Source organism: Bradyrhizobium algeriense, from assembly GCF_003062295.1.
Lineage (GTDB): Bacteria > Pseudomonadota > Alphaproteobacteria > Rhizobiales > Xanthobacteraceae > Bradyrhizobium > Bradyrhizobium algeriense.
The window spans coordinates 57,672-167,602 of record NZ_PYCN01000015.1; the positions used below are offsets into that span (position 1 = coordinate 57,672).

General features: G+C 62.4%; 120 protein-coding genes, 5 tRNA genes and 1 pseudogene (2 of these 126 cut by a window edge). 61 read left to right on the forward strand and 65 right to left on the reverse strand.

The genetic code is table 11. The features are described from left to right. From C7G61_RS25350 to C7G61_RS25360, 3 genes are all read right to left on the reverse strand, one after another. Window positions 1-590 carry the 5' end (the start) of a TolC family outer membrane protein gene (locus C7G61_RS25350; protein ID WP_108519411.1) on the reverse strand. Its footprint begins 814 nt before the window's first position, so the window shows 590 of its 1,404 coding nt (coding positions 1-590); it begins with the start codon at window positions 588-590; its stop codon lies off the left edge, out of view. Window positions 591-838: 248 nt separating this feature from the next. Further along, entirely contained in the window at window positions 839-1,504 is a 666-nt protein-coding gene (locus C7G61_RS25355; protein WP_108519412.1) for a protein-L-isoaspartate O-methyltransferase family protein, read from the reverse strand. 145 nt (window positions 1,505-1,649) lie between these two features. Then, entirely contained in the window at window positions 1,650-1,829 is a 180-nt protein-coding gene (locus C7G61_RS25360; protein WP_108519413.1) for a hypothetical protein, read from the reverse strand. A gap of 270 nt (window positions 1,830-2,099) precedes the next feature. Between C7G61_RS25360 and C7G61_RS25365 the strand changes: the two genes are divergently transcribed. Both C7G61_RS25365 and C7G61_RS25370 read left to right on the forward strand, forming a co-directional pair. After that, window positions 2,100-2,174 (forward strand) — tRNA-Asn (locus tag C7G61_RS25365). Window positions 2,175-2,529: 355 nt separating this feature from the next. Beyond that, window positions 2,530-3,243 carry a choice-of-anchor K domain-containing protein gene (locus tag C7G61_RS25370; RefSeq protein WP_244608467.1) on the forward strand — a complete coding sequence of 238 codons (714 nt, stop codon included), beginning with the start codon at window positions 2,530-2,532 and terminating at the stop codon, window positions 3,241-3,243. 75 nt (window positions 3,244-3,318) lie between these two features. Here the strand turns inward: C7G61_RS25370 and C7G61_RS25375 are convergent, their stop codons facing one another. Together C7G61_RS25375 and C7G61_RS25380 are read right to left on the reverse strand one after the other, a co-directional pair. Next, the gene (locus tag C7G61_RS25375; RefSeq protein WP_108519522.1) at window positions 3,319-3,804 is read right to left on the reverse strand and encodes an anthrone oxygenase family protein; all 486 of its coding nucleotides are present in this window, start codon (window positions 3,802-3,804) and stop codon (window positions 3,319-3,321) included. Between the two features lie 2 nt (window positions 3,805-3,806). Continuing rightward, window positions 3,807-4,628, reverse strand: a complete 822-nt coding sequence (locus C7G61_RS25380) for an NmrA family NAD(P)-binding protein (RefSeq protein WP_108519415.1) — start codon at window positions 4,626-4,628, stop codon at window positions 3,807-3,809. Window positions 4,629-4,729: 101 nt separating this feature from the next. Here C7G61_RS25380 and C7G61_RS25385 point away from each other — a divergent pair, with 101 nt between their 5' ends. Next, window positions 4,730-5,383 (forward strand): TetR/AcrR family transcriptional regulator, encoded by a 654-nt coding sequence (locus C7G61_RS25385; protein WP_108519416.1) that lies wholly within the window; start codon window positions 4,730-4,732, stop codon window positions 5,381-5,383. Window positions 5,384-5,398: 15 nt separating this feature from the next. Here C7G61_RS25385 and C7G61_RS25390 read toward each other — a convergent pair whose 3' ends face one another. Then, complete coding sequence (locus C7G61_RS25390) at window positions 5,399-5,656, reverse strand: hypothetical protein (protein ID WP_108519417.1); 258 nt, start codon at window positions 5,654-5,656, stop codon at window positions 5,399-5,401. A gap of 254 nt (window positions 5,657-5,910) precedes the next feature. Between C7G61_RS25390 and C7G61_RS25395 the strand changes: the two genes are divergently transcribed. Continuing rightward, window positions 5,911-6,090, forward strand: coding sequence for a hypothetical protein (locus tag C7G61_RS25395; RefSeq protein WP_108519418.1), 180 nt, complete (start codon window positions 5,911-5,913; stop codon window positions 6,088-6,090). 59 nt (window positions 6,091-6,149) lie between these two features. Here the strand turns inward: C7G61_RS25395 and C7G61_RS25400 are convergent. Beyond that, window positions 6,150-6,223: transfer RNA gene (locus C7G61_RS25400), tRNA-Cys, on the reverse strand. Between the two features lie 314 nt (window positions 6,224-6,537). Here C7G61_RS25400 and C7G61_RS25405 point away from each other — a divergent pair. Beyond that, the gene (locus C7G61_RS25405; protein WP_145963686.1) at window positions 6,538-6,981 is read left to right on the forward strand and encodes a hypothetical protein; all 444 of its coding nucleotides are present in this window, start codon (window positions 6,538-6,540) and stop codon (window positions 6,979-6,981) included. Between the two features lie 70 nt (window positions 6,982-7,051). Here C7G61_RS25405 and C7G61_RS25410 read toward each other — a convergent pair whose 3' ends face one another. From C7G61_RS25410 to C7G61_RS25430, 5 genes and pseudogenes are all read right to left on the reverse strand, one after another. Continuing rightward, on the reverse strand, window positions 7,052-7,693 hold the full coding sequence (locus C7G61_RS25410; protein WP_145963687.1) for a hypothetical protein: 642 nt from the start codon (window positions 7,691-7,693) through the stop codon (window positions 7,052-7,054). 152 nt (window positions 7,694-7,845) lie between these two features. Beyond that, on the reverse strand, window positions 7,846-8,469 hold the full coding sequence (locus C7G61_RS44040) for a hypothetical protein (RefSeq protein ID WP_145963688.1): 624 nt from the start codon (window positions 8,467-8,469) through the stop codon (window positions 7,846-7,848). Window positions 8,470-8,942: 473 nt separating this feature from the next. Next, window positions 8,943-9,605 (reverse strand): annotated as a pseudogene (locus tag C7G61_RS25420) (N-acyl amino acid synthase FeeM domain-containing protein); the annotation flags it as partial. 349 nt (window positions 9,606-9,954) lie between these two features. Beyond that, on the reverse strand, window positions 9,955-10,434 hold the full coding sequence (locus C7G61_RS25425; RefSeq protein ID WP_244608463.1) for a hypothetical protein: 480 nt from the start codon (window positions 10,432-10,434) through the stop codon (window positions 9,955-9,957). Window positions 10,435-10,641: 207 nt separating this feature from the next. After that, window positions 10,642-11,418: a DTW domain-containing protein gene (locus tag C7G61_RS25430; RefSeq protein WP_108519423.1), complete on the reverse strand. Its 777-nt coding sequence runs from the start codon at window positions 11,416-11,418 to the stop codon at window positions 10,642-10,644. Window positions 11,419-11,745: 327 nt separating this feature from the next. Between C7G61_RS25430 and C7G61_RS25435 the strand changes: the two genes are divergently transcribed. Beyond that, window positions 11,746-12,102: a hypothetical protein gene (locus tag C7G61_RS25435; protein WP_108519424.1), complete on the forward strand. Its 357-nt coding sequence runs from the start codon at window positions 11,746-11,748 to the stop codon at window positions 12,100-12,102. Window positions 12,103-12,127: 25 nt separating this feature from the next. Here C7G61_RS25435 and C7G61_RS25440 read toward each other — a convergent pair whose 3' ends face one another. Genes C7G61_RS25440 through C7G61_RS25455 form a run of 4 tightly spaced genes read right to left on the reverse strand, consistent with a single transcriptional unit; the run spans window position 12,128 to window position 21,272 of the window. Further along, the gene (locus tag C7G61_RS25440) at window positions 12,128-15,232 is read right to left on the reverse strand and encodes an efflux RND transporter permease subunit (protein ID WP_108519425.1); all 3,105 of its coding nucleotides are present in this window, start codon (window positions 15,230-15,232) and stop codon (window positions 12,128-12,130) included. Beyond that, window positions 15,233-18,382, reverse strand: coding sequence for an efflux RND transporter permease subunit (locus C7G61_RS25445; protein WP_108519426.1), 3,150 nt, complete (start codon window positions 18,380-18,382; stop codon window positions 15,233-15,235). 45 nt (window positions 18,383-18,427) lie between these two features. Further along, window positions 18,428-19,822, reverse strand: a complete 1,395-nt coding sequence (locus C7G61_RS25450; RefSeq protein WP_108519427.1) for an efflux RND transporter periplasmic adaptor subunit — start codon at window positions 19,820-19,822, stop codon at window positions 18,428-18,430. Beyond that, the gene (locus C7G61_RS25455) at window positions 19,812-21,272 is read right to left on the reverse strand and encodes an efflux transporter outer membrane subunit (RefSeq protein WP_108519428.1); all 1,461 of its coding nucleotides are present in this window, start codon (window positions 21,270-21,272) and stop codon (window positions 19,812-19,814) included. Before C7G61_RS25455 ends, C7G61_RS25450 begins: the two co-directional genes overlap by 11 nt. A 431-nt stretch (window positions 21,273-21,703) precedes the next feature. Here C7G61_RS25455 and C7G61_RS25460 point away from each other — a divergent pair, with 431 nt between their 5' ends. The 4 genes from C7G61_RS25460 (at window position 21,704) to C7G61_RS25475 (ending at window position 26,293) form a co-directional block, all read left to right on the forward strand. Next, window positions 21,704-23,017, forward strand: a complete 1,314-nt coding sequence (locus C7G61_RS25460) for an NAD(P)/FAD-dependent oxidoreductase (RefSeq protein WP_108519429.1) — start codon at window positions 21,704-21,706, stop codon at window positions 23,015-23,017. Between the two features lie 2 nt (window positions 23,018-23,019). After that, window positions 23,020-23,946: a DUF1365 domain-containing protein gene (locus C7G61_RS25465; RefSeq protein WP_108519430.1), complete on the forward strand. Its 927-nt coding sequence runs from the start codon at window positions 23,020-23,022 to the stop codon at window positions 23,944-23,946. After that, window positions 23,934-25,163, forward strand: a complete 1,230-nt coding sequence (locus C7G61_RS25470; RefSeq protein ID WP_108519431.1) for an SAM-dependent methyltransferase — start codon at window positions 23,934-23,936, stop codon at window positions 25,161-25,163. Before C7G61_RS25465 ends, C7G61_RS25470 begins: the two co-directional genes overlap by 13 nt. Before the next feature lie 89 nt (window positions 25,164-25,252). Then, the gene (locus C7G61_RS25475; protein ID WP_108519432.1) at window positions 25,253-26,293 is read left to right on the forward strand and encodes a cysteine synthase A; all 1,041 of its coding nucleotides are present in this window, start codon (window positions 25,253-25,255) and stop codon (window positions 26,291-26,293) included. A gap of 109 nt (window positions 26,294-26,402) precedes the next feature. Here the strand turns inward: C7G61_RS25475 and C7G61_RS25480 are convergent, their stop codons facing one another. From C7G61_RS25480 to C7G61_RS25495, 4 genes are read right to left on the reverse strand one after another with little or no spacing between them, the layout of a single operon-like run. Further along, on the reverse strand, window positions 26,403-27,146 hold the full coding sequence (locus C7G61_RS25480) for an amino acid ABC transporter ATP-binding protein (RefSeq protein ID WP_108519433.1): 744 nt from the start codon (window positions 27,144-27,146) through the stop codon (window positions 26,403-26,405). A 10-nt stretch (window positions 27,147-27,156) separates the two neighbouring features. Beyond that, window positions 27,157-28,680, reverse strand: coding sequence for an amino acid ABC transporter permease (locus C7G61_RS25485; RefSeq protein WP_108519434.1), 1,524 nt, complete (start codon window positions 28,678-28,680; stop codon window positions 27,157-27,159). Continuing rightward, window positions 28,680-29,882: an amino acid ABC transporter permease gene (locus tag C7G61_RS25490; RefSeq protein ID WP_108519435.1), complete on the reverse strand. Its 1,203-nt coding sequence runs from the start codon at window positions 29,880-29,882 to the stop codon at window positions 28,680-28,682. The genes C7G61_RS25485 and C7G61_RS25490 overlap by 1 nt, the downstream gene beginning before the upstream one ends. 23 nt (window positions 29,883-29,905) lie before the next feature. Further along, complete coding sequence (locus C7G61_RS25495; protein ID WP_108519436.1) at window positions 29,906-30,922, reverse strand: amino acid ABC transporter substrate-binding protein; 1,017 nt, start codon at window positions 30,920-30,922, stop codon at window positions 29,906-29,908. A gap of 338 nt (window positions 30,923-31,260) precedes the next feature. Between C7G61_RS25495 and metC the strand changes: the two genes are divergently transcribed. The 5 genes from metC (at window position 31,261) to C7G61_RS25520 (ending at window position 37,245) form a co-directional block, all read left to right on the forward strand. Beyond that, window positions 31,261-32,454: a cystathionine beta-lyase gene (metC, locus tag C7G61_RS25500; protein WP_108519437.1), complete on the forward strand. Its 1,194-nt coding sequence runs from the start codon at window positions 31,261-31,263 to the stop codon at window positions 32,452-32,454. 442 nt (window positions 32,455-32,896) lie between these two features. Then, on the forward strand, window positions 32,897-33,697 hold the full coding sequence (cpaB, locus tag C7G61_RS25505) for a Flp pilus assembly protein CpaB (RefSeq protein ID WP_108519438.1): 801 nt from the start codon (window positions 32,897-32,899) through the stop codon (window positions 33,695-33,697). A 44-nt stretch (window positions 33,698-33,741) separates the two neighbouring features. Then, a complete protein-coding gene (locus C7G61_RS25510; protein WP_244608464.1) occupies window positions 33,742-35,184 on the forward strand; it encodes a type II and III secretion system protein family protein in 1,443 nt (480 codons plus the stop codon). A gap of 40 nt (window positions 35,185-35,224) precedes the next feature. After that, a complete protein-coding gene (locus C7G61_RS25515; RefSeq protein ID WP_108519439.1) occupies window positions 35,225-35,965 on the forward strand; it encodes a CpaD family pilus assembly protein in 741 nt (246 codons plus the stop codon). Beyond that, window positions 35,962-37,245, forward strand: coding sequence for a CpaE/TadZ family protein (locus C7G61_RS25520; protein ID WP_108519440.1), 1,284 nt, complete (start codon window positions 35,962-35,964; stop codon window positions 37,243-37,245). The genes C7G61_RS25515 and C7G61_RS25520 overlap by 4 nt, the downstream gene beginning before the upstream one ends. Window positions 37,246-37,283: 38 nt before the next feature. Here the strand turns inward: C7G61_RS25520 and C7G61_RS25525 are convergent, their stop codons facing one another. Together C7G61_RS25525 and C7G61_RS25530 are read right to left on the reverse strand one after the other, a co-directional pair. Further along, window positions 37,284-38,111: a tetratricopeptide repeat protein gene (locus tag C7G61_RS25525; protein WP_108519441.1), complete on the reverse strand. Its 828-nt coding sequence runs from the start codon at window positions 38,109-38,111 to the stop codon at window positions 37,284-37,286. A gap of 157 nt (window positions 38,112-38,268) precedes the next feature. Next, window positions 38,269-38,514: a PilZ domain-containing protein gene (locus C7G61_RS25530; RefSeq protein ID WP_108519442.1), complete on the reverse strand. Its 246-nt coding sequence runs from the start codon at window positions 38,512-38,514 to the stop codon at window positions 38,269-38,271. 260 nt (window positions 38,515-38,774) lie between these two features. On the opposite strand from C7G61_RS25530, the gene C7G61_RS25535 reads away from it, so the two are divergent. Next, window positions 38,775-40,463 (forward strand): Na/Pi cotransporter family protein, encoded by a 1,689-nt coding sequence (locus C7G61_RS25535; RefSeq protein ID WP_108519443.1) that lies wholly within the window; start codon window positions 38,775-38,777, stop codon window positions 40,461-40,463. Here the strand turns inward: C7G61_RS25535 and C7G61_RS25540 are convergent, their stop codons facing one another. From C7G61_RS25540 to C7G61_RS25565, 6 genes are all read right to left on the reverse strand, one after another. After that, window positions 40,464-40,802, reverse strand: coding sequence for a lipid-A-disaccharide synthase N-terminal domain-containing protein (locus C7G61_RS25540; RefSeq protein WP_108519444.1), 339 nt, complete (start codon window positions 40,800-40,802; stop codon window positions 40,464-40,466). It abuts the gene before it with no gap. Further along, entirely contained in the window at window positions 40,802-41,557 is a 756-nt protein-coding gene (locus tag C7G61_RS25545; protein ID WP_108519524.1) for a glycosyltransferase family 2 protein, read from the reverse strand. The genes C7G61_RS25540 and C7G61_RS25545 overlap by 1 nt, the downstream gene beginning before the upstream one ends. A 58-nt stretch (window positions 41,558-41,615) precedes the next feature. Beyond that, window positions 41,616-42,461: a phosphatase PAP2 family protein gene (locus C7G61_RS25550; protein WP_108519445.1), complete on the reverse strand. Its 846-nt coding sequence runs from the start codon at window positions 42,459-42,461 to the stop codon at window positions 41,616-41,618. A 1-nt stretch (window position 42,462) separates the two neighbouring features. After that, the gene (locus tag C7G61_RS25555; RefSeq protein ID WP_108519446.1) at window positions 42,463-44,205 is read right to left on the reverse strand and encodes an ArnT family glycosyltransferase; all 1,743 of its coding nucleotides are present in this window, start codon (window positions 44,203-44,205) and stop codon (window positions 42,463-42,465) included. 79 nt (window positions 44,206-44,284) lie between these two features. Beyond that, window positions 44,285-46,495 (reverse strand): penicillin-binding protein 1C, encoded by a 2,211-nt coding sequence (gene pbpC / locus C7G61_RS25560; RefSeq protein ID WP_108519447.1) that lies wholly within the window; start codon window positions 46,493-46,495, stop codon window positions 44,285-44,287. After that, a complete protein-coding gene (locus C7G61_RS25565) occupies window positions 46,492-51,705 on the reverse strand; it encodes an alpha-2-macroglobulin family protein (protein ID WP_108519448.1) in 5,214 nt (1,737 codons plus the stop codon). The genes pbpC and C7G61_RS25565 overlap by 4 nt, the downstream gene beginning before the upstream one ends. 331 nt (window positions 51,706-52,036) lie before the next feature. On the opposite strand from C7G61_RS25565, the gene C7G61_RS25570 reads away from it, so the two are divergent. Together C7G61_RS25570 and C7G61_RS25575 are read left to right on the forward strand one after the other, a co-directional pair. Continuing rightward, window positions 52,037-52,113: transfer RNA gene (locus tag C7G61_RS25570), tRNA-Arg, on the forward strand. Window positions 52,114-52,308: 195 nt separating this feature from the next. Further along, the gene (locus C7G61_RS25575) at window positions 52,309-52,560 is read left to right on the forward strand and encodes a PepSY domain-containing protein (protein ID WP_108519449.1); all 252 of its coding nucleotides are present in this window, start codon (window positions 52,309-52,311) and stop codon (window positions 52,558-52,560) included. A gap of 363 nt (window positions 52,561-52,923) precedes the next feature. Here C7G61_RS25575 and C7G61_RS25580 read toward each other — a convergent pair whose 3' ends face one another. After that, window positions 52,924-53,337 (reverse strand): H-NS histone family protein, encoded by a 414-nt coding sequence (locus tag C7G61_RS25580; RefSeq protein ID WP_108519450.1) that lies wholly within the window; start codon window positions 53,335-53,337, stop codon window positions 52,924-52,926. Between the two features lie 379 nt (window positions 53,338-53,716). Here C7G61_RS25580 and C7G61_RS25585 point away from each other — a divergent pair, with 379 nt between their 5' ends. After that, entirely contained in the window at window positions 53,717-53,974 is a 258-nt protein-coding gene (locus C7G61_RS25585) for a hypothetical protein (protein ID WP_108519525.1), read from the forward strand. Between the two features lie 169 nt (window positions 53,975-54,143). Next, the gene (locus tag C7G61_RS25590; RefSeq protein ID WP_108519451.1) at window positions 54,144-54,428 is read left to right on the forward strand and encodes a DUF3551 domain-containing protein; all 285 of its coding nucleotides are present in this window, start codon (window positions 54,144-54,146) and stop codon (window positions 54,426-54,428) included. A 56-nt stretch (window positions 54,429-54,484) separates the two neighbouring features. Here C7G61_RS25590 and C7G61_RS25595 read toward each other — a convergent pair whose 3' ends face one another. Then, complete coding sequence (locus tag C7G61_RS25595) at window positions 54,485-54,763, reverse strand: hypothetical protein (protein ID WP_108519452.1); 279 nt, start codon at window positions 54,761-54,763, stop codon at window positions 54,485-54,487. Between the two features lie 307 nt (window positions 54,764-55,070). Between C7G61_RS25595 and C7G61_RS47515 the strand changes: the two genes are divergently transcribed. Together C7G61_RS47515 and C7G61_RS44045 are read left to right on the forward strand one after the other, a co-directional pair. Beyond that, a complete protein-coding gene (locus C7G61_RS47515; RefSeq protein WP_108519453.1) occupies window positions 55,071-55,322 on the forward strand; it encodes a PilZ domain-containing protein in 252 nt (83 codons plus the stop codon). A gap of 305 nt (window positions 55,323-55,627) precedes the next feature. Then, entirely contained in the window at window positions 55,628-55,870 is a 243-nt protein-coding gene (locus C7G61_RS44045) for a hypothetical protein (protein WP_145963689.1), read from the forward strand. Window positions 55,871-56,071: 201 nt separating this feature from the next. Here the strand turns inward: C7G61_RS44045 and C7G61_RS25610 are convergent, their stop codons facing one another. Continuing rightward, complete coding sequence (locus C7G61_RS25610; protein WP_244608466.1) at window positions 56,072-56,395, reverse strand: H-NS histone family protein; 324 nt, start codon at window positions 56,393-56,395, stop codon at window positions 56,072-56,074. A 498-nt stretch (window positions 56,396-56,893) separates the two neighbouring features. Here C7G61_RS25610 and C7G61_RS25615 point away from each other — a divergent pair, with 498 nt between their 5' ends. Beyond that, window positions 56,894-57,073: an RlpA-like double-psi beta-barrel domain-containing protein gene (locus C7G61_RS25615; RefSeq protein WP_108519456.1), complete on the forward strand. Its 180-nt coding sequence runs from the start codon at window positions 56,894-56,896 to the stop codon at window positions 57,071-57,073. A 605-nt stretch (window positions 57,074-57,678) separates the two neighbouring features. On the opposite strand, the gene C7G61_RS44855 is transcribed toward C7G61_RS25615, so the two are convergent. The 3 genes from C7G61_RS44855 to C7G61_RS25625 form a co-directional block, all read right to left on the reverse strand. Beyond that, window positions 57,679-57,852 (reverse strand): hypothetical protein, encoded by a 174-nt coding sequence (locus C7G61_RS44855; RefSeq protein WP_190241972.1) that lies wholly within the window; start codon window positions 57,850-57,852, stop codon window positions 57,679-57,681. A 693-nt stretch (window positions 57,853-58,545) separates the two neighbouring features. Then, entirely contained in the window at window positions 58,546-58,836 is a 291-nt protein-coding gene (locus tag C7G61_RS25620) for a hypothetical protein (RefSeq protein WP_338026112.1), read from the reverse strand. Window positions 58,837-58,933: 97 nt separating this feature from the next. Further along, complete coding sequence (locus tag C7G61_RS25625; protein WP_108519458.1) at window positions 58,934-59,179, reverse strand: hypothetical protein; 246 nt, start codon at window positions 59,177-59,179, stop codon at window positions 58,934-58,936. Between the two features lie 198 nt (window positions 59,180-59,377). Between C7G61_RS25625 and C7G61_RS25630 the strand changes: the two genes are divergently transcribed. Continuing rightward, window positions 59,378-59,593 carry a hypothetical protein gene (locus tag C7G61_RS25630; protein ID WP_108519459.1) on the forward strand — a complete coding sequence of 72 codons (216 nt, stop codon included), beginning with the start codon at window positions 59,378-59,380 and terminating at the stop codon, window positions 59,591-59,593. A gap of 10 nt (window positions 59,594-59,603) precedes the next feature. Here C7G61_RS25630 and C7G61_RS25635 read toward each other — a convergent pair whose 3' ends face one another. Then, entirely contained in the window at window positions 59,604-59,786 is a 183-nt protein-coding gene (locus C7G61_RS25635; RefSeq protein WP_108519460.1) for a hypothetical protein, read from the reverse strand. 129 nt (window positions 59,787-59,915) lie between these two features. Between C7G61_RS25635 and C7G61_RS25640 the strand changes: the two genes are divergently transcribed. Next, window positions 59,916-60,269 carry a DUF6481 family protein gene (locus C7G61_RS25640; RefSeq protein WP_108519461.1) on the forward strand — a complete coding sequence of 118 codons (354 nt, stop codon included), beginning with the start codon at window positions 59,916-59,918 and terminating at the stop codon, window positions 60,267-60,269. Window positions 60,270-60,489: 220 nt separating this feature from the next. On the opposite strand, the gene C7G61_RS25645 is transcribed toward C7G61_RS25640, so the two are convergent. Continuing rightward, entirely contained in the window at window positions 60,490-60,729 is a 240-nt protein-coding gene (locus C7G61_RS25645) for a pentapeptide MXKDX repeat protein (protein WP_108519462.1), read from the reverse strand. A gap of 404 nt (window positions 60,730-61,133) precedes the next feature. Between C7G61_RS25645 and C7G61_RS25650 the strand changes: the two genes are divergently transcribed. Next, window positions 61,134-62,156 (forward strand): TRAP transporter substrate-binding protein, encoded by a 1,023-nt coding sequence (locus tag C7G61_RS25650; RefSeq protein ID WP_108519463.1) that lies wholly within the window; start codon window positions 61,134-61,136, stop codon window positions 62,154-62,156. 53 nt (window positions 62,157-62,209) lie between these two features. Here the strand turns inward: C7G61_RS25650 and C7G61_RS25655 are convergent, their stop codons facing one another. Further along, window positions 62,210-62,899 carry a GntR family transcriptional regulator gene (locus tag C7G61_RS25655; protein ID WP_190241981.1) on the reverse strand — a complete coding sequence of 230 codons (690 nt, stop codon included), beginning with the start codon at window positions 62,897-62,899 and terminating at the stop codon, window positions 62,210-62,212. 175 nt (window positions 62,900-63,074) lie between these two features. Here C7G61_RS25655 and C7G61_RS25660 point away from each other — a divergent pair, with 175 nt between their 5' ends. From C7G61_RS25660 to C7G61_RS25675, 4 genes are all read left to right on the forward strand, one after another. Then, window positions 63,075-63,698, forward strand: coding sequence for a TRAP transporter small permease (locus C7G61_RS25660; RefSeq protein ID WP_108519465.1), 624 nt, complete (start codon window positions 63,075-63,077; stop codon window positions 63,696-63,698). Continuing rightward, window positions 63,698-64,963 (forward strand): TRAP transporter large permease, encoded by a 1,266-nt coding sequence (locus C7G61_RS25665; protein WP_108519466.1) that lies wholly within the window; start codon window positions 63,698-63,700, stop codon window positions 64,961-64,963. The genes C7G61_RS25660 and C7G61_RS25665 overlap by 1 nt, the downstream gene beginning before the upstream one ends. Window positions 64,964-64,989: 26 nt before the next feature. Next, entirely contained in the window at window positions 64,990-65,973 is a 984-nt protein-coding gene (locus tag C7G61_RS25670) for a TRAP transporter substrate-binding protein (RefSeq protein ID WP_108519467.1), read from the forward strand. Between the two features lie 74 nt (window positions 65,974-66,047). Beyond that, window positions 66,048-66,974 (forward strand): dihydrodipicolinate synthase family protein, encoded by a 927-nt coding sequence (locus C7G61_RS25675; RefSeq protein WP_108519468.1) that lies wholly within the window; start codon window positions 66,048-66,050, stop codon window positions 66,972-66,974. Window positions 66,975-66,979: 5 nt separating this feature from the next. On the opposite strand, the gene C7G61_RS25680 is transcribed toward C7G61_RS25675, so the two are convergent. The 4 genes from C7G61_RS25680 to C7G61_RS25695 all read right to left on the reverse strand — a co-directional run bounded on the left by C7G61_RS25680 (window position 66,980) and on the right by C7G61_RS25695 (window position 72,780). Further along, window positions 66,980-67,888 carry a hydroxymethylglutaryl-CoA lyase gene (locus tag C7G61_RS25680; RefSeq protein ID WP_108519469.1) on the reverse strand — a complete coding sequence of 303 codons (909 nt, stop codon included), beginning with the start codon at window positions 67,886-67,888 and terminating at the stop codon, window positions 66,980-66,982. Next, window positions 67,885-69,894, reverse strand: coding sequence for an acetyl/propionyl/methylcrotonyl-CoA carboxylase subunit alpha (locus C7G61_RS25685; RefSeq protein ID WP_108519470.1), 2,010 nt, complete (start codon window positions 69,892-69,894; stop codon window positions 67,885-67,887). Before C7G61_RS25685 ends, C7G61_RS25680 begins: the two co-directional genes overlap by 4 nt. A 2-nt stretch (window positions 69,895-69,896) precedes the next feature. Then, the gene (locus C7G61_RS25690) at window positions 69,897-71,501 is read right to left on the reverse strand and encodes a carboxyl transferase domain-containing protein (protein WP_108519471.1); all 1,605 of its coding nucleotides are present in this window, start codon (window positions 71,499-71,501) and stop codon (window positions 69,897-69,899) included. A 109-nt stretch (window positions 71,502-71,610) separates the two neighbouring features. After that, on the reverse strand, window positions 71,611-72,780 hold the full coding sequence (locus C7G61_RS25695) for an isovaleryl-CoA dehydrogenase (RefSeq protein ID WP_420836795.1): 1,170 nt from the start codon (window positions 72,778-72,780) through the stop codon (window positions 71,611-71,613). A 178-nt stretch (window positions 72,781-72,958) separates the two neighbouring features. On the opposite strand from C7G61_RS25695, the gene C7G61_RS25700 reads away from it, so the two are divergent. Continuing rightward, the gene (locus C7G61_RS25700) at window positions 72,959-73,627 is read left to right on the forward strand and encodes a TetR/AcrR family transcriptional regulator (protein WP_108519473.1); all 669 of its coding nucleotides are present in this window, start codon (window positions 72,959-72,961) and stop codon (window positions 73,625-73,627) included. An 18-nt stretch (window positions 73,628-73,645) separates the two neighbouring features. Further along, window positions 73,646-74,143, forward strand: a complete 498-nt coding sequence (locus C7G61_RS25705; RefSeq protein ID WP_108519474.1) for an Lrp/AsnC family transcriptional regulator — start codon at window positions 73,646-73,648, stop codon at window positions 74,141-74,143. 50 nt (window positions 74,144-74,193) lie between these two features. On the opposite strand, the gene C7G61_RS25710 is transcribed toward C7G61_RS25705, so the two are convergent. Continuing rightward, the gene (locus tag C7G61_RS25710) at window positions 74,194-74,499 is read right to left on the reverse strand and encodes an ETC complex I subunit (protein WP_108519475.1); all 306 of its coding nucleotides are present in this window, start codon (window positions 74,497-74,499) and stop codon (window positions 74,194-74,196) included. A gap of 230 nt (window positions 74,500-74,729) precedes the next feature. On the opposite strand from C7G61_RS25710, the gene C7G61_RS25715 reads away from it, so the two are divergent. Further along, window positions 74,730-75,875, forward strand: coding sequence for an OpgC domain-containing protein (locus tag C7G61_RS25715; RefSeq protein WP_108519476.1), 1,146 nt, complete (start codon window positions 74,730-74,732; stop codon window positions 75,873-75,875). A gap of 30 nt (window positions 75,876-75,905) precedes the next feature. On the opposite strand, the gene C7G61_RS25720 is transcribed toward C7G61_RS25715, so the two are convergent. Further along, window positions 75,906-77,717, reverse strand: a complete 1,812-nt coding sequence (locus tag C7G61_RS25720) for a carbamoyltransferase family protein (protein ID WP_108519477.1) — start codon at window positions 77,715-77,717, stop codon at window positions 75,906-75,908. 339 nt (window positions 77,718-78,056) lie between these two features. Here C7G61_RS25720 and C7G61_RS25725 point away from each other — a divergent pair, with 339 nt between their 5' ends. Further along, complete coding sequence (locus C7G61_RS25725) at window positions 78,057-78,350, forward strand: hypothetical protein (protein ID WP_108519478.1); 294 nt, start codon at window positions 78,057-78,059, stop codon at window positions 78,348-78,350. Between the two features lie 126 nt (window positions 78,351-78,476). On the opposite strand, the gene C7G61_RS25730 is transcribed toward C7G61_RS25725, so the two are convergent. From C7G61_RS25730 to C7G61_RS25740, 3 genes are all read right to left on the reverse strand, one after another. Then, a complete protein-coding gene (locus tag C7G61_RS25730; RefSeq protein WP_190241973.1) occupies window positions 78,477-79,484 on the reverse strand; it encodes an amidohydrolase family protein in 1,008 nt (335 codons plus the stop codon). 130 nt (window positions 79,485-79,614) lie between these two features. Continuing rightward, a complete protein-coding gene (locus C7G61_RS25735) occupies window positions 79,615-80,391 on the reverse strand; it encodes a cyclase family protein (protein ID WP_108519480.1) in 777 nt (258 codons plus the stop codon). Window positions 80,392-80,439: 48 nt separating this feature from the next. Next, complete coding sequence (locus tag C7G61_RS25740; protein ID WP_108519481.1) at window positions 80,440-81,423, reverse strand: fumarylacetoacetate hydrolase family protein; 984 nt, start codon at window positions 81,421-81,423, stop codon at window positions 80,440-80,442. An 86-nt stretch (window positions 81,424-81,509) separates the two neighbouring features. Between C7G61_RS25740 and C7G61_RS25745 the strand changes: the two genes are divergently transcribed. From C7G61_RS25745 to C7G61_RS25765, 5 genes are read left to right on the forward strand one after another with little or no spacing between them, the layout of a single operon-like run. After that, the gene (locus C7G61_RS25745) at window positions 81,510-82,433 is read left to right on the forward strand and encodes an ABC transporter substrate-binding protein (protein WP_108519482.1); all 924 of its coding nucleotides are present in this window, start codon (window positions 81,510-81,512) and stop codon (window positions 82,431-82,433) included. A 10-nt stretch (window positions 82,434-82,443) separates the two neighbouring features. Further along, window positions 82,444-83,142, forward strand: a complete 699-nt coding sequence (locus C7G61_RS25750) for a GntR family transcriptional regulator (RefSeq protein ID WP_108519483.1) — start codon at window positions 82,444-82,446, stop codon at window positions 83,140-83,142. A gap of 3 nt (window positions 83,143-83,145) precedes the next feature. After that, entirely contained in the window at window positions 83,146-83,949 is an 804-nt protein-coding gene (locus C7G61_RS25755) for an ABC transporter ATP-binding protein (protein WP_108519484.1), read from the forward strand. Further along, window positions 83,946-84,710 carry an ABC transporter permease gene (locus tag C7G61_RS25760; protein WP_108519485.1) on the forward strand — a complete coding sequence of 255 codons (765 nt, stop codon included), beginning with the start codon at window positions 83,946-83,948 and terminating at the stop codon, window positions 84,708-84,710. The genes C7G61_RS25755 and C7G61_RS25760 overlap by 4 nt, the downstream gene beginning before the upstream one ends. Beyond that, the gene (locus C7G61_RS25765; RefSeq protein ID WP_108519486.1) at window positions 84,707-85,474 is read left to right on the forward strand and encodes an ABC transporter permease; all 768 of its coding nucleotides are present in this window, start codon (window positions 84,707-84,709) and stop codon (window positions 85,472-85,474) included. The genes C7G61_RS25760 and C7G61_RS25765 overlap by 4 nt, the downstream gene beginning before the upstream one ends. Before the next feature lie 67 nt (window positions 85,475-85,541). Here C7G61_RS25765 and C7G61_RS25770 read toward each other — a convergent pair whose 3' ends face one another. From C7G61_RS25770 to C7G61_RS25805, 8 genes are all read right to left on the reverse strand, one after another. Beyond that, complete coding sequence (locus C7G61_RS25770) at window positions 85,542-85,844, reverse strand: hypothetical protein (RefSeq protein WP_108519487.1); 303 nt, start codon at window positions 85,842-85,844, stop codon at window positions 85,542-85,544. A gap of 65 nt (window positions 85,845-85,909) precedes the next feature. Then, window positions 85,910-86,134 (reverse strand): hypothetical protein, encoded by a 225-nt coding sequence (locus C7G61_RS25775; RefSeq protein ID WP_108519488.1) that lies wholly within the window; start codon window positions 86,132-86,134, stop codon window positions 85,910-85,912. A 72-nt stretch (window positions 86,135-86,206) separates the two neighbouring features. After that, window positions 86,207-86,734, reverse strand: coding sequence for a CAP domain-containing protein (locus tag C7G61_RS25780; RefSeq protein WP_108519526.1), 528 nt, complete (start codon window positions 86,732-86,734; stop codon window positions 86,207-86,209). A 149-nt stretch (window positions 86,735-86,883) separates the two neighbouring features. Further along, window positions 86,884-86,960 (reverse strand) — tRNA-Pro (locus tag C7G61_RS25785). Window positions 86,961-87,048: 88 nt separating this feature from the next. Beyond that, window positions 87,049-87,495 (reverse strand): DUF192 domain-containing protein, encoded by a 447-nt coding sequence (locus tag C7G61_RS25790; RefSeq protein WP_190241982.1) that lies wholly within the window; start codon window positions 87,493-87,495, stop codon window positions 87,049-87,051. 178 nt (window positions 87,496-87,673) lie between these two features. Further along, window positions 87,674-88,339 carry a cold-shock protein gene (locus C7G61_RS25795; protein WP_108519489.1) on the reverse strand — a complete coding sequence of 222 codons (666 nt, stop codon included), beginning with the start codon at window positions 88,337-88,339 and terminating at the stop codon, window positions 87,674-87,676. Window positions 88,340-88,537: 198 nt separating this feature from the next. After that, the gene (locus C7G61_RS25800) at window positions 88,538-89,299 is read right to left on the reverse strand and encodes an SIR2 family NAD-dependent protein deacylase (protein WP_190241983.1); all 762 of its coding nucleotides are present in this window, start codon (window positions 89,297-89,299) and stop codon (window positions 88,538-88,540) included. A 113-nt stretch (window positions 89,300-89,412) separates the two neighbouring features. Then, on the reverse strand, window positions 89,413-89,688 hold the full coding sequence (locus tag C7G61_RS25805; protein ID WP_108519491.1) for a hypothetical protein: 276 nt from the start codon (window positions 89,686-89,688) through the stop codon (window positions 89,413-89,415). Window positions 89,689-89,885: 197 nt separating this feature from the next. Between C7G61_RS25805 and C7G61_RS44860 the strand changes: the two genes are divergently transcribed. From C7G61_RS44860 to C7G61_RS25810, 3 genes are all read left to right on the forward strand, one after another. After that, entirely contained in the window at window positions 89,886-90,053 is a 168-nt protein-coding gene (locus C7G61_RS44860; protein WP_190241974.1) for a hypothetical protein, read from the forward strand. 779 nt (window positions 90,054-90,832) lie between these two features. Further along, the gene (locus C7G61_RS44865) at window positions 90,833-90,979 is read left to right on the forward strand and encodes a hypothetical protein (protein ID WP_190241975.1); all 147 of its coding nucleotides are present in this window, start codon (window positions 90,833-90,835) and stop codon (window positions 90,977-90,979) included. 238 nt (window positions 90,980-91,217) lie between these two features. Further along, window positions 91,218-91,412, forward strand: coding sequence for a hypothetical protein (locus C7G61_RS25810; RefSeq protein ID WP_108519492.1), 195 nt, complete (start codon window positions 91,218-91,220; stop codon window positions 91,410-91,412). 40 nt (window positions 91,413-91,452) lie between these two features. Here the strand turns inward: C7G61_RS25810 and C7G61_RS25815 are convergent, their stop codons facing one another. Then, on the reverse strand, window positions 91,453-91,632 hold the full coding sequence (locus C7G61_RS25815; RefSeq protein ID WP_108519493.1) for a hypothetical protein: 180 nt from the start codon (window positions 91,630-91,632) through the stop codon (window positions 91,453-91,455). 113 nt (window positions 91,633-91,745) lie between these two features. On the opposite strand from C7G61_RS25815, the gene C7G61_RS25820 reads away from it, so the two are divergent. Next, on the forward strand, window positions 91,746-91,970 hold the full coding sequence (locus tag C7G61_RS25820; RefSeq protein ID WP_108519494.1) for a hypothetical protein: 225 nt from the start codon (window positions 91,746-91,748) through the stop codon (window positions 91,968-91,970). 12 nt (window positions 91,971-91,982) lie between these two features. On the opposite strand, the gene C7G61_RS25825 is transcribed toward C7G61_RS25820, so the two are convergent. After that, on the reverse strand, window positions 91,983-92,279 hold the full coding sequence (locus tag C7G61_RS25825; RefSeq protein ID WP_108519495.1) for a putative quinol monooxygenase: 297 nt from the start codon (window positions 92,277-92,279) through the stop codon (window positions 91,983-91,985). 82 nt (window positions 92,280-92,361) lie between these two features. Continuing rightward, complete coding sequence (locus C7G61_RS44870; RefSeq protein WP_190241976.1) at window positions 92,362-92,517, reverse strand: hypothetical protein; 156 nt, start codon at window positions 92,515-92,517, stop codon at window positions 92,362-92,364. 249 nt (window positions 92,518-92,766) lie between these two features. Here C7G61_RS44870 and C7G61_RS25830 point away from each other — a divergent pair, with 249 nt between their 5' ends. Next, complete coding sequence (locus C7G61_RS25830) at window positions 92,767-92,925, forward strand: Flp family type IVb pilin (protein ID WP_108519496.1); 159 nt, start codon at window positions 92,767-92,769, stop codon at window positions 92,923-92,925. 112 nt (window positions 92,926-93,037) lie between these two features. On the opposite strand, the gene C7G61_RS25835 is transcribed toward C7G61_RS25830, so the two are convergent. Both C7G61_RS25835 and C7G61_RS25840 read right to left on the reverse strand, forming a co-directional pair. Then, on the reverse strand, window positions 93,038-93,226 hold the full coding sequence (locus tag C7G61_RS25835; protein WP_108519497.1) for a hypothetical protein: 189 nt from the start codon (window positions 93,224-93,226) through the stop codon (window positions 93,038-93,040). 169 nt (window positions 93,227-93,395) lie between these two features. Further along, entirely contained in the window at window positions 93,396-93,665 is a 270-nt protein-coding gene (locus C7G61_RS25840; RefSeq protein ID WP_108519498.1) for a hypothetical protein, read from the reverse strand. Window positions 93,666-93,962: 297 nt separating this feature from the next. On the opposite strand from C7G61_RS25840, the gene C7G61_RS25845 reads away from it, so the two are divergent. The 3 genes from C7G61_RS25845 to C7G61_RS25855 all read left to right on the forward strand — a co-directional run bounded on the left by C7G61_RS25845 (window position 93,963) and on the right by C7G61_RS25855 (window position 95,620). Next, window positions 93,963-94,415: a VOC family protein gene (locus C7G61_RS25845; protein WP_108519499.1), complete on the forward strand. Its 453-nt coding sequence runs from the start codon at window positions 93,963-93,965 to the stop codon at window positions 94,413-94,415. A gap of 48 nt (window positions 94,416-94,463) precedes the next feature. Continuing rightward, the gene (locus tag C7G61_RS44875) at window positions 94,464-94,634 is read left to right on the forward strand and encodes a hypothetical protein (protein ID WP_190241977.1); all 171 of its coding nucleotides are present in this window, start codon (window positions 94,464-94,466) and stop codon (window positions 94,632-94,634) included. A gap of 338 nt (window positions 94,635-94,972) precedes the next feature. After that, window positions 94,973-95,620, forward strand: a complete 648-nt coding sequence (locus C7G61_RS25855) for a glutathione S-transferase family protein (protein WP_108519501.1) — start codon at window positions 94,973-94,975, stop codon at window positions 95,618-95,620. Window positions 95,621-95,706: 86 nt separating this feature from the next. Here C7G61_RS25855 and C7G61_RS25860 read toward each other — a convergent pair whose 3' ends face one another. Together C7G61_RS25860 and C7G61_RS25865 are read right to left on the reverse strand one after the other, a co-directional pair. Then, a complete protein-coding gene (locus C7G61_RS25860; protein WP_108519502.1) occupies window positions 95,707-95,958 on the reverse strand; it encodes a porin in 252 nt (83 codons plus the stop codon). Window positions 95,959-95,994: 36 nt separating this feature from the next. Then, window positions 95,995-96,255, reverse strand: coding sequence for a PilZ domain-containing protein (locus C7G61_RS25865; protein ID WP_190241978.1), 261 nt, complete (start codon window positions 96,253-96,255; stop codon window positions 95,995-95,997). Window positions 96,256-96,501: 246 nt separating this feature from the next. On the opposite strand from C7G61_RS25865, the gene C7G61_RS25870 reads away from it, so the two are divergent. Beyond that, window positions 96,502-96,576: transfer RNA gene (locus C7G61_RS25870), tRNA-Glu, on the forward strand. Between the two features lie 245 nt (window positions 96,577-96,821). Here C7G61_RS25870 and C7G61_RS25875 read toward each other — a convergent pair. Continuing rightward, on the reverse strand, window positions 96,822-97,697 hold the full coding sequence (locus C7G61_RS25875) for a hypothetical protein (RefSeq protein WP_145963690.1): 876 nt from the start codon (window positions 97,695-97,697) through the stop codon (window positions 96,822-96,824). Window positions 97,698-97,851: 154 nt separating this feature from the next. On the opposite strand from C7G61_RS25875, the gene C7G61_RS44050 reads away from it, so the two are divergent. From C7G61_RS44050 to C7G61_RS25930, 13 genes are all read left to right on the forward strand, one after another. After that, on the forward strand, window positions 97,852-98,046 hold the full coding sequence (locus C7G61_RS44050; protein ID WP_145963691.1) for a hypothetical protein: 195 nt from the start codon (window positions 97,852-97,854) through the stop codon (window positions 98,044-98,046). 376 nt (window positions 98,047-98,422) lie between these two features. Then, window positions 98,423-99,076, forward strand: a complete 654-nt coding sequence (locus C7G61_RS45545; RefSeq protein WP_202975795.1) for a PEP-CTERM sorting domain-containing protein — start codon at window positions 98,423-98,425, stop codon at window positions 99,074-99,076. 137 nt (window positions 99,077-99,213) lie between these two features. Further along, the gene (locus C7G61_RS25885; protein WP_108519504.1) at window positions 99,214-99,474 is read left to right on the forward strand and encodes a hypothetical protein; all 261 of its coding nucleotides are present in this window, start codon (window positions 99,214-99,216) and stop codon (window positions 99,472-99,474) included. A gap of 128 nt (window positions 99,475-99,602) precedes the next feature. Next, window positions 99,603-99,767 carry a hypothetical protein gene (locus C7G61_RS44880; RefSeq protein ID WP_190241979.1) on the forward strand — a complete coding sequence of 55 codons (165 nt, stop codon included), beginning with the start codon at window positions 99,603-99,605 and terminating at the stop codon, window positions 99,765-99,767. A gap of 105 nt (window positions 99,768-99,872) precedes the next feature. After that, window positions 99,873-101,102, forward strand: coding sequence for a Zn-dependent hydrolase (locus tag C7G61_RS25890; RefSeq protein ID WP_108519505.1), 1,230 nt, complete (start codon window positions 99,873-99,875; stop codon window positions 101,100-101,102). A gap of 20 nt (window positions 101,103-101,122) precedes the next feature. Continuing rightward, entirely contained in the window at window positions 101,123-102,337 is a 1,215-nt protein-coding gene (locus tag C7G61_RS25895) for an MFS transporter (RefSeq protein WP_108519506.1), read from the forward strand. Between the two features lie 107 nt (window positions 102,338-102,444). Further along, window positions 102,445-103,488, forward strand: a complete 1,044-nt coding sequence (locus C7G61_RS25900; protein ID WP_108519507.1) for a PrsW family glutamic-type intramembrane protease — start codon at window positions 102,445-102,447, stop codon at window positions 103,486-103,488. Between the two features lie 117 nt (window positions 103,489-103,605). Continuing rightward, window positions 103,606-104,190: an HdeD family acid-resistance protein gene (locus tag C7G61_RS25905; protein WP_108519508.1), complete on the forward strand. Its 585-nt coding sequence runs from the start codon at window positions 103,606-103,608 to the stop codon at window positions 104,188-104,190. A 222-nt stretch (window positions 104,191-104,412) separates the two neighbouring features. After that, the gene (locus C7G61_RS25910; protein WP_108519509.1) at window positions 104,413-105,501 is read left to right on the forward strand and encodes a 3-deoxy-7-phosphoheptulonate synthase; all 1,089 of its coding nucleotides are present in this window, start codon (window positions 104,413-104,415) and stop codon (window positions 105,499-105,501) included. A gap of 228 nt (window positions 105,502-105,729) precedes the next feature. Continuing rightward, the gene (locus C7G61_RS25915; RefSeq protein WP_108519510.1) at window positions 105,730-105,963 is read left to right on the forward strand and encodes a hypothetical protein; all 234 of its coding nucleotides are present in this window, start codon (window positions 105,730-105,732) and stop codon (window positions 105,961-105,963) included. Window positions 105,964-106,016: 53 nt separating this feature from the next. Continuing rightward, window positions 106,017-106,349, forward strand: coding sequence for a hypothetical protein (locus C7G61_RS25920; protein ID WP_108519511.1), 333 nt, complete (start codon window positions 106,017-106,019; stop codon window positions 106,347-106,349). Window positions 106,350-106,734: 385 nt separating this feature from the next. Next, window positions 106,735-107,946, forward strand: coding sequence for a threonine--tRNA ligase (gene thrS, locus C7G61_RS25925; RefSeq protein WP_108519512.1), 1,212 nt, complete (start codon window positions 106,735-106,737; stop codon window positions 107,944-107,946). A 263-nt stretch (window positions 107,947-108,209) separates the two neighbouring features. After that, window positions 108,210-108,578, forward strand: a complete 369-nt coding sequence (locus tag C7G61_RS25930) for a hypothetical protein (protein ID WP_108519513.1) — start codon at window positions 108,210-108,212, stop codon at window positions 108,576-108,578. A 96-nt stretch (window positions 108,579-108,674) separates the two neighbouring features. On the opposite strand, the gene C7G61_RS25935 is transcribed toward C7G61_RS25930, so the two are convergent. The 3 genes in view from C7G61_RS25935 to C7G61_RS25945 are tightly spaced (each overlapping or abutting the next) and all read right to left on the reverse strand, a layout consistent with a single transcriptional unit that may run on beyond the window. Further along, the gene (locus C7G61_RS25935; protein ID WP_108519514.1) at window positions 108,675-108,980 is read right to left on the reverse strand and encodes a gas vesicle protein K; all 306 of its coding nucleotides are present in this window, start codon (window positions 108,978-108,980) and stop codon (window positions 108,675-108,677) included. Then, the gene (locus C7G61_RS25940; protein ID WP_202975796.1) at window positions 108,977-109,174 is read right to left on the reverse strand and encodes a gas vesicle protein; all 198 of its coding nucleotides are present in this window, start codon (window positions 109,172-109,174) and stop codon (window positions 108,977-108,979) included. Before C7G61_RS25940 ends, C7G61_RS25935 begins: the two co-directional genes overlap by 4 nt. Then, window positions 109,171-109,931, reverse strand: partial view of a GvpL/GvpF family gas vesicle protein gene (locus C7G61_RS25945; protein WP_108519515.1) — the 3' portion only. It continues 31 nt past the right edge of the window; only the last 761 of its 792 coding nucleotides appear in the window; its start codon lies beyond the right edge, outside the window; it ends in the stop codon at window positions 109,171-109,173. The genes C7G61_RS25940 and C7G61_RS25945 overlap by 4 nt, the downstream gene beginning before the upstream one ends.

Below are 109,931 nucleotides of genomic sequence, written 5' to 3' on the forward strand. Positions count from 1 at the left end.
GACTGCGCGACGTCGGTGCGGGTGACTTCGCCGACGTTGAAGCGGTCGCGCGTCTGTTTCAGCGTCTGCTCGAGCACGCGAACGTTGCTCTTCTGCACCTCGACGATCGCGGAATCGCGCAGATAGTCCATGTAGCTTGTCGCGGCACTGAGCAAGACGGTCTGTTCGAGTGCGCGCAAGGCTTCGCGCGCGCCGGAAACCTGCCCCTCGGCCGCCCTGGTCCTGTTCGCGGTCTGCTGGCCGTTGAACAGCGTCTGCGTGATCGTCGCGCCGACGCTGCGCGGCGCGTTGGAGCCGTTAATTGGGGGGACCCTTCCGACATTGAGGTCGCCGGTCTGGGTAAGGCTGTCGGTGTATTGGTAGCCGGCGCTCGCGGTGACCGCGACTTTCGGCCGGTAGCCCGACAGCGCCTGCGGCACGTTCTCGTCGGTGAAGCGCACCTGCGCGCGCTGCGCGTTGAGCTGCGGATTGTTCTGATAGGCGCGCACCAAGGCCGCCTCAATTGTGTCGGCCAAGACGGGCGTCGAGCCCATGCATACTAATAGAAGGGCCGAAGCTGCAGCTCCGGCAAATTCCTTCACCCCACGCATCCCAAGCAATCCAATCTTTTTTGGTCGCCCGGCCCATGATCATGGTTGCACATGATCCTTAACCGAACGTCGCTTCACTCGAAGTGAGTCCCGGCTCACCTTAGTCCGCACGTAGGCTGGACGGAACTACTCCGCAAGCAAACGCCGTCGAAACTCTTCACGTGGGGCAATCGTGCCACACTTCTGATTTCGAAGGGGATTTAGCCGGCCGCGAAGGGCGAATATTGGGCGTGGAAACGGCTGAAACGCTAGAAAACGAAGGCCGGAACAAGTTCCATGCCGGGCAGCACCGGGGCGGCGGCATCGAACAGCGTCCGGTGACCGAAATCGCCATGCGAAGCGGTCACGATGGTAGCCCGTGCCGGCCGTGACATCGCAAAGACGCCCACCAACCGGCCGCCGCTGCGCAATTGCCGGTAGAGCTGCTCCGGCACGATCTCGGTCGCGCCGTTCAGCACGATGACATCATAAGGCGCGCCTGCCGCGTCGCCATCGGCCGGCGCCGCGGGGCGGACCGTCACGTTTCCACAGCCATTGCGGGCCAGGCTAGCCTGCGCCTTCGCCGCCAGCGCCGAATCGCTTTCGGTTGCGGTCACCTGGGGAGCGAATCGGGCGATCACGGCGGCGGCGTATCCGGTGGCGCAGCCGACCACCAGGACGCGGTCGCTCTCCTTGATGTCAGCCGCCTGCAGCATCTTTGCCAGCACCACCGGCTTGATCAGGAACCGCTTGACCGCGCCGCCTTCGCTGACATCGAGATCGAGATCCAGATAGGCCAGCGCCTGCTTGTTTTCGGGAACGAAGGCCTCGCGCGGCACCGCCAGCATGGCATCGAGAATTCGGATATCGGTCACGTCGCTCGGACGTACCTGACCATCGACCATTTTCTGGCGCGCGGTCGCAAAACCGGACATAGGCTAAGATCCTGAGAGCATGCGGCATAGCCGCCGAAAGAGCTGAAACCGCGTCATCTTTGGTACAAGCTCCGGCAAAACGCAACATGCGGGCGGCTGTTGCCGAGCTGCCTCCGGTGGCGCGGGCAAGCCGCCAGAAAGCCGCCTATTCGATCGCCACAGCGAGCCGGGCGATCAGCCGCGCGACTTCATCCAGGTGCTCGGTATCATGCGCTTCAATGGCTTGCGCGAGTCGATGCAGGCATTCGTCGTCACTCATGGCGGGAATGTCGCTTGGGACGATCGAAGGAACCGCGCGTATCAGGTCGTTCACAATGGCTGGCATCGAATCAGCTCCCATGAAACCCGGACCCGATCGAACCTTTTGGGCGATTGCGTCGAATTGGCGGCCCGATCGATCACACCTGTGTATGACGGATTTGCGCCCTGCCTGGTTCCAGCCACCGCCTGTCCGGGGCAAAAACAACGACAAATGGTTGTAGCACAGGGGCTTTCTCGCCCCGCTTCAAGCAAGCGCGCAGCCTGTGAATTGGTCCTTTGCAAGCCCGAAAGGCTTTGTTATACGCTGCCCGCTCGCGAACCTTGTTTCGCCTGTTCCTCGGTAGCTCAGCGGTAGAGCATTCGACTGTTAATCGAATGGTCGCTGGTTCGAATCCAGCCCGGGGAGCCAGTTACGGCTTTATGTCCTCCGATACGACAGATTAAATCCCGGCCAGCGCGGCATAATACGCCCACTGGGGCCGAGAAGCCTCGCCGCATTTTGCCGGATATCTTTTCCGCAATTCGCAAGCTGTCGCGCGCGCCACGAAACGGCTGCGCCGGCCGGTGTTCTGGCCCGAAGCCATCGGACTTTGAAAAGCCGCCCGCCCAGCCCGGCCAGCACTTCCTTTCAGGCGAACATGATTCGCCCTACAACCCGGGGATTGATATTTAATTCTGAAAATTAAATCTACTCCCTTGACTAGCTATATAATAGCTGAGAGGGTCCCATTATAATAAATCGTTAATAAGCTGGGGTGTCCGACATGGGCAAGGTATTTAAAATTCTAACCGCAGGTTTGCTCGCCGCTGCAGTGCATTCACCGGCCAATGCAGCACTCGTGAGCTTCACCGGCGACGGCAATTTTTCCAACATCACGAATTGCGGCGGCAGCCCCAGTTGTTCCATTACCAACAACGGCAATGTGCTCAAAATGTCGGGCGCATCCGACTATCAAAACAAGCCGAGCACGCTGACCATCACGGACATCGTCGGCACCAACATCCCGACCGATAAGAACGATTACGTTATCGGCAAGATCACCTGGGTGAACCTGGCCACCCGCAACACCGACCAGAACTTCAACGTCAACTACACGTTCTCGCTGAACTTCACCTCGCCGAGCAATGCGTTTGATTCTCAGGTGTTCAACCTGAACATCCGGCAGACGACCAACCCGTCGCCTGACAACGTGTTCAACATCACCCAGGCAACGCTCAACAACCTGGGTCCATTCACCCTCAACGGCGTTACGGTTTCCGACATTCACTTCGTTGAATATGGCGATGGATGGTACGACGGCACCAAATGGGTGAATCCGGAGTGCGGAACGTCGACGCTCAAGATCGTGGCAGACTTCACCGCCGTAGCTGCGGTCCCGGAACCGTCGACCTGGGCGATGATGATCCTCGGCTTCGGCGGCGTCGGCTTCATGGCCTATCGCCGCAAGCGGAATGGAAGCGCTCTCACGGCTGCCTGATCTCACGCGCTGAAAACAATTCGAAAGCCGCCCCCTGATCCGGGGCGGCTTTTGTTTGTCGGCATCTCCGGCGCCCTATTTTGCCGCAATCGCCGCAATAAACAGCGCGCAAGCTGCCGTGGATGCGACCGTCCGCACGTGGTTCCACAACGTCCAGTCCGTCAGATAGCGCGCCCACAGCGAGGCGGCCTCGGGGCTTGCGGGGTCGGCCGCGGCAAGCGCGTTGTTCAAGGGCACGTTGAAGATCATCGTGACGACGAACATACCGAGCACATAGAGCACGCCGCCAGCTACCATGGCCATCGCGCCGGGCTCGCCCCAGCGAAACAGCGCGATCACCGCCAGTGCTGTGCTCGCAGCCGTCGTTGCCAGGAAAATCGGCAGGAACAGCGATTGGACGATCGCTATGTTGATCGCATTCATCGCCGCGATGCCTGCCGCCTGCCCGATGCGGCCAAGCGCCGTCATGATGAAGGCCGAAAACGCGAAATAAAGACCGGCGAGCAGGCCGCAGCCAACAGCGGAAAACCACAGCAGGCCGACTATCAACATCTGCAGCATGATCATGCCCTCCAGACACCGGTCGCCGCGGTTCGGCTGATGTAATCGGCAAAGTCGCGCGCGGGGCGGCCGAGCGCCTGTTCGACGCCGTGCGCGACTTCAGAATTGCGCCCGTCGAGCACCACGGTGAACAACTCAAGCAGAAGCGCGATGTATTCCTCAGGGACATGGGACCGCATGCCGGCTGCAAAATCTTCCGAACCGATCTGCCGATAGTGCACCGGCCGCCCGGCGGCCCGGGCGATCTCGGCCACGGCCTGCGCAAACGTCAGCGCGCGCGGCCCCGTCACCTCATAGACCTTGCCGGCATGACGCCGATCCGTCAGCGCGGCGACGACGACCTCGGCGATGTCATCGGCGTCGATGAACGGTTCGGGCACGGCGCCCGCCGGCAAGGCGATCTCGCCGGCCAGCACGCCGTCGAGCAGATAGCCTTCGGAAAAATTCTGGTCGAACCAGCTTGCGCGCACGATGGTCCAGGGAACGCCGGATTGCTGCAACGCCGCCTCCGCCCGTTGCGCCCCCGGCTCGCCGCGGCCCGACAGCAATACGACGCGCTCCAGTCCGTTCGCGCGCGCCAGCCGGCTGACCTCCGCGATCGCCTCGGCGGCGCCCTCGACGGCAAGATCCGGCTGGAAGGTGACATAGGCCATCGAGACGCCGGCAAGCGCGGCCGGCCATGTCTCGGGCCGGGTCCAGTCGAACAGAATGGGCGTCGAACGCGACACCGGCCGCGTCGGGACGCCGCTCGCCCTTAGCAGCGCATTGACACGCGCCCCGGTCTTGCCGGCGCCGCCGATGATCAGGATCGGAAGTTCTGACATGGATCATCCTTTCGGAACACAATACGAGAATATCTCGTATTTGCTAAACCCGATAAACTCTCGTATTAGTAACGTCAAGTCGCTTTTATGTGAGAGGACCGATGCCGAGGGGAAAAGCCGGACAGAAAGCCGCCGAAGCAGGCGCTGGGGGATTGGCGCGCCTCGTCCCGACCCAGCAGCGCAGCCGCGAGCGGTTCGAGAAAATCCTCGCATGCGCGGCAGCGCTGATGGCTGAAAAGGGCAGCGAAGCCTTCCGCATGAGCGACGTCGTCGAACGCAGCGGCGTGCCGTTCGGCTCGCTCTATCAATACTTTCCCGACAAGACCGCGATCATCGGCACGCTGGCGGGACGCTACAACGCGGTTGGCCGCGACTGCGTCCGGCGCGACCTCGCCGTGGTCAGGAACGCGAGGGACCTGCATCCGGCTTTGTGCCGCATTACCGACAGCTACTATCAGATGTTCATGGACGTGCCGGTGATGCGCGATATCTGGCAAGCGACGCAGGCCGACCGTGCCTTGCAAAAACTCGACGAGGAGGACGGCATCTATCTCGCCGGGCTGCTCGGCGACGCGCTGCGGCGAATCGCACCCGGCACGCCCGCAACCGCCCTCGCCTCGTTTTCCCAACTGATCATGACGCTGATCGCCGCCACAGTCCGCCACGCCATTACGCAGGACGCGAAGGAAGCTGCCCGCATTCTCACTTTGTTCAAGCGGATGCTGCCGAAGAATCTGGCCGCGCTGGAAATATAAGGAAGCGGTTGGTGCTCACTGTTCGAACACCGCAGCGCAGGCCGGGCTCAGGCTCGACTTCTGCCGGCGCAGGCATGCGGTAATCGCCCGGGCGTTCGGGATCTCGCCGGCGCAGAGGCGGTAGACGTCGGGCGTGCAGGCCCGGCGCTGTTCGGGGGTGCCTTGCTGGGCAGCGGCCGAGCCGCTCGCCATCAGCGTGAGCAGGAAGCCGAGCGTCGAAGCCCGGCGCGAACGAAAGAGCCCTGCCGCACTTCGCGCAAACCGTGCCTTCATCACCGCGTCTCCCTGGATCGTGCCTACCTTGACAAGGCCGGCGTCATCCAGGCGAATACGCGAACTAAATTTTGCAAAAAGTGATTTTTCTCACACTCGACCCCGCCTGCGCGGGGTTAGCGTTTGAGCGGGGAACTCAACACTTCAGTAACCAGCTTTGCCGCGGTCGGCGAATCGTTAAAATTCGAGCGATCCGCTCAATCTGGAAACAAAATAGTTTTGCGACCATCGCCTCTGGAACCCCGGAGAGCGCGATGAGCGAAGTTGAATACGACTTGCTGCTGGAAGCCGTTCAAACGGCTGTTGCGCCAGTCCCGGAGGATGATTTCGTGGTCCAGACACAGCGCTCTTATCCGTCGCCGCGTGCCGCCAACGACAACCGGGGCCCGTGGCCGTTGGTTCCGTTTCCCGAGGGCTGGTACGCCGTCTGCTGAAGCACGGCTGGCCTCCTGCGGCCTCTCCTATAATCGGCCTAAGCCATTGATTATATGGATGGAGGCCACGACCAGAATTGAACTGGTGTACACGGTTTTGCAGACCGTTGCGTAACCACTCCGCCACGTGGCCCCATCGGGCGCACTCATATACGCCCTGCCCCGGATAGGCAACCAAGCAGCGCTGGCCCTGCGCAGCACTGGTTAGCGAACCACAGCCCCCTCAACCGGCGGACATATCGTCCATCCGAAAGCGCACTGGGGCCACACCCACAGAACACGTGGGTGCACTGGCGGAAATCGCTCGGCATTGAGTAGCTAAGGAAACCGCACTCCTCTGTTCGGCGTGACATCAGGCTGCCCCCACATTACGCCCGGCCCAGAACGGCCGGTCGTCGGGCCGTGCATGCTATGTTGGTCATCCACGCGAATCAGGGAGACCTGTCGATGTTCTTGAAGATTGGCAATGACTACATCAACACCGCGCAGATCAGGCGCATTCGGCCGTTCGTGAAAGAGAACGATCGTGGGCACTATGTCATGGTCGAGATGCTGGACGGGGCGAAGATCGAAGGTCACTGCAAAGAAGATCGCGTTGCCGCGCTCACGCGGCACTATCTGCCCGCTCCGTCCGGGACCGAAGTTTCCATCTGGGCGAACGAGTCGGGCACGCTTCAACCGATCGCCGAGTTGCAGAGGGAGACGCTTGTGGGCTTTGCTTACGACGGCTTCGAGGAACTATGTCCGGTCACTGTCGAATCGGGAGTGTTAGAGTCGCCATATAATCTCAAGTCGCCAGATGGGCGTGTGCGGGCATCATGGGGTGAGGAGTTCGAGTCCGAAGACAAAATGATCGCCGCTGCTCGAACGCGGTTCGCCAAGGCGGCTTGATCTCGAGCTTCGAGTGCCGTTGCCACAATTCCTTTATCGCCTGTTCGGTAGAGAGCCCGAATTCGCCCCCTCAGCCGGCGGGCGTATCGCCGAGACGGTTGTTCCGAAGGCCGAGCTTGGCCGTCCTTGCGCGGATGCCGCCGACCGTCCGCTTCATTTCCAGCGCGATGGCTCTCGGCGGCTTGCCGCTGCCAATCAACGATCGCAGCAGGGCATCGTCTGCCGCCGTCCATTCAGCGCCGTTCAGTTGAAAGCGCTCTTCGCGGCTCGCTTCCCTGGTTGGCGGAGCAAACCTCATCCAGCCCAGCGTCTCATGGAAAATGACAACGAAGGCGATCCAGAGAACGATGGCGCGCCCCTCGGACAAGGCGGCAGATTTGATATGTCCCGCGCTGAAACTAGCCGGCACCAAGGTGCTCAGGGCAGGCCAGGTGTCTCCTGCGATCGAATTGACGGCATATACGTACAGCGACACGAACGGGCCGGAGGCGATGGCACCGATGGCCGCAATCAGCCAAAGCGGCAGTTTGCCCCGGACTCTCTGGCTCACCAATTGGGTGACGAGGCCGCTCAGCCACCAGGGCACAATGGCGAGCGAGAGGACATAGACGGTCGCGTCGGCGGCGCCCATGATGGCCGTATACGGCCCGAGAATGGCCGAAAGCACCGCCAGCACGATCGGAACGCCGCAGAAGAAAACCAGATCGATCAAAGCCTGTTTCGACAGGCGCAAATGCGCAACCAATTCCATCCCGTTGCTCCGCTTGCATCCGACGCATCCGTCATAGTGCGGGGGAAAGAATGGAGCAACCATCGTAACCCGGAATCGGCGTCACAAGGCCCGACCTCGGCAGACCCTGCAGCTTAATCTTGCGGGTTATGATACAAACTTACGGGCACATGCCTTACGCGAAATTCGAGCCCTGTTCGCTCGTGCGTGTGTCGGGAATTGAGAACAAGCGGGTTTTTGTCGCACACTGTAATGGTCGCTTTCGCGTCGGCCTTAGCCAGATGCGCGAACCATTTTGCCATGACATTATCTACACGAGGCCCCTTACAATAAATAATCAACGAACCATCGTTCTGTCCCAGCATACCGGTCGAGTATCGCCTGCATAGTTGCTGCAGCCCCTTGAATAGCCATTTGTAGCTTGAATGAATTTTTGCTTCCGCCAGCCACAAGAAACCATCGACACCTTTGATAACGATGTCGCGGTGGCCGCCAACGTCGGTGTCATGAGAAGCATCAAATCCCAGAGCGTTGAGCTCAACGATGATGTCAGTCGTCAGGGAATCCTCGTCCCGGTCAATCCGATGATGGGCCGTTTTCGTATGTTCGAGAACGATCCAATCGATTGCAGCATTGACTGATTCAACTCTGTCAGCATTAGAAGCCGCAAACATATAGTTTATCTGAATGATCCTAGGTGCCGATCCACCAAAAATCATCTTCAGATCGCGCAATGAAAAACGATCGTCTTGCGTCACAATGGCATCACAACATCTGTATTTGCGGCAAGTTTAGCACTTCGCGATAGTTTCAGAAGAGAAGAGGATGGAACAAAATACAGGATTAACTTTCCTTCGAAGTCGTGGATCGATTGGCCCGTTTTAGGGTGGACGAATTTTCCCGACCGCAAAGTCTTGGAAAGAGTTTGCGGCGCGATCTGATACTCCATGCCGGCATCGTCAACGTATTTGCCCCTTGCCTCGAGTATTGCTCGATCAGACGTTGTCAAGATCGTCAAAGCGCGCAACAGATCTGAATCAACTTGCGTCTTTCCTACAATTTTACTGAGAGTGGAAAAATTCAACGATCCCAGTCGATGAGAATCCGGTCGCGTCACATGGTCGAGGATTTTAAGGCACAATCCTAACTCGGGATCATTGCGCAGGCTATCGCGCAACTGCTCTCGCAGATCCGCCAAAGGTTGCTCCAATGCCTCCATCGTTGAAGACGACCGCTCAAAGAGCATGCGACGCTCGAAAGACGTCGAGCGCATCATCGGATAGCGCTCGAAGATTCTCTCGCGTACAACCGAATAATCCGCTGCCATCAGACCGACCGGCTTCAAGAGGCCAGGAAACCATCGCGGCTCAGCAATCGTCTCGCACTGGAATACACGCCGATAAAACGCTTGGTGTTCGGCACGAACTCCCGCAAGCCCGAGATCGGCATTGAAATACCCGCACGCCATGCACGCCAAGCGAACCGTCAGATAAGGCAATTCCGGAAACCGCACGGGCTTATTGGGGTCGGCAACAAAGCGCGAAGGATCGATAATCACCTGGCCCAGATCAAGCTTGGGAAGAACGATATCGCCGAAGGTATCTGCCGAACATGACTCGCGCCACTCCGACGTCAGCACGCTGATCCGAAGCGAACTGTACAGCTCGTCTTGAAGGTAAACACCGAATGTCCACGAATTCGGTAGATCATCGTATTGATCCGTGACGCGCTGATCGTCAGATGGCCTGATCGCCCCCTCGCGCAGATAGGCGCGGTAGCGAAGCCGGTAGATATCTTCCTTTTCTTCCGTCGTTTGCGCCAGGCGATAGTCCACTTGATCAAGGATATCCGACCCCCGATCCTGAATTCGCGGGGCTATCTTTGATTGTTTCATGCGCTATGAGCCCTTGCCCAAAACGGACTTGGCAAGACTACCCATATTTCAACCGAAATGCCATTGAGTATCCCAAATCGGCACCGAACGCCTAACCCGCTTACGCCGCCCAAATCCCGCTTCTCTGACCCGGGTGCGGGGTTCGAGCCTGCAATCGGCGACACCGCGGCGCTGTCAAAACGCGCATCTGGTAAGGCGAACACGCCGTTTTCCTTCGGTGTCGGGCCGTCCAGCACATCCGAACGACCCTTCACCGAAATCTCGGTGCCCGCTGTGGCTTAAAACGCCCAGCTGATGGCCGCGACAACGAACGGCGCGGCCGCCACCAGGACCGGCCACAGCCGGAACATCAGGCGGCGAGATTACTACCTGCGGCAATTTTCTTTTTGAGCGTCTCGCACACGGTCCGAACTTCGGATGTCATCAGGGAACAATCCTCGATCTGCAGGAAGTAGCGCTTGCCTTCCTCGCGATAATTCGCCGCCAACTCCTTGATCTCGCTCACCGTGGCGTGCACGCCGGCAACCATCGCCTCACATTTCCTGGCGGCCTCGGTCAGTTCGGCACCGAGGGCTTCAATCTCTTTCACCGCCGCGTCGTATTCGCGGACCACGGCTTCGGCCGAGAGCTTGCCGACCTGATTGACCCCTTCCCTGTGCTCGACGTAGTCGGGCATCGGGCCTTTCGGCAACGGACGATCGTGGCTTTCGGACACTTCTCGGAGGACCGGCCCTCGCCGGGTTCTGCTGATTATATTGCCGATTTCTCCTTCCAGTTCATCAGCGTCGAGTAATGGAGAACGCGTCAGAATTTCTGTGCTTAAAGTCATCGACTAAGCTCCAAATTGTTACGCGGAGGGAAAGGAATTTATCACCGTCAAGGGCCGTGTCACCATTGTCCACAGCCGTTTCCGGGCAAAACAGGATTACCTATGTCGTGAGGCCGACATTGGAACCAGGCGGGTAACGGTGCAACAGTGGACACCCAGCGAGACACACGCACCTCGTCGACAACCCTCTGGTTGAAAGGTCGGAAGTCAGCCCCGCTTGCGCCGCCGATAGTCCTTCTTCTTCGGCTTGGGCGCGAGCTCGGGCATTTCGGCCTGCACTTCCCGATACCGCGCCAGCATTCGGTCAAAGCTGGCGTTGAGCGCCTCGGCGATCTCAGGCCGCTTTTCGAGCCCCGCCAGCAGCAGGCCTGCGGCCTCGATCGTGGAAAGGCCGTCGCCGCGCGGCTCCTTGCGGAGCTTGCCATAACGTGACGGGCGTTTCGGGCCCAGAATGACCCGCTGGCATTTCAGCATCCACGCATTGCGCCACCACAGCGCCTTGGCCTGGCTCCAGGTTCCGTCGAGCAGAACGATGCCTTCGATGTCGGACAGGATGGCGCGCTGGTGCGGCTCGACCTCGCCCTTCCGATTGATTGCGACGATCTCGGCATCGGTATCGAGATCGGCGACCTTGGCCGAGCCGAGATAAAGCACCGCCCAGCGCGAAGGATCATCGACCTTCCGTCCCAGCGCCTTGGACAGGCTTGGCCAGGACAGGCCGATTTTGACGACCGCATCCTTGAAATGCATCGCGGTCAGCCGCGCGGTGCCGAGCGCCCTGTCCTGCTCCTGCGGGTGCTGCAGGATCAACAGCGAGATGCGGCTCTTGATCGGCGTAACGCTGTCGCAGATACAGAGCGGCAGCGGCTTGCCGCAATGCGGACAGTCCGGGACCACCTCTTCGGCGGCGCCGGACTTGGAGACGCCGGACTTGGGGCCGCCGGACTTGGGGACGCCAAACTTGGGATTGGCTTGTTCTGACATTCGCCCGCTATACGCTTCGTGGCGGGTAATTCAACCGTTCGGCAGGCACCGTGACCGCCGGCGCCGCACTTGCAAGGCCGGCTGAAGCCGAAAAAGTTGCGGCCTTGTCCCTTTCACGAGAGTTTCGCCGAATACGCTCCGCAGCCGAACCGGGAGACGAAGAAGATGCTCTTGCATCGAATTTGGCGTTGGTGATGAGATGGTCCGAAACTGATATCGAGACGCTCCGCCTCACGGGTTCAGACCGCTGATCGTCAAGGCTGTGGAGATTGCGCGATTGTTGGTCATGGTGATAAACGACCCAAACTGCAACTGGAGAGCGTTGGAATGTCAGCAAGTGAAATGGGCAAGACGGCATTGAAACCATCGTTTGCCCCTTCGCCGTTAACGACTTTTTTTATAAAGCTTGCCGCTGTCACTTGTGCGGTGCTCGTGTTTTTTTATGTGGCCTTCACTCTTATTACGGGCTTCATCGAAGAGCGGGCGAATGAACTGGCGATACTAAAAGGTGGCCCGGCATTTTGGGGAACGATGGAAGAAAAATTGTACAAACTTGCCAGCGGCCCGGATTTGCCGCCTGAGAAGAAAGAAAAAATCGTCAGTGCTCTGCGAACCCTTTCCGTTCGCTACAAGCCATACGTCGATGCCATTGCGAGCGATGTGAAAAGCCAACAGCAACGCTGAGGCCTGCAAAAGCCCCTCGAAGCTTCTATTCGGCCGGCGCCGGGATCGCTGCCGGCCGGGATCGCTGCCGCAACCGGTCGATCAGCAGGTAGATCACCGGCGTCGTGTAGAGCGTCAGGATCTGCGACACGAACAACCCTCCGATGATGGTGATGCCGAGCGGCCGGCGCAGCTCGGTGCCGGGGCCGGTGGCAATGACCAGTGGAATGCCGGCAAACAGGGCTGCCATCGTCGTCATCAGGATCGGCCGGAAGCGGGCGCGGCACGCCTCGAAGATCGCGTCCGCCGACGACAGCCCGCGGTGGCGTTCGGCGTCGAGCGCGAAATCGACCATCATGATGCCGTTCTTCTTGACGATGCCGATCAACAGGATGATGCCGACAAAGGCAATCACCGTCAGCGGCGTGTTGGTCACCTGCAGCGCCAGCAGCGCGCCGAGGCCTGCCGACGGCAGCGTCGAAATGATCGTGATCGGGTGCGCCAGGCTCTCATAGAGCACGCCAAGCACGATATACATCGCCACCAGCGCGCCCAGGATCAGCAGCGGCTGCCGGCCGCTGGTCCTGTTGAAATCGCCGGCATTGCCGTCGAAACTGCCGCGGATGCCTTCCGGCATGTGCAGTTCCTCGACCGCGCGCTGGATGTTCGTGGTCGCGACCTCTAGCGGCACGTCGGGCAGCAGATTGAACGAGACCGTCGTCGAGGGAAACGATTGCGAGTGATACACCGCGAGCGGCGACAGGCCGCGCTGGTAGCGCACCACGGCCGATAGCGGCACCTGGGCGTCGTTGGCGCCGGCCACGAAGATACGCTCGAGGTTGGAGGGATCGCTCTGGAATTTCGGGTCGATTTCCAGCACCACCATGTACTGGTTGCGCTGGGTATAGATGATCGAGATCTGCCGTTGCGCGAACGCGTTGTTCAGGGCGTTGTCGATATCCTGGACGCGCACGCCGAGGCTTGACGCCGTCTTGCGGTCGATCACCAGCGACAATTGCAGCCCGCCGGGGTCGCGGTCGCTGGAAACGTCGGTGATGCCCTCCACTGTCTCCATGCGCTTGGCGACCAGCGGCGCCCATTTCTGCAGCAGGTCGAGGTTGGTGCTCGACAGCGTATACTGATAGTCGGAATCGCTCTGCCGTCCGCCGGTGCGGATGTCCTGCGCGGCGAACATGAACAGGCGGATGCCGGCGACCCGGTAGAGATTCCGCCGCAGCCGATCGATCACCTGCGCGGTCGACATACCCGCCCGCTCCTCCGGCGGCTTCAGGCTGATGAACATGGTGCCGCGGTTGGAACCGCCGCCGCCCGGGCCCGCGGTGCCGCCGAGGGACGAGCCAACACCGGCGACCGCCGGATCGGCCATCACGATGTCAGCCAGTTGCTGCTGCAGCCCAAGCATCGCCTGGAACGAGGTGTCGGGGGAAGCACGGGTCGCGCCGATCACGAGGCCACTGTCGTCAGTCGGGAAATAGCCTTTCGGGATCTTGATATAGAGCACCACCGTCAGCGCGATGGTTGCAAAGAACACGACCAGCGTCAGAAACGGGAATCCCAGCACCGCGCGCAGCGTCCAGGTGTAGAAGGAAACAATGCGCGACAGTGTGCCCTCGACCAGGCGGTCGAACCAGGTCGCGCGGTCCGACGTCGCCTCCTTGATGTAGTGCGCGCAGATCATCGGCGTGACCGTGAGCGAGACCACAGTCGACACCACGATGGCAAAGGTCAGCGTCAGCGAGAATTCGCGCAACAGCCGGCCGACGATCCCGTCCATGAAGATAAGCGGCGTAAACGCCGCGATCAGGGATAGGCTGATCGATAGCACGGTAAAGCCGATTTGCTTGGCGCCCTCCAGCGCTGCCGGGTAAGGCGCCATGCCGTGTTCAAGGTTGCGGTACATGTTCTCGATCATGACGATGGCGTCGTCGACCACGAAGCCGACCGAGATCGCGAGCGCCATCAGCGACAGATTGTCGATCGAGAAGCCGGCGAGCCACATGCCAGCGCAGGTGCCGGCCAGCGCCAGCGGCACCGAGACGCCGGCCGCGATGGTCGGCGTCAGCCGCCGCAGGAACGCGAACACGACAACCATCACCAGGAACGCCGTCGCCAGCAGCGTGTACTGCATATCGAGCACGCTGGCGCGGATGGTGCCGGTACGGTCGACCAGGGTCGAAATCTCTACCCCGCCTGGGAGCCACTGCTTCAGTTCCGGCAATAGCGCCCTCACCCGGTCGACCGTGTCGATGACGTTGGCGTCGCCCTGCTTGGTGATCTGGATCAACACCGCCGGCTGCTTGTTGAACCAGGCGATCGAGCGGCTGTTGCGGACGGAATCCTCGACGTCAGCGACGTCGGCAAGGCGGACGAAATTGCCGGCCGAGCTCTTGATGATGATGTCGCGGAATTCGGCCGCTGTGCGCATCTGCTTGTTGGTCGAAATCGTCTCGCTCTGGCGGCCGCCGTTGAAGATGCCGACCGGCCCCAGCGGATTGGCGTTGATGATGGCGAGCCGCACGTCGTCGGTGGCGATATCAGCATTCGACAGCGCCACCGGGTTGAGCGCGATCCGCACCGCCGGCTGGTCGGCGCCGGTGACGTTGACTTCGCCGACGCCCGGCACCTGCGAGATGCGCTGCGCGATCACGGTGTCGGCGACGTCATACATCGCGCTGGTCGTCAGCGTCTTCGACGTCAGCGCCAGCACGAATACCGGTGCGGCGGCGGGATTGGCCTTGCGGAAGCGCGGCAGCGACGGCAGGTCGCTCGGCAGGTCCGCCATCGAGGCATTGATCGCAGCCTGCACATCGCGCGCCGCGCGGTCGATGTCGCGACCGATCGAGAATTGCAACTGGATGCTGGTGGTGCCGAGCGAACTGGTCGACGTGATCTGGTCGAGGCCCGCGATCTGGCCGAGCCGGCGTTCCAAGGGTGCTGCGACCGTCGACGCCATCACGGAAGGATCGGCGCCGGGCCGCGTGGCCGACACCCGGATCATCGGGAAGTCGACATTGGGCACCGACGAGACCGGCAGAAAGACATAGGCGACGATGCCGACCAGAAAGAGCCCAATCGCCAGCAGCGTGGTGCCAACCGGCCGCCGGATGAAGGGCTCCGAGATCGATGCCATCTATTGCATCCCCTCGGTGGCCCCGGCAACCGTCGGCCCGGGAGGCCCTGGGTCCGGCACCGCCTTCTCGATTTTGCGATTGATCCGGTCCAGCGCCAGATAGATCACCGGCGTCGTATAGAGCGTCAGCAACTGGCTCAGCAGCAAGCCGCCGATGATGGAGATGCCGAGGGGAAACCGCAATTCGGCGCCGGTGCCGCTTTCGATCGCCAGCGGCAGCGCGCCGAACAGCGCGGCCAGCGTCGTCATCATGATCGGACGGAAGCGCAACAGGCAGGCCTGCACGATGGCTTCATTAGGCGACATGCCCTGATGCCGCTCCGCCTCCAATGCGAAGTCGATCATCATGATCGCGTTCTTCTTGACGATGCCCATCAACAGAATGATGCCGATCAGGCCGATCACCGACAGGTCCTGCCCGAACAGCATCAACGCCAGGATGGCGCCGACGCCTGCGGACGGCAGCGTCGAGAGAATGGTGATCGGGTGGATGTAGCTCTCGTAGAGCACGCCGAGCACGATGTAGATGGTGACGATCGCCGCCAGAATGAGCCATGGCTGTCCGGCCAGCGATTTCGAGAACTCGGCCGCGTCGCCGGCATAGACGCCGACGATGCTGCCGGGCATGCCGATATTGGTCTCGATCTTCTTGACCGCCTCGACGGCATCGCCCAGCGCCTCGCCGGGCGCGAGGTTGAAGCTGAGCGAGACGGCTGGAAACTGCGCCAGATGCGAGATCGCCAGCGGCGCGGTGGTGCGGGTGAGCGTCGCCACCGCCGACAGTGGCACCTGGGCGCCCGGGGCGCCTGCGGTCGTACTCGCGGCCCCCGGCAGATAGAGCTTCGAGAGGATCGACGGATCGCGCTGGTACATCGGCATCGCCTCCAGCACCACGCGATACTGGTTGGCCTGGCCGTAGATCGTCGAAATCTGCCGCTGCGCGAAGGCATCGTTGAGGGTGTCGTTGACCGCCTGGAGGCTGACGCCGAGCTGGCCGGCGCGCTGGCGGTTGATGTCGAGCGCGGCGCGCAAGCCGCCTTCCTGCGCTTCCGAGGAGACGTCGCGGAACAGCGGATCGCGGCGCATTTCGGCAATCAGCTTCTGCGACCATAGCGAGACCTGCGCCGCATCGGTGCCGGTCAGCGTATACTGGTACTGCGAGCGGCTCGACTGGGTCGAGATCTGCACGTCCTGCACCGGCTGGAAATAGATGGTCATGCCGGGGATCGACGCGGTGCGTTGCTTCAGCCTATCGACCACGACGGAAATGTCGTCTTGCCGCTCGCCGCGCGGCCGCAGCGTCATCACCAGGCGCCCGACATTGGTGGTCGGGTTGACCGAGCCGGCCCCGATCACGGAGACCACGCCGACGACGTCAGGATCGGCCTGGATCGCAGCCGCTGCCGCCGCCTGCCGGCTTTGCATCTCGGCAAAGGAAACGTCGGCGCCGGCCTCGGTCACCGCCGTGATCGACGCGGTGTCCTGCAGCGGCAAAAAGCCCTTCGGCGCGATCACGTACATCACGAGGGTCGCAGCGATGGTGGCGAACGTTACAACCAAAGTCGCGCGCTGGCGCTGCAGCACCCACAGCAGCGTGCGATGGTAGAGGGCGACCATGTGGTCGATACCACGGCTGACGGCGGTGAGCCCCGGGACCGTCATCTCCTCGCCGACATGCTTGAGCAGTCGCGAGCACATCATCGGCGTCAGCGTCAGCGAGACGATCGCCGACGTCACCACCGCGATCGTCAGCGTGAGTGCGAATTCGCGGAACATGCGCCCGACCAGCCCGGACATGAACAATAGCGGGATGAACACCGCGATCAGCGACACCGTCAGCGAAATCACGGTGAAGCCGATTTCGCTGGCGCCCTTGAGCGACGCCTCCATGACGGATTCACCGTTCTCCATGTGCCGGACGATGTTCTCGATCATCACGATCGCATCGTCGACCACGAACCCCGTTCCGATCGTCAGCGCCATCAGCGACAGATTGTCGAGGCTGAAGCCCGAAAAATACATGATGCCGAAGCTGGTGATCAGCGATAGCGGCAGCGCCACGCCCGCGATCAGGGTCGCGCGCAGCGACCGCAGGAACAGCAGCACTACCAACGTCACCAGCACTACGGAAAGGATCAGCGTGAACTGCACGTCGCGGACGGACGCCCGAATGGTGACGGTGCGGTCGGAGACGATGGTCAGGTTGACGCCGGCCGGGATCGCGCGCTGCACCTTGGGAATTTCCGCACGGATCTGCCGGACCACCTCGATCACGTTGGCCCCGGGTTGCCGCTGGATGTCGATGATCACGGCCGGCGTGCCCTGATACCAGCCGCCGGTGCGGTCGTTCTCCAGCCCGTCGATGATGATGGCGACGTCGCCGATCGTGACCGGCGAACCGTTGCGATAGGCGATGATGATCGGCTTGTAAGCATCAGCCACCGCGATCTGGTCATTGGCGGCGATGGTGTAGGCCTGCTGCGCGCCGTCGAGCGATCCCTTCGGCCCCGACACGTTGGCGCCCGCGATGGCGTTGCGCAGATCCTCCATCGAGATGCCGTAGGCGGCGAGCCGCGCCAGATCGGCCTGCACCCTCACCGCGGGCTTGAGCCCGCCGAGGATTGCAACGCGCCCGACGCCGGAAATCTGGCTGAGCCGCTGGCCCAAAATCGTATCGGCGATATCGCTCATCGCGCGCAGCGAAATCGTCTCCGACGTCAGCGCCAGCGTCAGGACCGGGGCATCGGCCGGGTTCACCTTGGCATAGGTCGGCGGATAAGGCAGGTTTCTCGGCAGGATTCCGGCGGCGGCGTTGATCGCGGCCTGCACGTCCTGGGTGGCGCCATCGATGTCGCGGTTGAGGTCGAACTGCAGCGAGATCTGGCTGACGCCGAACGAGGAGGTCGACTGCATCGACGACAGCGACGGAATCTGTCCGAGCTGGCGCTCCAGCGGCGCCGTGATCAGCGACGCGATCACGTCGGGGCTCGCGCCCGGCAATTGCGTCGTCACCTGCACGGTCGGAAAGTCAACCTGCGGCAGCGCCGATACCGGCAGCGCCCAGTAGCCGAGCGCACCGCCGATCATCAGCGCGATCCCCAACAACGAGGTCGCGATCGGCCGGCGGATGAACGGTTCGGAGACGCTCATGGTTGCGTCCTCACTTGCGAATTCATTTCAGGCGTGCGGTGTCGATCATGGCTGCGACTTCGCAGCGCCGCCCGACGGCTCGGCTGGTGCCGGGCCGGTTTGTCCCTTCTGATCGCCCTCGCCGCGCTCGCGCTTGCCGCGGTGCTCGCCATCCTTGCCCTGACCACCCCTGGGCTCTCCCTTGGGCTCTCCCTTGGCATCGGGGCTGCGGCTGCGCTTGCGCGGCGCGAGGTCCGCGGTCGGCGCCCGGTCGTCGGTGCCGATCAGAACCTTGGCGCCGTCGGACAGATTGGCAAAGCCCGTGGTCACGACGCGGTCGGAGATCGAAAGGCCGCTCGCGATCACGGCGTCGTTTTCGTTCTGCTGCGTCACCACGACCGGCTTGGCGGTCGCGACATTGTCGGGGCCGATCACATAGCTGAACGTCCCGACAGGGCCGCGCTGCACGGCCGACGCCGGCACGACGATCGCCTTCTCCAGCGTTTCGACCTTCAGCCGCACATTGACGAACTGTCCGGGCCAGAGCTGGAACTTGGCGTTCGGAAATTCGGCCTTCAGCTTCAGCGTGCCCGTGGTCGGATCGACCTGGTTGTCGATGCCCTTGAGCGTACCTGTATCGACGACGGTGACGCCGTCATTGCCGAACACGTCCACCGCCAGCACGCCCAAGGCGGCGGCGGCGTTGACCCGCACGATCTGCTGCTGCGGCAGGCTGAACTGCACCGCGATCGGCTGCAACTGGGTGATGATGACGAGGCCGGTGACGTCAGAAGCGCGGATGATGTTGCCCTGGTCGACCTGGCGCAGGCCGACGCGCCCCGTCAGCGGCGCGATGACCTTGGTGTAGCCGAGCATCGCCCGCGCATTGTCGATGGCGGCCTGGTCGGCCTGCACCAGCGCTTCCTGCTGGGCGACCACCGCGCGCTGCGTATCGGCCTGCTGCTTGGAGCCGGCATTCGACGCGGCGAGTTGCTGATAGCGCGCCAGATCGAGCTTCTGGTTGGCGAGCAGCGCCTCGTCCTGCGCCTTCTTGGCCACCGCCTGATCGTACTGGGCCTGGTAGATCACGGGATCGATCTCGGCGAGCACGTCGCCCTGCTTGACGTCCTGGCCCTCGACGAAATTCACCTTGATCAGCTTGCCGTCGACCTGAGCGCGCACGATAACGTTGTTCAACGCGCGAACCGAGCCCACAGCATCGAGGTATACAGGCACATCCTGCGTCCGCGGCGTCGCCGCCAGCACCGGCACCGGGAGGTCGGGGCGCGCACCGGGGCCGCCACGGCCATTCTGTTTCTGCTGAAAGGCGTACCAGCCGAGATAGCCGAGCCCGCCGAGGATCAATAGCGTGATCGTCAGCGACACCATCCGCCGGCCAATGCCGCGCACGACGCGCTTGCCAGCCGTCTTCGGTTTGTCATCTTCCGGCTTAAAGAGCATCGACCGGCCTTTCCATCCTGGGCTCCCAGCCGCCCCCCAGCGCCTGATAGAGGCTGACGATCGCCTGCAGCCGGGCCAGTTGGGCCTGCCACAGCAAATCCTCCGCCTGGAATAACGTCGTCTGCGTATTTAGCACAGTTACGATATCGGCGGTTCCAGCCCGCAACTGCTGCTCGGCAAGCTGGAACGCCCGCCGCGATGCCGCCACCACTTCGCGCTGCAGCCGCAGCCTCTCCGTGGTCTGGCGGATCGAGTACAGGGCATTGTCGACATCGGCAAAGGCCTGCACCACGGTCTTGCGATAGATCTGCAGCAACTCGTCCTGCCGCGCCTTGGTGAACTCGAAATTGCCGAGGATCCTGCCGCCGTCGAAGATCGGCTGGGTCAGGCTGCCGACCATGCTGAAGAAGGCAGCGTGCGGCTGAAACAGCGAGGACAGCGCCGAGCTTTGATAGCCACCCTGCCCGGTCAATTGGATACTCGGAAAGAACTGCGCGCGGGCATTGCCGACATTGGCGGTCGCCGAGGCAAGCTGCGCTTCCTGTCGGCGGATGTCAGGGCGCTGCGTCAGCAACTCCGACGGCAGGCCGGGCGTGACCCGCGGCGAACCGATCTGGTTGAGCGACCCGCCCTTGACGCGAACGGATTCCGGCGGCCGCGACACCAGGGTTGCCAGCGCGTTGATGTTCTGGTCGAGCGTCTGTTTCAGCGGTGGCACCTGCGCGCGCTGGTTGGCGACCACACTCTCCTGCTGCGCGACGTCGAGGTCGGTGCCGGTCCCGGCTTTGAAGCGGTCGCGGATGGCGTTGAGGATGCGCTCGGCGCTGGCGATGTTCTGCTGCGCGGTCCGAAGCCGGTCCTGCGCGGTTAGCACCTGGAAATAGGCATTCGCAACCGTCGCCAGCGTGGTCAGCGCGACGACATCGCGGTCGAAGCGGTTGGCGATTGCGGTCTCCTCCGCGGCCTGCGCGGCGTCGCGGTTCTTGCCCCAGAAATCCAGCTCGTAACTGGCGCTCAGCGAGGCCGAATAATTGACCACCTCACGGCCGCCAATGCTCAAGCCGCTGGCGCTCGATCCGGAGGTCCGGGAATAGCTCTCCGAGCCGCTGCCGCTGAGAGCAGGCAGCAGCGCCGCGCCGGCGATTCGCGCCTGCGCATCGGCCTGCTTGAACCGCGCAGTGGCCGCCGCAATGTCCAGATTGACGGTCTGCGCCTCTTCCATCAGGCCCGTCAGCTCGCGCGAGCGGAAGCCGCGCCACCAGTCGAGCGTCGGCGGCGCGTCGGCGGCCTTCGAAAGCCGCGCCGCCTTGTAGCCATCGGGGACGTCGAGCGCGGGATCGGGAAGATCCTTGGTCAGGATGCAACCGGAGGACGCGGCGACGAGGCCAAGCACCGCAAGCGATCGCGCCAGCCGCTTGCCGCCGGGGACAAGAGCGGGCCAGCCTTCCATCGCAGCAGTTGCAATTCGCTGGGTCACACCCGTTCTCCACCGGGCAAATCCCGGCCCGGCGCACGGCGAGCGCTTCTCCTGATGGCCTGCGATACGTTCACGGGGTGATGCTTCCGTTGGAACCTCGGGAATCATACTAGCCTTGGGACTGGGGCGCGGACAGCCCCGCGCGGTCCTGCGCCGACCGTCCGTTCGGGTGAGAAAAACAGGCAGTAAATTGCTCGCTTCCCCTTATTTATAGGGCTTGGAGCGATGTCGGGACGCGGCAGGACCGCCGAAATCTTACGAAGATTTCATGGGGTTTTCCTTCGGTTTTTCCCTGTTCTGACGTCCCGCGTCAGCCTGTCCTGCAAGCTGATCCGCACCTGTGGCCGATTTGAAACTCCGGGAACAGCCCCCCGTATCTCGCAGCGTGCCATGGAGGGCCAAAAATGCGGGTCGCGGTGGTCGGGACGGGAATCAGTGGCAATGCCGCGGCCTGGACCTTATCGAAACATTATCCGGTCACCGTGTACGACCGCGAAGTCAGGCCCGGCGGCCACAGCCACACCGTCAGCATCGACTATGACGGCACGCGGCTTGCGGTCGACATCGGCTTCATCGTCTACAATGAACTGAACTATCCGGACCTGACGGCATTGTTCACCCATCTCGGCGTCGAGACCGTCGAAAGCTGCATGAGCTTTGCGGTGACGGCGGACACCGGCCGCTTCGAGTGGAAAGGCGGCGGCAACAACTGGTTCGAGACCGCGCGCGGATTGTTCGCGCAAGCCAGCAACCTGCTGTCGCCCTCCTATCTCTGGATGCTGCGCGACATCATCACCTTCAACCAGCAGAGCATCGAGGATTACGCAGCCGGAAAACTCGCCGGGCTGACGCTCGGCGAATATTTCCGCACGCGCCATTTTGCGCCGCGGCTGTTGACCGATTATCTGGCGCCGATGGGCGCTGCGATCTGGTCGGCGCCATCGAGCGAGATGCTGGACTTCCCGGCCGAAAATTTCGTCGCCTTCTTCGCCAACCATCGCCTGCTGCAATATGACCGCCCGGTCTGGCGTACCGTGAAAGGCGGCAGCCAGCACTACGTCGAAAAGCTGACCGCTTCATTCCGCGACCGGATCAGGCTTGGCTGCGCCGTCACGGCAATCGAGCGTACGCTCCATGGCGTCGTCGTCCACGATAGCCACGGCAAGACCGACAGCTACGATCATGTCGTGATCGCCTCCCACAGCGACCAGGCACTGGCGATGCTGTCGGATGCCGACGAGCGCGAGCGCGCTATCCTGGGCGCGATCGGCTATTCCCCCAACACGATCTATCTGCACCGCGATCCCGCGCTGATGCCGAAGCGCCGGCGCGCCTGGGCATCGTGGAATTTCCTGCGCTGGCCGCGCCAAGGGGGTGTCGATAACGACGTCTCCGTGACCTACTGGATGAACGAGCTGCAGGGCATCGATCACGACAGACCGTTATTCGTCAGCCTCAACCCGCCGGTCGCGCCCGATCCTACGCTGACCTTCGGCAAGTACCTCTGCGAGCATCCGCAATATAACGCCACAGCCTTTGCCGCCCAGAAGCGCCTGCCCGAAATTCAGGGCCGGCGACATACCTGGTTCTGCGGCGCATGGACCGGATACGGATTCCACGAGGACGGTTTGCGATCCGGCCTTTCAGTCGCCGAAGCGCTCGGCGCGGTGGCACCATGGCGCCAAGTGCTGCCCGGACTGGCGGAAGCCGCGGAGTAGTTATGCGCGTAACACCGGCTGGATCCAAACAACCTTGCTCCGATGCGGCCGCGCTTTACGTCGGTGAGGTCATGCATGCACGGCTGAAGCCGATCGGCCATCGCTTCAGCTATCGCGTGATGAGCCTGCTGATCGATCTCGACCGGCTGGCGGACGCAGACCGGCGATCGCCGCTGTTCGGCGTCAACCGCGCGGCGCTTTACAGTTTCCACGAGGCCGACCATGGCAAGCGGGACGGAACATCCTTGCACGCCTACGCGCAACGTTGCGCGGCCGAGCGCGGCATCGACCTCACGGGCGGACGGGTGCTGCTGCTCTGCTATCCCCGCCTGCTCGGCTACACCTTCAATCCGCTTTCGATCTATTTCTGCTATCGCGCTGATGGTGAGCTGGCGCTGTTGATCTATGAAGTGCGCAACACCTTTGGCGACGTTCATCCTTACGTCCTGCCGGTGACACCGGGCGAAATCAGCGACGCCGGCGTGCGGCAGCAGCAGGACAAGCTGTTCTACGTCTCGCCCTTCATCGGGATGGCGATGCGCTACCATTTTCGCGTGCTGCCGCCGGGCGAGCGCGTCCAGTTGCGAATTCTGGAAACCAACCGCGAAGGCCCCCTGCTCGCTGCAACTTTCAATGGCAGCCATCGCGCCCTCAACACCAAGGAGTTGCTGCGCGCGTTTGTCGCCCTCCCGCTGGTCACAATGAAGATCATGGCGGCGATCCACTGGGAGGCGCTGCGGCTCTGGCTCAAGGGCGCCAGGCTGGTCCCGCGGCCCACCGCGGCCTTCTATACCGGCTTGGCGACCGGCAAAGGCAACGATTATACTTCGCCGGCGTTGTCCACCCCGTGCCAAGGATTGAAGCAGGGTCGATCGGCCATGCGAAGTCCGGGTAACCGCCATTCGATGGATCGCACATGCCCGAGTTGATTTCGGTCACATCGGAAACCGTAGACACGACGTTTCCGGAATTGCCCCGCCTGGTCCGGCTGGCGCTGGGCTTTGGTTCAAAGCTGCAACACGGCACGCTCGACGTGACCCTCGCCGACGGCCGCGTTGTGCGGCTGGGCGGCACTACGCCAGGCCCCGCCGCAGCCATGACAATCTATGATTACGGCTTCGCCTCACGGCTGCTGCGCGGCGGCGACATCGGTATCGCCGAAGCCTATCTGCGCGGTGAATGGGACACGCCCGACCTCACGCAATTCCTCTATCTGTTCTGCGTCAATCAGGACTGGATGCAGACCATGCTGGTCGGCAACCCGCTGACACGCACGTTCCAGATCGTCCGGCACTGGCTCAATCGCAATACGAAGCGGCAGGCACGCCGCAACATCTATGCGCATTACGACATCGGCAACGCGTTCTATTCGGCCTGGCTCGATCCCAGCATGACCTATTCGTCAGCGCTGTTCGAGGACGACACGGCAGACCTGACCGCAGCCCAGCACAACAAGTATCGCCGGCTTGCCGAGGCTATCGATCTGCGGCCCGGCCAGAAGCTTCTGGAGATCGGCTGCGGATGGGGCGGCTTTGCCGAATACGCCGCCAAGACGTTCGGCGCCAAAGTCGTCGGCCTCACCATCAGCAAGGAGCAGCGCGATTTTGCCCAGGCGCGCATTCATAACGCAGGCCTCAGCGACAAGGTCGAGATCAGGCTGCAGGATTATCGCGACGAGCGCGACCGCTACGACCGGATCGCCTCGATCGAGATGATCGAGGCGGTCGGCGAGCAATTCTGGCCGAAATATTTTTCACAGTTGCGCGACCGCTTGCTGCCCGGTGGGCTGGCCGGCATCCAGGCCATCACCATCCAGGACAGCCTGTTCCAGACCTATCGCCGCGAGGTCGATTTCATCCAGCGCTACGTGTTTCCGGGCGGCATGCTGCCCTCGCCGCAGATCCTGAAAACGCTCGGCGAGCGCTTCGGCGTTCCCGTCATCCGCGAACGCATTTTCGGGCAAGATTATGCCAGGACACTTGCGATCTGGCGAAGCAATTTCCGCGCGGCCTGGCCCAACCTGACGCCATCGGGCTTCGACGACCGCTTCCGGCGGCTGTGGGAGTATTATCTCGCCTACTGCGAGGCGGGGTTCCTGTCCGGAAATATCGACGTGCGTCAGGTGGTGTTTGCGAAATCGGCCTGACAGCCCTGTTTCAGCGCCGGCTTGTGCGCCTAACGGCGGTCCTTTAGGGTCGCCTAACGATTAGGCAAGCAAACCGGCAATTGAAAAACATGGCCTTCAACAAAGACGTCATCGAAGCGATCGGCAACACGCCGCTCATCAAGCTCAAGCGCGCATCAGAGCTGACCGGCTGCACCATTCTCGGCAAAGCCGAATTCATGAATCCGGGCCAGTCGGTGAAGGATCGCGCGGGCAAGTGGATGATCCTCGAAGCCGAGAAGCGCGGCGACCTCAAGCCGGGTGGGCTCGTGGTGGAATCGACCGCCGGCAATACCGGCATCGGTCTCGCCGTCGTCGCCAGCGCGCGCGGCTACCGGACCTTGATCCTGATCCCGGAAACGCAGAGCCAGGAAAAGAAGGACATGCTGCGGCTGTGCGGCGCCGAACTCGTCGAGGTGCCGCAGCTGCCCTATTCCAACCCGAACAACTATCAGCATGTCGGGCGGCGGCTGGCCGCCCAGCTTCGCAAGACCGAGCCCAACGGCGTTCTGTTCGCCGACCAGTGGAACAATCTCGACAACGCCAAGGCGCATTACGAGTCCACTGGACCGGAGATCTGGGAGCAGACCGGCGGCAAGATCGACGGCTTCATCTGCTCGGTCGGCACCGGCGGCACGCTGGCCGGCGCCAGCCGCTACCTGAAGGAAAAAAGTAGCGGCGTCGTTACCGCGTGCGCTGATCCGCATGGCTTCGCGATGTACGAGCTGTTCAAGCACGGCACCGCCAAATCGACGCCGGGCGACTCGATCACAGAAGGCATCGGGCTCGGCCGCGTCACGCCGGTCATCGAGACCGCGAAGGTTGACGACGCTTTCCTGATTTCGGACGAGGAGGCCGTGAAGGTGATCTATGACCTGCTCGAGCACGAAGGCCTATGCCTCGGCGGCTCGACCGGCGTCAATGTCGCTGGCGCGATCCAGCTCGCCAAGCAGCTCGGACCGGGCAAGACCATCGTCACGATCCTCGCGGACTCCGGCAACCGCTATCAGTCAAAACTGTTCAATCCGGAGTTCATGCGCTCGAAGAACCTGCCGGTGCCGATGTGGCTGGAAAAGCGTACCCAGATCGACGTGCCGTTCGAGAAGGTGTGAGGGGCGGGATTTCGTAGCCCGGATGGAGCGCAGCGTAATCCGGGGCGGTTTTGCCGCGGAGATACTGTCCCGGATTGCGCTACGCTCCATCCGGGCTACGTCACCTGCGTTAATGCCGTAGGATCTGGCTCAGGAACAGCTTCGTCCGCGCGTGCTGCGGGTTGGCGAAGAATTCCTGCGGCGTGTTCGACTCGATCACCTGCCCCGCGTCCATGAACACGACGCGGTTGGCGACCTCGCGGGCAAATCCCATTTCGTGGGTGACGACCAGCATGGTCATGCCTTCCCTGGCGAGGTCGACCATGGTGTCGAGCACTTCCTTGACCATTTCGGGATCGAGCGCCGAGGTCGGCTCGTCGAACAGCATCACCTTCGGATTCATGGTCAACGCGCGGGCGATGGCGACGCGCTGCTGCTGGCCGCCTGACATCTGGCCCGGATATTTGTTGGCCTGATGCGGGATCTTGACCCGCTCCAGGAATTTCATCGCGGCCGCCTCGGCATCCTTTTTCGGGATGTTGCGCACCCAGATCGGCGCCAGCGTGCAGTTCTCCAGCACGGTCAGATGCGGAAACAGATTAAAACTCTGGAACACCATGCCGACTTCGCGCCGGACTTCGTCCACCCGTCGCAGGTTCGGCCCAAGCTCGATGCCCTCGACGACGATCTGACCTTCCTGGAATTCCTCCAGCGCGTTGATGCAGCGGATCAGGGTCGACTTGCCGGAGCCCGAGGGGCCGCAGATCACGATGCGCTCACCCTTGGAAACATCGAGGTTGATGTCGCGCAGGACGTGGAACTCGCCATACCATTTATTGAGGCCCTGGATGCCAACGATCGAGTCTGTGCTCATGGTCCCACACTCAGTTGCGGCGATGCGCGTTCAGCCTGTTCTCGACGAACATGGAATAACGCGACATGCCAAAACAGAAGACGAAATAGATGATCCCGGTGAACGCAAAGCCGGTGAACAACGTGGTCGGCGTCGACCAGTTTGGATCGGAAAACGATGCGCGCAACGATCCCAACAGATCGAACAGCGCGACGATCGAAACCAGCGAGGTGTCCTTGAACAGGCTGATGAAGCTGTTGACGAGGTTTGGGATGACGTGGCGCAACGCCTGCGGCATCACGACCAGCGCCGTGGTCTTGCTCCAGGACAGGCCGAGCGCGCTCGCCGCCTCACCCTGCCCGCGCGGGATCGCTTGCAGGCCGCCGCGGATGTTTTCAGCCTGGTAGGCGCCGGTAAACAGCGCGATCCCGATCAGAGCGCGCACCAATCCGTCGATGGTGAAACCGGTCGGAACGAACAGCGGCAACATATAGGTTGCGAAGAACAGCACCGTGATCAGCGGAACTCCGCGCCAGAACTCGATGAAGGAGATCGAGAAAATCCGGATCAGCGGTATAGACGAACGCCGGCCGAGCGCGAGCGCAATGCCGACCGGCATCGACGCCACGATGCCGGTAACCGACACCACCAGCGTCACCAGCAGGCCGCCCCACAGCCGCGTGTCGACGACAGGCAATCCGCCACGGTCGAGCCCCAACACCGCGATGACGATGCCGATACCGGCGAAGATCGCAAGACAATTGACCAGGGGACGCAAACCGTCGCGCTTGCCGGCGCCCAACCAGAACACCAAAGCGCAAGCGATGATGGCGGTAAGCGCAAGATCCGCCCACACCGGACGGCCAAAAGCCTGGATCTGATCGCGCAGCCAGGTCAGCGGCAGCAGTACCCATCCAATCAGCGTGCTCACCAGCACGATCAGTTTTCCGAGCAGCCACAGCAACGGCCCGATCACGGCCGTCGTCTCGCCCGCGGCCGCGAGCTTTCGCCCGCCGTCGCCAATACTGTCGTTGAAGCCCGACAGAAGCCCGGCCGTCCAGCTCACGCCAAGCCCGCCCAGTCCGCCGCCATGCAGCAGGAAGAAGGCTATGACCGGCAATGCGCCAAAGAAAAGCCCGGCATTGAGGCCCTTGGCCGGCAGCCGCGGAATCAGCAGCGGCAGCAGCAGGACCGCGGCCAGGACGAAGGTCAAATCGACCCGCCAGCGCTCCGGCTCCGGATAGAATCCATAGATGAACTGGCTGAATTTCGCCTGGATGAACGGCCAGCAGGCGCCGACCACATGCCCGGCATTTTCAGCGAGACAGGCGGTCCGATCCTTGCCGGTCCAGACCGCATCGACCAGCAGGAATCTCAGCGAGGGCACGAGGATGAACCACAGCAGCAACACGCTGACGATCGTGATCAGGATGTTGGTCGGCGAATTGAACAGGCGCGTGCGCAGGAAGCCGACAAAGCCCGTGGTCTTCACCGGTGCGGGGCGTTCGGCGACGAGGTCCTGGCGGACAAAGCCGGATGGTGTGGTGTCGCTCATCAACCCATGCTCCGGCTGATACGCCAACTGTAGAAACTCATGATCGCGCTCGTCACCAGCGAAATCAGCAGATAGACGCCCATGGTAATGCCGATGATCTCGATCGCCTGCCCGGTCTGGCTCAGCGTCGTACCTGCAAATACCGACACCAGATCGGGATAACCGATCCCAACCGCCAGCGAAGAGTTCTTGGTTAAATTGAGATACTGGTTGGTCAGCGGCGGCAGGATCACGCGCAGCGCCTGCGGGATCACGATCAGCCGCAGCACCGAGCCGCGTTGCAGGCCGAGCGAGGAACCGGCTTCCATCTGCCCCTTGTGCACGGAGAGAATGCCCGCCCGCACGATCTCGGCGATAAAGGCCGCCGTGTAGGTGGATAGCGCCAGCGTCAGCGCGACGAACTCGGGAATGACCCGCGAGCCGCCGGCGAAGTTGAAGCCTTTGAGCACCGGCACTTCAAACGTGACGGGTAGACCAAAGATCAGCGCGCTGACCAACGGCAAGCCGATGATCATGCCGAGTGCAGAGGGCCAGACCTTGATCACCTTGCCGCTCTGGAACAGTAGCCGGCGGGAGTAACGCCACAACGCAATCGCCGCCACGATCGCCACCAGCAGCGCAACCACAAACGGCTCGAACCCGGGCGTGCCGACCGGCTTCGGAATCACCAGACCGCGGTTGCTCAGGAAGAAACTGTCCAAAACGGAGATGCTCTGCCGCGGATTGGGCAATGCGGCGAGCACGGCGAGATACCAGAACAGGATCTGGAACAAGAGCGGCAGGTTGCGGATCAGTTCGACATAGCCGCCCGAAATCCGCGACAGCAGCCAGTTCGGCGACAGCCGGCCGAGGGCCACGAGGAATCCGATCAGCGTCGCAAAGAAGATGCCGATCACCGAGACCAGCAGCGTATTGAGCAGGCCGACCAGGAAAACGCGGGTGTAGGGATCGGATCCCGAATACGGGATCAGGCTCTGGCTGACGTCAAAGCCGGCATTGTTGGCAAGAAAGCCGAAGCCCGCGGTGATCCGCTGCGCCTGCAGATTGGCGCGGGCATTGGCGACGATCTCGTAGGCAATCCAGGACAGCGCCGCGACAAACAGGATCTGGACGACAAAGCCGCTCCAGCCTGCACTTCCACCGAGCATTCGCTGCAGTTTGGCAACGAACTGCGTCGGTGGTTTTCGGGGTTCTATGGCCATCGCCGCAGCCCTCGTGCCGGCGATCAGCGGATCGGCGGCGAGTATTGGATACCACCCTTGTTCCAGAGCGCGTTGAGACCACGGGCAATTCCGAGCTTGGAGCCGGCGCCGACGTTGCGATCGAAGGCCTCGCCGTAATTGCCGACGGCCTTCACGATCCGCGACACCCAATCCTTGGTCAGGCCGAGCTGTTCACCGAGATTGCCGTCGGTCCCGAACACCCGTTTCATCTCCGGCTTGTCCGACTTAGCCATCTCATCGACGTTCTTCTGGGTGATGCCCAGTTCTTCCGCGGTGACCATCGCGAACAGCGTCCACTTCACGATGTCGAACCACTGATCGTCGCCATGGCGCACCATCGGGCCCAGCGGCTCCTTCGAAATCACTTCCGGAAGCACGACATGATCAGCCGGATTGGCAAGCTTCAAACGGTCGGCATAGAGGCCGGACACGTCGGTGGTGAAGACGTCGCAGCGGCCGGACTCGTAAGCCTTGACGGCTTCGTCGTTGGTGCCGAACGCGATCACCTCGTACTTCATGTTGTTGCCCTTGAAGTAGTCGGCGAGGTTCTGCTCGGTCGTGGTGCCGGTCTGCACGCAAACGGACGCGCTGTTCAGTTCCAGCGCGGAATTCACCTTCAGCGCCTTCTTCACCATGAAGCCCTGGCCGTCATAATAGGTCACGCCAGTAAAATTGGCGCCGAGCGAGGTATCGCGCGACAGCGTCCAGGTGGTGTTGCGGGACAGCACGTCGATTTCGCCGGACTGCAGCGCGGTGAAGCGGTCCTTGGCCGACAGCGGCACGAACTTGATCTTGGTTGCATCATTGAAGACCGCGGCCGCAATCGCCCTGCAGACGTCGACGTCGAGCCCGGTCCAGTTACCCTTGTCGTCGGGTGACGAGAACCCCGGAAGACCCTGGCCGACGCCGCAGGATAGCATGCCCCGGTCCTTGACCGTCTTGAGGGTTTGCGCCGAGGCGGCCTGGGCCGAGAGACCGGCGGCTAGGGCAAGGGTAACAACCAGAGATACGCGTTTCATGGGCTGGGCCTTTCAAGGAGATCGTGCGGAGATCGTTTTTTAGGCAACGCCTGACGTTGTGGGGCCAACCCGCTGATCCCTTGCTGAAAAGCGTCATCCTGACCATGCATTTGACATGCCATCCCGGTCAGACGGTGGATCCGATATCGCGGCAGGCCCCTCAACTTGCAGCGACTGTTAGTTGGCATGCATCTCAGAACGACTGGCGTGCCGGGTCAAGGGGTTGACTGCCGTCTTCTGTGTCTTGTTATTACCTCACCCGCCCCGACCCGCCGCCCGGCGGTGTTTTTCGCGATCAAGTTGTGGCTGCGGCATAACGTCTTGGATGATGCAAACGCATGAGCTCTTCGAACGACGGTCCGTCCAACCCGCAAAAACCCGAAACCAGACTGGTCACCGCGGGCCGTGACACCAAGGGGCAAAGGGGGTTCGTCAACCCTGCCGTGTACCACGGCTCGACCGTGCTCTATCCGACCGCCGAGGACCTGCACGCCCATCGCGCCGAATTCTCCTACGGGCGTCACGGCTCTCCGACCACGCGGGCGCTGCAGGACGTGCTGATGTCGCTGGAGGGCCCGCAATGCGCCGGCGTTGGCCTTGCGCCGTCGGGACTGGCCGCGATCACCACTACCCTGCTCTCGGTGCTCAGCGCCGGCGATCATGTGCTGGTGACCGACAACGTCTACCGGCCCTCGCGCAACTTCTGCAACGGCATGCTCGCCCGCTACGGCGTCGAGGTCAGCTATTTCGATCCATTGATCGGCGCCGGCATCGAAGCCCTGTTCAAGCCCAACACCAAGGCGGTGCTGGTCGAAGCGCCCGGCTCGCAGTCGTTCGAGATGAGCGACATCCCCGCCATCGCCGAAGTCGCCCATGCGAGGGGCGCGCTGGTCATTGACGACAACACCTGGGCAACGCCCTTGTTTCACCGCTCGCTCGACCAGGGCGTCGACATCAGCATGCAGGCCGCCACCAAATATATCGGCGGCCATTCCGACATCATGTTCGGCACGATTTCGGCGAACGCGAAGGCGTGGCCGCTGCTCGCCGAAGGCATCCGGCTGCTCGGCGTCTGCGCCGGGCCGGACGACGTCTTCCTGGCGCTGCGCGGCACCCGCACGCTTTCGGTGCGGCTCGCGCAGCATTATCGCTCGGGCCTTGAAATGGCGCGCTGGCTCGCTACCCGCCCCGAAGTCTTGTCGGTCCTGCATCCGGCGCTCGAGAGCCATCCCGGCCACGCGATCTGGAAGCGCGACTTCACCGGCGCGTCCGGCCTGTTCAGCATTGTTCTAAAGCCGGTGCCGCAAAAGGCGGTCGACGCCCTGCTCGATGCGGTCAAATTGTTCGGCATGGGCTTTTCGTGGGGCGGCTTCGAAAGCCTCATCATCCCGTTCGATTGCGATCCCTACCGCACCGCCACCAAATGGTCCCCCGGCGGGCCGACGCTGCGGCTCCACATCGGCCTGGAGAATGTCGACGACCTCAAGGCCGATCTCGAGCGCGGCTTTGCGGCGTTGAAGGCGGCCGCCTAGCTAGAGCGGGATGACGTTTCTTCGAATCGCCATCCCACTCTATCTCTTTGATTTGAGCATGATCTCCGCGCAAACGCGTTCCGCGTTTGTCGCGAGGGAAAACCGGTGTCCACTTTTCCGGATCATGCTCTAGCAAGGGCTGCGATTCCCTGTCGATTTTTGAGCGGCCTTCGCGGCGGCCGATGCAGCGGAGCGCCTTCGCTTGCATCCTGCCGGCCAGATCAACCGCGTGTTGCGGTCACCGGCCGCACCTCCGGATTTTTGCGGACGATTTTCTTCAAACGATAACCGCTCGTTCACCATGACGGTGAATCCCGCCGTCCGATCACCCAAAAACTTCACGCCTCAAGTTCCCTTATACCTTTGATGCCTAGTCATACCTCCGGGATGGCTGTCGTTGCGGTGTAGTTGGGGCGTCCCTGCGTAAGAGTAAGTAAAGCGTATGAATATCGCACGTGTCGTCGTTCTGATCATCGCCTTGGGTGCCGGCGGGGTCGCCGCCTATCTCGCCCGTGGCACGGAAGAAACATCGCGCCCGGCAGCCGAACCGGTCGCGCAATTGCCGACGGCGGAGATTCTGGTCGCGAAGTCCGACATCGGACTCGGCCAACTGGTCAAGCCAGAAGACCTGCAATGGCAGACCTGGCCGGCTTCAGCCGCTGGCAGCAATCTGGTCAACCGCGCCAGCAGGGCCGAAGCCATCAAGGAAATCGCCGGTTCGATCGCACGCTCTCCCTTCATCGCGGGCGAGCCGATCCGTGAGCAGAAGCTGGTCAAGGCCAACGGCTCCGGCTTCATGGCGGCCATCCTGCCGACCGGCATGCGGGCGATCTCGACCGAGATCTCGCCGGAAACCGGCGCCGGCGGCTTCATCCTGCCCAATGACCGCGTCGACGTCATCCTCTCCAAGCGCGAAAGAAATCCGGATGGCAAGGGCGCCGACGTCATGCAGTCCGAAATCATTCTCAGCAATATCCGTGTGCTGGCGATCGATCAGGCGCCGAAGGAAAAAGACGGCATCAACACCCTCGTCGGCCGCACCGTCACGCTCGAACTGAAGCCCGAGCAGGCCGAGTTGCTGGCGCGCTCGCGCCAAAGCGGCACGCTGTCGCTCGCGCTGCGCAGCATCACCGATATCAACGCGACGGCCGAAGGCCAGTCCGAGGATCAAACTAAAAAGCGAAGCGAGAGCGTCAACGTGGTTCGCTACGGGGTCGCCAATCAAACGACGGCACAGAAGTGACCGAAAGGACGCCCGAGATGAAGTTTTGGGAAAATCAGTCAGCGATGCGAACCGTAGCGGCGCGCACCCTGTTATTGTCGGCCGTCGCTGCGCTGACGCTCGCTCCGCTGCTGCCCGTCGTCGCAGCCGAACCCGAGAAGGATCCGGTAACGACCTCCGCCATCGGTCCGGTCAAGATGCGCTTCCTGTCGCTCGGCATCGGCAAATCCGTGGTCGTCGACCTGCCGCGCGACGTGAAGGACGTGCTGGTCGCCGACCCGAAGATCGCCAACGCCGTCGTTCGTTCCTCGCAACGCGCCTATATCATCGGCGGCGCGGTCGGCCAGACCAACGTCGTGTTTTTCGACGCCGACGGCCAGCAGGTCGCCTCCTACGACATCGCGGTCAAGCGTGACCTCAACGGCGTGCGGGCCGCGCTGCGGCAGGCGATGCCGGGGATTCAGATCGAGGGCGTCGGCGACAGCGTGTTGCTGACCGGCTCGGTATCGAGCCCGGTCGAAGCCCAGCAGGCGGGCGAAGTCGCCGCGCGGCTGGTCGGCGGCGCTGACAAGGTCGTCAACTCGATCGTCGTTCGCGGTCGCGACCAGGTGATGCTCAAGGTCACCGTCGCGGAAGTGCGGCGGGACATCGTCAAGCAATTGGGTGTCGATCTCAGTGCCAGTATGAATTACGGCACCGCGGCAGTCGTTTTCAAGAACAACAATCCGTTCACCGCCAACAGTGCACCGCTCGTGCCCGAGAACGGCTTGGCCGCGGCGGCTTTGAACAAAGCCGGTCTGCCATCGGTCACCGCTACCCTGCGCGCAATGGAAAGCGCCGGTGTCGTGAAGACGCTCGCCGAACCCAATCTGACGGCGATATCAGGCGAATCCGCAACGTTTATCTCAGGCGGCGAATTTCCCATTCCGGCCGGCGTGAGCTGCCAAACGTCGACGTCGGGCGTTATCGGAGGATGCGTCCAAACGGTCACCTACAAGAAATTTGGCATCTCGCTCAACTTCACGCCGGTCGTACTGGCTGAGGGACGGATCAGCCTTAGGGTGATGACCGAAGTGTCGGAAGTCTCGACCGAAAACGCTTTGACTGGCGGTCCCGGTGGAACAACCATTCCCTCGATCAAGACCCGCCGTGCCGAGACGACGCTGGAAATACCCTCCGGCGGCTCGGTGGCGATGGCCGGCCTGATCCAGGAGCAGACCAAGCAGGCCGTCAACGGGCTGCCGGGGCTCGATCAATTGCCGGTTTTGGGCGCGCTGTTCCGCAGCCAGGACTTCGTCAACAACCAGACCGAACTGATGGTTCTCGTGACACCCTACGTCGTCCGCGCGGTCGCGCAAAAAGAACTGTCGCGGCCCGATGACGGCTTCGCGCCGGCGTCCGATTCGCAGTCCGCGTTGCTCGGGCGCATCAACCGGATTTACGGCGTTGCCGCCCGCGTCGATCCCGTCGGCGGAATCCAGGGCAATTTCGGCTTCATCATTGATTAAGACGCAGAGCTGTTCACCGAGTGGGGACGAGGACAGAACCATGACAACGAGAATTCCGCTCCACCGCAACAAGGCCTTGCACATGCTTGGCGCCCTCCTCGGCCTCTCGGCGGCGCTCGGCGCCTGCACGCCGCAGACCACTGAAATCGTGACCGCCAGCGTGTCCGATGATTATCGCCACCGGCATCCGATAGCAGTGACCGAGGCCAACCGCTCCATCGTGGTGTTCGTCGGTCATGCCCGCGGCGGCCTCTCCGGGTCGCAACGCACAGACGTCATCGGCCTGGCGCAAACCTGGGTACGTGAAGGCACCGGCGCCATCATCGCCGACGTCCCGATCGATACGCCAAATGCGCGCGCGGCCGCGGCCTCGTACCAGGAAATCCGGTCGGTGCTGATGGCGGGCGGCGTGCCCTCGCGCGCCATCACGATGCGTCACTATCGGCCGGAAGATCCGCGCACGCTGCCGACGATCAGGCTCAGCTATCCGAAGATCACGGCCGTGGCGGGACCTTGCGGCCTGTGGCCGCAAGACCTCGGACCGAACATCGACAACGTCGCCTACAATGAAAATCGCTCGTACCACAATTTCGGCTGCGCCACCCAGCGCAACCTTGCTGCGATGATCGACAATCCCGCCGATCTCGAACAGCCACGTCCCGAGAGCCCCGCCTATACGCCGCGCCGCGATGCCGCCTTCGAAAAATACCGCAAGGGCACTGCGACAACGACCACCTATCCCGAATCCGACAAAGCCAAACTCAGCGATACAGGCAAATGATCAGCCGCGTCTTTCAAAACTCCGACGATCAAATCGACGACACGCCGGCGCAGCCCGAGGAATACATCTCGCCTGCGCCACGCGTATCGGTACAGGCCTTTTGCGCCAGCGTCGCGGTCGCAACCGCGGCGCGCGCGGCGAGCGAAGACCGCCGTCTCGGCAAGGCCCACCTTTCGGTGCACATGGGCGGCCTGGCCGCCGCCATCGAGGCCTATCACACGGCGCCGACGCCGAACGTCATTGTGCTGGAGACCGAGCCCGGCAGCGATATCCTCGAAGGACTCGACGAACTCGCGACCGTCTGCGACGCCGGAACCCGCGTCGTCGTGATCGGCAACGCCAGCGACGTCACGCCTTATCGTGAACTGGTGCGGCGCGGCGTCAGCGACTACGTGACCGGACCGGTCGAACCGATCGACGTCGTGCGCGCAATCTGCGGTCTCTACGCGGCCTCCGAGGCCGTGGCCGTCGGCCGCATCATCGCCGTGGTCGGCGCCAAGGGCGGCGTCGGTGCCTCCACCGTCGCGCACAACGTGGCCTGGGCGATCGCGCGCGATCTCGCGCTCGATTCCGTCGTGATCGATCTCGACCTTGCCTTCGGCACCGCCAGCCTCGATTACAACCAGGATCCGGTTCAAGGCATCGCCAATGCCGTGTTCCAGCCGGAACGGCCGGATTCCGCCTTCATGGAGCGCCTGCTGGCGAAATGCACCGACCGCCTCAATCTGCTGGCGGCGCCGGCAACATTGGACCAGGTCTATGATTTCGGCGCCGATGCGTTCGATGCGATCTTCGATACGATGCGCATGACCACCCCCTGCATCGTGCTCGACGTCCCCCATCAATGGTCGGCATGGACCAAGCGCACGCTGGTCGGCGCGGACGACATTCTGATCGTGGCCGAGCCCGATCTCGCCAACATGCGCAACGCCAAGAACATGCTGAACGTGCTGAAGGCGGCGCGGCCCAACGACCGCCCGCCGCTTTATTGCCTCAACCAGGTCGGCATGCACAAGCGCCCGGAGATCTCCACGCGCGAATTCGCCAAGGCGATCGAGAGCCAGCCGATCGCCGCCATTCCGTTCGATTCAAAGATGTTCGGCACCGCCGCCAATAACGGTCAGATGATCGCGCAGATCTCCGCCAAGCATCGCACCACCGCGATGTTCCTGCAGATGGCGCAGCGCCTGACCGGCCATGCCGTGACCAAGCGATCCCGGGTCTCGTTCCTGGAGCCGATCATCAAGAAACTGCAGGGCACGAAGGCTCGCAGGGCCTGAGCAAACAACGACGGCGGCAGCGCCCTGAGCGCTGACGCCTAGTCGGCGCGTCCGGCGGCCGCGATCGGCATTTTCCCGACCTCTGCCCGCGCGTTCTCTTTTTCCTTCCGCGACAGGATCTGTTTCAACAGCGCGACGTTGGCTGCAGCCTCGGCGGGCGGCAGGTCGGCCTTCACTATCTTTTCAGCATCGGCGACACGGCCCTGCAGGCCAACCGCGAGCGCCAGATTGGCGCGCACGCGCGGATCGGTCACCGCAATGCCGTGGGCGCGGCGCAGCGTTTCCTCGGCCTTGGGCAAGTCCCTCGAAAGCACGTAGGACAGTCCGAGATTGGACAGCACCAACGGCTGGTCGGGCGCGATCTTCAGCGCGCTCGCATAATATTGCCGCGCCTCCTCATATCGGCCGAGTTGATCCAGTGTCGCGCCCTGCGCCGAGAGCAGCCGCCAATCGGGATCGTCGGGACTGTGGGCGCGGCCGAGCACGTCGAAGGCCTGCTGGAAATTGCCGTTGTCCGCCAGCGCGCGGCCATAGGCGGCGAGCAGCAGCCTGTTGCCGGAATTGGCGATGGAGGCCTGTTCGAGCACCGCAACCGCCTGCGACCGCTGTCCCGTCGCGCGCAGCGCCCTGCCGTATTTCAGCGCCGCGTCGGTATCCTTCGGATTGGCGCGATAGCGTTCCTGGTAGAGCTCGACGTCGCGGCGCGGATCGCTGGCGCGGCCGGTGTCAGCCTTTTCGTCGATCGAACCGGTAATGTCCGATAGTCCCGAGGTCTGGCAAGCGCCAAGCCCCAACGCCAGGATCAGGGTCGAAGCGCACGCGAGAAGTCGCGCAAGGCGGGACGGATGGAGCAACTTCTGTCGCATGTACCTGGACTCACGGCGGGAACTGTCCAGGAACACTCACAGCTTAACCCTAAGCTCAGGTTAAGTTCACCCATGTTTGCGGTAATCCGTGACCTTTGCGGCGCGCTACGCGCCGGCCAGGCGCTTGCGCCGTCCTGTACCGACGCCGCCGAGCAGCCTAGTCGACGAATTGCGCGCCGAGTTCGCAGCCGATCCGCCAGGCCAGCCGGCACTGACGCGGCCTGCCCTCCGAAAAGATCACCGTAAATTCGGAAGGAATTTCGGGATATTCGGCGATGATCTTCACCCCGCCATCCGACACGTCGGAAATCATGCAATCGCGCGGCAACCCGCCGGTCGCGAACTGTATTTTTGCAAAGCTTCTGCACGCCCGTCGTTCGCTGCTGCGGCGATTCGCATACATTTCGATCCCTGGCCTTGTTAGATGTGATCCACCCGTTGGTGCACCAGCTTTACCGAAGAATTGTTGGAATTGGCCTATCGCAACGGCTCGCAATATAACGGTTGCATTCGAACTCCGTTTACCGAACCCGGCGCCCTGGCTGAAGGCCGAGCTCTTCGAACGTGCCTGCGCGGCGCAATTTTCGGCAAATTAAAGGGTTGATCCCCCCTCGTTAGGCGATAGCCTGACCCCTCGACTCGATTTGGCGGAACGAAAAGCGCATGGGAAGTCTGGTTCTTCTCGACCTGATGGGCGGCGTCGCGTTGCTGCTGTGGGGCCTGCACATGGTCCACAGCGGGATCCTGCGCGCGTTCGGACCCGATCTGCGCCTGTTGCTGGCGAAGGCGCTGAGCAACCGCTTCACCGCCTTTGGCGCCGGCCTTGGTCTCACCGCCCTGCTCCAAAGCAGCACCGCCACAGCGCTGATCACGAGTTCATTCACATCGGAGGGGCTCGTCAGCCTCGTCCCCGCACTCGCCATCATGCTCGGCGCCAATGTCGGCACCACGCTGATCGTGCAGATCCTGTCGTTCAACATCTCGGCCGTGGCGCCCGTGCTGTTCATCATCGGCCTGGTCGCCTTCCGCAGCGGGCCGCGCTCGCGTGTCAAGGACATCGGCCGCGTCTTTATCGGCCTCGGCCTGATGCTGCTGGCGCTGCACATCCTGCTCAATACGCTGGCGCCGGCGGAGAATGCGCCGGGCGTACGCGTGTTCATGAACGCCATCACCGGCGATCCCGTGCTCTGCATCCTGTTCGCCGCGATCGTGACCTGGCTGGTGCATTCCAGCGTCGCCAGCGTGCTGCTGGTGATGTCGCTGGCCTATGCGCATTTCGTCACGCCCTACGCGGCGCTGGCGCTCGTGCTCGGCGCCAATCTCGGCAGCGCCATCAATCCGATCGTCGAAGGCGCGCGCCGCGACAATCCCGCCAGCTACCGCCTGCCGCTGGGCAACCTCGTCAACCGGCTCGCCGGCATCCTGCTGGTGGCGCCGTTCCTGCAGCCGATCGCGGACCTTCTGATCTCGTGGCAGCCGGATGCAGCCAAGGCAACCGCCCTGTTCCACATCGCCTTCAACGTTGCGACCGCAGCTCTCTTCATCGGCCTGCTCGACGGCATGGCGCGGCTGTTGAAGAGGTTGCTGCCCGAGCGCGTCAAGGAGGCCGATGCGTCAGGGCCGCGCTATCTCGACGAGAGCGCGCTGGAGACGCCCTCGCTCGCGCTGGCCGATGCCGCCCGCGAGACCCTGCATATGGGCGATCACGTCGAAATCATGCTGCGCAAGGTGATGGCGGCGATGATGACCAACGACCGGGCACTGGTCGACCAGGTCTCGCAGATGGACAACAGCGTCGACAGCCTCGACGAGGCGATCAAGCTCTACGTCACAAAACTCACCCGCGGCAGTCTCGACGAGCGCGAGGGACAGCGGGCAATGGAGATCGTCTCCTTCGCCATCAACCTCGAGCATATCGGCGACATCATCGACAAGAATCTGAGCGAGCTCGCAACCAAGAAGATCAAGCGCCGCTTCCAGTTCTCGGTCGAAGGCGCCGAGGAGCTGTCCGCCTTCCACAAGCGCACCATGGATTCGCTTCGGATCGCGTTCGGCGTCTTCATGTCCGGCGACGTCAACGAGGCGCGAAAGCTTCTGGTCGAGAAGGCGGCGTTGCGCAATGCCGAACTGGCCGCGACCGAACGGCATCTCGACCGCTTGCGCGAAGGCCGGCCCGAAACCATCGAGACCACCTCGCTCCATCTCGACGTGCTGCGCGACCTCAGGCGCATCCACTCGCACATCTGCTCAGTCGCCTATCCCGTGCTGGATGCCGCGGGCGAACTGGCCGCCTATCGCTCGACGGAGAGCGATCTGACGGCACTGCCGGCACCGGCGCCCAGCCGCTCCTGATCACCGATCCAGCGTTTTCGACGCCTTGCCGCGATGCTTGACGATCAGCATAATGTTTCTGATGTAGATGATCGTGGCCATCGACTGGCCGACGATGATCACAGGCTCGCGTTTGGCGATACCGTAGATCAGCGTCATCAGCCCGCCGCCCATCGAGAAGAACCAGAACGCAATCGGTATCACGCTTCGCCCGGCGCGCTCACTCGAGATCCACTGCACCAGGAAGCGCGCGGTGAACAGCAATTGCGCGACCAGGCCGAAAGCCAACCAGAAGTCGAATTTGGCGACGAAGACGTCGTAGAGATAATCGCCGAGCGCCTGCCCGAACTGGATGAACATCAGAAAACCTCGGTGACAGCGGGCGTGGACTTCTTGCGGCGGATCAACCACCACACGCCGGCGAGATCCATGATCCCGATCCAAAGGCGGTCGAAGAAGCCGTAATTTGATACGCCGGAATGGCGCGGACGGTCGACAACGTCGACATAGGCGATGTCGAAGCCTTCACGGCGCACCAGCGCCGGCAGGAAGCGATGCAGTCCGTCGAAGTATGGCATCGAAAGGAACACCTCGCGCGGAAACGCCTTCAGCCCGCAGCCGGTGTCGCGGGTACCGTCGCTCAGGATAGCCTTGCGCACGCCGTTGGCGATTTTCGACTGCAGCTTCTTGAAGCCGGTGTCCTTGCGCCCGACCCGCTGGCCCGCCACAAGACCCACGCGGCCGCCGCCGCTTTCGACCGCCGAGATCAGGTCGGGCAGGAACGCCGGATTATTCTGGCCGTCGCCGTCGAGCGTGGCCACGATGGCGCCGCGCGCGGCCCGCACCCCGCTGCGCACCGCCGCCGATTGCCCGCAAGAGTTGGCATGTTTCAGCTGCCGGAGCTGATTGTGCTGCTTCATCAGATCAGCCAGCCGTTCGGCGGTCGCATCCGTCGAGCCGTCATTGACATAGATGATCTCGTAGACCCACCGGCCATCGAGCGCGCCGATGATTTCCGCAACCAGCGGCGCGACGTTCTCCGCTTCGTTGCGCACCGGCACAACGATGGAAACGGCGACAGCACCTCTGTCGGAAGTAGTCAAATCGGCACTCATCTGGTTGGTTTGGAAAGGCCCGGAATCGGGCATATCGGCCGCCTGGCGGCGTCCGCTTTTATGGGGCGAAAGCGCCGCGGGCAACCCTTTTGAGGCGCCCGGACGAGGGCCCTACAAGGGACACAATGGTGCCGTCGCGCTGGATCGCAAACCCGAGCCGGCGGGCCGCAAACCAGTAACGCACGAACATCGCGCCGATGACGCCGACCAGTGCCCCGGCAACCACGTCACTCGGATGGTGGGCGACCAGCACCAGACGGGTCGCCGCAATGACGATGGCATAGACGGCCATCGCAACGCGAGCCTTGGGCCAGACGACCGACACAGCGAAAGCCAGCGCAAAGGCGGTCGTGGCGTGGCCGGACGGAAAGCTATAATAGGCCGGGTTGCCTGCGAAGTGCGAGAAGTGAAAGGCATTGGCCTCGCCGCCGACGAACGGCCGGCCGCGGCCGATACAATATTTCAGCACTTCGGTGACCAGATTGGACACGATGACCGCGCAGAAAATGAACTGCAGTCGTGTTCCGAGGCCAAGCAGCAGCGAGCGCTGGATGCCGCGCAAGGCCGGCGAGACGATCGCGACCGCGATCAGCAATCCCCCCAGCACCGCCAGCACATATTCGTCCTTGCCGAAATCGGTGAGAATGCGGACCCACCACAGCGACGGCGTGCCGCGTTTCGGCATCTGGGCGATTTCCCACGCGTCGATCGCGTACATCAGGACGATGATCGCTGCACCAAGACCAGCCGACAGCCACAACGCGTGTCGCGCCGCCCGCCGTGCCGCCTCGGCGCGGCGCGAATGCGACGGCGAGCGCACGAGCTGCGCCAGCGACAGCCACGCCAGCGTCCCGAAGCGCGAAAGATAGTTTTTGGATTCGACGACAGCAGGGCTCGCGGCCATCTTACTCCGTGCCTTCCGAGCGGAAGATGGCGATCGAGATCGCCTTGCCCTGCGAAATGTTATAGCCCTCGATGCGCTTCGCCACGTTGTAGCGCAGCCCGATGGCTTCGGCGCGCTGGACGAAGGCGCGTTCGGTGCGCGATTCCACCAGCGCGAAGCGGCAACTGCCCTGCCCGAGGAAATCGGCAGCGCCCGATCCGTCGGTGAGCAGCGTGCCGGTGCCGGTCATGAAGACGAGGCTCGGTTCGTGAAAACCTGCCGCGGCGGCTTTCGGCCCGACGCAGACCACGTTGCGAAGCGCGCGCGCGACCTCGGCGCTCGGAAACATGGTGGTCAGTGACGGCATGACGATGCCGTAGATTCCAACCGCCAGGAACATCGCCGCGACCACCGCATTCAGCAGCGAGCGCTCGGCGCGGCTGTCCTCGAACATCCACCACGCGATCAGGCCGAAGATCATCGCCGCCGCCAGGAAGGGCCAGGCCGGAAAAGCCGGGTAATGCGTCAGCTTGATGGCGCCGATGACGGCGATCACGGATGCCCCCGCCGGAACGACAAACCACCATGCCGCACCGCGCCGCAACCATGATCGTGACAGCACGCGACGCTCCAGCGCGCCGGCGGTGAGGATCGCAATCGCCGGATAGAGCGGCAGCACGTAATGTGGCAGCTTGGTCAGCACCAGTTCGAACACGATCCAGGACGGGACCAGCCACGCCAGCAGATATTGCGCGCCGGGCTCGCGCCGCGCGCGCCACACTGCCGGCGCCGCCATCCCGGCCAGCGCCGCACCCGGCCAGAACGTCACCCAGAACAGCAGCAGATAGAGGCCGGGCGGCGCGCCATGGGATTCCTGTGCGCCGAGCTTGTTCAGCATGTCGCCACCGAGCGAATTGGAGAAGAATGCCTCGCCCGCGCGCCAGAAGATGGCGACGAACCATGGCAGCACCAGCACCAGCGTCCACATCAGGCCCCAGACCGGGCGCAGCCGCCACAGCCATGCCGCCGAGCGGTCGAGGATCGCAAGCGCCAGGATGGTCAGGCCGACGAACATCAGGATCAGCGGCCCCTTGAGCAGGATGCCGCCGGCCAGCGCGGTCCAGAATATCGCGGGCGCGCTCCAGGACGGATGCACCGGGTCCTCGCCGCGCTGCCAGGACAGATAGACCCGCGCCATCGCCCCCATCGCGGCGACAACGGTCAGCAGCAGCATCGCGTCCGTTTTGGCGAGCCGGGCTTCGGCGCCGAGCAGGACGGAACTGCACATCATCAGCGCCGCCAGCGCGGCCCCGCGCCGCGTGACGAAGGCGAGCGCCGCCCAGTAGGTCAACAAAACCGCGCCGATGGCGCCGATCAGGGAGGGAATCCGGTAGAGCCAGATGCGCAACTGCGCCCGCGGCAGGCCGAGCGATGAGGCGGTTTCGACCACGGCGGCCTGCAGCCAATAGATGCCGACCGGCTTCTTGTAGCGGACGTCGTCCTGAAAGCGGATGTCGACGAAATCGCCGCTTTCGACCATCTGCTTGGTCGCCTGCGCGAAACGCGCCTCATCCCGGTCGATCGCCGGAATATTGAAGAAGCCGGGCAGGAAAAGCACGATGCCGCAGAGCACCAGGAACACGATGGCGCGAAAATGGCTCGTGGTGGCGAAGTCGAACGCGGCGGCCAGCCTGCGACCGGAATGCGCAGGTTTTACAGGCTGTTGGCCTGCTCCAAAGCGTGGGGGCTGCAAGGTTTCCACCATGTTGTTCGCATACGATGAAACCGCACTGCAAACAACACCACAGATTCGCCCTATCCGACTGTCCCCAAGCGCTTTTTCCTTACTGTACCCGGATCACAACGGTATCGGCCGCCCCCGTCGCGTCGATCACGGTCAATCGGGCAAAGCCCGGCCCGGGCGGATCGACCAGGCGCTGGCGCCGGCTGTCGATTTCGCCGACCGAGGTGCCGTTCAGCATGATGGTCAGCGGCAGCACGCCGCCGGCCACCTTGACCGGCATCGGCGCGGCCTGCCCGCCGCCTGAACGGTCGACGTCGATCCGCGAGCCGTTCAGCGGAAACTGGATCCGCGGCACCTGATCGCTGCCGGTCCGGATCAGTTCGCCGACGGGACGGAAGCGCCGCAGCGGCAGCGGCAGTTTGGCGTTGCTGGCGATCAGCGCCCCCTTCGGCGGCTTCGGCAGCGCCGCCGGAATCTTTCCGGTGCGCGCAAACGCGTCGAACAGGATCGGGGCTGCGGCGGTGCGGCCGACCAGGCCCGGCACCGGCGCGCCGTCGGGCCGCCCGACCCACACGCCGATCGTGAGGCGGCCATCGAAGCCGACCGACCACGCATCGCGATAGCCGTAGCTGGTGCCGGTCTTGAACGCGATTCTGTTGTGGACGCCGTTTTCCGGCGGCGGCGTTCCGAGCAGCACGTTGCCGACCTGCCAGGCCGCGACCTGGTCCATCAGCCGCAGCGGCTCCCGATCGTCCTTATCTTTTTCTTGCGCCAGCATGACCTCGCGCAGCGGCCGCGCCGCGCCAAGCCGTGCCAACCCAGTGTAGAGCTGCGCCAGGTCCTGCAAGGTGACGCCGACGCCGCCAAGGCCCATCGCAAGGCCCGGCGCCTCATCCTTCGGCAGCACCAAATTGCCGCCGGCCTGCTTCAGCCGCGACGACAGCCGGCTGGAGCCGACGCGGTCGAGCAGCGCAATCGCCGGCACGTTCAGCGAGAGCTGCAGCGCCTTGCGCACCGGCACCGTGCCCTGGAACGTCATGTCGAAATTTTCCGGCGCGTAGGAGCCGAAGCGAATGGGCCGGTCGTCGATCAGGCTTTCCGGATGGACAAAGCCGTCCTCGAAGGCGAGGCCGTAGATGAACGGTTTCAGCGTCGAGCCCGGCGAGCGCACCGCGCGGGTCATGTCGACCTGCCCGGCGCGCCGCTCGTCGAAATAATCCGACGAGCCGACGCGCGCCAGCACGTCGCCGCTTTCATTGTCGACCGCGATGATGGCGACCGAAATGTTCGGCCCTTGCGCTACGGCACGGTCGCGCGCCAGCGCCTCCAGCGTTTTCTGCAAGGCCGAATCCAGCGTGAGCTTGATCAGCCGAGTATCCTTTACCGTCGCCATCGCGGCGTCGGAGGAATGCGGCGCCAGGATTGGCATCGGCTTGCGCAGCCGCGGCACCGCCACAGCCCTCGCCTGCGCCGCGTCCTCTTTCGACACCACGCCATCCTCAACCATCCGTGCCAGCACGCGGTCGCGCGCGGCGTGGGCGGCTTGTGGATGACGGTCGAGCCGACGGCGTTCCGGCGATTGCGGCAGCGCGACCAATAATGCGCCTTCAGCAAGCGTCAGCCGCTTCGGTTCCTTGCCGAAATAGGCGATGGATGCGGCGCGGATGCCTTCGAGATTGCCGCCGAACGGCGCCAGCGCCAGATAGAGATCGAGAATTTCGTCCTTGCTCAGTTGCCGCTCGAGCTGGACCGCGCGCACCATCTGGCGCAGCTTTGCGTACACCGAGCGCTCGCGCCGCGGCTCGATCAGCCGCGCCAGCTGCATCGTAATGGTCGAGCCGCCGGAGACGATGTGGCCGCTGCTGCCGAATTGAAGCGCCGCGCGTCCGAGCGCCAGCGGATCGACGCCGCCATGCGACCAGAACCGGCGGTCTTCATATGCCAGCAGCAGTTTGAGATATCCGGGATCGACCGCGCTCTTCGCATCGACCGGCAGCCGCCAGCGGCCATCCGCCATCGCATAGGCGCGGAGCAATTTGCCGTTGCGGTCGACGATGGTGGTGGAGATTTTTTGCGCCTCCTCCAGCGGCAACGGCCCGAGCGAGACAACCCAGGCGGCGAAGCTGCTGCCGATAACCGCGATTACGACTGAAACGATTGCGGCCAAACGAACGAGGCGCCGCCAGCCACCACCACTGTCATGGCCGGGCTTGTCCCGGCCATCCACGTCTTTCTCGTCAGCCACAACAGTCGTGGATGCCCGGGACAAGCCCGGGCATGACGATGAACTATGGTTGCCTGCCTCACTCATTTCGCCGGACGCACCTCGACCGAGCCGGTGCCGGTGCGGCCGTAGCGCGAGGGGTTGTACATGTCCTCGACATAGGCCTGCGGCAGCACGTATTTGCCGGGAGAAACCGCACGCACGATGTAGGCGACCGTGAACACCGACTTGTCGTCGCTGGCGCGGTCGATGGCTGCCGTGAAGCGGTCATCGCGGAACTCGGTATGTTCCGGCTCCTCGCCGTCCTCGATCCAGTCCAGCGTGCCGCTATCGCCCGACGACACCAGATGCGGGTTGTCGATCTCGAGGCCGGCAGGGAGATAATCGGCCACCATGATGTGCCCGTATTCCGGCTTGGTCTCGGTGATCTTCAACACCACCGCGAAGCGATCGTTCTGCTTGGCCTTGCTGACATCGGCCGGCTTGCCATCGAGCGTGAAGTAATTGCGCTCGATCTTGAAGCCGTTCGACGCCGCGGGCTCCGGGCTAACCGGCGAACCCGAGACCGAGACCACCGCCTGCACCGGCGCATCGCCGGTGTTGGTGATCTTGACCGGCTTGCCGGCCACCGCCTCGGCCTTGTAGCTGCGATAGACCGCGGCCTTGACGGGCGACCCATCGATATCCAGCGCCAGTGTCTCCTTTGATAGCGCGCGCGCGGCCAGCACCAGCCAGGCATTCTCCTGCGTCGAGGTGTAGGGCGAAAGCCCCCGCGCCACTTCGACCCGCTGAACGGCTTGCGTCAGCGTCGCCCGCGGCGCGTTGCCTTCGCTGGCGAGCGACACCAACGCCGCCGCATCGCGCAGCGCCGAGCCGTAGTCCACGCGCCCGAACTCGAGCACGGGTTTGGGTGCCAGCGCATCAAGCGCCGCGCCATAGACCCGCTCTGCCCGCGTCTTGTCGCCAACCAGGGCCAGCGCCGCCGCGAGCTGCGATTTCGCGATTGGCGTGGCGAGATTGGAGAGCTTGGTGTCGGCGAGATAGCGGAGGTCGCCGATCGGGGCTGCGCCATTGCGGGCGAGCACGTAGAGGCCATAGGCGAGATCGCGACCGCCGTCCTTTTCCGGCTCGTTGGCGTTGACCACCGAGTTACGGATACGGTCGAGCGCGTTCTTGAACAGCACATCCGGCACCGCAAAGCCCTTTTCGCGGGCGCGGGTCAGGAAATCCGTCACGTAGGCATCGAGCCAGGAATCGTCGCCGCCGGCCGACCACAGGCCGAACGAGCCGTTCGAGCCCTGGCGGGCCAGCAGCCGCTCGATCGCGTCCTTGATGCGCTGGTCAACTGCGGTATCCATCGCCAGATGCGCACCCGCCGCGAGATCATTGACATAGAGCAGCGGCATGGCGCGGCTGGTGATCTGCTCGGAACAGCCGTGCGGATAGCGATCCAGCGCCTTCAAAATGGTCGCCGCATCGAGCGCGGTGGAGAGACCCACCGACAGCGACACGCTGCCGGTGCCGGACACCAGGTCGGAGAACATGTCCGGCGTCAGCGTCAGGCTCTCGCCTTTTGCCAACGTCCGGATCGAGCGCCGCGCCAGCACCTGCGTCGCCGCCTTGACGTCAAGCGCATAGTGCCGCGCCAGCGTCAGCCCGTTCGGGCCCTTGATGTCGACGTCGAGATTGGCGGTGCCGGCGCCGCCGGCGTCGAGCGCCAGCGACATCGAGGTCCGCTGCTTGGCGGCAAGCTTCACCGTGGTGGTCGGATTGCTCGTCACCTTCACCGGCCCCGACGTTTTCACGCTGATGCTGTAGTCGCCGGGCGCGCCCTCGACATTGTCGAGGTCGAAACTCATGGTGCCCTTGTCGCCGTTGAGCAGGAAGCGCGGCAGCGTCGCCGTCAACACCACGGGATCGCGTACCGTGACGTCGATGGTGGCGCGGCCGAGCTTGGTCGAATTCCACGCCACCGCCATGACGCGGGCCGTGCCGGCAAACTCCGGAATATCAAAACTGATTTCCGCGGTGCCGTCGGCGCCGACCGTGACGATCCCCGAATAGAGCGCCAAAGGCTTTTGCGTGGGCGGTGAGCCCTTCAGCTCGGCGCCGGCGGAATCGCCGCCGGTCCGGATCTGGCCGCGCGTGCCCTGCATGCCGTCGATCAATTGCCCATAAAGATCGCGGATCTCGGACGTCAGGCGGCGCTGGCCGAGATAGTAATCATCAGGCGCCGGCGGCTTGTAATTGGTCAGGTTGAGAATGCCGACATCGACCGCGGCAACCACGATCTTGGCGTCCTCGCCGGGATTGAGCCCGCCGAGTTTGACCGGGATCTTGAGCGCTGTGCCGGGCCGCACCAGCGGCGGCGGCGACAGCGCGACCTGCAGCGTGCGCGTCTTCTTGTCGATCCCGAACCACTTCAGCCCGATCGCCCGTCCCGGCATCCGCAGCGCTGCCGCATCGAGCGGACGCCGCAGCGTCGCCAGCACATAGGCGCCCGTGCCCCAGTCCTTGCCGACGGTAAGCCTAACCTGCTGGGTGCCTTCCTTGACGTCGACGGTCTGCGTCGTCAGCAGGCGGTCGCCGAGCACGTTGATGGTGAGCTTGCCGGCGGTGCGGGCGTTGACCGACACCACCATGGTATCGCCGGAGGCGTATTCCGGCTTGTCGACCGAGGTTTCCAACAGATCAGGCGTATCGGCGCTGCCGTCGGAGTACCAGCCGACGTCGAATTGCACCGACGTGACCGGCCCGTCCGCTTCGGTCGATTTGACGTCGAGGCGATAGCGGCCCGGCTGCGGCGCGAGCGACACCCGCGCCGCCTTGTCGGCTGCAAGCGTCAGGTCGCCGTCGGCGACGCGCTTGGTCGATTTGACCGGCTCATATTCCCAGGACGAGTTTTGGCGATACCATTGATAGCGCGACTCCATCTTCAGGAGTTCGTAGCGCAGGCCATCGCGCGGCAGTTGCTTGCCGTCGGGACCGACGAACACGACGTCGAACTCGGCCTTGTCGCCTTCGGCCACACTCTTGTCAGCGAATAGCGGCTTGATGCCGATCAGCGCCGCCTGCGGCGCCACGGGCAGCACCAGCTTGCGCTCGACGGCGCGGCCGCCGGTCTCCACCATGCGGATGAAGATCTGTGCTTCCTGCGGACGGGTCGAGGTCGGCGCCTTGGCAAGCGACACCGGGAACGTCGCAACCCCATTGGCGTCGGCCTCGGGCAGATTCTCGATCGGGGTGCGCTCGTTGCTGGCGGTCTCGTCGTCCCCCACGCCGAACTGGTAGCCGGGATAGCCCGGTCGCCCGGAGGCTGCGGGGGCGACCAGCATGTCGCCTTCGAGCTGCAGACCCGAGGCCGGGGCGCCATAAAGGAATTTGCCGGCGACCTTCAGTTCAACCGGAGTCTCAGCCTTGATCATCTTCTCCTTGGCCGAGACGTCGAATTCGATCCGCTCGGGGATGTAGTCCTCGACCATGAAGGTGGTTTCGCCGACGGACGAGCCCTTGGGATCGGTAAACGCGCGCACCCGCCAGGTCCCGGTCGGGACCGCCGAATTGAGCGGCAGGACAAGAGAGCGTCCGCCTGCGCCCTGATCCGGCAGCACGGCACGGCGGAATTCGACGCCATCGGGCCGCTCGATCACCAGCGTCAGCGGCCCGCCGGCCATCGCGTTGCCCTGCCCGTTGCGCAGCAGCGCGGTCAGATAGACGGTCTCGTTCGAGCGGTAGACGCCTCGCTCGGCATAGACGAAGGCGTCGGCGCCTGCCGGCACCACGCGGCCCGAGACGCCGCGGTCGGTGAGGTCGAAGGCATTGGTCTTCAGGCTGAGGAAGGCGTAGTCCGCCTTGTCGCTCATGACCGTGAGCAGCGCCGGCGAAAGCCCGCCCTCGCCGCGCGCCAGGCCGGCCTCGAACAGCACGTGGCCGGCATCGTCGGTCTTGCGCGTGGCAAGGATCTCGTTGTTGCGCGCAACCAGCCGCACCTCGGCCTTCGCGACGGCCTCGGTCGAGGCCAGCGAATTGACAAACACATGGACGCCGTCATTGCCGGAAAACGCCGTCAGGCCCATGTCGGAGACGATGAACCATTGCGTCGCCAGCGTGCCGTCATCGTCGCCGCCGCTGCCGGGGCCCTTGGCCGACGCCGTCATCACATAGACGCCGGGCTGCAGGTCACCCAGCGCCTGGTCGACCGGGAACGCCGTCACGACGTCCTGGTTCAGCGTGGAAGCGGTCGCAAGTTCGCCCGACCAGACCTTGACGCCGCGCTCGTTGCCCAGATCCGAGAGTTGGTAGCTGGAGAGCGTCTTCTGGAAATCGCTGTCCACCACCGTGTTGATCAGGTTACGGTCGCCGATCCGGAACACGTTGACGTTCACCGAGGGCGTATTGACGCTGACCAGCGGAATGCCGCGTTGGCCGGTGCGCGGCAGCACATAGGCGCGGCCCGTGAAGCGCACGAACGGCTTGCGGTCGCGGACGTAGATGTTGAACTCGGCCGATTTCGGTAAGGATTCCTTAACCGTGGACGGCAGGCCGGCGCGCAGGTTGATGTTGTAGCGCTCGCCGTGCTTCAGCCCGTCGACGCAGAGCTGCTTGCCCTCGCTGGTCAGCGCCGGCTTGTCGATGCCGGCCAGCGCCAGGAACGGCGCGAAATCGACCCGCTTGGCGAGGTCCTCGGAGAACTGGAAGCAGGCGCGCGGCGAAGCCCCGTCGGAATCGACGGTGTAGTCCAAGAGCCGGAAACCGTGCTGGTCGCGCATCTTCTCATACTGGCCGCGAACCTCGGCGACCTCGCGCATGTCGAGCGACAGCCGCAACGCATCCAGCGCCGGACGCCACAGCTTGCGCTCGGACATCGCCCGGGCCAGCACGGCCAGCGCATCGGCCTCCTCGGCCTGGTTGCCGGCGCGCTGATAGGCGATGTAGGCCGCGGTCGAGGCGCGCTCGTACAGGAAGGTCTGTTCGCTGGAACTGGCGGAGCGGATCTGGAAGATGGTTTTGGCGAGTTTTAGCCAGTTGGCGCTGTCCTCGGGCGTGGTGGCGGCGATCTGGCCGAGGATCTGCAAACCCACCCGAAAGTCGGACCGCTTGAAGGCGGCGTCGGCGTCGTTGCGGAGCGTCGTGGAGGATTTGGCGACCGGCCCTGCCTCGCTCTTGATCTGGGCTTCCAGCTTGACGGCCGAATCGGCCAGTTCGTCGCGCTTGAACGCCTTGTCCGCGGCCCCTGCCGCCGTCAGGCCAAGCGCCAGCGTGGCGCAAATCACTGTGGCGCGAACCAAACCGATCATGATGGGCTCCTTGCCGCGGACATCAGCCGCGTAACGTCAAAAAGTGCGCGAAAAGGTGACGGACTGATGGCAGTGGATTCGGCTTGCGAAAAGGTCACATGCATGGCGCTGGCAGTCCAAACGGTCCCGGCCGCACCGCCTGGCGGAAGTGCCGGCGGCTGGCTTTATAATATCAGGGGCGGACCACTGGCTTTAGCCCGCGTCTGCCTTAGTCGCGACCCCAAAGAAATCGGTTCGACCGTCTTGGCGGGAAAGCGGATTTTTCATATTGGCAGTGCTAGATAAGGAAGGCCTATACAGGGCGGATACCTAGGGCGGCTACCGCCCGGACGGTCCCATAGCTCAACTGGATAGAGTAACGGATTTCTACTCCGTGGGTTGCAGGTTCGAATCCTGCTGGGATCGCCACCTTCCATGCCGATGAAACCGGGCCGTCGGATCTGGAAGCCGACTGGATTTCTGCCAGCGGGTTGCCGGTATTTGCGGAACGTTTGCCGGTCGCTGGCATTCGAGTTGTGCGTGCTGGTCCGCGTAACGCCCTGATGAGAAAACCGGTTGCCAGCGTAAGGCGCTCACCGCACGCCCCACAGGAGAAACTTGCTCATGCGCTTGATCACATCGATAGCAATACTCGCCGTATCGGCCCTGCCTGCGCTCGCCGATCGCCAGGTTACCCAGGACGAACGCGCAAGGCTCGCCGCTGCGGTTCAGGCCGAAGGATGTTCCGGCGGCAAGTTCGAGATGGACGAAGACGATCAGCAGTTCGAGGTTGACGATGCCGTATGTGCGGATGGAAAGAAATATGACCTCAAGTTTGATATGCAAATGCGGTTGAAACGCAAAAATCTTGATTAATAAAGTCATGCGGCCATTCGAAGCCGATGAAGCATCTTATGTTGCGTTATGTTGCGCGGATAGCACTATACGTCCCAAAAGTGGAACCGTCATCGATCTTCGCGCGCGCTGTGTCGGGCCGGCACTAGCCGACGACCCAACAAGAGAGCACCGTGAACGTGGGGAGAGTTCAGGAAGGGGCAACCACGATGGCGGCGAGAGCAACGCAGGGCAGAACCAAACGGCATCCGTCTGCCTCAACGAAGCCAATCCGTGAAGGGGGCGCCCGCGAAGGGGCCGCAAAGCTCGCCAGACGGCTGGCCGAGGTGCAGGCACTGCGCAAGCAGGTTCAGAAAGCCGAAGCTGCGCGGCTTTAGTGATCGCCTATGCGGCCTGCCTGATCCGAAAGTCGTCGATCCGCTTGCCTGACTTTAGTTGTGCGGCCAGCCAGCGGGGCTTCTTGCCGCGTCCCGCCCAGGTCTCCGATGGCCGCTCCGGATTCCGATATTTCGGAACCACAGCGGGATAGGGCCGGCGCTCCGTCGACGACTTGGCATGGCGAGACGACTTGCCATGAGATGACTTGCCATGAGACGGCTTGGCACTCGAAGACTTGGCATGCGAAGACTTGGCATCGTCAGTTGCATGTTGAATTTCAATGCCGCGCTGGAGTCGCCTCAGGCGGTTTTCAAGCACGCTCTTTTCCGCCGTCAGTGCCGCCGCAAGCCTGGTGGCAATTTCCTCATGGAGCGCCCACAATTCGTCAGTGGACATGGACTTGAAGTCATTCCGGTTCATGACGGTCCCCAATCATGATTCAAAGTTTTGAGCCCTCATCGTCGGCCGATAATCTGAGCATAACAAGGCCGATTCAAAACGCTCTGCTGAATCAGGTTAGATGGAGTCGTGCTTCCACGGAAGAAATATGCGTTGTGCAACGCAAGCTTGACCGAAGAAATTTTCCGAATTCCGACAACACAACCGGAGATTGAGAGCCTCGTCCGGCCGCCGCGGAGGAACCGGTGGCGTGGACTTCGCCGCGCATCGCTCCGCTCAGGCGGCTATTTGTGCATTAAGGCCAAAGAAACTGAAGCGGCACGGGTGACGATTTGCGGTTTGGGCTTATAATACCGGCCGGAAATTGCTCCGTTGCCCCTGACAAAGGATGCGGGTCGTCATGCCGAGAAAGGGAATCACCGGCCACGACGAATGGGTGGTCACGGAAGCGCTGGCAACGGCACTGGTCGCGCTTGAGCAACTCGAACCGACCCAGCAATCACGCCAGCAGATGGACGACATCAAGAAATTGCTGGCAGCCAATTGTCAGCCCGGGACCCTTAACCTGCATCTCGCCCAGGCAAAGTGCCGGCTAAACCCCCACGCCGATCGCGCCGCCATCTATCGAGAGTATGGATTTGAAGATCGGGAAGTCTGAAACACGGGCTCGTGGCAAGCGTAGCGTAGCGATATCCGGGTTGCACCCCGCCTATCGCGGAGCCTGTCATCACGGCGCGAGCGCAATTGCGCTCGTCGCCGGGAGCGCAATCGCGCGACCCGTTGGGCTCATGCGGGCTACTTGCTCAAGGTATTGAGAGGACATCAGGATGGAGTTGCGACGCGCACCTGCCACAGCAACGGCTTTGACGATCCTGGCCGCGACGATTGCCCTGCCCGCACCTGCCCGCGCCCAGACCTACGATCCGAGCTATCCTGTTTGCCTGCAGATCTACCAGGGCGGCATCGCGGACTTCTATTTCGAGTGCCGCTATCAAACGATGGCGCAGTGTGCCGCGTCGGCCTCGGGCCGCTCCGCCCAATGCGTGGTCAATCCATATTACGGCGGGCCGAAGACCAAGCCTGGCAAGCGTCAGCGGCCACAGCAGTACTGAAAATCGCGCGCTTCGACGACCGCGCTACCCGTTAGGGCGGCGGCCTCTCCGGCCATTCACCAGCCGTAGGTGCCGAGCGCGAGCGGCCTCGATGGGGCCGCCTTGGCGGTTCGCGTCGTGTCGGGCCTCAGGCAGCGCCGGGCTGCTTCGATCTCGGCGTCGCTCGCGCCTTTGCCGCGGGCCCACTGCTCGGCGGCGGACGCACTGTATTGCGCCACGTAGTAGCGCACGACAGGACACGAAATTCGACGCAAAACACCGGACTGTTCACCCGCAAATCCGGCGCTTGATGTTCCAAGACACAGCGCCAGCACACCTATCCAACGTAAACCCATGTGATTCCCCTCTGCATAACAAGTGAGGCTGGCTTTCACCGGTGCATCAAGCCTGATTGTGAGTTCCGCATACGGAACAGGCGGAGCTGTGCTTAACCCGCAACTGATACTGTCCCGACGGCGGCTGCTCCGCCCGTGGAACACGGTTTATGCGATGACTAAAATTGATTGTTTACGAAGAAGGCCGAAGCTGATTGCCGCCTGAGCGCAATTCGCTAAGCCTTTACTTGCCAGGACCTGACTTGCCAGGACCTAACTTGCCAAGACCTGACCCGCCAAGACTTGGCAAAAACTGTTGGAAGCTCCGATGGAATTCGAACGCCGATCGATAGCGAGGACGACGATCTCGAAAGACGCGCTGCTGTTCTTTGATGCGCAGCGCGGTGTCCTCACTTGCCGCGTTCAGGACGTGACGAATTCCGGGGCCGGAATCGAACTCCACACCCTCAATTTGCTGCCGCTGGATTTCGAATTGAGCTTCGACAATTTTCACACCGTTCGCGAATGCCGCGTGATCTGGCGGCAAGGCGATTTCGTCGGCGTTGCGTTTCAAAACTGATCAATCTGCAACCCGGCCTGCATCTTCATCGCGCAAGTGCAAGACGCCCCTGCACGGCACGCGGAACTCGGGGAACTGACCCCACGGTGAACAAAACAGCCTTGGCAATGGAACCAACATCGAGACTCCGCGTCGAATCCCCGGGCTTCCGGTTCCTCCGGAACACGACCCAAGCGGGTTGACCGTTCCAGCGCGCCCCTTGCACGCTGGAGTCGTTCGGGGGTCTATGACGGGAGTTCAGCATGTCCTGGGATCGTCCGTTCGCTCAGCCTGTCCCACTCCCGGAGGGACCGCCTGCGCAAACCTTGCGAGACGCCGCCGACTACATCCGGAAGCTTCCTCAGCCAGAACGTGATCGTCAGGAATGGCGGCTTGCCGTCCAGATGCTGATCGATGCCGCCGAGGATCGCGGGCCCATGCTGTTTGCGCGGATGGGAATTGTCAGAGCCCTGGAAGCGCATATCGCAAGGACACTCGATTCCGAGGGCCAAGGTCCAAGCCATGATCGAGGTCAAGGCAACCTGAAGTGCGACCGTGACGCCATCTGATTCCGGATCGACATCATCCCAGATCGACATCAACAGCGATGGCGCCGAAACGCCTGAAGGCTTTCCACGCCGAACAGACGAGAACTCGCGCGCACTAGCGAGCCGCAGCAGATCGGTGCGGCATCCACAGGCTTCACTTTGGCCAAATTCGTGGATCGGCCAAAATGCGAGTACACCGCGACCGAGCGGCTGAAAGACTTCTTATGCTACCTGCCTGATGCGGAAGTCGTCGATCCGCTTGCCGGACTTCAATTTTGCAGCAAGCCAACGCGGCGTCTTCCCTCGTCCCGCCCAAGTCTCAGACGGCCGGTCCGGATTCCGAAACTTCGGAACGACGGTTGGATATGGACGCTTCCCTGTCGACGAACTCTCGCGCTCGGCTTCGACGCCACCCTTGAGTTGCTTCAGGCGATTTTCGAGCACGCGCTTCTCCGCGAGCAGCGAAGCCGCAAGCCTCGAGGCGATTTCTTCGTGGAGTGCCCACAGCTCATCCGTGGACATCGATTTGAAGTTATTCCGGTTCACGACCGTCCCCAATCATGATTCAATGCAGCTTTCATCGTTGGTAGAAAACATGAGCACAATAAGGCCGACTCAGAACCTCTTTCGGGCCGAAAAGTTCCAGCCAGCTGGCTTCGTTTCACAACACAACCGTAACGAATTTGCTGGCAGGCGCACTTCAATTTCCCTTTACAACTGGTGATAGATTGGCCGCGCTACGCGCGCAAGGCATGTGTGAACATCCGAAGCTAATGGTGTCTTGTTGACGGTTCCCTAACGGCAGCTGCGCTCGATCATTGCTGTGAACGTTGGGCGCCTTGCGCGTGCAGGTCCGCTACGGCAGCAGCTTACCACGTGTTATTCTGGCCGCGCGATATCATCGGGGTTACCCAACATCGTTCGGGTTACCCAACCCGGCGCAATGCTGCCCGACCTCCGCCACGCCAGCGCCAAAGTCGAAACGAAACTTGCGCCTGGAACCTCCGGCGGGCGCAAGCCCGCCCGCAACAGAATGTTGGCGTCATGGCAGGGTATCGCCACCGCAATGGCCGCGGTGCTTCCGAGGCGTTTGGCACCATCTTCGTCGTCACCAATCTCGAGAACGGCAAGAAGATCCGCTGCCCGGTGCAGGACCGCGGCCCCTTCGCACGCGGCCGGGTTCTCGACTTTCACGCTCGGCGCGGCGCGCCAGATCGGCTGTGACGGCTTGTGCCGCCTCACTGTGCGTCGCGCCGGTCACGAGTAGCAGGCGTATTCCAGCTCGCCTCCAGGATGTGGCCTAAACTGCACGGCTGTTGCTGCCGGGTGACATCGGTTGCGCAAGAAACCGATAGTCTGGATTCTGCGGGTCGGCCGGGGGCGGCAAGCGGTCGGCTGTAGCGGCAAAGCCGCCGACACGCTCGAGGGCCCACAATAGCCGAGCGCTCGTCTCCCTGGGGTAGGTGTTGGGGCGGCGCCCGGCTATTCGGGCCGCGCGGCGGTGCGGCCTGAACAGGAACTCATTTTTAATTTAAAGAGAATTTAAAAAGCTATTGAATTATAACGATTTTTATGGCCGCAGCTGATTGCTGGCGCTGGCGTCCGGGCTTCAAGGGAACCGAAACGACGCAAAACGGGCCGGAATCCCCCAAATCGGGAACCGAGCGCCTTCGACGCGTTTCCTATCTCCTGAATTAAAACTGCTGAGCGCAAGGGAATCCGTTGAGCCCGCCACCACCCGAACTCGATCGCGGCGAGGTATTGGTGTGCATGGCGCTGGCGTTCTGCCTGGCCGGCGCATCGACCAGCATCGTCTACAGGCTGCTGGGTTAAAGGGGCGTCCGGACGGCTATTCCTTCGGAGACCGCGAAGAACGGCAAATCCACGTCCATGACAAGGCCCAGGAATACGGCAACGCCGCCGATGACCGCCATCAACTCCAGGAGGACGAAGGCGAGCAGCGCGCTCAATCCGATGGCCGCTTTTTTCCAGCCGTTCCACATGGGCGCTCCCTTAGCACCGAAATCCGGCCGTCGGAGCAAAACGGCAATTTAAGGTGAATTTGGAACCCCGGGATCCACGGCGGCGCCTCCGGCCTGGCCGGCCGTCCATCGCCGGTGTTGAAGTCCCGGCAACCCCCTTGGCGACCAAATGTCAACATCGGCTTTCAGGCGCGCGAAGCCAAAAGGGAAAGTGCGATGAGCGGGATCTGCCGCAAGATCATCTACGTCATGCTCGTGATCGTGGTGCTATTGATCATCTGGCAATTTCTCGGATCGCTTTGATCGTGGGCACGCAGGCCCGATGACCCGCGCCCCGCGTTGCGTTTTTCCGATGTGATTGTGCCGATGAAGCGGGTCGAGCGGCGAAAAGCGGCTCGGCCGATGCGATGAGGAGTAGACGAGGCCCGGAGTGCCTAGGAGTCCGGGCCTCGTGGCCTCCAGTGGTAGCCGTTCGTCGTGATGGACGAACGCCCTGCCCCCCGCTGCAAGCGACGTCGTTATAGATGCGCCGTGCTCGCGCAGCCAATCCGTATGAGTACGGGGCGATATTCGTGCGCATATTCCTTGCGTGTGTCCCGCACGCGAGACCGCAAAATTTCTGCCGGGCCGTCATAACGCAATGACGTAGGCACGCCACAGCGTACCCGATGCCCCCACCGCCGGGACATGACGAGAGCAGCTATCCGCCGCGTTCTACCGCTTATCGAACGGAATATACTGATGATACTCTTTCGGCACCGAGTTCCGGTAACGCGCGGGCACCGTGCCACGGTCGACCGAACGGTCGATCTCCTGCTGCCGGGTCATCTTGGCCGGTTTCTTTTTCTTCGGCGCCGCCTTCTCCTTTTCAGGAGCCGTGTTTTCAGAAGCCTTGTTTTCCGGAGCCTTGTTTTCAGGAGCCTTGGCTTCCGGCGCGGCAGTGGACGTTGCCGCAGGCGCGGTCCCGCCCGGCGCGCCCTGCGCCAGCGCGACGCCGGCCGGCATGAATACGAGAGCCGCCGCCGACGCTGCCACCATAACGCGAGACATTTTTTGCATGGGAAGCTCCGGTTCCGGTCAACTCCGTTTCCGACCGACCCTATTACGTCCGCTGCCGTCCGCACACCGGGATTTTGGCGAGGCGGACCGGCATGGACTGGCTATGCTTGGCCCGGCTGCAGGTCGTGAAGACGAAGGCCAGCCGGCTGCACTGCCAGTCCGGACCAAGGGCTGCACTGGCGGCTGGCTCGGGATAGGACACGCCGAGCACGACGAAGCCCATGAAGGCCAACGCGACGATGGCGGCGGCGAGAACGAGGTATTTGCGGGTCCACCAATTGTGGGGCATGGCGGTCGCTCCTGTTTCGGAAGCCCGGAAGATAGGAACGACCCGCCACGGTCCCTGTGAACAGGTTCACATTACACGAGTTTGTGCGGGATCGTGACCGATGCAGAAATGGGTATAACTCGCGTAAATCCGTTGCGGACTCACAACCCTTGATCGACACTGCGCGTTCGGGGCGAGCGCGTGTGCGGGGCGTGCGATATGGACAAGCAGGAAACGGGCTACGACTACATCAGGTACAAGCAATTGCTGGCGGAAGCGGTCGACGAGACCAGGCGGCTCGAGCTGATCGAGACCATGATCAGGGAAAATGCCCGCGACAGGCTGGAGGCGCAGCGGACCGCGGATCGGATCGCGATGACGGCGATGACGGTCGCGCGCGTTCTCGGCCCCGGTAGCCGTCGCGATAGCTTCTAGGATCGTGCGGTCACTTTTCCGAAGCGAGCATCGCCAGCGAGCCGACCAAGCCAATCAGCGCGCAGGCGAGAAGGCCATATTGCAGGATCGCCGGCGCCCGGCTTGGGGCTTCGGACACCGTTGCCATGTCGTAGAGCAGCCAGGCTGACGTAATCCCGCTGATCAGCATCAGTTTGGGCCATTTGCTGTTCACGCAAGTCTCCCCTGCTCTATCGGCCCCATTTCGACGCTGGCATTTTGCCCCGGGTTCACTTACCTAGGCGCCATTCCGCGCGTGTGGCGCGTCCAACCCCCGAGAGTGAAAGCGACAAGGCCTTTTTTTATGAGTGGATTCAAGGAACCGAACTTCGCGGACCGCCAGAAAGCCGCGATGCAGGCGCGGCAGAACATCCTGGACAAGTTTCGCGCCAAGCCGGGACTCGACGATCCCGAGGTAAAGCGCCGTCAGGCCGAGCGCGAAGCCCAGGCCGCCGCCCGGGCCAAGGCGAGGGAGGCCAAGGAAGCGGCAAAGGCCGAACAGAAGCGTCTCGAGGCCGAGGCTGCCGCGGCGGAAGCCGCCAGGATCGCGCGCGAGAAGGAAGAAGAGGCCGCCAGGCAGGCGGCGCTGGAGGCCGAGCAGAAGGCCAAGCGCGACGCGCGTTACGCCGCGCGCAAAGGCAAGGGCAAGAAGAAGTAGGCAAGAGAGAGCGGGCTGGATCCGCGCCACCGTCTCTTGCCGATGACGGATCAAGCCTTCCCGTCATTCCGGGCCGGTGCGTGAGCGCCAGACCCAGATGCATCCAGACCCCCGATGCGTGATGGCGCATCGGGGAATCTCGAACGTCCGAGGGTCGATGTTTAAGTATCGCTCCCTTGCGCAAACGCCTTGCGTATGTCGCGGGGAATGACGGCGCGGCTCAGTTCTTTTTCATACCGTCGTCTTTTTTCATGCCGTCTTTCATCATGCCATCGTGCTTCATGCCGTCCTTCTTCATCATGCCGTCGTCTTTCTTCATCGCGTCCTTGGACATCGATTCCTTCTTCATGCCGTCGTCCTTGCCCATCTTGTCCTGAGCGAAGACGGCCGGCGCAAACGCAAGGCCGAGCGAAACGAGCGCAGCAGACAGGCCGAGGCCGATACGGGTCGTGGTGGTCATGGGGTTGTCGTCCTTTGGGTTCAAGTTTGGTTTCTCGATAGCGACGTCTGCCGCTTCCCCAACGACGATACCGCGGCCGGGTTTGTTACCGGCCACTTCCCGAAGTTCTGCCGTTGTCACGGTTAGTTGAAACGGCAAATTGATGGCGGCTAACGCTCCGCGAGTGCCCCGGGGGTGGACGTATCATTGACCGACGCTTCTGCGAGCGGCTGGTCGCGGGTGTGCACCGCAACGGCGTCAGGCTTTGTCAGAGGGCTGGAATCTTAGCTTGCCGTCGCGTGTTGCCTCAACCTATCACGCAGCCTCGAACGACCAGACCAGGGCAACTTCGGACCAAGACCGGCTAACATGGGCTGAAGCCGGTCCGCATCGCCGACCCAATAAACATTTGCAGGGGATAAACCGTGCTCACACGCCGCCATGTCATCGCATCCGCACTTGCCGCGCCCGCCGTCCTTCGTTTCGGCACCGGCACCGCCCATGCCGCCACCACACTGAAGATCTCGCACCAGTTCCCGGGTGGCACCATCGACAAGGGCGACTTCCGCGACCGGCTGTGCCGCACGTTCGCCGCCGAAGTCGCCAAGCGCTCAGGCGGCGAGATCGCCGCCGAGGTCTATCCGAACTCCTCGCTGATCAAGACCAACGCGCAATTCTCGGCGATGCGCAAAGGCGCACTCGATATCAGTCTCTACCCGCTGCCGTATGCCGGCGGTGAATTGCCGGAGACCAATATCGGCCTGATGCCCGGCCTGGTCGCGACCTACGACCAGGGCCTGCGCTGGAAGAAGGAGCCGGTCGGCAAGGCGCTGACCGACTTTCTCGCCGACAAGGGCACCATCCTTTTGACCTGGATCTGGCAGGCCGGTGGCGTTGCCAGCCGCTCCAGGCCGATCGTTGCCCCGGAAGACGCCAAGGGGTTGAAGGTGCGCGGCGGCTCGCGCGAAATGGACATGGTGCTGCAGACCGCGGGTGCCGCCGTGCTGTCGATGCCGTCGAACGAAATCTACGCCGCGATGCAGACGGGTGCCTGCGACGCCGGCATCACCTCCTCCACCAGCCTGATCTCGTTCCGCCTCGAAGAGATCGCGAAGTCGCTGACCTCAGGCGCCGGCGCCTCCTACTGGTTCATGCTGGAGCCGCTGATGATGTCGAAGGCGATCTTCGACAAGCTGCCCAAGAACCAGCAGGACATCCTCCTGTCGGTGGGCAGCGAACTGGAAGCGTTTGGCCGCAAGGGCGCGCAGGACGATGATATCGAGGTCGCCAAGGTCTATGAAAAGGCCGGCGCCAAGGTCAGCAAGCTCGACGTGGCGACCGTCAGCAAATGGCGGGATATTGCCCGCGACACTGCGTGGAAGGACTACAGCGCCAAGACGGTGATGTCGGCCAATCTGCTGAAGCTCGCCATCGACGTTGCCCCATGACGCATGGTCCGCTTCCGGATATTCCGAAGCCTCTATTCGCTACTCGCCATTCGCTATTCGCCTCTTCGGCCGGAACGCGCCGCGATCGATTCTCCACCCACGACCTGCAACAGGTCCGTTCGCACCGCCTCGATATGCTGCTCCAGAAACCGGCAAGCCTCGTCGATCTGCTGCGCCCGGCATAGCGCAATCAGATGGGCGTGCTCCTTTTCGGCTTTCCCCATCGCCTTGGTGTTGGAGAGCTGCAGGCGCGTGTAGCGGTCGCTGGTCTGCAGCAACGCGATGACGATCGCCTTGGTGCGTGGCCGCCGCGCGTGAACGTACAGCGCCATATGGAAGTCGGCATTGAGCTGGCCCCACTCGCTGATGTTGCCCGCCTTGATCGCCTTTTCGAAGCGCTTCTGGATGTCGTCCAGCCCGGCAAAATCCTGTTCCGTAAAGTGCGGCGCCGACTGCGCCAACAACCGCGGCTCCATGATCCCGCGCAGATCAAACACGTCGTTGATCTCGTCCAGCGACAACTCCGAGACGATCGCACCTTTTTGCGGGACGATGCGCACCAGCCCCTCGGCCTCGAGCTGAAACAGCGCCTCGCGCACGGGAATGCGGCTCACGCCGTAGGTATCGCCCAGCGCGTCCTGCCGAAGCTGCGAGCCGGCCGGATAGGTCCCGTCGAGAATGGATTGCCTGAGCTGGTCGACGATCGCAGCCGACAGCGTCCGGTGCTTCAGGGGGCCCTTCATTTGATCTTCCGTCGTCATGGCCGGCCTTTCCGATCGGGGCGGACCCAATTTTGCATGTTGACGTGGTCCCGACCCAGCAAAAGCTAAGGGGTCCTCGCAATCTCCATTTGACAACATTGTATAAATTATACATTTTTGAAGTGCACGATAAATCTCAGGGGTAGCGGGGCTCTTTATGATCGAGCAGACGATTGCGGATGCGCCGGCGTTCAGCGCCCGGCGGATCGTTGTCAGGACCTCGAGTCTCCTGCTCGCTTTCGAACGCATCGCCTTGATGGGCTTGATGTATCTGCTGACGGCCTTGATCCTGGTGAACGTCGTCACCCGCTATTCGCACTTCCCGATCTACTGGATCGATGAATCGGCCGTCTATTGCGTGGTCTGGCTGACCTTCATCGGCGCCTCCGCCATGACCCGGTTGCGGCTCGATTTCGCGGTCACCATGATGACCGAGCGCCTCTCGGCGCGGAATCAGAAGATCGCAAAAGTCATCGCGACGGGCATGGTCGTCGTATTCGGCGTGGCCCTGATCGCCACCTGCTTTCTCTGGATGGATCCGATCGGTCTCGCCCGCGCCGGCTTTGACGCGCGCAAGCTCGCCGCCGAAACTTTCAACTTTCTCTACACCGAGCGCACGCAAACGCTGAACTGGCCGACCTGGGTGGTCTACCTGACGCTGCCGATCTTCGCGGTGTCGATGACCGTTCATGGCCTGGCAAACCTGCTGGAGGATCTCGAACTGGTCCCGCGGACGCCGCCAAAGGGTTTTCAGCTCTCCGAACTCGACGGGGTCAACTGATGATCACCTCGGCCGCGTTCATCGCGATCATGCTGGTCGGGGTGCCGATCGGGCTTTGCCTTTGCCTTGCCGGCTTCATCTATATCATCGCATCGGGAAATCCGGTGCTGTTCCAGTCCTACCCGCTGCAGCTGTTCGGCGGCGTCGACAGCTACGGCCTGATCGCCATCCCCTTGTTCATCCTGATCGGCGAGATCATGAATGGCGGCGGCATAACGCGGCGCATCGTCGACATGGCGATGGCCTTCGTAGGCTCGCTGAAGGGCGGGCTGGCCTACGTCAACATCCTCGCCAACATGTTCATCTCCTCCATCCTGGGATCTGCGACCGCGCAGGTCGCGATCATGGCGCAGATCATGGTGCCGGAGATGGAAAAGAAGGGCTACGACAAGACGTTCGCGGCGGGACTGACCGCCTATGGCGGCATGCTCGGGCCGATCATTCCGCCGTCGGTGATGTTCGTCGTTTACAGCGTGCTGGCGCAGGTCTCGGTCAGCGACATGCTGATTGCGGGCATCGTGCCGGGCGTGATCCTGACGGTGATGTTCTGCGTCGTCATCGCGCTGATGGGATACGTCTACAATTATCCCAAGGCCGATTATCAGACTCCACGGCAGCGGGTAGCAACGATCCTGCGCACGTCGCCGACCTTGCTGATTCCGATCGTGATCGTCGGCAGCATCCTCGGCGGCCTCGCCAACGCGACGGAGTCCGCGGCCGTTGGCGCGGTGGCCGCGGCACTCATCGGCAAATACTGGACCAGGGAGTTCAAGTTCGCGCAGTTGCCGCAGATGATGCTGCGCGCCGGCATCTACTCGGCCATCGTGCTGTTCCTGGTCGCTGCCGCGGCCGTGTTTTCATGGGTGCTGATCTTCGGCAAGGTGCCGCAGGAGACCGCCCGCTGGATTCAGTCGGTCGCCAAGGATCCGGTCAGCTTCATGCTGCTCTGCAATGTGATCCTGCTGGTGATCGGCACGGTCATCGACGGCATCCCCGGCCTGATCATGACGGTGCCGATCCTGCTGCCGGTCGCGACCGAAATCTATCACATCGATCCACGCCAGTTCGGCGTGGTCGTGGTGATCAACCTGGTGCTCGGATTGCTGTCACCTCCGGTTGGTCTTTGCTTCTTCGTCGCCGCAGCCGTCACCGGGGCCAAGCCCGGAAAGATGTTCATGGTGACGCTGCCGTTCTTCGTCATCAGCTGCGTCCTGCTGGTGCTGCTCTCGCTCTATCCGTCCCTCTCCCTCGTCCTCATCAAGTAGGTCCAACCCCTCAAGGAGCCTTGCCAATGTCTCTTTCACGTCGCCGCTTCCTTGCCGCCAGCGCAGCCGTGCCGCTGTTCGCGCCGTCGCTCGCGCTTGCCCAGGCCAAGGAATTTCGCCTCGGCCTCATCACGCCCAATGGCCATTCCTGGAACAAGGCGGCGCTGAAGCTCGGCGACGACCTCAAGGCGGCCACCAACGGCCGCCTGACCATGACGGTGTTTCACTCCGGCCAGCTCGGCAACGAGCCGGCGATGATGCAGCAATTGCAGTCCGGCGCGCTCGACATGGGCTTCATTCAGGCGGCCGAGCTCGGCTCGCGCGTGCCGCACATCGCGGCGATCAACGCACCCTACATCGTGCGCTCGACGCCGTCGGTCGCGAAATTCGTCCGCCATCCGGCGGCGATCAAGCTGTTCGAGGTGCTGCCGCAGGAAACCGGAACGATTGGATTGGGCTGGGGCATCACCGGCATGCGCGCCATCTTCTCGGCGAAGGATTTGACCGGTCTCGCCGACATCAAGGGGATGAAGCTGCGCATCAACCCGACGCCGGTCTATCGCGATTTCTATTCCTCGCTCGGCGCCGCGCCGACGCCGATCCCGACGCCCCAGGTGTTCGACGCCATGGCGAACGGCCAGGTCGACGGCCTCGAGGCGGATCTGGAGTTCTCCTGGAACCAGCGCTTCGACAAGGTTGCGAAAGTCATCCTGCAGATGAATGCCGTCTTCATGCCGATGGCGGCGGTCGTCTCCGGCCGTGTCTGGCAGTCGTTGCCGGCGGCCGATAGGGAGCTGATCACCAAGACCGTCAAATCCACGCTCGACGCGCAGATCGACGAACTGGCCGGCAATGAGCCCAAGCTGATCGAGAATTTCAAGAACGCGCCGATCCCGATCCGTCAGGTCCCGGCCGGCGATACCGAGGCCGTCATCGCCGAATTCGACAAGATCTGGCTGCCCAAGGCGCCCGTCCTTGCCGAGCTGCGAAAGATCGGCGCGACGCTCTGATCCCACCCATCGCTTCCAAGCCAAAGCCCGGCGGATGTGACAATCCGCCGGAAAATTCCAATCGGAGCCAAACAATGAGCCCACGCATTTCCTGGGAAGGCGTCTTCCCGGCCGTTACCACGCAATTCAATGACGACCTGTCGCTCAATATCGATGCAACCGCAAAGGTCATGGACGGCCTGATCCGCGACGGCGTTTCCGGATTGATCGTCTGCGGGTCCGTCGGCGAGAACACCTCGCTGGAGCGCAAGGAAAAGATCGCCATCATGGAGACGGGCAAGTCTGTCGCTGCCGGCCGTGTCCCCGTACTGTGCGGCATTGCCGAGTTCACGACCGCCTTTGCCGTCGAGACCGCCAAGGAAGCGGCGCGGGTCGGCATCGACGGTGTGATGGTGATGCCGGCGCTGGTCTATTCGTCCAAGCCGCACGAGACCGCCGCGCATTTCCGTTCGGTTGCCAGCGCGACCGATCTGCCGGTCATGCTCTACAACAATCCGCCGATCTACAAGAACGACGTCACGCCGGATATTCTCGCCACCCTCGCCGACGTCGAGACGGTGGTGTGCTTCAAGGACTCCTCCGGCGACACGCGGCGCTTCATCGACACCCGCAACATGGTCGGTGATCGTTTTGTGCTGTTCGCCGGCCTCGACGACGTCATTGTCGAGAGTGTGGCGATGGGCGCCGTCGGCTGGGTTTCGGGCATGTCGAATGCCTTCCCGCGCGAGGGCGAGACCTTGTTCCGTCTCGCCAAAGCGGGGCGCTATGCCGAGGCGATGCCGCTCTACGAATGGTTCATGCCGTTATTGCACCTCGACGCCCGGCCGGACCTCGTCCAGTGCATCAAGCTTTGCGAGCACATCATGGGCCGCGGCACCGCGCTGACCCGTCCGCCGCGCCTTGCGCTGCTGCCGCACGAGAAGGCAGAGGTCGAGGCGATGATGGCGAAAGCGCTGAAGAGCAGGCCATCGCTCCCGAATGTCGGATTGAAGGCCGCGTAGGCGACCTACTTCGCGGCGCGCATCTTCGCGTTCAACGCTGTTGCCACGCGGCTGACCGGCGGACGGCCGATCAGCCCGCTCACGACATTGGTCGCCGCGACTAGCTTCGGCATATCGACGCCGGTCGCAATGCCCATGCCTTCGAGCATGTAGACCACGTCCTCGGTTGCGACATTGCCCGTCGCCCCGGGGGCATAGGGGCAACCGCCGAGGCCGCCGGCGGCGGAATCGATTACGCGGCAGCCCTCCTCCATCCCGGCATAGAGATTGGCCAGCGCCTGGCCGTACGTGTCATGGAAATGCATCGCCAGATTGGCCATCGGCACATGGCCGGCCACCGCGCGCAACAGTTGCCGCGCCTTCAACGGTGTGCCGACGCCGATAGTGTCACCGAGCGAGATTTCGTAACAGCCGAGGTCCCACAGCACTTTTGCGACATCGACTACCGCCTGCGGCTTGATCTCGCCCTCATAGGGGCAGCCGAGCACGGTGGAGATGTAGCCGCGCACCCGCACCCCGTCCGCCTTGGCGCGGGCGAGCACCGGCTTGAACCGGTCGATCGATTCCGCGATCGAGCAATTGATATTGGCACGCGAAAAGCTTTCCGACGCCGCGGCGAACACCGCAATCAGTTTGGCGCCGGCGGCCTGCGACGCCTCGTAACCTTTCTCGTTGGGCACCAGCACCGGCAGCTCGCAATTCGCGTGATGGCTGACGCCGCGCAGCACCTCGGCCGATCCGACCATCTGCGGGATTGCCTTGGGAGAGACGAAGGCGCCGACCTCGACAGTGTGGAGACCCGCACCGATCAACGCCTCGATGAAGGCGATCCGGTCGGCAACGCTGATCGGGGTCTTTTCGTTCTGCAGCCCGTCGCGCGGGCCGACTTCGACGATATGGACGCGACCGCTCATGACGCCGCCGCAGGCTCAACTTCGGCAAGTTCGACGCCTTCGCTGACGATATCGCCGACCTTGCACTTGATCTTCTTCAGCACGCCCGCAAAGGGCGCACGCAGGGTTTGCTCCATCTTCATGACTTCAAGCGTCAGGATCGCCGCGCCCTTCTCCAGCGTCGCGCCCTCCTCGGCCAGCAGCGCCACCACGGTGCCCGGCAAGGGCGCCACGATCTTGTCCTCGCCGACCTGCTCCTCGGTCTCGCCGCCGAACGGATCGACCCAATGCAGGTCGAAGCGGCCGTGGCGGGTGCGCAAGTAAAGCTCATGAGCCTCGATCACGGCGACGACGCGCGATTTCATGCCGTCGAGAACAAGGTCGAAGCCGCCGCCATCGGCCGGCGACGTCGTAAAAACGAAATCGTGCTTGCCTATGGTCAGCGTCGACGGTCCGTTGCCATAGTGCAGCGTCACTTTGTGCTCGGCGGCCTGCCCCTGACGGAACGAGAATACCCGCTTCCGCTGGCCAACTGGCATCCAGCCAAACGTCTGCCATGGCGAATGGGCTTCCTTGCGCGCCGCCTTCTGCTCGTCGTTGACGATCGCAGCCACCGCAGCACAAAGCTCTAGATCGCCAGCTACGCCCGTGGCTTCCGTCAACTTCTTCAACTCTCGCTCGATGAAGCCGGTGTCGATGGTGTTGGCGCGCACGTTCGGGTGCGTGATCAACGCCGACAGGAACGGAATATTGGTGACGATGCCGCGGACGTCAGTCTCTTCCAGGCCGCGGTTGAGCCGCTCGATCGCAGCTTGCCGCGTCGGCGCCCAGGCAATCACCTTGGCCAGCATGGCGTCGTAATACGGCGACACCGCATCGCCATTGCGATAGCCGGCGTCGATCCGCAGGCCGTCGACGGCGTCCGGCGTGCGCCAGGTCTTGATCCGGCCCACTGAAGGCATGAAATTCTTCTGCGGATTTTCGGCGTAGACCCGCGCCTCGATGGCGTGGCCGTTCAGCTTGATCTCGTCCTGCGCCAGCGGCAGTTTTTCGCCGAACGCCACCCGCAATTGCCACTCCACCAGATCCACACCGGTAATCAGTTCGGTCACGGGATGCTCGACCTGCAGGCGGGTATTCATCTCGATGAAGAACACCTCCTTGCCGTCAGAGACGAATTCGATGGTGCCGGCGCCGACATAGTTCACCGCACCGGCTGCTTTGCGCGCGGCGGCGCAGACCGCTTCGCGCTGCGTGGCGTCCAGCGTCGGCGACGGTGCTTCCTCGATCACCTTCTGGTGCCGCCGCTGCAGCGTGCACTCGCGCTCCCAGAGCGAGAGCAGATTGCCATGGCTGTCGCCGATGATCTGCACCTCGATATGCCGGGGGTTTTGCACGAATTTTTCGATCAGCATGCGGTCGTCGCCGAACGCCGCCTTGGCCTCGCGCTTGGCGCTGACGATTGCCGCCGCAAGTTCTCCGGCCGAATTCACCACGCGCATGCCGCGTCCGCCGCCGCCGGCGGAGGCCTTCACCAGCACAGGGAAGCCGATCTTGTCGGCGGATTTTGCCAGCGTCGCCTCGTCCTGGGCCTCGCCGTGATAGCCGGGCACCAGCGGCACGCCGGCCTTTTCCATCAAAGCCTTCGAGCCCGACTTCGAGCCCATCGCGGTCATCATCTCGGCGGTAGGGCCGACGAATACCAGGCCGGCGTTCAGGCACGCCTGCGCGAACTCGGCGTTTTCAGACAGGAAGCCGTAGCCGGGATGGATGGCCTCGGCGCCTGTCTGGCGCGCAGCTTCGATTACGCGTTCGATATTGAGATAACTGTCGCGTGCCCGCGCGGGTCCCAGCAATACGGCCTCATCGGCCATGGCAACATGCATGGCGTCGCGATCGGCCTCGGAATAGACGGCGACGGTGCGCAGGCCCATGGCGCGCGCGGAGCGGATGACGCGGCAGGCGATCTCGCCCCGGTTGGCGATCAGAAGCGTGCGAAAACGCCGGTAGAGTTTTGCGCGATCCATCATCACATCCTGAACAGGCCGAATTTGGTGGGTTCGATCGGCGCATTGGCAGCCGCTGATAATCCAAGGCCAAGCACCAGCCGCGTGTCGGCGGGATCGATCACGCCATCGTCCCACAGCCGCGCGGTGGCGTAATAGGGATTGCCCTGGCTTTCATACTGCGCACGGATGGGGCTGCGGAATTTTTCTTCCTCCTCCGCCGACCACGTCTCGCCCTTGGCCTCGATATTGTCGCGGCGGACCTGGCTGAGCACCATCGAAGCCTGCTCGCCACCCATCACCGAAATGCGGGCATTTGGCCACAGCCAGAGAAAGCGCGGACTATAGGAGCGCCCACACATGCCGTAATTGCCGGCGCCATAGGAGCCGCCGATCACGACGGTGAATTTCGGCACGCCGGCGGTCGCCACCGCCGTCACCAGCTTGGCGCCGTCGCGCGCGATGCCGCCGGCCTCGTATTTCTTGCCGACCATGAAACCGGTGATGTTCTGCAGGAACACCAGCGGGATATTGCGCTGGCAGCACAATTCGATGAAGTGCGCGCCCTTCAGCGAGCTCTCGCTGAACAGGATGCCGTTGTTGGCGATGATGCCGACTGGATAGCCCCAGATATGGGCAAAGCCGCAGATCAGCGTCGTGCCGTAGAGTTTCTTGAATTCGTCGAACTCCGAACCGTCGACGATCCGGGCGATGACGTCGTGAACATCGAATGGTTTTCTGCCGTCGGCCGAGACCACGCCATAGATTTCTTCGGCCGGGAACAGCGGCTCCCGCGGCTCGCGCATGTTCAGCGCCGCCCGCGTCGGTTGCTTCAGCGTGGCAACGATACGCCGGGCGATTCCGATCGCGTGCGCATCATTCTGCGCGTAGTGATCGGTCACGCCGGATTGCCGCGAATGCACGTCCGCGCCGCCGAGTTCTTCGGCGGTCACCACCTCGCCGGTCGCGGCCTTCACCAGCGGCGGGCCGCCGAGGAAGATGGTGCCTTGATTGCGCACGATGATGCTCTCGTCCGACATGGCAGGCACATAGGCACCACCGGCGGTGCAGGACCCCATCACGATCGCGATCTGCGGAATGCCCTGCGAGGACATCTGCGCCTGGTTATAAAAGATGCGGCCGAAATGCCGCTCGTCCGGAAAGATCTCGTCCTGCATCGGCAGGAAGGCGCCGCCGGAATCGACCATGTAGACGCAGGGCAGATTGTTCTGCCGTGCGATATCCTGCGCGCGCAGATGCTTCTTCACCGTCATGGGATAATAGGTGCCGCCCTTGATGGTGGCGTCGTTGGCGACGATCACGCATTCGCGGCCCGAAATACGCCCGACGCCCGTGATGACACTGGCGGAATGGACGTCGCCGCCATAAAGGCCGTTGGCCGCGAGCGGCGACAATTCGAGAAAGGCGCTGCCTGGATCGACCAGGAGATCGACGCGCTCGCGCGCCAGCATCTTGCCACGCGACGTATGCCGCTTGCGGGAGACCTCGCCGCCTCCGCCGGAGACGACCTTGAGCTTGTCGCGAAGCTCCGCCACCAGGCCGCGCATCACGTCGGCGTTACGGGCAAACTCGGACGACGTGGGATCGATCGTGGAATGAAGCAGCATGGTCGGCGTTTCTTTGGATGCTGGAGGGCCGTTGAGTTAGCTTCAGAACGGTCGGGACAGGGCACTAAAAGATATCGCAGCCTGTACCATCTTGGCCCTGATGTGAAGTTCAAGCGGTCTTTTCAAACAGTTCCCGCCCGATCAGCATGCGGCGGATTTCGCTGGTGCCGGCGCCGATCTCGTAGAGTTTGGCGTCGCGCAACAGCCGCCCGGTCGGGTAGTCGTTGATGTAGCCGTTGCCGCCGAGCAGCTGGATGGCATCGAGCGCGCATTGGGTGGCTTTTTCCGCCGCGTACAGAATCGCGCCGGCCGCGTCCTCGCGCGTGGTCTCGCCACGGTCGCAGGCCTTTGCCACCGCATACACATAGGCCCGCGAGGCGTTCATGGTGGTGTACATGTCGGCGATCTTGCCCTGCACCAGCTGGAAGGTGCCGATCGGCTCGCCGAACTGCTTGCGCTCGTGCACGTAGGGCAGCACCACGTCCATGCAGGCCTGCATGATGCCGATCGGCCCCGCCGCCAGCACCGCGCGCTCATAGTCGAGACCGCTCATCAGCACGTTGACGCCGCGGCCGACCTCGCTCAGCACGTTCTCCTCCGGCACCTCGCAATCCTCGAACACGAGCTCGCAGGTGTCGGAGCCGCGCATGCCGAGCTTGTCGAGCTTTTGCGCGGTGGAAAATCCCTTCATGCCCTTTTCGATGATGAAGGCGGTCATGCCGCGCGGGCCGGCCTCGGGATTGGTCTTGGCGTAGACCACCAGCGTATCGGCCTCCGGTCCGTTCGTGATCCACATCTTGTTGCCGTTGAGCACAAAGCGGTCGCCCTTTTTGTCGGCGCGGGTCTTCATCGACACCACGTCAGAGCCGGCGCCGGGCTCCGACATCGCCAGCGAGCCGACGTGTTCGCCCGAGATCAGTTTTGGCAGGTATTTGCGCTTCTGTGTTTCATTGCCGTTGCGGCGGATCTGGTTGACGCAGAGATTGGAATGCGCCCCATACGACAGGCCGACCGAGGCTGAGGCCCGCGACATTTCCTCTACCGCAATGCAGTGCTCGAGATAGCCTAAGCCGGTGCCGCCATACTCCTCCTCGACCGTGATGCCATGCAGGCCGAGCGATCCTATTTTGGGCCAGAGGTCGCGCGGAAACTGGTTGCTGCGGTCGATTTCGGCGGCGCGCGGCGCGATTTCGTTCTGCGAAAACGCATGCACCGTCTCGCGGATCGCATCCGCGGTCTCGCCGAGATCGAAGTTGAGAAGCAGCCTGTTTGAGGCCATCATTTCCCCCGGTGTATTCTTTGGAATTAAACGATCATACGTTTTTTTAACTTACCTGCAAGCGGAACCTGTCATGGCTCAAATGATAGCTACAGGCAATTGAAACTACTGTCATTTCGTGACAGAATTATACAATCGACCGCTCGTTTCCACGGGCAGCGAATGCCCAGAGGCCCCCATGGCGCGGACGATCGGTTCTCACGGCCCGAAGACGATGGAGGCGATCCGCAAGGCCGGGCTGCGCCTGATCTTCGAGCATGGCTACGCGGCCATGAGCCTGCGTCAGCTTGCGGCCGAGGTCGGGATCCAGTCGGGCTCGCTCTACAACCACATCTCGACCAAGCAGGAATTGTTGTTCGAGCTGGTGCGGGACCACATCAACGAATTGCTTCGCCAGCTCGATCGCGCCCTGCAGGGCAAGCAGCGGCCGGTCGACAAGCTCCGCGCCTTCACAGCCTTCCACGTCACCTATCACATGACCAGGAAGCGCGAGGTCTTCATCGCCAATTCCGAGTTGCGGAGCCTGGAGCCGAAGAACTACGAAGAGATCGTGGCGCTGCGCGGCGCCTACGAACAGCGGCTGGCGGAAATCCTCAGCCAGGGCGTCGCCAAAGGCGAATTCGAGGTCGTGGACATCCAGGTGGCGACATTCGCGATCCTGGCCCTGTTGACCGGCCTCACCACCTGGTACCGGCCCGGTGGGCGGCTCACCAAGGAAGCCATCGTTGCCGCCCACGAAAAGCTGGTGCTGTCGAGCGTCGCACCCGGCGCAACACCCAACCGGGCTCAAACCAAACGTTCCCCCTCCCCGAGCACGGCGACGCGTGGCAGGCTGGAACGCCGATGAGGTGCCCGTGAGGAGCCCATGACGGAACGCCACGTCCTCGACGACATCGACCTGAAGATCCTGTCCGAGCTGCAAAGGGATGGACGTATCCGCAACAACGAACTGGCGGAGCGGGTCGGCATTTCGGAGCCGCCGTGCCGGCGGCGGGTCCGCACCTTGCGCGAACGCGGCTATGTCAGCGCCATCAGGGCCACGCTCGACGAAACGCTGCTGGGCTACGAAGTCATTTCCTTTGTCCTGATCCAGCTGCAGAGCCAGGCCCAAGCCCCGCTGCAGGCATTCGAAAAATCGATCGCCGCGGTGCCGCTCGTGCTGCAGAGCTGGCGAATTTCGGGCGACGCCGACTATCTGCTGAAATGCGTGGCGCGAAACGTCGAGGGCATGCACCAGCAGCTTCTGCAGTTTTCGACGATGCCTGAAGTGCGCCACATCAGGACTTTCCCGGTGCTTGGCGTCGCAAAGGACGCGCCGCTGCCGATACCGGACTATCCGGCGGCATCGGGCCCGGCGCAGTAGCCCTCGTCCGGGCTCCCGGCGTCGAGCGGCTGGAAAGCACGCCGGCTAGGCTAATGGGTCCAGGGTTCGACGCGCTTGAAGGCGAAATTGTCGGCGTAGGCGGCCGGCCGGCGCACCGAATCCTTGGGCTCGATCACCTGGTAGGCGATGCCCTTGCGCTCGCAATAGGCGATCGCGTCTTCCTTGGTGTCGAACTGCAGCGTGAGCTGCTGCTTCATGTCGCCAGACGAGGTCCAGCCCATCAGCGGCTCGACCGCCCGGGGCTGCTCGGGCTCGTAATCGAGCTGCCATTCCCGGGCCGTGGCCCTGCCCGATTGCATCGCGTTTTTGGCGGGCTTAAAAATGCGTGCGGTCATGGATGGTCGGGTCCTTGCGTATGCGACACGGTAGCGGTTGGTGGAAAGGGCCGGGATAGTATAGAGACACCTTTCAGGAAATTTGATCGGTGATTCCGTAAAACCCGGATGTACCATTTCTGTACCGGTATAGTCATTATGCCGTACTGTGACAATCTAGGGCTATCCGGCGGCCGGGACCTGATTCTGCGGCGCCATCCTCCCGAAAGCATTACTGCGAAACGGCAGCCATGAAAATCAACGCCACCCTGCCAGAAAAAGGACGCGACCTCCGGCTCGACCTGTTTCGCGGGGTCGCGAACTGGGCGATCTATCTGGATCATATTCCTGACAACGTCGTGAACTGGATCACCACCCGCAACTACGGATTCAGCGACGCCGCCGACCTGTTCGTTTTCATCTCCGGCTATACCGCTTCCTTCGTCTATGCCCGGATGATGCTGGAACGCGGCTTCATCGTCGGCGCGACGCGGCTGACCAAGCGCGTCTGGCAGCTCTATGTCGCCCACATCATCCTATTCGTGATCTATATCGCCTCGATCAGCTATCTGGCGCTGCGCTTCGGCGATTCCCAACTGGTCAACGACTTCAACGTCGCGGGCCTGATCGACAATGCGACCGAAACCCTGCGGCAGGGATTGTTCCTGAAGTTCAAGCCCGTCAATCTCGACGTGCTGCCGCTCTACATCGTGCTGATGGGCCTGTTCCCGCCGGTGCTGTGGATCATGCTGCGCCAGCCCAACTGGACTATGCTGGCCGCCATCGTGCTTTGGCTGGTGTCGCGGCAGACGGGATGGAATCTGTCGGCCTACCCGACCGGCACCTGGTACTTCAACCCGTTCGCCTGGCAGGTGCTGTTCATATTCGGCGCATGGTGCGCGCTCGGTGGTGCACGGCAGTCTGCGTCGGTGATCATGCACCCGGCCACGCTCTGGTTCTGCATCGCCTACATGATCCTCGCGCTGGTCATGACCATGGCCGGCAAGTTTCCGGCTTTCGGCGACCTGTTCCCGCACTGGCTGTATTCGACGTTCAATCCGAACGACAAGACCAATCTGGCGCCCTATCGCTTCCTGCACTTCGTCGTCATCGTCATCCTGGTCATCCGCTTCGTGCCGAAGGACTGGCCGGGCCTGGAGTGGAGGATTTTCGATCCCTTGGTCGTCTGCGGCCAGCAATCGCTTGCGGTGTTCTGCGTCGGCGTGTTCCTGTCCTTCGTCGGACATTTCATGCTGTCGTTGAGTTCAGGCTCGCTGCTCGTGCAGATCCTCGTCAGCGTGACCGGCATCGCGATCATGACCATCGTCGCCTACTACATTTCCTGGTCGAAGCGGCAGGACAAGCCGCTCAAGCCGCCGGCGCCGAAAGCCGCCTGAGCGCTCTTGGCGGGATCGCGGCAGCCGGCCTCAGGCCGGCTGCGCGGTCGACGCCACCAGCGTGCGCACGTCGGCGTAGACGTTGAGCACCGGCGCGACCACCTTGTGCATCGTATTCTTCGAGACGATCGTGTTGTGCATGACCAGATGATCGACGCCCGTGGTCAGAAAGCAGTTCACGGCATCCTGCGGCGTTTCCACGATCGGCTCGCCCTTGATGTTGAATGAGGTGTTGATCAGCACGGGAACGCCGGTCAGCGCCTCGAATTCTTTCAGCAGGCGGTAAAGCATCGGATTGGTTGCTTCGCGCACGGTCTGGACGCGCGCGGTGCCGTCGACATGCACGATCGCCGGAATTTTGTCCCGCCACTCCGGGCGCACCGGCTTGGCAATCAGCATGAAGGGCGAGTCCTCCTCGCCTTCGAAGATTTCCGTCATGCGCTCGGCCAGCACGATCGGCGCGAACGGCCGGAACGCCTGCCGGTGCTTGACGCGGCTGTTGAGGATGTCCTTCATCTCGGGCTTGCGTGGATCGGCGATCAGGCTTCGGTTGCCGAGCGCGCGCGGTCCGAATTCCGACCGGTCCTGAAACCAGCCGATCACCTTCTGGTCGGCGAGCAGCTTTGCCGTATCGCTGCAAACATTGTCGCTGCTGACGGCATCGACCTGGATCCGCACCAGAAACTTCTGCAGCTCCTTCGCGGCCTCCTGATCGCTATAGCGTTTGCCGACATAGGAATGGTCCATGACGAAGTCGCGGCGCTGCTTCAGGATTTCGAGCCAGCCGTAATAGGCGCAGCCGATCGCAATCCCATCGTCGCCGGCTGCTGGCTGGATCCAGACGTTCTCGAATCCCGCTTCGCGGGCGACCCGTCCATTCGCGACGCAATTGAGCGCGACGCCGCCGGCCATGCAGAGGTTTTTTGCGCCGGTGGTTTCGCGCAGCCAGCGGGCGCGGGCGAGCAGCACGTTTTCGGTGTCGTCCTGCGTGCGCCAGGCGAGATCTTCCCAGTGCCGCATCGCAGGGCTCTTTTCCCAGTTGCTGCCGGGTTCGAACACGTAAGGCTCCTTGAAATCCGCGGTCCAGTGCGGCACGTGCAGCTTGCCGTCGTTCAGTTCGAGCAGATGTTTGACCTGGTCGCGGCGACCATAGGGCGCCAGACCCATCAGCTCGCCGCACTTGTTCCAGTCGCCGAAAATGTAGGTGGAGGCGCGGCTGTAGAGCGCACCGAGACCGGGCATGGTGTAGAATTCATCGCTGAGGAAGCCGCGGTCCGGCTCCATCCAGACCTTCTTCAGGCATTCCAGCGTCGCGCCGCTGAACTTGTAATAGCTCTCCGACTCACGCGCGAGCGGCGTCGCGGTGTCGCTGGCGGGGAAAGATTCCATGACGTCGGAGCGGTAGCTGCCGACGCCATCGACGATCATCACGACGCCATCCTCGAACGGCGACACCGCGAACGCGCTGTAGGCGTGCGCCAGGTGGTGGGAGATCGTGACCACCTTGTCCTGACGCGACAGATACAACGGGTGCTTGGCCGCGTCGCCCCGCTCGAAATCCGGAAGGAAGCCCGGAGCATCGAAGTAGACCAGCCGCTCCTCCATTTCCTGGACCGGCAGGATATAACAATTGCGCACCACCAGATCGACGTCATCGAGTGTGATGCCTTCGGCTTCGAGGCAATAGTCGATCACTTCCTTGTAAAAGCCCGACGCATGCTTGGCCCGCGTGATCCGCTCCTTGGCGATCGCAAACCCGATGGCGCCGTCGCGCAACAGGCAGGCGCTGACATCATGGTCATAGGTGTTCAGGCCAAGGACATAAGTGTGTTTTTTGGGCATGGGTACTCGTTAAGGCGAGGTGGTCTTACGTTGAAAAAATGGAAATCGTGTCGAGATCAAGTTGCCGGCGTGGCCGTGCTGTAGCTTCTCTCGAAATTCTGCGGCGCACAATCATCAGCGTTCAGCAAGCATTCAGGAAGATGAACGGCGCAATGCAAAAACCCTCGATAAACCGGCTGTAACTTGACCTTACCTGCCCTTCTTAATAAAGTCCCGAAAGCTCGAAAGAACCTTAGTAAAAATATTATCTTAGTGCATCTGAACCGAAAGCTGCCTCGCGCGTCTAAGTGAGATAGTCCCGAAGTCCAGATGCCTTGGAAGTGACCCGGAGATTCCCGAATGGCTAAACGCTACAACGTCCTGACTCGCTGCCTTGCAGCTTTGGCTTTGTTCTTCGTCTACTTCGTCAGCACGTCTGCTGTTCTGGTAGGCGCAACGACTTCGCCGGCGCAGGCGTACCGTGGTGGCCGAGGCGGCTTCCGCGGCGGCGGTCGTGGCTTCTATCGCGGCGGCGGTCGTGGCTTCTATGGCGGCCGAGGTTATGGCCGGGGCTACGGACGAGGTTATGGCTTCTATGGCGGGGGTCCGCGCTGCTGGTGGAACCCCTACGGCGTCCGCGTCTGCAGGTGGTGATATAGGCCGGTCGTCGTCGCCTTAGACGGGACCGGAGAAGATCGAGGCGCGCCGGACAACCGGTGCGCCTTTTCTTTTTTTGTGGATCGCTTCGCGACGTGAGGAGAGGCTCGACCTGCTGCCAAACTAGCTTGCCAATCGCGGTAGCAACTTGAGCGCATTCCCCCGCTCGATCGCCGCGATCTGATCGTCTGTGAACACACCCGCCTCGCGCAGCCCCTTCACATGATCGATGCCGATGCGGTACGGGAAATCCGTTCCGAACACGATCTGCGACGGCGGGATGATCGCTGCCAACGCCGACATCGCGCCGCGGTTGGAGGTCTGCGCGGTGTCGTAGAAGAAGCGCTTCAGCTCGGTGAGCGTACCGTCGGGCACCGTCTCCTTGGCCTTCGGCACCAGCAGCGGATGGCGGACGAAGCGCTCGATCAGGAACGGCATGGTCCCGCCGGCGTGCGAGAAGATCCAGCGGATGTCGGGAAAGCGCCGTGCGTTGCCGGAGAAGATGATGTCGGCGATGGTGCGCGTCGTGTCAGTGCCGAACTCGATCATCACAGGCGGCTGCGTCGGCGCCAGGTTCACGCAGCAATTGGCCGCCGTCGGATGGGTGTAGACCAGCGCCTTGCGGCGGTTGAGCTCCTCCATGACCGGCAGGAACAGCGGGTCGCCAAGCCACTTGTCGCCGTAGCTTGTCATCAAGGCAATGCCGTCGGCCTTGAGCGTGTCGAGCGCATGCGTCAGTTCGCGCAGGCTGCCTTCGGCGTCGGTGAGCGGCAGCATCGCGAAATTACCGAACCGTCCGGGATTATCCGCGACCAGTTTTGCGCCATACTCATTCGACTCGCGGCAGAGCTTTCGCGCGTTCTCGCCCGTAGTGAAATTGACGGCGGGCGTGGTGACGGACAGCATCGCGGTGGCGATGCCAGCCTTGTCCATGTCAGCCAGCGATTTCTCGATGGTCCAGTTCTTCATCAGCGGATCGCCGAAGCCGCCGTCGTTCGACGCGGTCACGTAGGTCGGCGGCGACAGATGATGATGAACGTCGATCCGGAATGGCTTTGTGTCGGCAGTTTGTGCCACTGCCCCGTCGCGCCCGATGGCCGCGGTCAACGCCAGCGCACCGGCGCCGAACATGAAGCCGCGCCGGCTTGGGTTGGAGAGTGACGAACTTGATGGGCCACAGCAGAAGCATCCCCGCAATCGCGGTGCGCGCAAATCCGTCATCCGTTCTCTCCCTGTTTTTGTTTGTTGTCGCGTGCAGCCTTCAGCCGTCGAGAATGGCGACCGCGCGGGTCCAGCCTGCGGATGCGCGCTCGATCTTCACCGGGAAGCACGACACCATGAAGCCGGTCGACGGCAGTTGTTCGAGATTGTGCAGCTTTTCGATGTGGCAATAGCCGATGTGGCGGCCGGCCTTGTGGCCTTCCCAGATCAGGCTGGCATCCCTGGTCTCGGCATATTTCTTCGCGGTGTAGACGAACGGCGCGTCCCAGCTCCAGCCGTCGATGCCGGTCAGCCGCACGCCGCGCTCCAGCAGATACATCGTCGCCTCGTAACCCATGCCGCAGCCGGACGTGACGTAGTCCTGCCTTCCGTATTTGACGCCGGCGCTGGTGTTGACCACGACGATCTCCAGCGGCGACAGCGTATGCCCGATGCGCTTCAGTTCAGCCTCGACATCCTTGGCGGTCGCGACATAGCCGTCCGGCAAATGCCGGAAGTCGAGTTTCACGCCCGGCTGAAAGCACCATTCCAGCGGCACTTCGTCGATGGTCCAAGCGCGCTCGCCGCGATTCATGGTGGGATGGAAATGCCAGGGCGCATCGAGATGCGTCCCGTTGTGGGTGGAGAGTGATACCTGCTCTACCGCCCAGCCCTGTCCGTCCGGCAGGTCTTCCGCCTTCAGGCCGTCGAAGAACTGCAGCATGCGCGACAGGCCCTGCTGGTGATCGATGTACTGGATGGTCGGGTGATTGCCGGGCGGATCGGCCGGCACGTCGTTTTGCAGGGGAACAGAGATATCGATCAACTTGCGCGCCATGGCGTTTCCTCGCTGGTGTTCTTGTTTTGCCGACCTGTCCGGAGGCGGCTATTGCCGCTCGACCCGGTTCTTCAACGTGCCGATCTTTTCGACCTCGAGTTCGATGGTATCGCCGTGCTCGAGATACCAGCCGAGCTCGAGGCCGCAGCCGTTGCCGACGGTTCCGGATCCGATGAATTCGCCGGGCATCAGGGTCTCGTCCTTGCTGACATGGGCGATGATCTCCTCGAACGAGAATAGCATGCCCTCGGTCACGCCCTGCGAACGCATCTTGCCGTTGACGCGTGCTTCCATCTTCAATTTGTAGGGATCGCCGATCTCGTCCGGCGTGACGATCCACGGCCCCATCACGTTGCCGCCGTCAAAGCTCTTGCCTTTCGCCGGCCCCAGCCGCCCTTCCATTTCAATGCGCTGGGCATCGCGCGCGGAAAAATCGTTGAAGATCGTATAGCCGAAGATGTGGTCCCTGGCCTTGGCCGCGGAGATGTTGGCGCCCTTGTTCCTGGTGATGATGCCGAACTCAAGTTCGTAATCCATCACCTGGCTGTAACGCGGCCATTTCACCGTGGTGTTGGTGCCGCGGACGCTGAAACGGTTGGTGATGTAGTAGATCGGCTGCTTGCGATAGACCTCCGGCAATTCGCCCAGCGGCTCCGCCTCGATCCGCGCCAGCTCGGCCATGTCGCCCTTGGCGCGCGCGGCGAGCTTGAGCTGCCCGCGCGGGGCTTGCAGGATGTGCAGCGGAAACGACATGCCGTCCCGCATCTGCCGCGGCTCGGGGATTGGCGCGAGAATTTCGGCCGTCCCGGTCTTGATGGACAGGCTCTCGTCCTTGCCGTGCTTGTCGAACAGCTTCGCCGCCTGTTCGAGCGCGCTCTCGCCGGCGTCGATCAGTGCCAGCATCGATGCGAAGGCCGGATTGGCGCTTTCGCTCCGGTGGGCGGCGGCTGCGAGATCGAACAGAAGCGTATCGGCCGTATGCACGATTCCGATCTTTTCCTGTCCGCCGGATTTGAATGTCGCGAGTTTCACTGGATGACCCCTTGTTTTCCGATGAAATATATGATCAAAAAAAATATCGATAAACAAGACAGAAAAATGTGAGTGGGGAAAACACCGTGAAAAAGGCTCTTGCCGCCCTTGCGGTCAGCGTGGCGCTGACCGGCACCGCCTTTGCCCAGGCCAAGATCCAGGTCGGCTGCACCGCGACCTCGGACTGCGCTTCCGCGATGGTGGCCATCGACGAAGGCATTTTCAAAAAGCACGGGCTCGAGGTCGAGATGACGCCGATCGGCATCAACTCGAATATCCCGGCGGCGATCCTGTCGAACTCGATCCAGATCGGCGGACCGACCTCGACCGTGTTCCTGCAGGCGGCCGACGGCGGCCTCGATCTCGTCGCCGTCGCCGGGGCAACCGTGATGAGCCCGGTGTCGAATGGCAACATCACCGCCTTTGTCCGCAACGGCATCACCATCAAGGAGCCGAAGGACTTTGTCGGCAAGAAAGTCGGCGCGCCCGGGCTGAACGCCTTCCTGCACGTACTGTTCGTGAAATGGCTGGTGGAGAAAGGCGTCGATCCCAAGGGCGTCAATTTTGTCGAGGTCACCTTCCCGACCATGGCCGATATCATCAAGTCCGGCGGTGTCGACGCCGTGCTGACCGCCGAACCGTTCGTGACGCGGATGACCAATGCCGGATTGGGCTCGGTCGGCGCGCGCTATGCCGTCGAACTGGCTCGCACCGATCCCATCATCTTCTATGCGGCGTCGCGCGAATGGGCGGACAAGAACGCCGCGGCGATCAAGAAATTCCGCGATGCGCTCGCCGAATCCGCAGTCATCGTCAACAACGACCGCGAAAAGGCGTCGGCCTCGATTGCCAAATTCACCAAGCAGCCGATCGAGCTGGTCAAGGCGACGCCGCCGAACCGCTCCGAACCGGTGCTGAAGCCCGAACAACTGGCCTGGTGGATCGAAGTGATGTCGACGCAAAAGATGCTGCAATCCAAGCTCGACACTTCGAAACTGGTCCTGAAGTAGAGGAATTCCAATGCCGGCCTCCGAGCGCCAACCGAGTAGACCGGTGACTGAGGCCGCCACGCTAACTGAGCGCGCGGCCATGCTGGTCGAGCAGGACATCCTGGCCGGTCATCTGGCGCCGGGATCGCGGCTCGGCATCGTCGATCTCGTGCAGCGATACGAGATCGGCGCGACGCCACTGCGCGAGGGCCTGTCGCGGCTGATGTCGCGGGGGCTGATCGTGGGCACCGGACAGCGCGGCTTTCGCGTCGCTGATGTCAGCCGCGAGGATCTGCTCGACATTACCACCATGCGCACCGCAATCGAAATCGAGGCCATCAGGCTGGCGATCGCCCACGGCGATGACGCCTGGGAGGCCGGCATTGTCAGCGCGCTGCACCAGATGCGCCGGCACATCGAACGCACCGGCGATGAATTCCGCGAAGGTGCGGAGGATTTCGATCGGCTGCACAAGGGCTTTCATACCGCCCTGTTGACCGGCTGCGGCTCAAAACGCCTGCTGGCAGCCCATTCCGATCTCTACGACCAGGCCTATCGCTATCGCCGGGTTATGATGAGTTCGATCGACAGCGGCAAGAACTTCGTACGTGCGCATCAATTGCTGGCCGACCGCGTCATCGCGCGCGACGTTACAGGCTCGCAGGCGATGCTGGAAGCGCATCTGCGCTCGACCCTCAACTTCGTCTATCCTCCATCGAGCGAGAGCTGAACCATGGCAAGCGCCGCAAAGCGTCTCGAAACCGTCCCGGGCACCCCTGCGCCGCAGATCAGGTTTGACGAAGTCACGCTCGTACTCGGCGGCAAAACCATCATCGAGAATCTCAGCCTGGGTGTGCAGCCCGGCGAATTCCTCTGCATCGTCGGCGCCTCCGGTTGCGGCAAGACCACGGCGCTGCGGCTGGCGGCAGGACTGTATCAACCGACCAGCGGCAAGGTGAATTTCGACGGCCAGCCGATGCGCGAGCCACGGCGCGAGATCGCGATCGTGTTTCAGGACTACGGCAAGGCGCTGCTGCCGTGGCGCACCGCGGCGGGCAATGTCTCGCTGGCGCTGGAGGCGGGTGGCATGCCGTCCGCCGAGCGCCCGGCCCGCATCGAGGAATTGCTCCGCACCGTCGGCCTGCCCGGCCACGCCGGCAAATATCCGTCCGAGATGTCCGGCGGCATGCAGCAGCGCCTGCAGATCGCCCGCTGCCTGGCGCAGGAGCCGAAGACGCTTCTGATGGACGAGCCGTTCGGCGCGCTGGACGCGATGACGCGGCAGGGACTGCAGGACGAGGTGCTGTCGCTGGTGGCCGCAAGCGGCGCGACCGTGATCTTCGTAACCCATGACCTTGATGAAGCCATCTATCTCGGCGACCGCGTCATCGGCCTGTTGCCGCATCCGGGACGGATCGGGATCGAGCTATCGGTCAATCTACCGCGCCCGCGCGACCAGCTATCGACCCGCGAACAGCCTGAATTCCTGCGACTGCGGCGGCAATTGTTCGACTTCATCAAGGCGACCGAGCAGTGACGGGCAATTCCGCCAAGGCGCTGGCGCTGCCGCTCGCGGTACTGGTGGCGTTCGAAGTGTGGGCGCGCGCCACCCATCTGCAAAGCGACAGCCTTGCGCCGCCGAGCGAGATTATCATGGCGCTCTTTGGCGCCTTCGCCGACCTCTCGATCCTGGCGGCGACGCGCGATACGCTGTTTTCGGCTTTTGCCGGGCTTGCGATCGGCACGACCATCGGCCTTGCGCTCGGCATTGCCTTCGGAATTTCCGATACGCTCAACCGCCTGATGGAAGTAACGGTCGAGGCGATCAGGCCGATCCCCTCGATCGCGCTGTTGCCGATCGCGCTGATCGCACTCGGTTTCGGCTACCGCATGGAAATCGTGATCGTGGCGTTTGCCTGCGTCTGGCCGGTCCTGATCCTTTCCCGCGCCGCGGTGCGCAGCATCGAGCCGCGGCTGATGGAAGTGGCGCGGGCGTTACGCTTGCCGCCGGCGCAGCGGGTCTGGAAGATCATCATCCCGGCGGCACTGCCGCGGATCTTCGTGGCCTTTCGGCTGTCGGCCGGCATCGCCCTGATCGTCGCCGTCACCGTCGAAATCGCGATCAATCCGCTCGGCCTCGGCGCCGGCATCATGCTGGCGCAACAAGCGCTGCGCCCCGACCTGATGCTGGCCTATCTGGTCTGGATCGGCATCATCGGCTACGCGCTGAACATCCTTCTGACCGTGGCCCAACAGCGCCTGTTCGGCCGCGCCGCGTTGAGCGGAGACGGCCAATGAACCGGACTGTCATCTTGTGGCGCGTGGCGAGCTTTGCGATCGCAGCCGGCTTCATTGCGCTCTGGCAATTGATCGCCAATTTGAAACTGGTGTCGCCGGTGTTCCTGCCGGGGCCGGACCGGGCCTGGGCCTCGCTGGTGCGCGGATTTTCCACAGGCGACCTCTGGAGCAAGCTCGCCGGCACGCTCGAACACATGGCCTATGGCTGGCTCGCCGCTTCCATCGCCGGCATCGCGATCGGCGCGATCATCGGATCGTCGCGCACGATGCGGACCTACGTCGCGCCCTCGCTGGAGTTCTTGCGGCCGCTGCCGGTCTCGGCGATCATTCCGGTTGCGATCGCCATGCTTGGATTGACGCAGGCGATGGCGCTGTTCGTGATCGCCTTCGGCGCGATCTGGCCGATCATGCTGGCGACCATCCATGGGTTTGCGGCGGTCGAGCCCCGGCTCTACGAGGTGGCGCGGTCGCTGCAGATGTCGCGGCTCGCCGTGATCTTCAAAATTGCGCTGCCCTCGGCCAGCCCCGACATTCTCGCCGGCATGCGCCTCAGCCTGACAGTGGCGCTGATTCTCTCGGTGGTCTGCGAAATCCTGGCCGGCCTCGACGGGCTCGGCCACTGGGTGCTGCTCTCGGCCCGCGCGTTCCGCTCGGCCGACCTGTTCGCTGGCGTCATCCTGCTTGGCGTCACTGGCTACGTGACGTCGGTGGCGATGTCGCTCGCCGAGCATCGTCTGTTGGCATGGCAGGCCTCGCAGCACTAATCGATGCGCCTTATCCTTCGAGCGGATGCCATTGGCGCGCCTCGCGCGAAACGCCCCCGCGCGATGCTTAAGGCTGGGAGGCACTTTCCGGCACGGCGGATGGTGGAACATCGGTCCGGAAGCGCTGCGGCTCACGTTGCAGCCAAAGCGATCGCCGCTTCCCTGCACGCACCAGATCACCGCTCAGGCGCCCGATCGAGCGCAGGAACGCCTTGGGACTGAAGGTGACGAGCACCTCGTGGTGCCGCATCCCCTTGCCGCCCTTGACCAGCCCGAGGTCGCGGATGATGCAATATGTCCCGCTGCTCATGCGGGCGAACTTCGCACCTTGAAAATGATTGCGCACACGCGACAACATGCGTGCATGCATGCATTGCACGTCGATTCAGTCAATCTTGACGACCGCCGAATCAACCTCGCCGAGGTGCGAAGCCGTCAAAGCGTTGCGTTGTTGCCGCGCTCGCCGATGCGATGCACCTGACCGGTCGGAACTCGCACGCGGCTCAACACCTCCCGGCGATCGCTCATCCGCGCGCTCGACGGCTCGCGCTGTGCAAAGCATTCAAGAATCTGGATACGGATTTCCTCCGCGACCGGACCTTCGACCTGGCGCATGCGATTCCAGAGCCGGATTATTTCCCGTTGCTTCTCGACATCCATTGGTCACCTCCGAGGAATGACCAAGAAGAACATAACAGGAACGAACTTGCAAGCTACAAGTTGCAACTCCCCCTAAAGGCAGATGCTGAGAATCTTTAGTCGGCAGGCCTCAGCTGCGCGCGATTTAGGTCTGGCAGCGGTTGCCTGCTTTGAATCCTTCGGCGAACTTTTGGGCGAACTCTTCGGCTTCTTGGGACGCTCATAGTCGCCAGCAATCACCATGGCCCAATACATTCGGCCGGTCTTCGCGCTTTTCACGCTGGCTACACCGACGCGCGTGGCGCCGGGCAGCAGCAGGTTTTTTCGGTGACCTGACGAATTGATCCACTGGTCGAGGGTTTTGGGAAAACTGTCATAGCCATACGCAATGTTCTCGGCGGCCCGGCCGGCGCCCGCCGGGTCGACACGCGAATTGAACCGGCCGAGGACATCGTGATCCAGTTGGTCCTTTGCGGCCATCGCCTGGGCTTGATCGTGTGCAATCCGTGTGAGAGCAGCATCCAGGGTGACGCGCTTCTCCCCGTGCTTTAGCCGAAAGTCAGAAATCAGCTGCGCCGGATTGGCCGCGGCCGTCTGGCCCAGGACAGTCAGGACTGTCATGGCCAAACAAAACGCCAGCCCCAGCAAAAGAGCCTGCCGCACCAGAATGGCTGTCTTCCTGCCCGTCACAAGTATTCCCCTGCCCCTTCCCAACTGGGACCGCTGGGAAGATTCAAATCGAAAAACACGTAGCAAGTCATTGATTTTATTGGTCGGGGCAGCTGGATTCGAACCAACGACCTGCAGTACCCAAAACTGCCGCGCTACCAGGCTGCGCTATACCCCGATCTGTATTGGGAAATGCGTCGATACACGCTTAAACCCCGGCCATCAAGGCGATCTGCAAGACGATCTGCAAGGCCGATCTGAAAGGCTCAGCGCTTGCTGAAGAGCGGGTGCGCCACCCGGTCGCCGGGCTGAATTCCATATTTTTGCGCCGTGCCGGCGATCACTTCCAGCACGCCCTTGGCGAGACCGCCTGAGGAGATGATCCTGGTGGAGAGCGGCTCGGTATTTTCGGCGATGCGGAGGATGCGGCCGTCGGCGCGGATGAAGATCATGTCGAGCGAGATGTAGGTGTTCTTCATCCACATCGAGATCTGCTGCTCCGGCGAGAAATCGAACAGCATGCCTTTTCCGTCAGGTAATTCCTTCCGGTACATCAGCCCCTGGGTCTTCTCCTCCTCCGTTGTCGCCATCTCGACCGAGAACACGCGCACGCCCGACTTGGTGGCGATCTCGAGCGGCTGAATGCTCGCGGCCCGCGCGGCAGGATTGACGCACAGGATGACGAGAACGGCGGACACGGCAGCCAGCGACATCATCAGGCGGCCGCCGATCCGAAGCCGCGCAACCATCAAAGCGAAATTCATCAATGCACTCATGCCGGATATCTGGGAATTGCCGGGGAACCCTAACCCGACGATTGCGGCAAATGCCAGAGGCCGCCGCGCGGGTGCGCGACGTCCGGCTCACGTTTGCGTCAGCAGCGCGGCAGGATTAGTGCGACGACAGCGCCGACGGGCCGGTCTCCGGATGGATCTCGGCCGCCATCATGCCCTTGGAGCCGGGCCCAAAGCGCACGAGCACATACTGGCCAGGACGCAGCTCGGTCATGCCGAAACGGCGCAGCGTTTCCATGTGGACAAAAATGTCGGGCGTACCCTCGCCGCAGGTCAGGAAGCCGAAACCACGCAGCCGGTTGAACCACTTGACCTGGGCCCGCTCCAGCCCGCTGGTCGGCGTGACGCTGACATGAGTCCGGGGCGGAAGCATTTGCGCCGGATGGATCGCGGTCGATTCGTCCATCGATACGATTCGGAACGCCTGATAGCCCTTGGCGCGCTGCACACACTCGACTACCAGCCGCGCGCCTTCATAGGCGGTCTGATAGCCATCGCGCCTGAGCACGGTGACATGCAGCAGCACATCGGGCCAGCCATTGTCCGGCACGATGAAGCCGTAACCTTTGGAAGCGTCGAACCATTTGATGACGCCGGATATTTCGACAAGGTTGGCTGCGGCATCACCGAGCCCCGATAACGCATCCACCGCCGGATCGCGTTGCGCTCCGGTTGTGTATTCACCTGGTCCAAGTCTGTTTTGCCCCGTCCCGCCTGACGGCGGCCCCCCGAGCTTCTTGGACCCAAATTCGTCCGACCCCATGACCCCGGACCTCACACTTCAAAATCGGTCCACTGTCGCCGTCGTGGACCGGAACACGCGCCCTACCATGACCATCATGGTAACGCAGCGCGAATCTCTCGAATCAAAAGATAACACTCCCCATTGCTGCGCATAGCTAAAAAAAACAAAATTGCGGGGGCTATGAACAGGCTTGCACAACTGCGAATCAGTTGGCGATCAATTGCCTACAAACGGTCCGAGCGTCTCTCCGATGTCGAAACGGATCACCAGATCAGCGACATCGTCTTGTTCTGTCGGCTCATTGTTGATGATGACCAGCTTCGCACCGCAATTCCTGGCCATCAGCGGAAAACCTGCGGCGGGCCAAACGACTAGCGATGATCCGATCGCCAGAAACAGGTCGCATTGCCGGGCCAGTTCGGTAGCGCGACGCATCGCGTCTTCCGGCATCGACTGTCCGAATGAGATCGTCGCGGTCTTCACCGGCTCATCGCAAATGGTACAGTCAGGCGCGCTGCCGGTTTCTTCGAAACGCGCCTTTACCCAAGGAAGATCATAGGCATGCCCGCAGCCGATGCAGCGGGCATAAGTGGTATTGCCGTGCAGTTCGACCACGTCGTCCGACTTGAAGCCCGACGCCTGATGCAGATTGTCGATGTTCTGGGTGATGATCGCCGGCGTCTTGCCGGCCTTGTAGAGCGAGGCCAGCGCGCGATGCCCGCGGCCGGGCCGGGCCGCCGCAAAGGTCTCTTCCATCGCAAAGCGCCGCCGCCAGGCCTCGGCCCGCGCCTCAGTGCTGGAAACGAATTCGTCGAACGCGATCGGGCGGTTACGGGTCCACAGGCCGCCGGGCGAGCGGAAATCCGGAATGCCGCATTCGGTGGAAATGCCGGCTCCGGTAAAGGGAACGATACACGCCGCTTCGGCGATCATGTTGCCGAGCTGCTCGACGCCGCTGCGCAAATCCTTGGCGATCACCGCTGACATTTCCGAAACTGTTGGGCCGCGCGGACTATAGCACGGCCGTTCGGATTGCCAGATCGATGCGCCCTGCCCGGCGGGGCAGCATGCGCATCGTCAGGACGACCTTATCAGGCCGCCTTATGGGCGCGCGTATCAGGCGGCTCTAATCGAGCTGCCTTGGCGACCTGTTCCTTCGGCTCTTTGGCTTCTTCGGTCTTCTTCGCCTTGGGCGCGGGTGCACTTTCCGTCTTCTTCACCGGCTTGCCGTATTGGGCGAGCTTATCCAGTTCGGCTTCGAGCTCGGCGCGGCGTGAAGCGACTTTCTCGAACAGCTTTTCTGTCGCGTTCTCGCGCAGACCAGCGAGTTCTTCGATGCTCAGTGAATCCAGATCGATCTTTGCCAATGGAACCTCCCGTTTCGTCTTTCGCTAACGGGAACTCGCGTGAGCGACAAGAATACGTCACAGCTTATCCACTGCCTTCGCTTCGCAACGACGGGCGATCACAATGCCGCAGCCTCGCTTCCGCATTCACGCCCCATTCGCGCGCGCCAATAATGGCGGGGCGCGAATCAAAGAATCAAACAAGACACGGATGGGCGATGACGGAGAAGGAAGAAAGACTCGCGCGCGACCGCGCCGAAATCGCAGCGCGCGTCGCGAGCTTCAGGGAAACCCAGCAGAAGTTCGAACGCGAGCGCGAAGAGTATTATGAGACGACCTTGGCCAATGCGCTGAACGGAACCAGCCGGCCCTCGTTCTGGCGTTGACGCGAAACCAGTAGAAGCCTCCTTCGCCGTTATCGCCGGCGGAATATGTCGCGTGGAACCGCAAGAGAAATTCGCCAAAAGGATTCCTGGAAGAGAATTCCGGGAACGGCAGGAACGAAGCCGGCGCCTCGACGTCTTTTTCTTAAATGCAATAACCTTGCGAGGGGTGAAGGCACGAAAGACCCCGTCTGCATCTTCGGATGTGGGCGGTTTTTGATTATGGAGCGGACGGCCCCGCGGCCGCGGATCGGGATCGCGAGCCATGCGATCGGGCGGGTCTGATCATCGGATTACGCGGGAACTAACATGGCCCCTGCGGAGTTTATTCGTGGGGAAAGGTGCGTCATGCCCGTGTGGTTGGAAATTCTGATCAATGTGATCGGTTATGCAGGCTTCATAGCCATCGCGACCTATCACCGATCGCCAAGCAACAAATTGCCGGATCGTTGAGCGCCGAACGGTCGGCGTCAATTGGTCTTGTGCGGTTCGCCCGCGGTGCGGACGTTTCCGAGAAGGAACCGATCCGGCGTCGATCGCGGGATTGAGAACAGTTGAGAGCAAGACTTCTGGAGCAAGACTCCTTTTGTTCTCGCAGAACGAACAGGGGGCGCGTTTTCCAGCGCCGTTGTCTTGTTAAGATACCGTTACCTCGCCACTTCGTCCCCTCACCCATCCGATCGATCCCGCGCGGATCTTCTGTCTCTCATCGCCACGTCCGGTCACGTGCCGGACGTCGAACCTTTTTAGCGCAGCCCGTACATATCCAAAAAGGTGCTGCGATGACCCAAGCCGACCACTATCGAGACCAGTCCAACAGAGCCCGGCGGCTGGCCGAAGCCGTCAAGGATCCGGAAGCCTCGAAGAAGCTGATCGAGATGGCCGAGGAATTCCGCCTCTATGCCGAGCGGCTGGAACAGATGCATTAGGATATTTCGATTCCGACTGTACAGCGCCGGGCTTCAGCTTATCGTTTTGTTGCGTGCGCTTGACGCCGTGTCCCCGGATCAGGCTTTCATTCGAAAACGCTATAAATTTTTTCGACGCCGGTCAGGGAAACTTAAGCCTCCATTTACCGAGCCTCCCTGAAATGCTGCCCCATTAACCCAACCTCTTTACAAAGCGTAAATCGGCGCCTGACAGGGTTTGGCCCAGGAGGGCCATCCCATGGTCATTTATCCCATACCGGTTGAAGTGACGCAGGCCAGAATACAACTCGTTGTCGATCAGAACGCCAAGGCGCCACCGACGACGATCAACCAGGATCTTCAGGCCGTCTATCACGCCAAGGCCGCCGCCGTGGAAGCGGCCCTTGCAGACGTGCCGCCCGACGAACCGTCCCTGCTGGACGTCAAGGTCTGACCGAGCCAGGAAGCGCACGACGAAGCGGGGCTACATCACGTTAATATGTGAGCCGCTGTGCCTGCACGGCGGCGAGCATCACCGCGCCGCCGATTTCGGCAAGTACTGCCAACACGGCGAACCAGATCCATTGCGGCCTTTCCTTGTAAGCCAGGAAAGCGGAGCAAGCCGTAGACACGATCGTCGGCGTGCTAACGACCAATAAAATCCATGCCAGCATCTGAAATGCTCCCAAAGGCAAAGTGCATGCGCAAACGCTAACGCTTCGCAGCGTGGAGATGACTGTGCCGGCGGTCACATCCGCCTTGCCTGCCGCGATGCCAGCGTTCAGCCATGATGCTGTTTCGCGCCATCGTGCTCTGGAGCGTGCAAGTGCTGCTGTTCGGCATTTGCACGGCAGGACTGCTCGCGCATCTGTTCGGCCCTATCATTGGTCAGGCCTTCGCGATCGATGAACTGATACCGACCGCGCTGATCTTCTTCACCGTAGCGGCGGCGTTGGGCTGGCTTGGAAACAGGTTCTGGCCCGAAGACTGGATGCACAATCCCCTGCTCTAGCGCCGCACTTTCCTATCGCGGTATCGCCTTGGCGCGATAGGTCTTCGTCCCTGACGTCTCGACGATCCGGCCCTTGAGCGATCTGACAAACGCCTTCGAATCTTCGACGGCGAAATGCGTGCGCAACGCCGCCTCATCAGTCCAATGCTCGAAGAAGAACAGCCGCATCGGGTTCTGGCAGTCGACATGCACGTCATGCGAGATGCAGCCCGGCTCCTTCCGGGAGCGCTCGACATGTTCGAGAGACGAGTGGAGCACGTCGTCGAAAGTCTCCTCGCGCGCCAAAATGCTGCCAGTTACGAGAATCATGCCGAGCCCCCGCCCACGTCAACCAACCGCCTGCCCTCGGAAAGGCGCCGGTCTTTGCGCGTCGAGGCGGGCAGACCCTTCGTTAATGCAACAGGCGCGGCACGACAACCGATACCGCCAGCAATACGTCGAGGCTACTCACCACGGACAATTTCATCCGAGCCGTCCTGGCGTCGGTAATCGGCAATACGAAAAAGAAAATCATCGCGAGAATGAGCAGGACGTTGATCAGAAACATGGTCGATCCCTCCTCCGTTGGCGCCACGATGGACAGAGGGGCCAATCGCGTATGTGTGAGGGATCACGCTGGTAACGCGGCGCTCGGGCTCGCCAAAAAGCAACGGTTTGAAAGCAAGGCCGCGATCGGACGCGATTGAATCAGCTCCGGGCTGCAACTCCAATAAAATTTGCAATTTTACGCTTTTGGTTGTCTTGATGGCAACTTGGGCGTGCCACTCCATATTCGTCAAAATTCGAGAGAGAATGAATGTTTGGGAAATTCCTGCGCGACGAGTCGGGCGCCACCGCAATCGAATACAGCCTCATCGCCGGGTTTATCGCCCTGGCCATTATCGCCGCTGTCGGAATGACCGGCCAAAGGCTCGTCGAACTATTCGAGAGTCTCATCCCCGCACTGACGCGCTAAGCTACGGCTAAAGCCGTCAAACGCAAAAGACCTCCGAGCCGAAGCTGGAGGCCTTCGCTGTCACGAGGGGTACATCCGCCCTTCACGACATCACTGGAGCGCAGCAAGTGCGCTATGATTTTGTTTCGGCAGCTTCACGGGCACGCCGCTCTGCCTTGAGCCGCTCGAAGTTCGCACGAAAAGCGTCGTCGGCCTTCTTACGCGCAATAAGCGCCTTCTCGGCGTCCTTGCGGGCCAGCTCTTTCTTTGCCTCACGCTCTTCCTTCGTGGGCGGTAGCTTCTCGTGGGTTTCGTAGTCCATGACCGTCAACGTTTTATGACGTTAAAAGTTCCTAACCCTGAAACCCTCGTTTCCTTGAGATACTTGAGTTGGCAGGTTTCGGGAGGTTGATGCTGGTTCGCGAAGCAGATCACAGGGGTCGCCGGCGAAACCAGACAAGGAAAAAGCCCGGATTGCTCCGGGCTCTTCCTTACCAACCGTCGTAGTACCGGTAGTGGCGGCGATAGTATCGCGGCCCGTCGTAATACGCATACGGTCCACCACCATAATAGCCGTACCTCGGGCCATAGTAGTAACCGTTGTTGTAGGCGTTAGCTGCTGCCGCCGCGCCTAAAACGCCTGCGGCGACGCCGAAGCCGATGGCCGCGTTACGGCCGCCACGCGCTTCCGCCGGGGAGCTGACGACGGCGGTTGTCGCAAGCGCGGCAACGGTTGCGAGCCCAAGTCCTATCTTTCGCATATGGACCTCCTTTCCGTAGCCGGGTTAACTCCTCCCACATGAGGCTGTTGCAGGAACTTGCCCAGCTTAGTTTCGGATTTTTGCGAAACAGATTTCTGTTCCCGTGATTCAGCCTGAAACGGCTAGCCGACGCGGCCTCGGCGCCATTCACCAAGCGCCCCCACCTACGTCGCGGCGCGGGGGTGACACGCAATTGACACGCAACACACTGCCCTGTGATGCATTTTGCTGCTATTTATTGCCCCGAGCGCCCCAAACGCCTGAAAAACAACAAACCTTCTCAAGGAGTTCTCCAAAATGCGCTATCTCCACACCATGCTGCGCGTCCGCAATCTCGATACCGCGATGAAGTTTTACCAGGACGCGCTGGGGCTGAAGGAAGTACGCCGGGTCGACAACGACAAGGGCCGGTTCACGCTGGTGTTCCTGTGCGCACCCGAGGACGAAGGCCTGTTGAAGGCCGCACCGCAGAACCGCGGCGCGCCACTGGTCGAACTCACCTACAATTGGGACGAAGAGAAATACGGCGAGGACCGCCATTTCGGCCACCTCGCCTATGAGGTCGACGACATCTACGCCACCTGCGATCGCCTGATGAAGGCCGGCATCACCATCAACCGGCCGCCGCGCGACGGCAACATGGCCTTCGTGCGCTCGCCGGATCTGCATTCGATTGAGCTGTTGCAGAAGGGCGAACCGAAGCCGCCGGCGGAGCCGTGGTCCTCGATGCCGAACACCGGCCACTGGTAGGCCTTGTACAACTTCTTCGTGCACCTCCGCCATCCGAGTTACCGGCTCGTGACACGCGCGGACGCGCCGTTTCCTGACCACACGAGTGCTGGCGAATGGCGGCTGACGCGCAGCCGCCATGCTGACGACGTCAACGCCGAGGTGCGCGAGGCGATCGACCGCGACGGCTATTCGCTGTTTCGGATCGGATTGTCGCTCTCGGAAATTCCGAAATCATAAAACGTTCCTTCGCTTGCGTACAATTTCGCGCAGGAACGACGCATGGCGAAAGCGCGTTGTCTTCGCGATTGAGAAATCGAGGAGACTGCGATGGGACGAGGAATATTGCTTTGGCTGTTGGGCGTGCCGATTCCGGTGATCATCCTTTTATGGTTGTTCTTCGGTCAGTGACGACTGGCGCAGCGACGCGTCAGGCCAAGATCGGGCTCTGTCGCACTGCGGCGGAGCCTGATTTTTTATAAGCCTGATTTAGCAACCGTGTCCTGCCGCAAACCGCGCGCTTTTTCGCTGATCTTCGGCTATGAACTCATCAACGAGATCAACGGGAGCGACGACGCGTGGCCGACAACAAGAAACAACAACTCACGATCTGGGGCCGGGCCAATTCGGTCAATGTTCAAAAAGTGCTGTGGTGCCTCGCCGAACTCGACCTCGCCTATGAGCGCATCGACGCCGGCATGCAGTTCGGCAAGAACAACGAGGCCCCGTATCTGGCGATGAATCCCAATGGCCGTGTGCCGACGCTGGTGGACGGCGACTATGTGCTGTGGGAATCCAATTCCGTGATGCGCTATCTGTGCATGGCCTATGGCGAGAGTTCGCCGATCTACCCCTCGCAGCCGCAAGCGCGCGCCGGCGTCGACCGCTGGCTCGACTGGACGCTGTCGACGCTGCAGCCGGTCGACCGACCGGTATTCTGGGCGCTGGTGCGGACGCCGGTCGAAAAGCGCGACATGGTGGCGATCCAGAAGGATGTCGACGCTGAGGCCGTGGTCTGGCGGATGGTCGAGGCGCAACTGGCGAACCGGCGCTTCATCGAAGGCGACCAGTTCACGATCGCCGACATCGCGCTCGGCGCCTATGCGCGGCGCTGGCTGGGAGTCGAGGGCGTCACCAAGCCGGAACTGCCGAACCTCGATCGCTGGTTTGCGCAGTTCGCGGCCCGCCCCGGCTTCACGCAGTTCATCGCGCCGCCGATGACGTAAGCGCTTTGAATCTCGTCGTGCCCGGGCAAAAGCGAAGCGCGTCTTCGCGCAAATGTCCGGGCATGACGGAAGTCGCGCGGCGCTTGTCAGCGCGAGCCGCTGGAAACACCGGCGCCGACGCTCACCGCGCCGCCGATTTTCATGCAGGTGCTGGTGCCTTCGATCTTGACGAAGCCCGCGCCGTACTCCGCGCAGGCGTTGGCGGAATTTGAGCGCTTCAGCGGAAGCTGCTTGCCCGGTGTCGCGGCCTTGTCGGACTTCTGGATACGGGGCTGCTCGGCAGCCGCGGCAACCGCAGGCAACACCACAGCGATCGTTACAAGGAGGGATTTTCGCATCCCGCCTTTTATCGCCGCTTGCGGGTCGATGCCAGACTAGCGGACGAACTTGACGCCGACCGATTTGCCACGGCGCCAGACCACTTCGCAGCGGCGTCCAGTCCTGGCGTCGCGCGAAAACGCCAGCCGCAACTTCGCCGGCAGCGAGTTGGGGTCGTCGATCGTAACCTTCGCCCCCGTCGTGGACAGATCCTTCACCACGCATTGGCGCGCGGCAAAACCGCCCTCGAGCGTGATCCACCCGGGCTGACTCAATGATTTGCGCGACTCGCGCTTCTTGCTCGATTGCAAAGCCATGTCGGAAGTTCCCCCGACTCATCCTTACGCCCTGCGGCTTTAAATTCCGTTGCACCGGTGGTGGCGTGTCTCCGCAAGGGGTGTCGATCGGGGCGCAAACGGCCGTAAAAAACCGGCTTCCGAGCGGCTTGCCCACCCGGCCAAACGCCACTATACGTTCGCCCGTCGCCGCCTCCATGGAACATGGACGGCAGGCGGCCAAACGGCCCATCAAGCGCATAACGCATTGATTTTCCGGTTGTTTTAGCTCCCTTCGTCTATCGGTTAGGACGCCACCCTTTCACGGTGGAGAGAGCGGTTCGATTCCGCTAGGGAGCGCCATCACGTTGCAAACACTTTCAAAACCCAAGGCGACCATTTTCAAGGCTTAAGGGAACCATTTTCCCAGCCCAAGTTCCATCCGCTGCATGGTCCGGCAAACGGACATCAGTGCGTAAGAGTGAGGGACAGGGAATGGATACGGCCGCTATTGCAATCACGACCTGCGTCGCGCTTTACCTCGCACTCCGCGTAACGTTGCGGGTCTACTTTCCGCCAGATACCTGACGGCTCCGCGGCTAGCGACGTCAGCGTAGCTTTGCTCTCCTTGAGGCCGCGCCTCTGCGTGACCGCCCGCGAGCACGCCATCTCCTGGCGATCAGATAGGAGGGACAGCCAAGAAAGAGCCCAACGCCGCCGATGTACATCGCGACCAGGAACGTGAATTCAAGCGGCGCGCTGGCCAGGGAGACGGGGGTTGAGCCCGAAATAGCGTAAGGCGCTCCTCTCAAAATCATCGCTATCAGCTGGCTCCCTGCAAAGAGACCTATCGGCAAGCCGATTGCCATGGCCCACACAGGCAACGGTTCAGACGGTCCGGAATTCGCCGCCTCGACGTGGCCCTGTGGCGGCAGTCGTTCCTGCAACGGCTCGATCTCGGAAATAAAGTCGTGCCCGAAAAGCCTGCCCAACTCGCGGAGCTGAACGGGCGTCAGATAGACGATGATGGCATTGCCGTCGAAGAATGCCGCGAACCGGCCTGTTGCCCCTGAGGGCAGCCGCTCGTTGAGACACGTCACGACCGACCAGTCGAAATCCTTGGCCGCGATCAGGTCAAAGGGCGTGCAGCTTCCCGGCCCTTCAATCGCAATCTCCATGCGCGCGGACGGGCCGCCTGGCCCCTGCCTCACGATCTTTGTCGCAGAGACTGTCGCGCTCGGCCACTCCTCTCCCGCCAGGGCCATGATCGAGGCCACGATCTCTGCATAATCCGCCTCGCCCGCCACGTCGAAACAGTGGTCCTGGAAGTGAATCGCGTTCGCAAACACCTGCTCCGGTCCGCTCAGCGCGAGATCGAGAAAGGTCAGCGGCAAAGGCGGCTCCGGAATGCCGGTGCCCTCGAATTCCTCCGCCATCCGGTGCGCGAGTGCGGGGAATTCCCGTTCCGGGAAAAGCGGCTTCAATCCGATCTTTTCAAGCTGCGAAATCGCAGCTGCAATTTTCGGCGCATCGTCAACGGACAACTTACGGGAAGAACGAGTCACCTCTGCCATCTCACGCCAGCCGCATGCATCTCGCTCCGAACAACATCAATTTCGGATGTCTCAGCAAGATGACATGGCTTTCTCGCTCCCCGCGGTTGCCGAGCTTATGAAAAAGCTTGGAACAACAACGCGCCAAACGAAACGCGAAAAAGTGGCAAGCCCGCTGCCATTGCGCGATTTTTTTGGCCTATCGGCGCTGCTCTCTCCAACAACCCTGCTTTTGCACCGTTCGGATCTGGATGCCTTGCGCTCCCGGGTGGATCACTAAGCGAGCCGGACGGGGGTGATATCGCTAGCTGCAGCACAGGCGGGCACGACAAGAACGGCCAATCGCACACAGGTCGGGAAGATTGCGTATTTATTCTAAAGTCCGCGCATTTAATATATGCGGCACCCGCACCAAATTAAATTGACTGCGATGGATTGTGACAAATGAAAACACACCCACGGAGAGCACTTCGAAGTCAGGCGCGAAGAGGATATAAGACAACTTATAATAGCTAGAATTATTTTAAATTGAGGTATTATAGTAAAGTCAATCTACTTTACTGAATTTTAATAAATGATAGGTTTCGGGAAAATCTGGCAACTTAAGTCAGAGAATAAAAGTCATTGTGAGTTCCAGTTATTGGCAGGAGTAGGCGATGAAAATTCTTCGCACAAACGTAGTCGCAATTTCAATCTCGGCGGCGGCAGCCATGTTCAGCGTCTCAGCACGCGCCGACATTGTTTCGAGCACCTCGGATACTTGGCAGACCAGCAGCACATCGTGGAACGTCGACTTCAACAACGACAATGTGAGCAGCTTCAATGCTCATGTAGGTAGCGAACTCATCAAGATTTCTACAGTCGGCATCGTGGACACTGGAAGCGGGAACGCAACGGCCACGCCGGGGAACAAAGACACTCTCTTCACTTCGATCACGTTCGACCCCACGAACAACGTGTTCACGTCGTTTTCCTTCCAGGGGCAACTCGCCATCCTTGGCGATGTCTTTGTCGAAGTGAATGACAACTTCGGCAATACTTTCACCTTCACCAACGTCCCCAAGAGCTCAGTCTTCGGACCGTTCGGGGCGGCCGCCGTTGCGGGCAGCGGCCAATTCATCGACAAGGTCAAGGTCTATACTGCGCTCCCCGAAAACTTTAACTCCATCAAGCTGGTCGATTTTGGCAACTACACAGTAGCCGGCGCGGTGCCGGAGCCGGCAACCTGGGCAATGATGATGCTCGGCTTCTTCGGCGTGGGCTTCCTTGCCTATCGGCGGAAGAATCAAGGCCACGTTCGCCTGGCCTAGGTCTGCACGTCGCATTGTTTGCTGTGGGCAGGCCGCCGAAAGGCGGCCTCTCCACGGTCAACCGGTTCTGATGCGCTGCGCTGCCGTCTGACACCCGTGCCCTTCCAGCCTTTGGCGCATCGTCCTGGGAGGATCGTATGCCTCGAGATCCCCGCGCGAAAGAATTGGCTAATCTGAAGGAAGCGCTCGCGAACTTCGAGCATCAGCTCGATGCATTCGAAGCCCGGGTCGGATACCGAACGAAGGCCCCCCACGTTCATTGTCTGTCGTCGACCGATCCTCACCTGTCATCGCCCGATCCTCAAATTGCGTTTGCCAATGAGGTCGTCGCCGCGATGAAGAACCGGCTGGCCGAGGGTCGCGCCATGGCCGGCATGCGGCAAAGCGAACTCTCCTAGCACCAACGCGACTTTCCATCACGCAGGGCCTTTCGGTTCGCTCGCAGCCGCGGCTGGCGGCCGGCCGAAACATCGCGACTTTCCACTCGCACGACGCGAACTATCTCTTTCCTGATGCGATGGCGTGAGTGAATATCCTCCCGCAAGCCACGGGCGCATTCACACGTTTTGCGAAAAACATGCGCGACTACACGTTAAAGGAGAAGACGAAGATAACCGCTGGCGCGGTTGCGGCGCTCGTCATCGTGGCGTGGCTTGCAATCATCGCATTGGCGCTGCTGTCCGGAGGATAAATTAAGGGCGGCTGGCGACGTTCACGGAACTTTGTTCTACCCTCGCGAAAACGTGAGGAACTTTGTTCTCCCCCGGAGAACTACGGACTAGCAGGTGCTTCATCCATGATTGACCATCTCTCGCGTGTCGACGGCACGCGTATTCTCGCCGACCTTCACGCGCTGCGTGCAATCGGCACGTATAAAACCGGTGTCCACAAGCCGACGTTCTCGGAACCGCACATACGTTCTTTGCACTGGCTGGTGCAGCGTCTTCCCGAAGCCGGTCTCACGGGCGAGATCGATGGCATTGGCAACATCCTCGGCACCAGCACCAAGCCCGGGCCGAAGCTGCTGGCGGGGTCGCATCTCGAAAGCCAGAACCACGCGGGCTGGCTCGATGGGCCGCTCGGCGTAATCTATGCGCTCGAAGCCGCCCGCGTCATCAATCGCGATCCGAATACAAGCGGCGCGGTCGAAGTTGCATCATGGTGCGACGAGGAAGGGCATTTCGGGCACTTCCTCGGCAGCCGGTCCTATGTCGGCGGCGTCACCGAAGCCGATATCGACGCGGCGCACGACCGCAGCGGCAAACGCATGCGTGACGCACTGCGCGACGCCGGCCTCACTGGCCGCGCCCGCGCACAGTACGAACGCGGGCGGCATATCGGATATCTCGAAGCCCATATCGAACAGGGCGAGACGCTCGAAAGCAGCGGCCTCAAGATTGGGGTAGTCACCTCCATCGTCGGGATCTGGCAATACCGCATCACGTTCACGGGCGAGCAAAACCACGCCGGCACCACGCGGATGGCCATCCGCAGGGATGCTGGGCTGGCACTCGCCAGATTTTGCGTCGATATCGACGAGCGCTTTCCCGCAGCCTGCGGCCCCCGCACGGTGTGGACCACCGGCCGTATCAGACTCGATCCCGGCGCGCCCAGCATCATCCCCGGCGCGGCAGAAATGCTGTTCCAGATTCGCGACGACGATCCGGCGGTGATTGCGCGGCTGGAGGATCTCCTCCGCAGCATGGCCGCGGAGGTCGACAAGCAGGGCCGCTGCAGCGTCGCCGTGGAGCGCATTCGCACCGGCGCGCCCGCGCTGATGGATGTCGCCTTCCAGCAGGCCGTCGAACAAGCCGGCGCAGCCCGTGCCGGCGGCAGGTCACTGCGTATGCCGAGCGGCGCCGGCCACGACGCCCAGATTCTCGCGACCGTCATGCCGGCGGGCATGCTGTTCGTGCCTTCGATCGGCGGCATCTCGCACCACTGGACCGAGAACACCGCTGACGCCGACATCGTCACGGGGGCCGAGGTCTTTGTCGATACCTGCCGGCGGCTGCTGGCGCGGTGAGACGGCGCGTAAGGGACGACATGGCTGCTGGCACCAAGCCGACCTATTCGATCAGGGATATTCCACCGGGCGTATGGGTCCTCGGTTTCGTCTCGATGCTGATGGACGTCTCATCGGAGATGATCCACGCCCTGCTGCCGATCTACCTGGTTTCGGTGCTTGGCGCATCGATGGTAACGGTCGGAATCATCGAGGGCATCGCCGAGGCGACTGCCTCCATTACAAAAATATTCTCCGGCGCGCTCTCGGACTGGCTCGGCAAGCGCAAATGGCTCGCGGCTTTCGGCTACGGTCTTGCGGCCTTCACCAAGCCGGTCTTTCCGCTGGCGCCAACGGTTACCTGGCTGGTGGCGGCGCGTTTCGTCGACCGGATCGGCAAGGGTATTCGCGGCGCCCCCCGTGACGCGCTGGTGGCAGACCTCTCGCCGGCCGATCTGCGCGGCGCGAGTTTTGGATTGCGCCAATCGCTCGACACGGTCGGCGCCTTCGCAGGCCCCCTGCTCGCCATCGCCCTGATGTGGTGGACGGCAGATAACTTCAAGGCGGTGTTCTGGTTTGCCGTGATTCCCGCCTTCCTGGCGCTGGCGCTGATCGTTTTTGCCGTGCGGGAGCCGGACCGGCCGGAACAGCTGCGCACCGTGCGCAATCCGATCAGCCTGACTGAGATCAAAAACCTCGGGCCGGCCTATTGGTGGGTGGTGGCGGTGGCGAGCGTGTTCACGCTGGCGCGCTTCAGCGAAGCATTCCTGGTTCTGCGCGCCCAGAATGTCGGGCTGCCGATCATGCTCGTGCCTGCCGTGCTGGTGCTGATGAATGTCGTCTATGCCGTCGCGGCCTATCCCGCCGGCGTGATCTCGGATCGCATCGGCCGCACGGCCGTGCTGGCGGGCGGCATTCTGTTGCTGGTCGCTGCGGATCTCGCGTTGGCGCTGCTGCCGTCGATCGGCGGCGTTGCACTGGGCGTCGTTCTCTGGGGCCTGCACATGGGCCTGACGCAGGGGTTGCTGGCCGCCCTCGTGGCGGACACCGCGCCGGCCGAGTTGCGCGGCACGGCTTTTGGATTCTTCAACTTGCTCGGCGGTCTTGCGATGCTCGCGGCCAGCATCATTGCAGGCAGCCTCTGGGACATCGCGGGGCCGCAGGGAACGTTCCTGGCCGGCGCGGGCTTCGCGCTGGTCGCGCTGGCGGGGTTGCTGACGGTCCATGGCAAGATCGGCAGCAAGGCCGCCGCATAGCCCCCGGACTTCAAATTTGTTCTTGGCGACAACGAGTCGCGTTCGGCTTTCTTGCAAACAACTGAATTTGCGGCCATTTGAGCACCTGACGAGGTAAAATTCCCGACATGTTGTTGCTGCAGGCCCTCCCCACATCGATCGGCGTTGCCGCCATCGCACCGGCATTGCTGTTGCTTTGGCTGGTCATCGCTGCCGACGAGCGCCCGGGCCCGCCTGTGCGGGTGTGGCTCGCCTTCATACTCGGGGCCGCCAGCATTTCTCTATTGGGAATTGCGCGCGCTCCCTTTGCCGCAATCCTCGCGGTGCCGGGAAACCCCTGGATGACGCAGGGCCTGCGCTCGGTCTTCGGCGTCGCCGCGCCCGAAGAGATCGTGAAGGTCCTCGTGATCATTCTGGTGTCATTATCGGTGCGCCGCCGTGCGTTTGCGGACCCGATGGACACCGTGGTCTATGGCGCGGCCGCGGGCCTCGGTTTCGCGGCTTACGAAAACCTCGCTTATCTCGTGCAGCATTCCGATATGTGGCGATCGCTGGCCGCCTTGCGCAGCGTGTTGACGGTGCCGTTTCACGGTGCGCTCGGCATTATCGCGGGCGCCTATATCGCGATCGCGCGCGCGGGAACGGCGCTGGGTGCGCACCGCCATCATCGCGACTGGGCGCGGATTTCAAGCTGGTGTCTGGCGCTGTTCGCGCCGGTCGCGCTGCATGCGGCATTCGATTTTCCGCTGCTGACATTGCAGAAACTTCCCGATCTCGGCCCCAACACGCGAATGCTGCTGGGGACGGCGAGCCTGCTGATCGGCTTCAGTTCGATCGGATTTGCCATACGGCTGGTGCGGCGCGTCGGCCGCCACCATGCGCCGCGCACCGAGATCGCGCGTGAGCGGCTGAGCCAGTTGCGGCGGATGTGGGCGCTGTTGCTCGTGGGCAGCGGAGCTGGATTCGCTGGGGCTGCTTTCGTGCTGACCTCGCTCCATCACTGGTTCGTCAATCCCGACCGCAACGCGTCGCTGCTTCTCGTTCCGCTCGGCCTGACCTCCATTCTGATCGGCTTGGCGTTGTTGCTGGCGACCTCTGCGGTCTATGTGTTCGGCCGCAACCGCATCAGGAGGTCCTCGGAGGGATTTTCGTCCGCGCCCGAGCCAGGCTGAACGTCATCCTTCCGTCGTTGATCTCGCGCAAAAAGGCCGGCGAACAAATTTTACCTGCGGGCGGCGCACGGGCTATATTGGACACTCCATCGGCGCGGCAGGCATCGGGAGTTTCCAATGACCTTTCCCCAGGATATCCCGCCGGACATCGGCAAATTGCAGTCCGAAATGAACGCCAGGGTGAAGGCGCATTGGAAAGCCTTCCTGTTCGAAGGCATCGTGCTCGTTTTGCTCGGCCTGGCTGCGATGATCGTGCCGCCGCTGGCGAGCCTCGCCGTCACCATCTTCCTCGGCTGGATGTTCCTGATCAGCGGCGTTGCCGGGCTGTTCGTGACGTATTGGGCGCGGCAGACGCCGGGCTTCTGGTGGTCGCTGTTCTCGGCGGCGCTGGCCGTTCTCGCCGGCGGACTTCTGCTGGCGCGGCCGGCGCAGGGCATCCTCACGCTCACCATCGTGGTCGGCGCGTATTTTCTGGCCGAAGGCGTCGTCACCATCATGTACGCGCTGGAGCACCGCCGCGAATTGTCGGAGCGCTGGTCCTGGCTGCTGTTGTCAGGGGTGATGGACCTGTTGATCGCGTTCATCATCGTCGCAGGCCTGCCGGGTTCGGCGGAATGGGCGATCGGCCTCCTGGTCGGGATCAACCTCGTGCTCGGCGGCACATCGCTGGTCGGCATGGCGCTCGCCGCGCGCCAATCCTGAACATCGCCGATTATGGGATGACAAGACCGGACCGGTGCGCTATAGAGCCCGCCATGATCATGATCGCCGCCACCAGCTTTTGGTATTTTAGCTACGACAGCTCGCTGGCGGTGGGAGGATCGCGCTCAATCTGACGAATTGAAGCCAAGAAGTCCGAACAGCCGCCAAACCTGGCGGCTTTTTTATTGGCCGGCAGGTTCCCAACAAACAGGAGCCACAGCCGTGTTGAGCACCACCGACGATCTTCGAATTAGCGAACTGAAAGAGCTGAGTACGCCGCAAGAGGTGATGCGTGAGATCCCGCGCACCTTGACCGCGACGCGGGTGGTGATGGCGGCGCGAAACGCCATCCACGCCATCCTGAACGGCACCGACGACCGCCTGCTGGTCGTCGTCGGCCCCTGCTCGGTCCACGATCCCGTCGCCGCCGTTGAGTACGCCGAGCGCCTCGCCGCCTTGCGCGAAAAGCTTGCCGACCGCCTCGAGGTCGTGATGCGGGTCTATTTCGAGAAGCCGCGCACCACGGTCGGATGGAAGGGGCTGATCAACGACCCCAACCTCGACGGCAGCTTCGACATCAACAGGGGCCTCAGGCTTGCCCGCAACGTGCTGTCGGCCGTGAACAATCTCGGCCTGCCCGCCGGGACCGAATTCCTCGACATGACGACGCCGCAATACATCGCCGACCTGATGGCATGGGCGGCGATCGGCGCGCGCACGACGGAGAGCCAGATCCATCGCGAGCTGGCTTCCGGGCTGTCGTGCCCGGTCGGATTCAAGAACGGCACCGACGGTAATGTGCGCATCGCAGCCGACGCCGTGAAGTCGGCATCGCATCCGCACCATTTCATGGCAGTCACGAAGGGCGGCCGCTCGGCGATTGCGGCAACCACCGGCAACGAGGACTGCCACATCATCCTGCGCGGGGGCCACGCGCCGAACTACGACCGGGAAAGCGTCGATGCCGCCTGCCTCGAACTTGTCCGTGCCGGCGTGGCGCCGCGGCTCATGATCGACACCAGCCACGCCAACAGCAACAAGAAGCCGGAGAACCAGCCGCTGGTCGTGGCCGACATCGCGCAGCAGATCTCGAAAGGCGAGCTGCGCATCACCGGCGTCATGATCGAGAGCAATCTGGTCGCCGGCCGCCAGGACGTGGTGCCGGGCAAGCAGCTGACCTACGGGCAGAGCATCACCGACGGCTGCATCGACTGGGAGACGACGGTGTCCTCGCTGAACGTGCTGGCCGATGCGGTGGCGACGCGGAGGAACGCGCAATCGGGCAATTTGCGGGAAGAGCGTTCGGCCTAGCCACCCGGGTCGAATGATGGCGAAGCAGGGCACGCGGTCGGCGCGTCCTGCTTCCGCCGTTCCATTGCAGCTATAATTCGATCCGGAGTTCACCAAACGGCCGCTCGCCCCGCGAATGCGCTCAAAGCCGGCACGGCAAAAATCGACCAGCCTGTGGCGTACTTCACATGAGAAAGCAGCATTTCGGAATATTGCCTCGTCGGGGCTGCTGTCTCGAATGAGGTTCTCATGAAACGACTTCCGAGCAACCTGAGTGCAGATGACCTGCGCACCTACCGTCGGTGGACCGGCGGCTTATACCTATCCTATCTGGCCGCTATCATCGTCGCGGTTGCCCTCACTTTCTCGAACAGGCCCGCAACCGAACTCAAGGCGTCGAACGAAATCCAGATGGCACGCTTGAAAGGCTCATCAGCATCTATCGACATTCCGGCAGCAGCCAAGCCTGTCGCCAAGCCGTAAGCCCGCCACCGGCCGACTACTCAAAATAACATTCATTTTTTGGAAATAATGCGATGATTAAACCGATTATCCGATTGCTCTTGATTTCAGCCGTGCTTGCTCCAGGTTCAGCGCTTGCCGGCGCTGAACAGGCTCACGTTCAATTTTGTTGGGCGATGGGAAAGTTCGACCATACGATCTACTTCGCCGAAGTTGAGAATCGCGAGGATCGTCAGGCAAGTTTCGATACGTTGCTTGAGATATCAGGCATAGATCACCACGCCGTGAAATGCAGCGCCTCAGATTCTGCAACGCATCGTTTGGCGCGCACGGAGTTACTTAAAAATTGGCGAGCGTCCGAGTTCGAAATCGTGAACACCACGTTCCTGTCGGATCTTGACTACTAGGGGACCCATTAGCCGCTGGCCATCGATCATCAACGAAAAGACGTTTGCCGACTTCAAGCGCGTTGCTCAGCAAACCGGCATCTGACCAAGGCGCCGGATCATCCGCCACAGGAGTATTGATGTCCCCGCGCATCGTCTATATTCCGCGACGCCAAGCGGGTGGCGTTGACGCCTGAGCGTTTTCCCGCCATATACAAAGCATGAATAAGCTTCTCTCAGCCGCATTGACCACCACCGCGACCGCTTACGGCGGATCGCCTTCTGGTCGTGCGCGCTAGAGACAAGCGTACTTCACCCAGAAAAGGCCCCGCCGGCGACGGACGGGGCCTTTTCTGTTTTTGATGGTCCCTCGTCCGCGCTTTTTCCCCTCGCAAGGATTACAGCTATGGACGATCTCGACCACAGAAATCTTGGTGTGCAGCTCAAGCTCTGGCATCTTCAGGAAGATGCGCCAGGCATGGTGTTCTGGCATCCGCGCGGCTACGCAGTCTATCGGGTGCTGGAGGACTATCTCCGGCGCAAGATGCGCCGCGCCGGCTATGCCGAGGTCCGGACGCCGCAGCTGCTGCCAAAGGAGTTTTGGGGCCGCAGCGGCCACTGGGACAAGTTCGGCGAGCACATGTTCCGGGTCGATGACGGCGAACTGGCGATGGCGCTGAAACCGATGTCGTGCCCGTGCCACGTGCAGATCTTCAACAAGGGCCTGCGCTCGTGGCGAGAGCTTCCGATCCGCTATGCCGAGTTCGGCGCCTGCCACCGCAATGAGCCCTCCGGTTCGCTCCACGGCATCATGCGGACGCGCGCCTTCGAGCAGGACGACGCGCATGTGTTCTGCCGCGAGCAGGATGTGGAGGGCGAAGTCGCGTGCTTCATCGCCCTGCTGGGCGAGGTCTATCGCGACCTCGGTTTTCCCGACTACGAGGTGGCGCTGGCGACGCGGCCGGCAGCGCGCGCCGGCGACGACGCGACCTGGGACTGGTCGGAGGCGAAGCTCGGCGATGCCGCGCGGCAATGCGGCCTCGCGCCTCAAATCAATCCCGGCGAAGGTGCGTTCTACGGACCGAAGCTGGAATTCGCGCTGCGCGACCGGCTGGGACGATCCTGGCAGTGCGGCACAGTGCAGCTCGACTGTGTGCTGCCGCAGCGGCTCGAGGCGTCCTACATCGCACCCGACGGCAGCCGCGCCAGGCCCCTGATGATCCACCACGCCATCTTCGGATCGCTCGGCCGCATGATCGCGATCCTGCTCGAGCACCATGGCGGCGTGCTTCCGTTCTGGCTGTCGCCGGAGCAGGTCGCGGTCGCGCCGATCTCGAAAGACCAGGCCGGATACGGCGCGGACGTGCTGGCGGCGTTTTGGGATGCCGGGATCCGGGCCGTTGCCTATGACGGCGCCGATACCCTTTCGCGGCGCATCGTGGCGGCGCATGAAATGGCGGTGCCGGTGATGGCCATCGTCGGCGGGCGCGAGATGAAGGACGGCCAGGTGAGCCTGCGCGAGCGCGACGGCTCACAGGCCGACGTTCCGCTGGCCGAGGCGGTGTCCCGCCTGCAGGCGAGGACCCGACCGGGCGCCCTTGTGGCTGAAGCCTTGTAGCTGGCGGACGCAGGATCCCAGGCGAGCAGGCCCTGCAAGAGGGGGTATATCGCATGCTGGCGACACCTATCGTGGCCTAATCCAGCTGATAATGTCCGCTCACGGGGCTGAAGCGGACTTCAAGCAATCGCTTGTGGCCCATCGGCGCACTGCTTTTGTGTACCGATCTGCATAACTTTAGGACGCTGCGAGCATATGCAAATTTATTTACGCGGGGCCAACGCGCGGTCCCCGCAGTTCCCTACGCTCTCGGGAGGACCCTGATGACCGATTGCGGAGGGACGCCATCCTTCGACGATCAGCGTTTTCATGTATCGTCCGATTTGACCGGCGGAGATACGAACATGCGATACGTTTTCGTCATCGCGATGTTGCTTGGGTCGACGCTTCTTGCTCAGGCGGAGCCTATCGATCGTAACAAGTGGATCGCCCAGACTGAAAGAGCGAACAAATCATGCCTCGCTAAATTTCGGCAGAAATTCAGGGAAGACAAGGGCCACAATTACTCAGGCTGTGTGACAGATCAAACCAACAAAGCGATCGATGACTGCGTTGGCAGGAGTGAGTTTTCTAACTGTGTTTTAGAAAAATCATTGAAGGTATTGGAAGTCTGCGACCTATCGAACTGTTGAAAGTACACGTCTCAAGTCGCCGCTTCCGCAGCGGTTACGGGGTGACGCCTGCGTCTCGGCGTCAACGCGGAACGCTTGATGCGCATCCGCTTTGCATCAGCGCGGAAGTAGTGGACCGAGAGGTCCCAGGTCGATATTCAGGTCCTCGGCGGCGAGCCCGAAGTGCTCCCGCAGGCGCGACATGCGGTCGTCTAGAAGCAACAGCGTCATGCCGACGCGCTCCTCCTCCGCTTCGGTCAATCCGCCCTCGTCGAGACGCCGAAGCGCCTGCCGCTCCATGAGCTGACGCAGCAACTCCACGACGGTGAGCACCAGGCGGGCCAGATCTCGTTCGACCGTGTCAGGCGCAATCGAAATGCGCTGGCGCAGCCCCGGCTCATAATCAACCACGCTGGCGCTCATGCGTCTCGCTCCGCTACGCCAGGTCGCGTGGTCTGGCCGAGCGACGTGATCAAGGCGCGAAGAGAGATCTGCACCATGTCGATGTCGGCGATCGCCAGCGTGATGTCTCCGGTCAGCACGATGCCGCCCGCCAAGAGCCGGTCGAGCAGGTCGACGAGCGCGATCTCTCGGGCCGGGAGCGCGGCGGGGCTCACGTGCGCTCCCCGTGTTCGCTGCCGGTGAACGAATAGGGCGGCCAGGGACCCGTGACCTCGATCGTCACGTGCGGGTTTTCGGCACCCAGTCGCCGTGCACGGGCGGCGAGCTCTTCGGCGCGCCCGGCATCCACCAAGTAGGCTGCGTTGAATACATTTTCGCCAGGAGCAGCGAACAGCTCGGCGCTCTGCGTTCGGTGTTGGCGGCGATCGATGGCAAGCCCGGCGAGAACGGCGTCCATCTGCTCGGCCGCAATGGTTGCGCGCCGCCACGCGTGCTGGCGCCGATCGCGCTGCTCGCGGCGGTAGCGCAGGTAGTCCCTGCCCGCGCGCGCCGATCCGGACCCGCGGGGTCTCTCAGCCACGGACATCGCACCGGCAGATGCGTCCGCGTGCTGCACGTACATCTTCACCCCCACCTCCACGCTGCCCGCAAGGCGATCCAGCGTCTCGCGGAAGCGCCGATACTCCCGGCGCAGCAACTGCGCAACGCGGTCATCGCTGCGGTGAACGGTCGCGAGGCGGAACGGCAGCGTTGGTGTGCACGCGGCAACCGCCGCCACGACCCTGTGGTGTGTACGTGCGATCGCCTCCAGCTCCGCCAGCGTCTCCAGCCTGGCTCGCAGCGCGGTCTCGTCGGCGTCGGCAGGCGCAAGCGGACTGACCACGGCGACCAGGTCTTGGTGGCGGACCAGGTGAATCGCGGCGCCGTCGACGCCGACGAGGCCGGCCGCCCGGGTTGGATCGAACGGGCGCG

Bases quoted from the DNA above. Each gene is read 5' to 3' on its own strand.
- metC (WP_108519437.1), top strand. From the start codon at position 31,261: ATGAGCTCTTCGAACGACGGTCCGTCCAACCCGCAAAAACCCGAAACC.
- C7G61_RS25580 (WP_108519450.1), bottom strand. From the start codon at position 53,337: ATGAACCGGAATGACTTCAAGTCCATGTCCACTGACGAATTGTGGGCG.
- C7G61_RS25585 (WP_108519525.1), top strand. From the start codon at position 53,717: ATGCCGAGAAAGGGAATCACCGGCCACGACGAATGGGTGGTCACGGAA.
- C7G61_RS25730 (WP_190241973.1), bottom strand. From the start codon at position 79,484: ATGTTCGGCGCCGGTGCGCTGGCGTTGACCGCGGCCATCGGGCGCGAC.
- C7G61_RS25425 (WP_244608463.1), bottom strand. From the start codon at position 10,434: ATGACTTTAAGCACAGAAATTCTGACGCGTTCTCCATTACTCGACGCT.
- C7G61_RS25755 (WP_108519484.1), top strand. From the start codon at position 83,146: ATGGCAAGCGCCGCAAAGCGTCTCGAAACCGTCCCGGGCACCCCTGCG.
- C7G61_RS25595 (WP_108519452.1), bottom strand. From the start codon at position 54,763: ATGGGTTTACGTTGGATAGGTGTGCTGGCGCTGTGTCTTGGAACATCA.
- C7G61_RS25430 (WP_108519423.1), bottom strand. From the start codon at position 11,418: ATGTCAGAACAAGCCAATCCCAAGTTTGGCGTCCCCAAGTCCGGCGGC.
- C7G61_RS25690 (WP_108519471.1), bottom strand. From the start codon at position 71,501: ATGCTGCTTCATTCCACGATCGATCCCACGTCGTCCGAGTTTGCCCGT.
- C7G61_RS25720 (WP_108519477.1), bottom strand. From the start codon at position 77,717: ATGCCCAAAAAACACACTTATGTCCTTGGCCTGAACACCTATGACCAT.
- C7G61_RS25355 (WP_108519412.1), bottom strand. From the start codon at position 1,504: ATGTCCGGTTTTGCGACCGCGCGCCAGAAAATGGTCGATGGTCAGGTA.
- pbpC (WP_108519447.1), bottom strand. From the start codon at position 46,495: ATGAGTGAGGCAGGCAACCATAGTTCATCGTCATGCCCGGGCTTGTCC.
- C7G61_RS25695 (WP_420836795.1), bottom strand. From the start codon at position 72,780: ATGGCCTCAAACAGGCTGCTTCTCAACTTCGATCTCGGCGAGACCGCG.
- C7G61_RS25725 (WP_108519478.1), top strand. From the start codon at position 78,057: ATGGCTAAACGCTACAACGTCCTGACTCGCTGCCTTGCAGCTTTGGCT.
- C7G61_RS25470 (WP_108519431.1), top strand. From the start codon at position 23,934: ATGCCCGAGTTGATTTCGGTCACATCGGAAACCGTAGACACGACGTTT.
- C7G61_RS25735 (WP_108519480.1), bottom strand. From the start codon at position 80,391: ATGGCGCGCAAGTTGATCGATATCTCTGTTCCCCTGCAAAACGACGTG.
- C7G61_RS25550 (WP_108519445.1), bottom strand. From the start codon at position 42,461: ATGGCCGCGAGCCCTGCTGTCGTCGAATCCAAAAACTATCTTTCGCGC.
- C7G61_RS25840 (WP_108519498.1), bottom strand. From the start codon at position 93,665: ATGCGAAAGATAGGACTTGGGCTCGCAACCGTTGCCGCGCTTGCGACA.
- C7G61_RS25565 (WP_108519448.1), bottom strand. From the start codon at position 51,705: ATGATCGGTTTGGTTCGCGCCACAGTGATTTGCGCCACGCTGGCGCTT.
- C7G61_RS25835 (WP_108519497.1), bottom strand. From the start codon at position 93,226: ATGGACTACGAAACCCACGAGAAGCTACCGCCCACGAAGGAAGAGCGT.
- C7G61_RS25515 (WP_108519439.1), top strand. From the start codon at position 35,225: ATGACAACGAGAATTCCGCTCCACCGCAACAAGGCCTTGCACATGCTT.
- C7G61_RS25710 (WP_108519475.1), bottom strand. From the start codon at position 74,499: ATGACCGCACGCATTTTTAAGCCCGCCAAAAACGCGATGCAATCGGGC.
- C7G61_RS45545 (WP_202975795.1), top strand. From the start codon at position 98,423: ATGAAAATTCTTCGCACAAACGTAGTCGCAATTTCAATCTCGGCGGCG.
- C7G61_RS25670 (WP_108519467.1), top strand. From the start codon at position 64,990: ATGTCTCTTTCACGTCGCCGCTTCCTTGCCGCCAGCGCAGCCGTGCCG.
- C7G61_RS25915 (WP_108519510.1), top strand. From the start codon at position 105,730: ATGAAACGACTTCCGAGCAACCTGAGTGCAGATGACCTGCGCACCTAC.
- C7G61_RS25780 (WP_108519526.1), bottom strand. From the start codon at position 86,734: ATGACAGTCCTGACTGTCCTGGGCCAGACGGCCGCGGCCAATCCGGCG.
- C7G61_RS25555 (WP_108519446.1), bottom strand. From the start codon at position 44,205: ATGGTGGAAACCTTGCAGCCCCCACGCTTTGGAGCAGGCCAACAGCCT.
- C7G61_RS25810 (WP_108519492.1), top strand. From the start codon at position 91,218: ATGGTCATTTATCCCATACCGGTTGAAGTGACGCAGGCCAGAATACAA.
- C7G61_RS25700 (WP_108519473.1), top strand. From the start codon at position 72,959: ATGGCGCGGACGATCGGTTCTCACGGCCCGAAGACGATGGAGGCGATC.
- C7G61_RS25790 (WP_190241982.1), bottom strand. From the start codon at position 87,495: ATGTCGCTGGCTGCCGTGTCCGCCGTTCTCGTCATCCTGTGCGTCAAT.
- C7G61_RS25475 (WP_108519432.1), top strand. From the start codon at position 25,253: ATGGCCTTCAACAAAGACGTCATCGAAGCGATCGGCAACACGCCGCTC.
- C7G61_RS25825 (WP_108519495.1), bottom strand. From the start codon at position 92,279: ATGATTCTCGTAACTGGCAGCATTTTGGCGCGCGAGGAGACTTTCGAC.
- C7G61_RS25490 (WP_108519435.1), bottom strand. From the start codon at position 29,882: ATGGCCATAGAACCCCGAAAACCACCGACGCAGTTCGTTGCCAAACTG.
- C7G61_RS25440 (WP_108519425.1), bottom strand. From the start codon at position 15,232: ATGGCATCGATCTCGGAGCCCTTCATCCGGCGGCCGGTTGGCACCACG.
- C7G61_RS25385 (WP_108519416.1), top strand. From the start codon at position 4,730: ATGCCGAGGGGAAAAGCCGGACAGAAAGCCGCCGAAGCAGGCGCTGGG.
- C7G61_RS25920 (WP_108519511.1), top strand. From the start codon at position 106,017: ATGATTAAACCGATTATCCGATTGCTCTTGATTTCAGCCGTGCTTGCT.
- C7G61_RS25685 (WP_108519470.1), bottom strand. From the start codon at position 69,894: ATGGATCGCGCAAAACTCTACCGGCGTTTTCGCACGCTTCTGATCGCC.
- C7G61_RS25445 (WP_108519426.1), bottom strand. From the start codon at position 18,382: ATGAGCGTCTCCGAACCGTTCATCCGCCGGCCGATCGCGACCTCGTTG.
- C7G61_RS25660 (WP_108519465.1), top strand. From the start codon at position 63,075: ATGATCGAGCAGACGATTGCGGATGCGCCGGCGTTCAGCGCCCGGCGG.
- C7G61_RS25390 (WP_108519417.1), bottom strand. From the start codon at position 5,656: ATGAAGGCACGGTTTGCGCGAAGTGCGGCAGGGCTCTTTCGTTCGCGC.
- C7G61_RS25860 (WP_108519502.1), bottom strand. From the start codon at position 95,958: ATGCGAAAATCCCTCCTTGTAACGATCGCTGTGGTGTTGCCTGCGGTT.
- C7G61_RS25460 (WP_108519429.1), top strand. From the start codon at position 21,704: ATGCGGGTCGCGGTGGTCGGGACGGGAATCAGTGGCAATGCCGCGGCC.
- C7G61_RS44870 (WP_190241976.1), bottom strand. From the start codon at position 92,517: ATGTTTCTGATCAACGTCCTGCTCATTCTCGCGATGATTTTCTTTTTC.
- C7G61_RS25620 (WP_338026112.1), bottom strand. From the start codon at position 58,836: ATGCCGGCCGGCGTCGCGCTGGCGCAGGGCGCGCCGGGCGGGACCGCG.
- C7G61_RS25510 (WP_244608464.1), top strand. From the start codon at position 33,742: ATGCGAACCGTAGCGGCGCGCACCCTGTTATTGTCGGCCGTCGCTGCG.
- C7G61_RS25895 (WP_108519506.1), top strand. From the start codon at position 101,123: ATGGCTGCTGGCACCAAGCCGACCTATTCGATCAGGGATATTCCACCG.
- C7G61_RS25750 (WP_108519483.1), top strand. From the start codon at position 82,444: ATGCCGGCCTCCGAGCGCCAACCGAGTAGACCGGTGACTGAGGCCGCC.
- C7G61_RS25655 (WP_190241981.1), bottom strand. From the start codon at position 62,899: ATGAAGGGCCCCCTGAAGCACCGGACGCTGTCGGCTGCGATCGTCGAC.
- C7G61_RS25645 (WP_108519462.1), bottom strand. From the start codon at position 60,729: ATGACCACCACGACCCGTATCGGCCTCGGCCTGTCTGCTGCGCTCGTT.
- C7G61_RS25930 (WP_108519513.1), top strand. From the start codon at position 108,210: ATGACCGATTGCGGAGGGACGCCATCCTTCGACGATCAGCGTTTTCAT.
- C7G61_RS25905 (WP_108519508.1), top strand. From the start codon at position 103,606: ATGACCTTTCCCCAGGATATCCCGCCGGACATCGGCAAATTGCAGTCC.
- thrS (WP_108519512.1), top strand. From the start codon at position 106,735: ATGGACGATCTCGACCACAGAAATCTTGGTGTGCAGCTCAAGCTCTGG.
- C7G61_RS25630 (WP_108519459.1), top strand. From the start codon at position 59,378: ATGGACAAGCAGGAAACGGGCTACGACTACATCAGGTACAAGCAATTG.
- C7G61_RS25480 (WP_108519433.1), bottom strand. From the start codon at position 27,146: ATGAGCACAGACTCGATCGTTGGCATCCAGGGCCTCAATAAATGGTAT.
- C7G61_RS25820 (WP_108519494.1), top strand. From the start codon at position 91,746: ATGATGCTGTTTCGCGCCATCGTGCTCTGGAGCGTGCAAGTGCTGCTG.
- C7G61_RS25590 (WP_108519451.1), top strand. From the start codon at position 54,144: ATGGAGTTGCGACGCGCACCTGCCACAGCAACGGCTTTGACGATCCTG.
- C7G61_RS25625 (WP_108519458.1), bottom strand. From the start codon at position 59,179: ATGCCCCACAATTGGTGGACCCGCAAATACCTCGTTCTCGCCGCCGCC.
- C7G61_RS25535 (WP_108519443.1), top strand. From the start codon at position 38,775: ATGGGAAGTCTGGTTCTTCTCGACCTGATGGGCGGCGTCGCGTTGCTG.
- C7G61_RS25525 (WP_108519441.1), bottom strand. From the start codon at position 38,111: ATGCGACAGAAGTTGCTCCATCCGTCCCGCCTTGCGCGACTTCTCGCG.
- C7G61_RS25435 (WP_108519424.1), top strand. From the start codon at position 11,746: ATGTCAGCAAGTGAAATGGGCAAGACGGCATTGAAACCATCGTTTGCC.
- cpaB (WP_108519438.1), top strand. From the start codon at position 32,897: ATGAATATCGCACGTGTCGTCGTTCTGATCATCGCCTTGGGTGCCGGC.
- C7G61_RS47515 (WP_108519453.1), top strand. From the start codon at position 55,071: ATGGAATTCGAACGCCGATCGATAGCGAGGACGACGATCTCGAAAGAC.
- C7G61_RS25370 (WP_244608467.1), top strand. From the start codon at position 2,530: ATGGGCAAGGTATTTAAAATTCTAACCGCAGGTTTGCTCGCCGCTGCA.
- C7G61_RS25830 (WP_108519496.1), top strand. From the start codon at position 92,767: ATGTTTGGGAAATTCCTGCGCGACGAGTCGGGCGCCACCGCAATCGAA.
- C7G61_RS25865 (WP_190241978.1), bottom strand. From the start codon at position 96,255: ATGGCTTTGCAATCGAGCAAGAAGCGCGAGTCGCGCAAATCATTGAGT.
- C7G61_RS25935 (WP_108519514.1), bottom strand. From the start codon at position 108,980: ATGAGCGCCAGCGTGGTTGATTATGAGCCGGGGCTGCGCCAGCGCATT.
- C7G61_RS25675 (WP_108519468.1), top strand. From the start codon at position 66,048: ATGAGCCCACGCATTTCCTGGGAAGGCGTCTTCCCGGCCGTTACCACG.
- C7G61_RS25485 (WP_108519434.1), bottom strand. From the start codon at position 28,680: ATGAGCGACACCACACCATCCGGCTTTGTCCGCCAGGACCTCGTCGCC.
- C7G61_RS25680 (WP_108519469.1), bottom strand. From the start codon at position 67,888: ATGAGCGGTCGCGTCCATATCGTCGAAGTCGGCCCGCGCGACGGGCTG.
- C7G61_RS25765 (WP_108519486.1), top strand. From the start codon at position 84,707: ATGAACCGGACTGTCATCTTGTGGCGCGTGGCGAGCTTTGCGATCGCA.
- C7G61_RS25530 (WP_108519442.1), bottom strand. From the start codon at position 38,514: ATGTATGCGAATCGCCGCAGCAGCGAACGACGGGCGTGCAGAAGCTTT.
- C7G61_RS44855 (WP_190241972.1), bottom strand. From the start codon at position 57,852: ATGTGGAACGGCTGGAAAAAAGCGGCCATCGGATTGAGCGCGCTGCTC.
- C7G61_RS25900 (WP_108519507.1), top strand. From the start codon at position 102,445: ATGTTGTTGCTGCAGGCCCTCCCCACATCGATCGGCGTTGCCGCCATC.
- C7G61_RS25405 (WP_145963686.1), top strand. From the start codon at position 6,538: ATGTTCTTGAAGATTGGCAATGACTACATCAACACCGCGCAGATCAGG.
- C7G61_RS44860 (WP_190241974.1), top strand. From the start codon at position 89,886: ATGACGGAGAAGGAAGAAAGACTCGCGCGCGACCGCGCCGAAATCGCA.
- C7G61_RS25455 (WP_108519428.1), bottom strand. From the start codon at position 21,272: ATGGAAGGCTGGCCCGCTCTTGTCCCCGGCGGCAAGCGGCTGGCGCGA.
- C7G61_RS25495 (WP_108519436.1), bottom strand. From the start codon at position 30,922: ATGAAACGCGTATCTCTGGTTGTTACCCTTGCCCTAGCCGCCGGTCTC.
- C7G61_RS25540 (WP_108519444.1), bottom strand. From the start codon at position 40,802: ATGTTCATCCAGTTCGGGCAGGCGCTCGGCGATTATCTCTACGACGTC.
- C7G61_RS25375 (WP_108519522.1), bottom strand. From the start codon at position 3,804: ATGCTGCAGATGTTGATAGTCGGCCTGCTGTGGTTTTCCGCTGTTGGC.
- C7G61_RS25380 (WP_108519415.1), bottom strand. From the start codon at position 4,628: ATGTCAGAACTTCCGATCCTGATCATCGGCGGCGCCGGCAAGACCGGG.
- C7G61_RS25775 (WP_108519488.1), bottom strand. From the start codon at position 86,134: ATGGATGTCGAGAAGCAACGGGAAATAATCCGGCTCTGGAATCGCATG.
- C7G61_RS25575 (WP_108519449.1), top strand. From the start codon at position 52,309: ATGCGCTTGATCACATCGATAGCAATACTCGCCGTATCGGCCCTGCCT.
- C7G61_RS25640 (WP_108519461.1), top strand. From the start codon at position 59,916: ATGAGTGGATTCAAGGAACCGAACTTCGCGGACCGCCAGAAAGCCGCG.
- C7G61_RS25795 (WP_108519489.1), bottom strand. From the start codon at position 88,339: ATGGGGTCGGACGAATTTGGGTCCAAGAAGCTCGGGGGGCCGCCGTCA.
- C7G61_RS44865 (WP_190241975.1), top strand. From the start codon at position 90,833: ATGACCCAAGCCGACCACTATCGAGACCAGTCCAACAGAGCCCGGCGG.
- C7G61_RS25360 (WP_108519413.1), bottom strand. From the start codon at position 1,829: ATGCCAGCCATTGTGAACGACCTGATACGCGCGGTTCCTTCGATCGTC.
- C7G61_RS25450 (WP_108519427.1), bottom strand. From the start codon at position 19,822: ATGCTCTTTAAGCCGGAAGATGACAAACCGAAGACGGCTGGCAAGCGC.
- C7G61_RS25465 (WP_108519430.1), top strand. From the start codon at position 23,020: ATGCGCGTAACACCGGCTGGATCCAAACAACCTTGCTCCGATGCGGCC.
- C7G61_RS25395 (WP_108519418.1), top strand. From the start codon at position 5,911: ATGAGCGAAGTTGAATACGACTTGCTGCTGGAAGCCGTTCAAACGGCT.
- C7G61_RS44050 (WP_145963691.1), top strand. From the start codon at position 97,852: ATGGCTTTCTCGCTCCCCGCGGTTGCCGAGCTTATGAAAAAGCTTGGA.
- C7G61_RS25520 (WP_108519440.1), top strand. From the start codon at position 35,962: ATGATCAGCCGCGTCTTTCAAAACTCCGACGATCAAATCGACGACACG.
- C7G61_RS25715 (WP_108519476.1), top strand. From the start codon at position 74,730: ATGAAAATCAACGCCACCCTGCCAGAAAAAGGACGCGACCTCCGGCTC.
- C7G61_RS25890 (WP_108519505.1), top strand. From the start codon at position 99,873: ATGATTGACCATCTCTCGCGTGTCGACGGCACGCGTATTCTCGCCGAC.
- C7G61_RS25770 (WP_108519487.1), bottom strand. From the start codon at position 85,844: ATGCATGCACGCATGTTGTCGCGTGTGCGCAATCATTTTCAAGGTGCG.
- C7G61_RS25815 (WP_108519493.1), bottom strand. From the start codon at position 91,632: ATGCTGGCATGGATTTTATTGGTCGTTAGCACGCCGACGATCGTGTCT.
- C7G61_RS25545 (WP_108519524.1), bottom strand. From the start codon at position 41,557: ATGAGTGCCGATTTGACTACTTCCGACAGAGGTGCTGTCGCCGTTTCC.
- C7G61_RS25665 (WP_108519466.1), top strand. From the start codon at position 63,698: ATGATCACCTCGGCCGCGTTCATCGCGATCATGCTGGTCGGGGTGCCG.
- C7G61_RS25845 (WP_108519499.1), top strand. From the start codon at position 93,963: ATGCGCTATCTCCACACCATGCTGCGCGTCCGCAATCTCGATACCGCG.
- C7G61_RS25885 (WP_108519504.1), top strand. From the start codon at position 99,214: ATGCCTCGAGATCCCCGCGCGAAAGAATTGGCTAATCTGAAGGAAGCG.
- C7G61_RS25705 (WP_108519474.1), top strand. From the start codon at position 73,646: ATGACGGAACGCCACGTCCTCGACGACATCGACCTGAAGATCCTGTCC.
- C7G61_RS25615 (WP_108519456.1), top strand. From the start codon at position 56,894: ATGGCAGGGTATCGCCACCGCAATGGCCGCGGTGCTTCCGAGGCGTTT.